Origin of the sequence: Acinetobacter sp. YH12252, assembly GCF_013417365.1 — a bacterium.
GTDB lineage: Bacteria > Pseudomonadota > Gammaproteobacteria > Pseudomonadales > Moraxellaceae > Acinetobacter > Acinetobacter towneri.
Window position 1 is genome coordinate 1 of sequence record NZ_VPEA01000006.1, and the last position, 115,343, is coordinate 115,343.

104 protein-coding genes, 1 tRNA gene, 1 pseudogene and 1 riboswitch (1 of these 107 running past the window's edge) are annotated in these 115,343 nt (G+C 41.6%); of the genes and pseudogenes, 38 read left to right on the forward strand and 68 right to left on the reverse strand.

Annotated elements, in window-relative coordinates; all coding sequences use genetic code 11:
• Positions 1–428 precede the first annotated feature (428 nt).
• From FTV28_RS07480 to pheS, 3 genes are all read right to left on the reverse strand, one after another.
• Positions 429–725, reverse strand: coding sequence for an integration host factor subunit alpha (locus tag FTV28_RS07480; protein WP_004649746.1), 297 nt, complete (start codon positions 723–725; stop codon positions 429–431).
• Positions 722–3,103: a phenylalanine--tRNA ligase subunit beta gene (pheT, locus tag FTV28_RS07485; RefSeq protein WP_179989940.1), complete on the reverse strand. Its 2,382-nt coding sequence runs from the start codon at positions 3,101–3,103 to the stop codon at positions 722–724. The genes FTV28_RS07480 and pheT overlap by 4 nt, the downstream gene beginning before the upstream one ends.
• A 174-nt stretch (positions 3,104–3,277) precedes the next feature.
• Entirely contained in the window at positions 3,278–4,258 is a 981-nt protein-coding gene (gene pheS, locus FTV28_RS07490; protein WP_004975156.1) for a phenylalanine--tRNA ligase subunit alpha, read from the reverse strand.
• 159 nt (positions 4,259–4,417) lie between these two features.
• Between pheS and FTV28_RS07495 the strand changes: the two genes are divergently transcribed.
• Positions 4,418–5,446 (forward strand): hypothetical protein, encoded by a 1,029-nt coding sequence (locus tag FTV28_RS07495; protein WP_004975155.1) that lies wholly within the window; start codon positions 4,418–4,420, stop codon positions 5,444–5,446.
• Positions 5,447–5,738: 292 nt separating this feature from the next.
• Here the strand turns inward: FTV28_RS07495 and rplT are convergent, their stop codons facing one another.
• The gene (gene rplT, locus FTV28_RS07500) at positions 5,739–6,098 is read right to left on the reverse strand and encodes a 50S ribosomal protein L20 (protein WP_004975153.1); all 360 of its coding nucleotides are present in this window, start codon (positions 6,096–6,098) and stop codon (positions 5,739–5,741) included.
• Positions 6,099–6,109: 11 nt separating this feature from the next.
• On the reverse strand, positions 6,110–6,304 hold the full coding sequence (gene rpmI, locus FTV28_RS07505; protein ID WP_004975152.1) for a 50S ribosomal protein L35: 195 nt from the start codon (positions 6,302–6,304) through the stop codon (positions 6,110–6,112).
• Between the two features lie 337 nt (positions 6,305–6,641).
• Here rpmI and FTV28_RS07510 point away from each other — a divergent pair, with 337 nt between their 5' ends.
• Positions 6,642–7,403: an energy transducer TonB gene (locus tag FTV28_RS07510; protein WP_179989943.1), complete on the forward strand. Its 762-nt coding sequence runs from the start codon at positions 6,642–6,644 to the stop codon at positions 7,401–7,403.
• A 28-nt stretch (positions 7,404–7,431) separates the two neighbouring features.
• On the opposite strand, the gene FTV28_RS07515 is transcribed toward FTV28_RS07510, so the two are convergent.
• The 8 genes and pseudogenes from FTV28_RS07515 to FTV28_RS07550 all read right to left on the reverse strand — a co-directional run bounded on the left by FTV28_RS07515 (position 7,432) and on the right by FTV28_RS07550 (position 16,139).
• Positions 7,432–7,860, reverse strand: coding sequence for a YqaA family protein (locus tag FTV28_RS07515; protein ID WP_179989945.1), 429 nt, complete (start codon positions 7,858–7,860; stop codon positions 7,432–7,434).
• A gap of 7 nt (positions 7,861–7,867) precedes the next feature.
• On the reverse strand, positions 7,868–8,152 hold the full coding sequence (locus tag FTV28_RS07520) for a hypothetical protein (protein ID WP_179989947.1): 285 nt from the start codon (positions 8,150–8,152) through the stop codon (positions 7,868–7,870).
• Positions 8,153–8,224: 72 nt separating this feature from the next.
• Positions 8,225–8,842 (reverse strand): glutathione S-transferase N-terminal domain-containing protein, encoded by a 618-nt coding sequence (locus tag FTV28_RS07525; protein WP_004975146.1) that lies wholly within the window; start codon positions 8,840–8,842, stop codon positions 8,225–8,227.
• 211 nt (positions 8,843–9,053) lie between these two features.
• Complete coding sequence (gene infC, locus FTV28_RS07530) at positions 9,054–9,602, reverse strand: translation initiation factor IF-3 (RefSeq protein WP_096902435.1); 549 nt, start codon at positions 9,600–9,602, stop codon at positions 9,054–9,056.
• Positions 9,603–9,607: 5 nt separating this feature from the next.
• On the reverse strand, positions 9,608–11,530 hold the full coding sequence (gene thrS / locus FTV28_RS07535; RefSeq protein WP_004975142.1) for a threonine--tRNA ligase: 1,923 nt from the start codon (positions 11,528–11,530) through the stop codon (positions 9,608–9,610).
• Between the two features lie 188 nt (positions 11,531–11,718).
• On the reverse strand, positions 11,719–12,888 hold the full coding sequence (locus tag FTV28_RS07540; RefSeq protein ID WP_178318757.1) for an alanine racemase: 1,170 nt from the start codon (positions 12,886–12,888) through the stop codon (positions 11,719–11,721).
• 58 nt (positions 12,889–12,946) lie between these two features.
• A complete protein-coding gene (locus tag FTV28_RS07545) occupies positions 12,947–14,230 on the reverse strand; it encodes a D-arabinono-1,4-lactone oxidase (protein ID WP_131260750.1) in 1,284 nt (427 codons plus the stop codon).
• A gap of 191 nt (positions 14,231–14,421) precedes the next feature.
• Positions 14,422–16,139, reverse strand: a pseudogene (locus tag FTV28_RS07550) (neutral/alkaline non-lysosomal ceramidase N-terminal domain-containing protein).
• 121 nt (positions 16,140–16,260) lie between these two features.
• Here FTV28_RS07550 and FTV28_RS13560 point away from each other — a divergent pair.
• The 3 genes from FTV28_RS13560 (at position 16,261) to FTV28_RS07560 (ending at position 19,137) form a co-directional block, all read left to right on the forward strand.
• The gene (locus FTV28_RS13560; RefSeq protein ID WP_228274501.1) at positions 16,261–16,881 is read left to right on the forward strand and encodes an AraC family transcriptional regulator ligand-binding domain-containing protein; all 621 of its coding nucleotides are present in this window, start codon (positions 16,261–16,263) and stop codon (positions 16,879–16,881) included.
• On the forward strand, positions 16,824–17,288 hold the full coding sequence (locus tag FTV28_RS13565) for a helix-turn-helix transcriptional regulator (RefSeq protein ID WP_257222819.1): 465 nt from the start codon (positions 16,824–16,826) through the stop codon (positions 17,286–17,288). Before FTV28_RS13560 ends, FTV28_RS13565 begins: the two co-directional genes overlap by 58 nt.
• Before the next feature lie 202 nt (positions 17,289–17,490).
• A complete protein-coding gene (locus FTV28_RS07560) occupies positions 17,491–19,137 on the forward strand; it encodes an acyl-CoA synthetase (protein WP_104852462.1) in 1,647 nt (548 codons plus the stop codon).
• 109 nt (positions 19,138–19,246) lie between these two features.
• On the opposite strand, the gene yjgA is transcribed toward FTV28_RS07560, so the two are convergent.
• From yjgA to mazG, 9 genes are all read right to left on the reverse strand, one after another.
• On the reverse strand, positions 19,247–19,780 hold the full coding sequence (gene yjgA, locus FTV28_RS07565) for a ribosome biogenesis factor YjgA (protein WP_154320379.1): 534 nt from the start codon (positions 19,778–19,780) through the stop codon (positions 19,247–19,249).
• Positions 19,781–19,782: 2 nt separating this feature from the next.
• Positions 19,783–20,052, reverse strand: coding sequence for an HPr family phosphocarrier protein (locus tag FTV28_RS07570; protein WP_026438354.1), 270 nt, complete (start codon positions 20,050–20,052; stop codon positions 19,783–19,785).
• The gene (gene rapZ / locus FTV28_RS07575; protein WP_179988665.1) at positions 20,049–20,900 is read right to left on the reverse strand and encodes an RNase adapter RapZ; all 852 of its coding nucleotides are present in this window, start codon (positions 20,898–20,900) and stop codon (positions 20,049–20,051) included. Before rapZ ends, FTV28_RS07570 begins: the two co-directional genes overlap by 4 nt.
• Before the next feature lie 24 nt (positions 20,901–20,924).
• Complete coding sequence (gene panC, locus FTV28_RS07580) at positions 20,925–21,770, reverse strand: pantoate--beta-alanine ligase (protein ID WP_004975122.1); 846 nt, start codon at positions 21,768–21,770, stop codon at positions 20,925–20,927.
• 1 nt (position 21,771) lies between these two features.
• On the reverse strand, positions 21,772–22,581 hold the full coding sequence (gene panB, locus FTV28_RS07585; RefSeq protein ID WP_004975120.1) for a 3-methyl-2-oxobutanoate hydroxymethyltransferase: 810 nt from the start codon (positions 22,579–22,581) through the stop codon (positions 21,772–21,774).
• 49 nt (positions 22,582–22,630) lie between these two features.
• The gene (folK, locus tag FTV28_RS07590; protein ID WP_004975118.1) at positions 22,631–23,119 is read right to left on the reverse strand and encodes a 2-amino-4-hydroxy-6-hydroxymethyldihydropteridine diphosphokinase; all 489 of its coding nucleotides are present in this window, start codon (positions 23,117–23,119) and stop codon (positions 22,631–22,633) included.
• Positions 23,116–24,582, reverse strand: coding sequence for a polynucleotide adenylyltransferase PcnB (gene pcnB, locus FTV28_RS07595; protein ID WP_096901516.1), 1,467 nt, complete (start codon positions 24,580–24,582; stop codon positions 23,116–23,118). The genes folK and pcnB overlap by 4 nt, the downstream gene beginning before the upstream one ends.
• A 129-nt stretch (positions 24,583–24,711) precedes the next feature.
• Positions 24,712–25,179, reverse strand: a complete 468-nt coding sequence (locus FTV28_RS07600) for a ComEA family DNA-binding protein (RefSeq protein WP_179989949.1) — start codon at positions 25,177–25,179, stop codon at positions 24,712–24,714.
• A gap of 16 nt (positions 25,180–25,195) precedes the next feature.
• On the reverse strand, positions 25,196–25,957 hold the full coding sequence (mazG, locus tag FTV28_RS07605; protein WP_179989951.1) for a nucleoside triphosphate pyrophosphohydrolase: 762 nt from the start codon (positions 25,955–25,957) through the stop codon (positions 25,196–25,198).
• Positions 25,958–26,064: 107 nt separating this feature from the next.
• Between mazG and FTV28_RS07610 the strand changes: the two genes are divergently transcribed.
• Positions 26,065–26,838, forward strand: coding sequence for an SDR family oxidoreductase (locus FTV28_RS07610; RefSeq protein ID WP_096901545.1), 774 nt, complete (start codon positions 26,065–26,067; stop codon positions 26,836–26,838).
• A gap of 93 nt (positions 26,839–26,931) precedes the next feature.
• On the opposite strand, the gene der is transcribed toward FTV28_RS07610, so the two are convergent.
• The 23 genes from der to FTV28_RS07725 form a co-directional block, all read right to left on the reverse strand.
• Positions 26,932–28,344, reverse strand: a complete 1,413-nt coding sequence (der, locus tag FTV28_RS07615) for a ribosome biogenesis GTPase Der (RefSeq protein ID WP_004975107.1) — start codon at positions 28,342–28,344, stop codon at positions 26,932–26,934.
• A gap of 218 nt (positions 28,345–28,562) precedes the next feature.
• Complete coding sequence (gene bamB / locus FTV28_RS07620) at positions 28,563–29,711, reverse strand: outer membrane protein assembly factor BamB (RefSeq protein WP_179989953.1); 1,149 nt, start codon at positions 29,709–29,711, stop codon at positions 28,563–28,565.
• A complete protein-coding gene (locus FTV28_RS07625; RefSeq protein WP_131260757.1) occupies positions 29,711–30,412 on the reverse strand; it encodes a tetratricopeptide repeat protein in 702 nt (233 codons plus the stop codon). The genes bamB and FTV28_RS07625 overlap by 1 nt, the downstream gene beginning before the upstream one ends.
• 30 nt (positions 30,413–30,442) lie before the next feature.
• A complete protein-coding gene (gene hisS, locus FTV28_RS07630) occupies positions 30,443–31,738 on the reverse strand; it encodes a histidine--tRNA ligase (RefSeq protein WP_004975101.1) in 1,296 nt (431 codons plus the stop codon).
• A 3-nt stretch (positions 31,739–31,741) separates the two neighbouring features.
• Positions 31,742–32,863 (reverse strand): flavodoxin-dependent (E)-4-hydroxy-3-methylbut-2-enyl-diphosphate synthase, encoded by a 1,122-nt coding sequence (ispG, locus tag FTV28_RS07635; RefSeq protein WP_004975100.1) that lies wholly within the window; start codon positions 32,861–32,863, stop codon positions 31,742–31,744.
• Positions 32,864–32,885: 22 nt separating this feature from the next.
• Positions 32,886–33,695: a helix-turn-helix domain-containing protein gene (locus tag FTV28_RS07640; RefSeq protein WP_179989955.1), complete on the reverse strand. Its 810-nt coding sequence runs from the start codon at positions 33,693–33,695 to the stop codon at positions 32,886–32,888.
• Positions 33,686–34,495, reverse strand: coding sequence for a type IV pilus biogenesis/stability protein PilW (gene pilW / locus FTV28_RS07645; RefSeq protein ID WP_179989957.1), 810 nt, complete (start codon positions 34,493–34,495; stop codon positions 33,686–33,688). The genes FTV28_RS07640 and pilW overlap by 10 nt, the downstream gene beginning before the upstream one ends.
• 54 nt (positions 34,496–34,549) lie before the next feature.
• A complete protein-coding gene (gene rlmN / locus FTV28_RS07650; protein WP_167846248.1) occupies positions 34,550–35,782 on the reverse strand; it encodes a 23S rRNA (adenine(2503)-C(2))-methyltransferase RlmN in 1,233 nt (410 codons plus the stop codon).
• A 138-nt stretch (positions 35,783–35,920) separates the two neighbouring features.
• Positions 35,921–36,352: a nucleoside-diphosphate kinase gene (ndk, locus tag FTV28_RS07655; RefSeq protein ID WP_004975092.1), complete on the reverse strand. Its 432-nt coding sequence runs from the start codon at positions 36,350–36,352 to the stop codon at positions 35,921–35,923.
• A gap of 161 nt (positions 36,353–36,513) precedes the next feature.
• Complete coding sequence (gene iscX, locus FTV28_RS07660) at positions 36,514–36,714, reverse strand: Fe-S cluster assembly protein IscX (protein WP_004975089.1); 201 nt, start codon at positions 36,712–36,714, stop codon at positions 36,514–36,516.
• A gap of 101 nt (positions 36,715–36,815) precedes the next feature.
• Positions 36,816–37,367, reverse strand: coding sequence for a phosphatase PAP2 family protein (locus tag FTV28_RS07665; RefSeq protein ID WP_004975087.1), 552 nt, complete (start codon positions 37,365–37,367; stop codon positions 36,816–36,818).
• Between the two features lie 25 nt (positions 37,368–37,392).
• Complete coding sequence (locus FTV28_RS07670; protein ID WP_179989959.1) at positions 37,393–38,676, reverse strand: glycosyltransferase family 1 protein; 1,284 nt, start codon at positions 38,674–38,676, stop codon at positions 37,393–37,395.
• Between the two features lie 266 nt (positions 38,677–38,942).
• Positions 38,943–39,368, reverse strand: a complete 426-nt coding sequence (locus tag FTV28_RS07675; RefSeq protein WP_004975083.1) for a hypothetical protein — start codon at positions 39,366–39,368, stop codon at positions 38,943–38,945.
• 31 nt (positions 39,369–39,399) lie between these two features.
• Positions 39,400–41,718, reverse strand: coding sequence for a fimbria/pilus outer membrane usher protein (locus FTV28_RS07680; protein ID WP_179989962.1), 2,319 nt, complete (start codon positions 41,716–41,718; stop codon positions 39,400–39,402).
• Positions 41,719–41,721: 3 nt separating this feature from the next.
• Positions 41,722–42,438 (reverse strand): molecular chaperone, encoded by a 717-nt coding sequence (locus tag FTV28_RS07685; RefSeq protein ID WP_104852477.1) that lies wholly within the window; start codon positions 42,436–42,438, stop codon positions 41,722–41,724.
• A 98-nt stretch (positions 42,439–42,536) separates the two neighbouring features.
• Positions 42,537–43,067: a hypothetical protein gene (locus FTV28_RS07690; RefSeq protein ID WP_131260765.1), complete on the reverse strand. Its 531-nt coding sequence runs from the start codon at positions 43,065–43,067 to the stop codon at positions 42,537–42,539.
• A gap of 753 nt (positions 43,068–43,820) precedes the next feature.
• Positions 43,821–44,747 (reverse strand): branched-chain amino acid transaminase, encoded by a 927-nt coding sequence (locus tag FTV28_RS07695; protein WP_004975074.1) that lies wholly within the window; start codon positions 44,745–44,747, stop codon positions 43,821–43,823.
• 34 nt (positions 44,748–44,781) lie between these two features.
• Positions 44,782–47,526: a bifunctional [glutamate--ammonia ligase]-adenylyl-L-tyrosine phosphorylase/[glutamate--ammonia-ligase] adenylyltransferase gene (gene glnE, locus FTV28_RS07700; RefSeq protein ID WP_179989964.1), complete on the reverse strand. Its 2,745-nt coding sequence runs from the start codon at positions 47,524–47,526 to the stop codon at positions 44,782–44,784.
• Between the two features lie 176 nt (positions 47,527–47,702).
• Positions 47,703–48,509, reverse strand: coding sequence for an enoyl-ACP reductase (locus FTV28_RS07705; protein WP_004975071.1), 807 nt, complete (start codon positions 48,507–48,509; stop codon positions 47,703–47,705).
• A gap of 179 nt (positions 48,510–48,688) precedes the next feature.
• Positions 48,689–49,681 carry a DUF2804 domain-containing protein gene (locus tag FTV28_RS07710; RefSeq protein WP_004975070.1) on the reverse strand — a complete coding sequence of 331 codons (993 nt, stop codon included), beginning with the start codon at positions 49,679–49,681 and terminating at the stop codon, positions 48,689–48,691.
• 203 nt (positions 49,682–49,884) lie between these two features.
• A complete protein-coding gene (locus FTV28_RS07715) occupies positions 49,885–50,406 on the reverse strand; it encodes a DUF1543 domain-containing protein (RefSeq protein WP_179989966.1) in 522 nt (173 codons plus the stop codon).
• A gap of 174 nt (positions 50,407–50,580) precedes the next feature.
• Positions 50,581–51,825: a tryptophan synthase subunit beta gene (gene trpB / locus FTV28_RS07720; protein ID WP_004975067.1), complete on the reverse strand. Its 1,245-nt coding sequence runs from the start codon at positions 51,823–51,825 to the stop codon at positions 50,581–50,583.
• Entirely contained in the window at positions 51,797–52,450 is a 654-nt protein-coding gene (locus FTV28_RS07725) for a phosphoribosylanthranilate isomerase (protein ID WP_179989968.1), read from the reverse strand. The genes trpB and FTV28_RS07725 overlap by 29 nt, the downstream gene beginning before the upstream one ends.
• Positions 52,451–52,642: 192 nt before the next feature.
• A riboswitch (cobalamin riboswitch) is annotated at positions 52,643–52,867 on the forward strand.
• Between the two features lie 35 nt (positions 52,868–52,902).
• Here FTV28_RS07725 and FTV28_RS07730 point away from each other — a divergent pair.
• The 6 genes from FTV28_RS07730 to FTV28_RS07755 all read left to right on the forward strand — a co-directional run bounded on the left by FTV28_RS07730 (position 52,903) and on the right by FTV28_RS07755 (position 59,864).
• Complete coding sequence (locus tag FTV28_RS07730; protein WP_179989970.1) at positions 52,903–54,771, forward strand: TonB-dependent siderophore receptor; 1,869 nt, start codon at positions 52,903–52,905, stop codon at positions 54,769–54,771.
• Positions 54,772–54,866: 95 nt separating this feature from the next.
• A complete protein-coding gene (locus tag FTV28_RS07735) occupies positions 54,867–55,451 on the forward strand; it encodes a cob(I)yrinic acid a,c-diamide adenosyltransferase (RefSeq protein ID WP_168542354.1) in 585 nt (194 codons plus the stop codon).
• 168 nt (positions 55,452–55,619) lie between these two features.
• On the forward strand, positions 55,620–56,333 hold the full coding sequence (locus FTV28_RS07740; RefSeq protein WP_004975054.1) for a glycerophosphodiester phosphodiesterase: 714 nt from the start codon (positions 55,620–55,622) through the stop codon (positions 56,331–56,333).
• Between the two features lie 289 nt (positions 56,334–56,622).
• Complete coding sequence (locus tag FTV28_RS07745) at positions 56,623–57,789, forward strand: acyl-CoA desaturase (RefSeq protein WP_096901530.1); 1,167 nt, start codon at positions 56,623–56,625, stop codon at positions 57,787–57,789.
• Positions 57,790–57,913: 124 nt separating this feature from the next.
• A complete protein-coding gene (locus FTV28_RS07750) occupies positions 57,914–59,359 on the forward strand; it encodes a YdiU family protein (RefSeq protein ID WP_179989972.1) in 1,446 nt (481 codons plus the stop codon).
• A 127-nt stretch (positions 59,360–59,486) separates the two neighbouring features.
• On the forward strand, positions 59,487–59,864 hold the full coding sequence (locus FTV28_RS07755) for an MmcQ/YjbR family DNA-binding protein (protein ID WP_179988698.1): 378 nt from the start codon (positions 59,487–59,489) through the stop codon (positions 59,862–59,864).
• Positions 59,865–59,975: 111 nt separating this feature from the next.
• Here the strand turns inward: FTV28_RS07755 and FTV28_RS07760 are convergent, their stop codons facing one another.
• Together FTV28_RS07760 and baeS are read right to left on the reverse strand one after the other, a co-directional pair.
• A complete protein-coding gene (locus FTV28_RS07760; protein WP_179989974.1) occupies positions 59,976–60,662 on the reverse strand; it encodes a response regulator in 687 nt (228 codons plus the stop codon).
• A gap of 20 nt (positions 60,663–60,682) precedes the next feature.
• Entirely contained in the window at positions 60,683–62,338 is a 1,656-nt protein-coding gene (gene baeS, locus FTV28_RS07765; RefSeq protein WP_179989976.1) for a sensor histidine kinase efflux regulator BaeS, read from the reverse strand.
• A 135-nt stretch (positions 62,339–62,473) separates the two neighbouring features.
• On the opposite strand from baeS, the gene FTV28_RS07770 reads away from it, so the two are divergent.
• The 4 genes from FTV28_RS07770 (at position 62,474) to FTV28_RS07785 (ending at position 67,890) form a co-directional block, all read left to right on the forward strand.
• Complete coding sequence (locus FTV28_RS07770; RefSeq protein ID WP_179989978.1) at positions 62,474–63,100, forward strand: hypothetical protein; 627 nt, start codon at positions 62,474–62,476, stop codon at positions 63,098–63,100.
• A gap of 338 nt (positions 63,101–63,438) precedes the next feature.
• Positions 63,439–65,241, forward strand: a complete 1,803-nt coding sequence (locus tag FTV28_RS07775) for an acyl-CoA dehydrogenase C-terminal domain-containing protein (protein ID WP_179990097.1) — start codon at positions 63,439–63,441, stop codon at positions 65,239–65,241.
• Between the two features lie 219 nt (positions 65,242–65,460).
• The gene (locus FTV28_RS07780; RefSeq protein WP_179989980.1) at positions 65,461–67,242 is read left to right on the forward strand and encodes an acyl-CoA dehydrogenase C-terminal domain-containing protein; all 1,782 of its coding nucleotides are present in this window, start codon (positions 65,461–65,463) and stop codon (positions 67,240–67,242) included.
• A gap of 138 nt (positions 67,243–67,380) precedes the next feature.
• Positions 67,381–67,890: a phosphate-starvation-inducible protein PsiE gene (locus tag FTV28_RS07785; RefSeq protein WP_004975036.1), complete on the forward strand. Its 510-nt coding sequence runs from the start codon at positions 67,381–67,383 to the stop codon at positions 67,888–67,890.
• A 78-nt stretch (positions 67,891–67,968) separates the two neighbouring features.
• Here FTV28_RS07785 and FTV28_RS07790 read toward each other — a convergent pair whose 3' ends face one another.
• Positions 67,969–68,439 (reverse strand): RcnB family protein, encoded by a 471-nt coding sequence (locus FTV28_RS07790; protein WP_179989982.1) that lies wholly within the window; start codon positions 68,437–68,439, stop codon positions 67,969–67,971.
• 179 nt (positions 68,440–68,618) lie between these two features.
• Between FTV28_RS07790 and FTV28_RS07795 the strand changes: the two genes are divergently transcribed.
• Positions 68,619–69,071, forward strand: a complete 453-nt coding sequence (locus FTV28_RS07795; protein WP_004975032.1) for a hypothetical protein — start codon at positions 68,619–68,621, stop codon at positions 69,069–69,071.
• A 68-nt stretch (positions 69,072–69,139) separates the two neighbouring features.
• Here FTV28_RS07795 and FTV28_RS07800 read toward each other — a convergent pair whose 3' ends face one another.
• On the reverse strand, positions 69,140–70,603 hold the full coding sequence (locus FTV28_RS07800; protein WP_179989984.1) for a phospholipase D family protein: 1,464 nt from the start codon (positions 70,601–70,603) through the stop codon (positions 69,140–69,142).
• A 105-nt stretch (positions 70,604–70,708) separates the two neighbouring features.
• On the reverse strand, positions 70,709–72,835 hold the full coding sequence (gene znuD, locus FTV28_RS07805) for a zinc piracy TonB-dependent receptor ZnuD (RefSeq protein ID WP_179989986.1): 2,127 nt from the start codon (positions 72,833–72,835) through the stop codon (positions 70,709–70,711).
• A 142-nt stretch (positions 72,836–72,977) separates the two neighbouring features.
• Here znuD and FTV28_RS07810 point away from each other — a divergent pair, with 142 nt between their 5' ends.
• The 4 genes from FTV28_RS07810 to FTV28_RS07825 all read left to right on the forward strand — a co-directional run bounded on the left by FTV28_RS07810 (position 72,978) and on the right by FTV28_RS07825 (position 76,961).
• Positions 72,978–73,742 (forward strand): DUF4184 family protein, encoded by a 765-nt coding sequence (locus FTV28_RS07810; RefSeq protein WP_179989988.1) that lies wholly within the window; start codon positions 72,978–72,980, stop codon positions 73,740–73,742.
• A 195-nt stretch (positions 73,743–73,937) separates the two neighbouring features.
• Positions 73,938–75,722, forward strand: a complete 1,785-nt coding sequence (aspS, locus tag FTV28_RS07815) for an aspartate--tRNA ligase (protein ID WP_131260778.1) — start codon at positions 73,938–73,940, stop codon at positions 75,720–75,722.
• 114 nt (positions 75,723–75,836) lie between these two features.
• Positions 75,837–76,055: a hypothetical protein gene (locus tag FTV28_RS07820; protein WP_034686420.1), complete on the forward strand. Its 219-nt coding sequence runs from the start codon at positions 75,837–75,839 to the stop codon at positions 76,053–76,055.
• A gap of 30 nt (positions 76,056–76,085) precedes the next feature.
• Positions 76,086–76,961 carry a lysophospholipid acyltransferase family protein gene (locus FTV28_RS07825; protein ID WP_179989990.1) on the forward strand — a complete coding sequence of 292 codons (876 nt, stop codon included), beginning with the start codon at positions 76,086–76,088 and terminating at the stop codon, positions 76,959–76,961.
• Positions 76,962–76,999: 38 nt separating this feature from the next.
• Here FTV28_RS07825 and FTV28_RS07830 read toward each other — a convergent pair whose 3' ends face one another.
• The 10 genes from FTV28_RS07830 to FTV28_RS07875 form a co-directional block, all read right to left on the reverse strand.
• Entirely contained in the window at positions 77,000–77,890 is an 891-nt protein-coding gene (locus FTV28_RS07830; RefSeq protein WP_179989992.1) for a glycosyltransferase family 2 protein, read from the reverse strand.
• Between the two features lie 77 nt (positions 77,891–77,967).
• A complete protein-coding gene (locus FTV28_RS07835) occupies positions 77,968–78,894 on the reverse strand; it encodes a hypothetical protein (protein WP_179989994.1) in 927 nt (308 codons plus the stop codon).
• 15 nt (positions 78,895–78,909) lie between these two features.
• Entirely contained in the window at positions 78,910–79,467 is a 558-nt protein-coding gene (gene rfbC, locus FTV28_RS07840) for a dTDP-4-dehydrorhamnose 3,5-epimerase (protein ID WP_179989996.1), read from the reverse strand.
• Positions 79,464–80,348, reverse strand: a complete 885-nt coding sequence (rfbA, locus tag FTV28_RS07845; RefSeq protein ID WP_179989998.1) for a glucose-1-phosphate thymidylyltransferase RfbA — start codon at positions 80,346–80,348, stop codon at positions 79,464–79,466. Before rfbA ends, rfbC begins: the two co-directional genes overlap by 4 nt.
• Entirely contained in the window at positions 80,345–81,238 is an 894-nt protein-coding gene (gene rfbD, locus FTV28_RS07850) for a dTDP-4-dehydrorhamnose reductase (RefSeq protein ID WP_179990000.1), read from the reverse strand. The genes rfbA and rfbD overlap by 4 nt, the downstream gene beginning before the upstream one ends.
• 3 nt (positions 81,239–81,241) lie before the next feature.
• Positions 81,242–82,309 (reverse strand): dTDP-glucose 4,6-dehydratase, encoded by a 1,068-nt coding sequence (rfbB, locus tag FTV28_RS07855; RefSeq protein WP_104487894.1) that lies wholly within the window; start codon positions 82,307–82,309, stop codon positions 81,242–81,244.
• Between the two features lie 94 nt (positions 82,310–82,403).
• Positions 82,404–83,321, reverse strand: coding sequence for a hypothetical protein (locus FTV28_RS07860; protein ID WP_158650724.1), 918 nt, complete (start codon positions 83,319–83,321; stop codon positions 82,404–82,406).
• A gap of 34 nt (positions 83,322–83,355) precedes the next feature.
• Positions 83,356–84,159 (reverse strand): glycosyltransferase family 25 protein, encoded by an 804-nt coding sequence (locus FTV28_RS07865; protein WP_179990002.1) that lies wholly within the window; start codon positions 84,157–84,159, stop codon positions 83,356–83,358.
• A 3-nt stretch (positions 84,160–84,162) separates the two neighbouring features.
• Positions 84,163–84,906, reverse strand: a complete 744-nt coding sequence (locus tag FTV28_RS07870) for a hypothetical protein (RefSeq protein ID WP_179990004.1) — start codon at positions 84,904–84,906, stop codon at positions 84,163–84,165.
• A 16-nt stretch (positions 84,907–84,922) separates the two neighbouring features.
• Positions 84,923–85,693 (reverse strand): glycosyltransferase, encoded by a 771-nt coding sequence (locus FTV28_RS07875; RefSeq protein WP_179990006.1) that lies wholly within the window; start codon positions 85,691–85,693, stop codon positions 84,923–84,925.
• Between the two features lie 193 nt (positions 85,694–85,886).
• Between FTV28_RS07875 and FTV28_RS07880 the strand changes: the two genes are divergently transcribed.
• Positions 85,887–87,056: a nucleotide sugar dehydrogenase gene (locus tag FTV28_RS07880; RefSeq protein ID WP_179990008.1), complete on the forward strand. Its 1,170-nt coding sequence runs from the start codon at positions 85,887–85,889 to the stop codon at positions 87,054–87,056.
• Positions 87,057–87,184: 128 nt separating this feature from the next.
• On the opposite strand, the gene ilvC is transcribed toward FTV28_RS07880, so the two are convergent.
• The 4 genes from ilvC to FTV28_RS13570 form a co-directional block, all read right to left on the reverse strand.
• Complete coding sequence (gene ilvC / locus FTV28_RS07885) at positions 87,185–88,201, reverse strand: ketol-acid reductoisomerase (protein ID WP_168419090.1); 1,017 nt, start codon at positions 88,199–88,201, stop codon at positions 87,185–87,187.
• 124 nt (positions 88,202–88,325) lie between these two features.
• Entirely contained in the window at positions 88,326–88,817 is a 492-nt protein-coding gene (ilvN, locus tag FTV28_RS07890) for an acetolactate synthase small subunit (RefSeq protein WP_004974986.1), read from the reverse strand.
• A complete protein-coding gene (locus tag FTV28_RS07895; protein ID WP_179990010.1) occupies positions 88,814–90,541 on the reverse strand; it encodes an acetolactate synthase 3 large subunit in 1,728 nt (575 codons plus the stop codon). The genes ilvN and FTV28_RS07895 overlap by 4 nt, the downstream gene beginning before the upstream one ends.
• 507 nt (positions 90,542–91,048) lie before the next feature.
• A complete protein-coding gene (locus tag FTV28_RS13570; protein WP_257222823.1) occupies positions 91,049–91,183 on the reverse strand; it encodes a hypothetical protein in 135 nt (44 codons plus the stop codon).
• A gap of 85 nt (positions 91,184–91,268) precedes the next feature.
• Here FTV28_RS13570 and FTV28_RS07900 point away from each other — a divergent pair, with 85 nt between their 5' ends.
• The 4 genes from FTV28_RS07900 to holA all read left to right on the forward strand — a co-directional run bounded on the left by FTV28_RS07900 (position 91,269) and on the right by holA (position 96,135).
• Positions 91,269–91,634, forward strand: coding sequence for a DUF4124 domain-containing protein (locus FTV28_RS07900; RefSeq protein WP_179990012.1), 366 nt, complete (start codon positions 91,269–91,271; stop codon positions 91,632–91,634).
• Between the two features lie 132 nt (positions 91,635–91,766).
• Entirely contained in the window at positions 91,767–94,388 is a 2,622-nt protein-coding gene (leuS, locus tag FTV28_RS07905) for a leucine--tRNA ligase (RefSeq protein WP_179990014.1), read from the forward strand.
• 196 nt (positions 94,389–94,584) lie between these two features.
• Complete coding sequence (gene lptE, locus FTV28_RS07910) at positions 94,585–95,115, forward strand: LPS assembly lipoprotein LptE (protein ID WP_179990016.1); 531 nt, start codon at positions 94,585–94,587, stop codon at positions 95,113–95,115.
• A gap of 21 nt (positions 95,116–95,136) precedes the next feature.
• Positions 95,137–96,135, forward strand: a complete 999-nt coding sequence (holA, locus tag FTV28_RS07915) for a DNA polymerase III subunit delta (protein WP_154320342.1) — start codon at positions 95,137–95,139, stop codon at positions 96,133–96,135.
• Between the two features lie 50 nt (positions 96,136–96,185).
• Here holA and FTV28_RS07920 read toward each other — a convergent pair whose 3' ends face one another.
• On the reverse strand, positions 96,186–96,635 hold the full coding sequence (locus tag FTV28_RS07920; RefSeq protein ID WP_004974971.1) for a bacteriohemerythrin: 450 nt from the start codon (positions 96,633–96,635) through the stop codon (positions 96,186–96,188).
• A gap of 412 nt (positions 96,636–97,047) precedes the next feature.
• Between FTV28_RS07920 and FTV28_RS07925 the strand changes: the two genes are divergently transcribed.
• Genes FTV28_RS07925 through FTV28_RS07935 form a run of 3 tightly spaced genes read left to right on the forward strand, consistent with a single transcriptional unit; the run spans position 97,048 to position 101,816 of the window.
• Positions 97,048–98,382, forward strand: coding sequence for an efflux RND transporter periplasmic adaptor subunit (locus FTV28_RS07925; RefSeq protein ID WP_179990018.1), 1,335 nt, complete (start codon positions 97,048–97,050; stop codon positions 98,380–98,382).
• A 1-nt stretch (position 98,383) separates the two neighbouring features.
• Positions 98,384–100,357: a MacB family efflux pump subunit gene (locus FTV28_RS07930; protein ID WP_179990020.1), complete on the forward strand. Its 1,974-nt coding sequence runs from the start codon at positions 98,384–98,386 to the stop codon at positions 100,355–100,357.
• A 22-nt stretch (positions 100,358–100,379) separates the two neighbouring features.
• Entirely contained in the window at positions 100,380–101,816 is a 1,437-nt protein-coding gene (locus tag FTV28_RS07935) for an efflux transporter outer membrane subunit (RefSeq protein WP_179990099.1), read from the forward strand.
• Between the two features lie 96 nt (positions 101,817–101,912).
• Here FTV28_RS07935 and FTV28_RS07940 read toward each other — a convergent pair whose 3' ends face one another.
• A complete protein-coding gene (locus FTV28_RS07940) occupies positions 101,913–103,181 on the reverse strand; it encodes a sensor histidine kinase KdpD (RefSeq protein WP_154320339.1) in 1,269 nt (422 codons plus the stop codon).
• Positions 103,182–103,997: 816 nt separating this feature from the next.
• On the opposite strand from FTV28_RS07940, the gene FTV28_RS07945 reads away from it, so the two are divergent.
• Positions 103,998–106,229, forward strand: coding sequence for an NADP-dependent isocitrate dehydrogenase (locus FTV28_RS07945; protein ID WP_004974956.1), 2,232 nt, complete (start codon positions 103,998–104,000; stop codon positions 106,227–106,229).
• Positions 106,230–106,522: 293 nt separating this feature from the next.
• Here FTV28_RS07945 and FTV28_RS07950 read toward each other — a convergent pair.
• Positions 106,523–106,609, reverse strand: a tRNA-Leu gene (locus tag FTV28_RS07950).
• 177 nt (positions 106,610–106,786) lie between these two features.
• Here FTV28_RS07950 and queA point away from each other — a divergent pair.
• From queA to FTV28_RS07965, 3 genes are read left to right on the forward strand one after another with little or no spacing between them, the layout of a single operon-like run.
• On the forward strand, positions 106,787–107,824 hold the full coding sequence (queA, locus tag FTV28_RS07955) for a tRNA preQ1(34) S-adenosylmethionine ribosyltransferase-isomerase QueA (RefSeq protein ID WP_179990022.1): 1,038 nt from the start codon (positions 106,787–106,789) through the stop codon (positions 107,822–107,824).
• A 25-nt stretch (positions 107,825–107,849) separates the two neighbouring features.
• Complete coding sequence (locus tag FTV28_RS07960; protein ID WP_179990024.1) at positions 107,850–108,878, forward strand: hypothetical protein; 1,029 nt, start codon at positions 107,850–107,852, stop codon at positions 108,876–108,878.
• A 22-nt stretch (positions 108,879–108,900) separates the two neighbouring features.
• Positions 108,901–109,467 (forward strand): LemA family protein, encoded by a 567-nt coding sequence (locus FTV28_RS07965; protein WP_104852521.1) that lies wholly within the window; start codon positions 108,901–108,903, stop codon positions 109,465–109,467.
• Between the two features lie 80 nt (positions 109,468–109,547).
• Here FTV28_RS07965 and FTV28_RS07970 read toward each other — a convergent pair whose 3' ends face one another.
• Entirely contained in the window at positions 109,548–110,498 is a 951-nt protein-coding gene (locus tag FTV28_RS07970; protein WP_179990026.1) for a sensor domain-containing diguanylate cyclase, read from the reverse strand.
• A gap of 622 nt (positions 110,499–111,120) precedes the next feature.
• Here FTV28_RS07970 and FTV28_RS13575 point away from each other — a divergent pair.
• The 5 genes from FTV28_RS13575 to secD all read left to right on the forward strand — a co-directional run.
• Positions 111,121–111,429: a hypothetical protein gene (locus tag FTV28_RS13575; protein ID WP_180008994.1), complete on the forward strand. Its 309-nt coding sequence runs from the start codon at positions 111,121–111,123 to the stop codon at positions 111,427–111,429.
• Positions 111,430–111,503: 74 nt separating this feature from the next.
• Positions 111,504–112,562 carry an RNA-guided endonuclease TnpB family protein gene (locus FTV28_RS07980; RefSeq protein WP_167846297.1) on the forward strand — a complete coding sequence of 353 codons (1,059 nt, stop codon included), beginning with the start codon at positions 111,504–111,506 and terminating at the stop codon, positions 112,560–112,562.
• Positions 112,563–112,853: 291 nt separating this feature from the next.
• Positions 112,854–113,984, forward strand: a complete 1,131-nt coding sequence (gene tgt / locus FTV28_RS07985; RefSeq protein WP_004974942.1) for a tRNA guanosine(34) transglycosylase Tgt — start codon at positions 112,854–112,856, stop codon at positions 113,982–113,984.
• Positions 113,985–114,087: 103 nt separating this feature from the next.
• A complete protein-coding gene (gene yajC / locus FTV28_RS07990) occupies positions 114,088–114,417 on the forward strand; it encodes a preprotein translocase subunit YajC (RefSeq protein WP_004974939.1) in 330 nt (109 codons plus the stop codon).
• A gap of 51 nt (positions 114,418–114,468) precedes the next feature.
• Positions 114,469–115,343, forward strand: partial view of a protein translocase subunit SecD gene (gene secD / locus FTV28_RS07995; protein WP_104852524.1) — the start only. The gene runs 1,021 nt beyond the window's last position; only the first 875 of its 1,896 coding nucleotides appear in the window; the start codon lies at positions 114,469–114,471; its stop codon lies off the right edge, out of view.

A 115,343-nucleotide genomic window follows, 5' to 3' on the forward strand; every position in this document is an offset into this window, starting at 1 on the left:
TAGCTCTGTCACTGATATTCAAACCTGAAATAGCACCATATTTAGCCCACACCTCGCTACGAATACGACCAAGTAAAACAGCTTGTTTCTCAAGCTGTTTGTACTTTTGCACATTCAAGTTTTTACAGTGATGAATGCGTGTTAATTTCACAAAGTCATGCCTAGGTTAAGGGATTGGATAATCAATAGATATGGATGCTAATATACCAAGACACTCACCTAAAATACAAAAGATAATCATTTAAATCTCTAATAAATACCCACCTTGCCACTACTGAATCGACATAGACAAAATGAGCACTTATGCAAATATTTGTCTATATTTTTAGTTATAGTTAATTACTCTCAATTGCAAGATCAATCACTATGTCTTGCTAAATCACAGCGTCTTTCTAAAATCTCTTATAAAAAGCATAAAAAAAAGCAGATCAATCGATCTGCTCATTTCCCACACGCTGGCGGAATTTCTGCCCTGCGCGGAATGTGACTACACGGCGGGCTGAAATTGGAATTTCTTCGCCTGTTTTCGGGTTGCGACCAGGTCGTTGACGTTTATCACGTAACTCGAAGTTCCCAAACCCTGAAAGTTTAACTTGCTCGCCAGAGATCAGTGCTTGGCTGATCTCATCAAAAAATAACTCGACCATTTGTTTCGCTTCACGGCGGTTTAAACTCGTGAGCTCACTTAAATGATCAGCCATTTCTGCTTTTGTTAATGCTGTCATGAAGCCCTCAATGTCGCTTGGTAAGTGTTTTCCAACACTTGCAGAATGTTATCCATACCAGATTTAATTTCAGCATCTTCAAGTGTACGTGTTGGATGTTGCCATAACAGAGCAAAAGCCAAAGAACGCTTGCCTTGTTCAACACCTTGTCCAGTATACACATCGAATAACCAAGTTGAGTCTAACAGCGCTCCACCCGTTTTTTCAATAAGTTGCTGAATTTCGCTTACATTTATCTTATCACTAATTAAAAGCGCAATATCACGTCTAACCGATGGAAAACGTGATAATTCTGTAAAATTAGATACATAAGTTTGCAAAACTGCTGTTTGATCGAGTTCTGCTACCCAAGCCGTGCCTAAATCCAGCTCATCTTCTAAAGATGGATGTAAACGACCAAAGTAACCAATAGACTGACCATCTACCAAAATTTCAGCAGATTGTCCAGGATGCAACCAAGTACGCTCTGAACGAACATACTCTACCTGCACACGACCTGCAGCTAAAATTTCTTCAATATCGCCTTTAAAATCGAAGAAATCCATAGGCTGAGCTTTAGCATGCCAAGATTCTGCATGTTTAGCACCCACCGCAATCAATGCCAAAGTTGGAATTTGCTTCAAGTCATGAATGCTTGCTGCATGTTGATAATCAAAACGTAAACCCAACTCAAAGAAACGCACACGGTTTTGTTGACGATTCACGTTGTACTGAACGCATGGAATTAAGCTGGATAACAACGTTGAGCGCATTACTGCCAAATCGCTTGAAATTGGATTCGCCAATGCCAACGGATTCACTGCAGGGTTTAATTGTTTTTCCAATTTTGCATCGGCAAAGCTAAAACTAATTGCTTCTTGATAACCTAAAGTCACTGCGGTTTGACGTAATTGCGCAACTTCAAACTGATCTTGGTATTTTGCTAATTGCACATCAATCACAGGCAAACTGATTTGAATGTTGTCATAACCGTGAATACGAGCAACTTCTTCAATTAAGTCTTGGTAAATTGCCATATCAAAACGATGTGATGGTGGTACAACGCTCCACTGACCTTCAGCTTGAACAGTAACTTCGCAGCCTAAACGAGTTAAAGCATCGGCAATAAATGTAGCATCAACGTGATAACCCAAGAGCTGATCGACTTGCGCTTGATTTAACGCAATTGCTTCACGTGTTGGCAATTGTGCTGCTTGTTCTGCCACTGTAATTGGACCAAATTCGCCGCCAGCAAATTCTGCAATCAGTTGTGATGCACGGTTCATCGCCAATAATGGCAATTCAAAATCGACACCACGTTCATAACGCTGTGAGGCATCGGTATGCAAACCATAACGACGTGCACGACCTGCGATATGCAATGGTGCAAAGAAAGCGGATTCAAGGAAAATTTCTGTGGTTTCATCACTTACCGCAGAAGATAAACCACCCATGATGCCCGCCATCGCCAATACTTTTGCGTCATCGGCAATCACCATCACATCATCTTGCAGCTCAACTTCTTGCTCGTTTAACAGCACCAATTTTTCTGCTGCAGTCGCTTGACGAACTTGAATGCCACCTTGAATTTTAGCACCATCAAAAGCGTGCATTGGCTGACCCAATTCAATCAAGACATAGTTGGTAATATCAACCAAAATACTGTGCTGACGGATACCTGAACGTGCCAACGCGCGCTCCATCCACTCAGGTGTAGCGGCTTTGGTATTTACATTTTTAATCACACGACCTAAATAACGTGGGCAGCCTTCCGTCAAACTTTGTACAGTTTTTTCATCCTGAATAGTTGCCGCTACTGCCTGAATGTCAGGTGTATTCACTGGCAATTGGTTAATCACCCCAATTTCACGGGCAATACCACGAATACTGAAACAATCACCACGGTTTGGAGTAATACTGATATCAATGACATGGTCATCTAGATCAAGATATTCACGTACATTCACACCTACAGGTGCATCTGCAGGCAGTTCCAATAAACCATCAAGTTTATCTTCAAGGTCAATTTCTGATGCGCCACAGAGCATCCCTTGTGATTCCACACCACGCAGTTTGCCTTTTTTGATTTTAAAGTTGCCTGGCAATACCGCACCAATGGTTGCCACAGGTGCTTTCATACCTACACGCACGTTTGGCGCACCACACACAATCTGCAACGGCTCACCTGAACCAATATTTACCGTAGTCACACGTAAACGATCTGCATCTGGATGCTGTTCAACCGTTAAGACTTCACCCACCACAACGCCTGTAAATGGCTTTGCTGCTGGTGACATATCATCAACTTCTAGACCCAGCATCGTGAGTTGATTCGATAAAGTATCGCTGTCAATGGCTGGGTTAACCCACGTGCGTAGCCAATTTTCGCTAATTTTCATACATTCATTTCCTGAATCTCCCCTACCCCCTCTTTAATAAAGAGGGGAATTCCCACACTTCTATTTATTTCGCGTAAGTCCCCCTTTTACAAAGGGGGATTTAGGGGGATTTTTAAAATTTAAAAATAATCTCTTTTCCCTCTCCTAATTTTAGGAAAGGTTGTTTAAAAAGTTTTAAGCAAACTGGCGCAAGAAACGCACATCATTTTGGTAGAACATACGCAAGTCATTGATGCCATAACGCAACATCGCAAAACGCTCTACCCCTAAACCGAAGGCAAAACCTTTATATTTTTCTGGATCAATGCCTGAAGCGCGTAACACATTTGGATGCACCATACCGCAGCCCAAAACTTCCAACCAGCGACCACGTTCATCCATAATATCCACTTCGGCACTTGGCTCTGTGAATGGGAAATAAGATGGACGGAAACGTACTTTTAAGTCTTTTTCAAAGAATTCGTTTAACAGGTTAATTAACAAACCTTTGAGTTCTGCAAAACTGGTATTTTCTGCGACGTATAAGCCTTCAATTTGATGGAACATTGGTGAGTGTGTTTGGTCTGAGTCGCAGCGATACACACGACCTGGACAAACAATACGAATAGGCGGCTGTTGATTTTCCATGGTGCGAATTTGTACGCCCGACGTGTGGGTACGCAATAAATGATTCACATCAAAATAGAAAGTATCGTGCATGGCACGCGCAGGGTGATGTCCTGGAATATTCAACGCTTCAAAGTTGTGATAGTCATCTTCAACTTCTGGGCCCGTTGCCACGGTAAAACCTGCTTTGGTAAAGAATTGGCAAATACGTTCCTGTACCTGCGTAACTGGGTGAATACTGCCGATGCTTTGACCACGACCTGGCAAAGTAATATCAACGGTTTCATTCGCCAGTTTTTGTGCCAAAGCCGCTTGTTGTAATTCAGTTTGACGCGCAGTTAATGCCGCATTGATTGCTTCACGCACAGCATGAATTTGTGCACCAAATTCTTTACGCTGTTCAGGGTCCATTTTACCCAGTGCTTTGGATTGTTCCGCAAGCTGGCTTTTTTTCCCCGTAAATTGCACTCGCACCTGGTCGAGTGTAGCAAGGTCCTCTGCTGCTGCAATTGCAGCGAGCGCTTCATTGGTCAGGGCTTCCAGTGACATAGTAACTCTCAAAAGCAACAATTTAGAAATAATTTAAAAACCCCGTATTCTAACAGTTTTTAGTCGCTTTGATGAAGCTTCGATGTAATGAAAATTAGATTAGCATCTTGAAATACAAAAAGTATAAGATAAAGCCAATCACCACGAGATCTCAACATTATGGCGCTCGATCAGATTTGGAAACAGCAACTTGCCCTTGTGACTTATGGCAATGAATATTTGGCTCAAGATTTAAGTTTTAATCATTGGCTCAAGCATCAAGTGTTTAACCAGCATCAAATTCAGTTTCGTGATTTATTGTCACAACATTTACTGGCACAACACTTTCAAATCTGGTTAGAGCATCTTAAACAACAAGGTGTGCGACGTTTAAGCCTACATCAGGCAAGTATTTTAAATGATGAAAAAAACCCCAATCCAAATGTAGAGTTATTGCCTTTTGCACACTTTATTGTGAGTCACGAGGCACAGCACAAATCTGCTTGGATTTTCGGAAAAGAGCTTGCAGAATGGTATACCGCAGAACAAGATTATATGGCGCCTGTTTCCCAACAGAGCGAGCTACGTCAAGAAGTCATGTGGCGTTATCAATTAAATCACAAACTTGCCAGACAGCTCGATACAGATTTTGCCTCTCCAAACTGGGATGAAATTGATCGCTTTATTCGCTCCGAATTATTTTTAAATCCTTGTGCTACAGAGTTTGTTGAACCAGAGCAAAGCGCTAAACCTTATTTCGGTGTAGATCTTACTCAAAACGCAACTGAAAGCATGTACCCAACTTTGGCGTTAATTCCCGCAGACTACCCTGCTGCCTATGCACATCAGATGCTGTATCGTTTAGATGCACTGGATCAACACATTCAGAATAAAATCCAGCATCCTTATCATGCCGATGGCACAGAACTTGAACCAAGCGAACAACTCAATTTACGTCATTTTTCTCAGAAACTTGAAGATTTACACGCCAAATTTATCACCAAGGTTGCGAACCATTATCAGACCGCACAGCTCACGCCAGTGCAAACACCTGATCCTTTTGAATCAACGCCTAGCCAAGTACAAAACATCGCTTCACCACAAATACCAACACCTGCAGCTACGCATAAAGTGGGTACATCTGCCGTGATTAAACTGATTTTAATGACTGTGGTTATTTGTGCAGCTGCCTATTATTTTGGTTTATAAGCTTAGGGGCTGTTGACAATTCGTCTATGTTTGCGACAACGCATATTTTTTAGCTGATATAAGGCATGGGACAGGAAATTTAGTCATTCTAAATGACCGGCACATAACGCAATAGCAGCAAAAAATATGCTTGTCCTTCGCTGCGCCTTCCGCTGCAAACAAAGCAGTGCTTGTTTTTGCTCAGGCTGTGGCTAAAAATTTCTCAGATTGAGTTATGAAACTTGGCAGAGACCCTAAATTTCAGGCATAAAAAAAGACCGCAAATGCGGTCTTTCTTTTAAGTCATAAAGACTTATGCAGCTAATGCATCTTTAGCTTTTGTAGCTAAAGCAGCAAATGCAACTGCGTCATGCATAGCGATGTCAGCAAGTACGCGACGGTCGATAATCACTTGTGCTTTTTTCAAGCCAGCGATCATACGGCTGTACGATAAACCATTTTGACGAGCGCCCGCATTGATACGCGCAATCCATAAAGCACGGAATTGACGTTTCTTTTGACGACGGTCACGGTAAGCGTATTGACCTGCTTTGATTACCGCTTGGAACGCTACGCGATATACGCGTGAACGAGCACCATAGTAACCTTTAGCACGAGCAAGAATTTTTTTATGACGGCGATGAGCCTGTACACCACGTTTTACACGAGCCATTTATAATCTCCTTAGATGTATGGGCACATAGCACGAACAGCAGCAACGTCACTCACGTGAACCATTACACAGCCGCGCAATTGACGGATACGTTTAGCAGATTTTTTGGTCAAAATGTGGCGTTTGAACGCTTGTTTACGCTTGAAACCGTTAGCAGTCGCTTTGAAACGTTTAGCTGCACCACGGCGAGTTTTTAACTTAGCCATAACAACCTCTTTAAACACCTGTTCGGCACGTCTGCACCATTGCAAAAACGACCTGCAGGTAAGGGAGCGAGTATTCTAAAGCATCTTTGCTTAAAACAAAAGCATATTGGCTAAATAAAAAATGATCATTACCTCACTCATTTGCCGTAATTCAACTCAGGAAAAAATACTGGAATTGTGAACACCCACTACAATTCAAAATAAAGCTAAAGCTCTGTCAAAAATTGTGCAGATCAACACCCTAAAAACTTGCAATAAGTTGCGGATTACCCTTGCGATTATCCACAATTCCATCAATACTTCGCCTCGTCTTGTGTGAGATAAAAAAGACCGTAATATGATGAAAACATCTCTATATATAACTCTATTGTTTGGACTCAGTGCGACGCATCTTTTTGCAAAACCACCGCAGCAGAAATCGACACCAAAAGCCACACTCGAAGTACAAAAAAGTGCTGCCTTGCCTGCTCATCTCACCACACGCTTAGCATGGCGCAAGTTTCCACAACCCAAATATAAAAATGAAGATTTAAATCAACAAAACCGAGCTGCAATTGTGCGTATTTATGCAGATGAAACCGGCAAAATCAGTCAAGCCACTATTCAAGAAAGTACAGGGCTGAAAAAATTAGATGATGCCTTATTACAAGCGGTTCGCACTGCTGAAATTCAACCGACCTATGTAGAAGATACTGCCGTACCGACCATTGGTTTTCAAAGCTTTAATTTAAGATTTCAGGATAACCAGCACGAAGATTGCCAGTTTGATTTTCAATCTAAACAATGGTTAGCACAGCAACAACAGCAAAAAGTTCAATTTAAGTATCGTAGTCAACCACAATTAAACTTAAGTGCGGAAGATTTAAAAAATCACTCACGTAAGTTAAAGTTTCAATTCAAAGTAAATAAGCATGGCGAAGTGAAACGTGTGAAATTGACACAAGGTTCGGGACAATACGCACTTGATCAACAAATTTTAGCTGCAGTGAAAGCTGCTCAAGTAGATGTACCGCGTCAATTTTGGCTGTATAAAAAGTCAAAATTAAAAGATGAAATTTATTTTGATTTAAACACGTGTGATGCTCAAGAACAGTCATAAGTGTCTATAGATAATAGGGGTTGCTTGCTTAAACCCATGTATAAACAAAATAAATAAACAGATAACGCCCGATTTTGGCTAGACTCACCATCAACACAAAACGGGCAAAATGTTCTTTCATTAAACCTGCAATCAGCGTAATTGGATCACCAATAATCGGCATCCAACTGAGCAGTAAAGACCAAAACCCATATTTGGCGTAGGTGTGCTGTGCTTTTTCTAATTGTGTAGCCGAAACAGGAAACCACTTTTTATCTTTATAATGTTCGATCTTGAGTCCCAAATACCAGTTCACACAAGAACCTAAAATATTGCCTAGACTGGCAATGCTAATCAGCCAAATGGGTGCATAGCTGCCTTCATATAACAGCCCCAACAACACAGCTTCGGACTGTAAAGGCAATAAAGTTGCCGCACCAAATGCAGATAAAAATAAACCAAACAGCGTCCAAAGCATAGACGATTTAAAGCCCTAAAGCCTGCTTGGTTTTACGATATTCCCAGCTCGCCCAAAAAATACTAAGCAAAATAAGTGCCGCACGTGCCCATGTATAACGCTGAGTAACAGGCTCAATCGCAGCACGTAAAACCTGTTGATCTGTGCTATTTAAAGCCGCAATCATATTCTGCACATGAAATGCTTCGATCACAAATAAGATCAAGCAAGACACAATGCCCAAAATAATGCTCCAATACACTTCGGCATTTTGCTCAACAATCTTGGTAAAGTTTAAAAAAAATTCTTGCATAGCTCATCCAATAAAAAAGCCACCTGAAAAAGTGAGGTATCAGGTGGCTGGCATCTTAGCATAAAAGTAGATTTAAACTTGAATCGCGAGTGCTTTCTGCACTGCAGGGCGCGCAGTCAGCCGTGTAATATAGTCTTGTACATACGGATAATCTTCCAGCGAAATATTTTGCCAGTCATGACGTAACGCCCACGGCAAAATAGCCATATCAGCAATTGAATATTCGCCCGCCACGTACTTTTGCCCCATCAACTGCTTATTTAACACGCCATACAAACGCTTGGATTCATTGATATAGCGTTCAATCGCATAAGGAATTTTCTCTGGTGCATAACGGCTAAAATGATGATTCTGTCCTAACATTGGACCAAAACCACCCATTTGCCACATGAGCCACTGCTCTACTTCAACACGCTCCTGTTCATCGGTAGGATAAAACATGCCAGTTTTGCGCCCTAGATATTGCAAAATTGCACCCGACTCAAACACAGAGATTGGCTCACCACGCGGACCGTTCTGATCGACAATTGCAGGAATTTTATTATTGGGCGAAATTTTTAAAAAATCTGGCTGAAATTGATCATCTTCTGAAATATTGATGGGGAAAATTTGATATTCCAAACCCATTTCTTCAAGTGCAATACTAATTTTATGACCGTTGGGGGTGCCCCAATAATAAAGATCAATCATGTTTTATCCTTCATTACTTTTTTTGCTTTTTGACCAGCATTCTTCTACTGCGGTTTTAGTTATAGCATGTTTTTAAGCGTTTGTTGCGTGTCGCTGCGTAGAGTTTTTTTATCGAATGGCATATCTCATAAACATGAAACATAGATGCTCACTTTCATCACGCAAAAAAAAGCACCGCCAAGGTGCAGTGCTTCTTTTGTTCAAGATGGGATTACTTTTTCTTTTTAGGACCAAGCAACATACCCATTTGACGACCTTCCATTTTTGGTGCTTGTTCAACTACACCATATTCAATTACATCTGCTTCAACTTTTTGCAATTGAGCCAAACCTAACTGTTGGTGAGCCATTTCACGACCACGGAAGCGTAAAGTGATTTTTACCTTATTCCCTTCTTCAAGGAATTTGATAATTGCACGTAATTTTACGTTGTAATCACCAACATCAGTCGCAGGGCGGAGCTTGATTTCTTTCACCTGTACTTGATGCTGTTTTTTCTTCGCTTCTTTCTGCTTTTGCTTTAGATCAAACAAATGCTTGTTAAAGTCCATGATTTTGCACACTGGTGGTTCGGCATTTGCCACAATTTCCACCAAGTCAAGGTCAACGCTTTCTGCTGCGCGTAATGCATCAGCCAAGCTTACAATACCTTTTTGCTCACCATTTTCGTCTACAAGACGGACTTCTTTTGCACGAATTTCATCATTCAAAGCAGGACGGTTAGATTTTCCGCCCTGTTGATTACGGTCAGGCTGTTTAATCGCTGTTACTCCACAATATACCGGCCGCGTTCTGCGACGGCTGTTTTCACTAGGTCAATGAAAGCATCAATTGACATAGTACCCAAATTTGTTCCTGAGCGAGTACGGACGTTTACCGTTCCTTCTTCCACTTCACGGTCCCCAAGTACCAGTAAGTATGGAATACGCTCTAATGTACGCTCACGAATCTTAAAGCCGATTTTCTCATTTCTCAAGTCAGAAATAGCACGAATACCGTTTTCTTTAAGTTTTGCGACGACCTGTTCACTTGCAGCAGCTTGTGAATCGGTAATATTCATGACACAAGCTTGCACTGGCGCTAACCATGGTGGCATAAAGCCTGCATAGTGCTCAATAAGTATACCAATAAATCGTTCAAAGCTGCCAAGAATTGCGCGGTGCAACATTACAGGCTGATCACGATCATTGTCTTCAGTGACATAAGATGCCTCTAAACGCTCAGGCAAGTTAAAGTCACACTGAATTGTACCACATTGCCACACACGACCTAAGCAGTCTTTCAGTGAGAATTCAATTTTCGGGCCGTAGAACGCACCTTCACCTGGCTGTAACTCCCATTCCAGACCTGCAGCATCCAAAGCATCTGCCAAAGATTTTTCTGCCATATCCCAAAGTGCATCATCTCCCACACGTTTTTCAGGACGTGTAGACAGTTTCATTTGCACCTCTTCAAAACCGAAATCTTTATAAACATCTAAAGTCAGTTTGATGAAGTCTGCAACTTCTGGCCCAATTTGTTCTTTGGTACAGAAAATGTGGGCATCGTCTTGAGTAAAGCCACGTACGCGCATAATGCCGTGCAGTGAACCTGATGGCTCGTTACGGTGACATGAACCAAATTCTGCCAGACGAATTGGCAAATCACGATATGACTTTAGCCCTTGGTTAAAGACTTGTACGTGACATGGGCAGTTCATTGGTTTTACTGCATAGTTACGGTTTTCAGAATGGGTGGTAAACATATTGTCTGCGTAGTTGGCAGCATGTCCTGATTTTTCCCATAGCGTGAAATCGACCACTTGCGGGGTACGAATTTCTAGGTAACCGTTGTCTTGTTGTACTTTACGCATGTATTGCTCAAGTACTTGGTAAATCGTCCAACCATTTGGATGCCAAAACACCATGCCCGGCGCTTCTTCCTGCATGTGGAACAAGTCCAAAGCTTTACCAATTTTACGGTGGTCACGCTTTTCTGCTTCTTCAATACGTTTGATATACGCCGCGAGCTGCTTTTTGTCTGCCCAAGCCGTACCATAAATACGTTGTAACTGTTCGTTTTTCGCATCACCGCGCCAGTAAGCGCCAGAAATTTTGGTGAGTTTGAACGACTTTAAGAATTTAGTGTTTGGAACGTGTGGACCACGGCACATATCCAAATAGTCTTGATGATAGTACAAACCCATTTGAGTTTCGTTTGGCATGTCTGCAATCAAACGTAATTTATATTCTTCGCCACGCGCTGTGAATTCTGCAATTACTTCATCACGCGGGGTCATTTTTTTCACAACATCATAATCTTGGTCGATGAGCTTTTTCATACGCTCTTCGATTGCTGCCAAATCATCTAACGTAAATGGACGAGGCATCCAGATGTCATAGTAGAAACCTTCTTCAATGACAGGGCCAATCACCATTTTCGCTTCAGGGAAAAGCTGTTTTACCGCATGCCCCACTAAGTGCGCACATGAGTGACGGATAATCTCTACGCCTTCTTCATCTTTAGGCGTAATAATTTGTAGGGTTGCATCTTCGGTAATTAAATCGCAGGCATCGACCAAACGATCATTCACACGTCCAGCAACTGTATTTTTGGCAAGACCCGGACCGATGCTTTGAGCAACTTCCATCACAGATACGGCTTGATCAAACTGTTTTTGATCGCCATTTGGCAAAGTGATAATAGGCATAGATAAAAATCCTTAAGGAGTGATGCCCCGTACCATGGAGCATATCACCGCGAGATTATGATTAAGGGAGACCCTCAAAAGATAAAAACGGTGTATAAATAAAAAGCGCCTTAAATTTTACACGGCTTGCGTACAGGTTTAAACCTTTGTGTACTAAAAAAGCCAAAGAATCGGCATTTCAGCTGTTTTTATTCCCTAAAGGTTGCCCACGGCGTGAATTGTCCATGTTGATAGGCATACACCGCTTCAAACTGTGGCAACACCGCCTCACTCTGTTGCGGGCGTAAAAATACATAATCATCTATTTGGATGCGATGCTGTTTGGGTACTTGAATCAACTCTTGATTGCTACTGCGTCCGTATAAAGCATGTGGATGACTGCTCTCAGGATAAACATAATCTGCCATCCAATAGCCACCATAAACAAAAACGGCTTGATTGGATTGTGGCAAATAGGACTGCAAACGATCTAAGCCTGGCACTTGTACCGCAGCCAATACCTTTAAAACAGGTGTTGCAATCCACAAAGCCGATTGCAAATCTGACAAGATTTTTAAATCAAAATCACTGGGTTTAAGCAACATCGAACCAAAAGCCAGATCATTACATTCACTGTGCTGACAATGCTGCATAAATGTCAGGCTACCACCACCGTTAAAACACAAGTCATCCTGCCACAACTTTGGAAAATGATGCTGAATCAGTTGTTTATAATTTCTATATTGCTGCTGTGAGTGTTGATAGGCTTTGGCTTGTGCATGAAATACATTTGGTAATTTCACCACATGCGCATCGTACCCCATCAAACCTGACAGTTTTAAATGTTGTGGATGCTGCTGAATCAATTCCAGCATTTGCATAAATCCAGCATGATCTTGCGCCCCACCACGATGCAAACCGATATCAATTTCAAGATTAATATTCAAACAAAGCTGGCGTTGTTGTGCCAAATGTAAATACTGTTGTAAACGTGCAGGTTGATCAACCAACCATTGTAAATGCAATTGGATATTCTCAGCAGACGCCATCACCTGCTGATAAAAAGCATCTACCGCACGTATTGGCATTGGCTTGCCAAACAGTACATCTGCTTGTGGAAAGTGCTGCATCACTTCATACAAATGTGGCAGATGAAACAACATAAAACGCTGCGTATTCAGACTTTGGCTTGCGTGTTGCAATATCTCCAAACACGCTAGCGATTTCACCACCAGTCGTGGTTGCAACCGTGCAGGCAAATGGGCTGCAACATAATCCAAGTTATGCTGAAAACGTGCCATATCCACAATCAGTTGCGGTGTTCCTGTACCCTGTTGCTGCAAACTGTGGGTGAGTTGCTGAAAATAATCACTTTGCATGTCACGCTCCCTAATTGAATGCTCTTATTTTGCGATTGCTTGAGTTGTTTATTGAACATCACGCTGCACTCAAACTTGGAATCGTGAAAATTTGTCTTAAATATGGATTAATCCATTTTTGCTGTGGATCAAGCTGCTCACGAAGTTGCATAAAATCATCCCATTTTGGATATAACTCACGTAATTGATCCGCTTGCATACTGTGCAATTTGCCCCAATGTGGACGTCCCTGATATTTTTGTAAAATCGGTTCGACCCATTTAAAAATATGTTGGCAATCTTGTTTATAAAATTGGTGGATTGAAATAGACACCGAATCCCGTCCATAAAAAGGACTCAGCCAAATATCATCGCCTTTGACATAGCGAAACTCGATTGGGAAAAACATGGCGACACGCTGTTGTTTCAAAACCGCCAATAATTCTTCTAAACACGCCAAACCTTGCTCGGCAGGCAATTGGTATTCCATTTCGTTAAATTTGGTATTGCGTGGCGTTGGGAAAATTTGACTCGACCAATCGACATGAGTACTCGGTTTGATAAACACGCCCAACAAAGATTGTAAATACGGATTTAACTGTGGAAAAACACGGGTTATTTCCGAACAAAAATTTAATAAACGGTCTTCTGATAACCAATGTTGCGGACGAGGATCCGTCAATCCTCGGCTCTCATCTAAGGTTTTTAAAATCACCTGATCACTGTGTAAAAATGCCCAAAACTCAATATGCCGATGTTGATGCTTCCAACGGTCTATATATTGATAAATATCACTCAAGGCACATAAACGTAGCTGCTCTTTGAGTTTATAGCGCGAACGGTTTTGTAAAGTGATTTTGGTCATCACCCCAAAACTGCCCAGCGCGACCCGACCTGCCTGAAAAATTTCAGCATTGTGTTCAGGTGAACATTGCAACACCTCACCCTCTGCTGTGAGCAGTTCAAAATCAGTCACCAAAGCCGATAGACAAGGTAAATCCACACCTGTGCCATGTGTTCCTGTTGCAACCACACCTGCCAAACTCTGATGATCAATATCGCCCTGATTTTGCAGCGCCTGATGAATCGGAGCTAGACATTCACCCAGTTTGTACAGCCGAGTCCCTGCATGTAAGGTGCATTGCTGCTTTTGTGCATTAAATTGATGCACCCCCTGAATATGATCTAAATTCACCATCACATCATCGGTTGTGGCTAAGGGGCTAAAGGAATGCCCTGCTCCGACCATTCTAATTTTGTCGTGCTTTCGCACAATTTTTTTCAGTTCATCTACATTTTTCGGCTGTAAAAAGTCTGGATAGGCTGTTTGCTTTCCAGACCAGTTACTCCAACGCTGTTTCATAATCCTTCCTTTTTCTGCGTGGCATTTATTTTTATTGCAGTTTGTTTTGCGTTACTTTTTAAAGTACCGCATTAAAAAAATAGAGACACATGGATGAGATAAATGACCTCTCTATCCATATTGATTTAGATTAACCTCCTGACTAGTACATGATTTAGAATATGTTTCACATGGAACAATGTATAAAAAAACTACAATTCATTTAGCGCATTAGCTTTCAAACTGTCACGATATGTTCTTTTTTCTAATTCATCCAAAGGTACAGCGGGCGGTAATAACGATGCTGTATCGCGTTGTGGAATAGGCAAATTCAATTGCTCTGCGAAATATTGAAATTTAGTTTGCAACGCTGCCAAAGTCCACTGTCCATATAAAGTGTGACCACCTTCATAGGCTTGTTGTTGATATTCCTCGAAGGTGGTCACATAGCCCATATAATCATTGCAATATGAAGCCAACCATACTTTTTGAGTCGATTCCAATTCTTGTTGTACGGTTACTTTGAGCCGCTTAGCTGCAACAGTAGTAATTTCCCCAGGACAGCACAGCAAGGTTAAGTCGCCAATTTTAATTAATTGTAATGGCACTACATTCGGTACCAACAAGCTATGATCAATTGCGCCTACACTGGCCTGCTTGTTCATTTCTGCAATCAGTTTGTCTAAAAATTTAGGATAATGATTCAGTGGCTTGCCAAAAATGGTTTTAGAACCACATTCCAGCACAATATCTTTGGGGCCTTGTGAGGCATATAGCTGTTGATAATAGCTATAATCTGCGGCTTGAGGATTACTCAACTTTTTCTTTTTCACTCGCTGCGCTAACCATTGCATACCTTTAAAAATCGGTTGTGCCACACCTGCACCATCTACAGGTGTTCCTGCAAAAAATGCTGCACCATGACAGGCTGCACTGGTTTTTGCATCTGTTTGCCCCATCGCAAATTCAACTGGAATTTCAATATTGCTTAAATCGACATAATGGCACACAGCATCTAAAGCTCCCATTAACGGCGTACCTCTATGTGCCAAAGCTTTCAGTGCCAATTCACTTTGATAGCGACCATTTTGCTGTGTATATTCGTATTCTTTTTCATCGCGCATTGCAGCACGTACCTGTGACTGCTCAGGGCCATGATAATGTGGAGAAACATCACCCGCTGCGGCTTGGGCAAAAATTGCCACAGGATTTTTGACCCCACGTTGTTGCAGTGCACGCTCGGTACAAAGTGCGGCATAACCTTTGTTATCACCATCATGAGCGCTTAAACGACTGCTTAAACAGGTAGCATGCACCCCAAATAAAGAAAAAACTGCCTGTAAATTACCTTCGCGATAAAAACCAAGCAATTGCATATCACGATCTAAGGCCAAATGTGCCTGTTCCAGCGTTCTACGAGATACATCAGGATTACGGTTATACGCTGTTAAAGAGCGATTCCATGCCACTGGCGTTTCTTCTGCAAAACGACCATTGCTCATATAAATATCGGTTTTTTCTGGGTCGCCAAAGCTTTGAGCACACTGCCCACAATCGCATCGACCACTGCATTTAAATGTTCAGGCACAAAACCAGGTGTGGGCATATTGTACAACGCTTCATGTGCACAACCGCCAGGTGCAGAATGAGTATGCGTTGCCATCAATACCAAACGCTGCGGCTGAAAACGCTCCCCCAGTTTACGCTGTAAACGCTGTATCGCTAAATGACGCATAGCATAGGTCACACACCCCATATCCAGACAGCAAAAAATTAATAAGTCATTGTCTAAGATTTGAATACAAATACTGCGGGCAAATAAAGCTGTTCGTTGTTCATAGGCACGATGTTTCCAGTTGCCATAACCAAACATGGCAAGCCCTTTTGGCTGAATATGAATTTCCTGTTTATCCCAACCCACCAAATACATTGCAATCGTATTCCTTTTCATCTATACAATCAGTCATGACGCTGATCAACGCCATTAAACAAAATTGCATCACGGCAAATAAGGGTCAAAGCGACAATGGCATGGGGGGATAATCGGACTTATGTCAGCAACTTCAAACTACTTGCTGCAGCACGTGCCGCCTGCCTTATTGTCAGGTCTGATTCATTACGCCAAAGAACAACAGATCCCCTATCAACCATGGTTTCAGGGAATTTCTCAAGATCTTGATCAAATCGTCCAAGGCAATGGTTTTGTTTCATTTCAAGATATTTGCAAAGTGGTGACACGCGCCCTGCAAGACACTCAATGTGCACATTTAGGCTTAGAAATTGGACGTGACAAGGGGCTGATTTCCATGGGCATGCTCAGTTTTGCCATGGTGTCCAGTCAAAATGTTGTAGAAGCCTTACAGACAGGACTGCAGTACCATCCCATTTCAGGCAGTGTGATGGATTTGGAGTACGATTTTTCCTCGACCTCTCCTACACTGGTGATGAAAGAGCGTTATCCCACGGGGAACTTACTGCGCTTTTTTTGCGATGAAGTCCTCTCCAGTATTGTTAGCTGCTTAGACGTCATGCTTGGCAATCATCAAGATTTGGTCGAAGTGCATTTTAGTTTTGCCCAACCCGACTATTTAGAGGCTTATCAGGTGCATTATCAATGTCCTCTGCACTTTTCATCATACATGAATGCTTTGGTGTTCCGACCAGAGATTTAGGACGCCAAATTAAAACCTCTAGTGCCGCCAATTACAGCACCGCCCTGCGTGTCTGCCAACAAGCGTATCAGGATATGCAGGCGATTAATCAACAGCAATATGCACACGTGTTGAGTTATCTAATCGAACAGCATTTACCTCAGCACTTTGATATGCACCAAGCGGCACAACATTTTCAAATGAGCGAAAGACATTTACGCAGACAATTACTTGCCGAAGGCTGCATCTTCCAAAACCTGCGCCAACACGTTTTGGAAAATAAAGCCAAACAACTGCTACAACAGCCTTTGAGCATGACTGAAATTAGCCAACAACTTGGCTTTAGTGAATTACGCGAATTTCGACGTGCATTTAAGCGTTGGACAGGTCTCAGCCCATCACTCTATAAAAGCCAAATGACAGAATAAGTTAATATTTTCCAATAAGCTACTATTTTTATTGAATAAAAAATAGCTGCTAAATTTTACTTAAACTATTTTTTAAATGTACTTACAAGCGATTCAAAACAAAAACAACAGATTTTCGACTAAAGCATAACTGCAAAGCTGCCATAAAATCCCTATCTTTTTAAGTTGGATAAAATAACGACACATATTATGGAGAATAACAATGGTCAGCGCATACGATGAATTACCGCGTACCCCTGCGAACTTTGTCGCCTTGTCCCCGTTACGTTACTTAGAACGGGCAGCTTATATTTACCCGCACCAAAACGCGATTATTCACGGTTCACGTCAAATTACCTGGCGCGAAACTTATTTGCGCTGCTGCCAATTTGCACATCAACTTCAAAATTTAGGCATCAGCAAAAATGACACTGTTTCGGTGCTGCTTCCGAATGTTCCTGCCATGCTAGAAGCACACTTTGCTGTGCCAATGGCGGGTGCAGTGCTGAACACACTAAACACTCGTTTAGATGCCAAAACACTGGCGTTTATGCTCGATCATGCAGAATCCAAAGTGCTTTTGGTTGACCCTGAATTTGCGGCTTTGGCACAAGAAGCCTTAGCGATGGTCAATCATGAAATTTACGTGATTGATGTCAACGATGCAGAATATGAGCATGCTGCCAATGCCCTTAGCATCGGACAGATTGAATACGAAACTTGGCTGGCTGCAGGTGACCCAAATTTTGAATGGCATTTGCCACAAGATGAATGGGATGCAATTAGCCTGAACTATACGTCTGGCACGACAGGCAACCCGAAAGGCGTGGTCTATCATCATCGCGGTGCCTACATTAATGCAGCCAGTAATATTATTGCCTGCGGGATGACCCCACGTGCAACCTACCTATGGACACTGCCCCTATTCCACTGTAATGGCTGGTGCTTTGCATGGACGATGGCAGCCAACGGTGGCACCAATATCTGCTTACGTAAAGTCGACCCTGAACTGATTTTTAAATTAATTGCAGAGCACAAAGTCGATTATTTCTGCGGTGCGCCAATTGTCTTGTCGATGCTCATCAACACCCCTGAGGAGAAAAAGACTCAGTTTGATCACCGTGTTGAAGTGATGGTTGCGGGTGCTGCACCGCCAGCAGCAATTATTGAAGGTATGCGCAATATTGGCATTAACGTAACTCACGTTTATGGCTTAACTGAAACCTATGGCCCATCTGCGCTGTGTGCTTCTCAAGCAGGCTGGAGCGACCTATCCATTCAAGAACAAGCACAATTACATTCGCGTCAAGGCGTGCCTTATCCGCTGCAAGATGGCATGAAAGTTTTAGACCCAGAAACCATGCAACCTGTACCAAAAGACGGCAAAACCATGGGCGAAATTATGTTCCGTGGCAATATCGTGATGAAAGGTTATTTGAAAAACCCAGAAGCCACCGCAGAAGCATTTGCAGGTGGCTGGTTCCATACAGGTGATTTAGCCGTCTGCCAACCCGATGGCTACGCCAAAATTACTGACCGTTCTAAAGATGTGATTATTTCAGGGGGTGAAAATATTTCGTCACTCGAAGTGGAGGAGGTGCTGTATCAACATCCTGCAGTTTTGACAGCCGCAGTGGTGGCAAAACCAGATCCACGTTGGCAGGAAGTCCCGTGTGCCTTTATTGAACTGAAAGAAGGCAAGCAGGTCAGTCCTGAAGAAATTATTGCCTATTGCAGTCAACATTTGGCGCGTTTTAAAGTACCAAAGGATGTGGTGATTACTGAAATTCCAAAAACATCGACAGGTAAATTACAAAAATTTGTACTGCGTGAATGGGCCAAAGAGCGTTCAGTCGGTGAGTTTGGCTAAAATTTGAAAATCTCTATATTAAGACCAAATAAAAACGACTCGTCATGAGTCGTTTTTTTGTGCAATCATCAGCTCACGCTATCTATCTTCTTAGATAAGGTACGCTAATCTAGCTTTCTGACAATAAAGCCACTTGCTGCACATAGTTAAACAACTTGAGCTTAGATGCTTCAAGTTCTTCCGCAGACACTTCCTGTTTCATATCACGGTGGATACGCAACACATGCTGACGCAGTGTATGACGTTCAGCCGCTTTATAGGTTTTACTAAAATCATTAATCACAGGGTCGCCGTCTTTAATAATTCGTTCCACCCAACGCTGTAACTGTGCGGTTTTTTTCGCACCTTGTTGCGGTGTCAAATAAGACAAAATTACGCTTTCATCTTCATTACGCAACAATTTACCAATACGCTGACACTGACGACGACGTGCTTCATGTGAAGTAATACTTTGCAATTCCAGTAAAGCATCAATTAAACGCTCTTCTACTGGAAGTTTTTGAATTTGTTTAGTACTTAACTGCGCCAATTGTTCGCCAAGCGCGGCCATACGTTGTACGGCTTTTTTCTGTTCGGTTTTACTTGCACGCCCTTCTAAAGATTCAAAGTCATCTTCGGTAAAACGTTGCGGTCGACGTGCCACGATTAATCTGCCTCGTAAAATTTTGCTGCAAACAGTGCTTGAATATCAGATAAAGCTTTTTCTTCATCTGCACCATCAATCACCAAGCGTAAAGTAGTTCCCTTGCCTGCACCTAACATGAGCAAGGACATAATATTTTTGGCATCAACCAATTTGTCGCCTTTACCAATTTGGATTGACGAACGGAATTTGGTGGTCACTTCAATCAGTTTCCCAGATGCCCGTGCATGTAAACCTAGTTTATTAATTACGTCAACAGTTGTGTCAATCATGACCAGTGCTTCATTTCTCGGTGTAAGACTTGAATAGACCATTTTGCCTCAAGTGCTTTTTTTAGTCTATCAACGATATAAACGGAACGGTGTTGCCCACCCGTACAGCCAATTGAAATGGTAATGTAGTGTCGATGCCCTTCGGCAAAGGCTGGCAACCATTTTTCTAAAAACTGCTGAATGTCGTGAAACATTTCATGCGTTTGTGAACTTTGTTGCAAAAATTCCTGCACAGGGGCATCTAAGCCTGAATATTTCCTGAGCTCCAAATCCCAATGTGGATTGGGCAAATGACGCACATCAAACACATAATCGGCATCTAAGGGGATTCCGTGCTTATAGCCAAAGGATTGTAAAATTACAATCAATTTGTCAGTTTGCCCAAGCTTAGACAACAACACATGTTTTAAATCATGCACGCTTTTGTCAGTGGTATCAATATGAACCGTAGAGCGGAACTGAATCGGCATCAACAAGTTTTTTTCTTCTTGAATACATTCATTCAAGCTTTTAAAACGGCTAGAGAGTGGATGCGGACGGCGTGATGCGCTAAAACGGGCAATCAATTCCTGATCTTGCGTGGTCAGATAAATAATATCGACTGAACCATGCTTTTGCAGTTGCTCAAATACCAAATCAAACTCTTGCAAGTCGGCACGGGTACTGCGTACATCTACCCCCAATGCCAACTGTTCCAAGTTATTTTCCTGATCCAGTTTATCCACAATTTCGGGGAGCAATGCCAAAGGTAAATTATCAATACAGTAATAACCCAAATCTTCCAACACTTGTAATGCCGAAGATTTTCCTGAACCCGATTGACCTGTCACGATCAAAATACGTTTCATGGCATGCAACCCTTCTATTGCCAGCTATGCAGAATGTTTGACCTGCAAATTATCAATTAAACGTGTATTGCCCAATTTTGCTGCAACGAACAACACCAGATCTTCACTAAATGCTTCAATTTTCTGCAATTCTGTTGTACGCGCCTCTACATAGTCCACAACAAAGCCTGCTGCTGTCAATGTTGCTTTAATATTCGCTAACACTTGTGACAAAGTTTCACCTTGCTGTAATGCTTGTGCAGCAGCCTTTAAACTTTGATAGATTGTCGGTGCAATTTGACGCTGTTCAGCGCTCAAATACCCATTGCGTGAACTAAGTGCCAAACCATCTGCTGCACGTACAATTGGCACACCAATCACTTCTAGCGGAATATTCAAGTCACGTACAAACTGACGAATGACTGCCAGTTGTTGATAGTCTTTTTCACCAAAGAAAGCATAGTTTGGCTGTACCATATTGAATAACTTGGTCACGACCACCGCAACACCATCAAAGTGTCCAGGACGCTGCAAGCCACATAAGTCTGCCGTAATCTCGCTCACTGAAATATTGGTCAAACGTGGTTTGCTGCCATACATTTGCTCAACTGAAGGCGCAAAAATAATGTCACAACCGACTTCTGCCAACAATTGACTGTCTTGGTCTAAAGTTCGCGGATAACTGTCAAAGTCTTCATTAGGGCCAAATTGAATTGGATTGACAAAAATACTGACCACCACCACATCACATATTTTTTTCGCTTCGCGCACCAAGGTTAAATGTCCTTCATGCAAATTGCCCATGGTCGGAACAAAACCAATGGTTTTACGCGCAGCGCGTGCAGGCTGTAATGAAGCCGCTAAGCCTTGAATTGTGGTTTCAGTTTTCATATTACAACTCGACTTGGAAAGTTTGTTCACGTGCTGGGAAAGAACCATCTTGAACTGCAGCATGATAGGCTTTAAACGCATCCAAAATGGCAGTTTCACCCGCTTGTTCTTTCATAAAGTTACGTACAAATTTTGCGACACGACCAAAAGTCAGCCCCAGCATGTCTTGCACCACTAGTACCTGACCGTCAGTGTCTGCACCTGCACCAATCCCAATCACTGGAATTTCAGGGAACAAGGCAGAAATTTCTTGACCTAGCTGTGCTGGCACACATTCTAGTAACAGAATCGCCGCGCCTGCTTCTACCACAGCTTTACAGTCAGCAATCAGTTTATCTGCAGCTTCGCGGGTACGTGCCTGTAATTTATAACCGCCAAATACATGCACCGATTGTGGCGTTAAACCTAAATGTACACAGACAGGAATACCATTACGGGTCAATGTTGCAACGGTTTCGCTGAGCCATGCACCACCTTCCATTTTGACCATTTGTGCACCCGCTTGCATCACCTCTTTCGAGCTTTGCAATGCATCATTTAAGGTGGCATAACTCATAAATGGCAAGTCAGTCAAAATAAAAGCATGTTGATTACCACGACGCACCGCCGCAGTATGATAAGCCATATCCGCCACGCTGACAGGCAAGGTTGAGTCACGCCCCTGAATGGACATCCCCAAAGAATCGCCAATTAAAATCGTATCAATTTCAGCAATTTCCATTGCTTTCGCCATGCTTGCATCATAGCAAGTCAGGCAGGAGAATTTTCGACCTTCCGCTTTAAATTTTCTTAGGTCACTTAAACTAATCATGAAAATATTCCTCTATGGAAAAAGCATCACGCATGCTTAATTTAAAACTTTATAGCCCTGCCCAATTGCTGGCATCTACAACAGTTAAGCTCGGATGTTCAAGCAATGGCGAGTGTTTTAATAATTGTCCCTTAACGCTTAAGTTAGCATCCAAATCTAACAACGGGATGACGACAAAATCACGTTCTAACACCCCCACATGCGGTACAGTCAGACGTTCATTTTGAATGTTGGCATCAGCATAAATCAACAAGTCTAAATCTAGCGTACGCTCACCCCAATGACGTAAACGCACCCGACCCGACTCTTGTTCAAAACGCTGTAATTCATCTAACAATGCCAAGGCTTCAAGTTCAGTATCTAAACGTACCACAGCATTCAAATAATTAGGCTGATCTTGTGGCCCCATTGGTGGGCTTTGATACAGTTTAGAAGTCTGCACTTGCCCCAAAGTTGCCAGTTTTTGCACCGCTTCAGTCAAAATTTGACGCGAATCGCCCAAATTACTGCCTAAACCAATATAGGTGATGTTGCTCATTGTGTTGGCCCAAAAATCACTTGGCTTAAATCACGTTGCACACGTTTACGTTTTAAAATCGGATGATCTGCACCAATACCTGAACCGTTTGCTGTAGCAGTCAATTGCGCCCGATTTTCTTCATACTGTTTGGCTTTACGCGCACGTCGACTACGAGGCTCAGGCTCATTCACCAAGGGTTCAATCTGCATATCGGCAGCATGTGTTGCTGGTGCCACATCAACAGGTTCTTGCGCTGTTTTACGGCGGCTCTTGGCACGTAATCGGTTATATTGGGCAATCGCACGTTCTTTTTCATCGGTGCTCATAAGCTGGTAGGCATCCCACCACTGACCCATTCCTAAAGTCGAGCTATCGCCTGCTTTTTCACGCAGTAATAAAAAGTCAAAACCTGCACGGAAACGCGCATGCCCAGACAATGCTTCAATTTGCTGTGGTTTCGGTTGCAATAAACGGGTTTGCATTTCCCAAACTTCACGAATAAAAGTTTCAGCAAAACGAGGAATAATGGTACGTGTCGCCTGACGTTTCAGTACATCTAAACCTGCTTGGGCTCGCGCTTCGGCTGCCACCACACCTTTAGAAAGATAAAAGTCACAACGCTCTAAAAACGGTTGCCACAACAGCACCGCATAGAAAAATGCAGGGTTGATGGTTTTACCAATCGCAATCCGTTGATCGGTATTTTTTGCTGCACGTTCAATAAATGAGTTGATGTCTGGCTTGATGTCGGCAAATAACTGACGCCAAATACCAAACTCAATCAACATCGGCAGGACTTTATTTAAATGTCCCATCGTAAAGAGTTTTTGCGACTCATCATATAAACGGTGTGGAGATACATCACGCAATAACTGCGTCATTTCAGGCGTAAAAATTTTAAGAATTTTTGGATCAATATTGAAATTTAATTTGGCAGCAAAACGCAAAGTACGCAGCATACGCACTGGGTCTTCTTCAAAACGTAAAGTTGGATCGCCCAATAAACGCAAGTTTCTGTGCTTTATATCATCTACGGCATTGCAAAAATCTAACACGATGCCTTTGCGTGGCTGGTAATACAACGCATTGATTGAAAAGTCACGACGGGCAAAATCTTGCTCGATTGTGCCCCAATTATTATCGCGCAGAATCATCCCCGCCGCAGAAGTCACAGCTTTTTTCGGTGGCGCACGGAAAGTGGCCACTTCAATTAGTTCACGCCCTGCATAGACATGCGCCAGCTCAAAACGTCGTCCAATAATTCGGCAACGTCGTCCGAAAACTTCTTTCACTTGTGAGGGTGTGGCATTGGTTACGGCATCAAAATCCTTCGGATTTAGCCCTAACATTAAGTCACGAACTCCACCACCGACGATATAAGCTTCATAGCCTGCTTTGGTTAAAGCATCTAGAACATCTAAAATGGAAGAAGGTAATTGAGCGGTAGATAAACCACATTTTGACGCGCGCAAAGTTTGCAAAAGACGCTGTCTCCTACGTCTGAACGTAAAACAGATAAGATGTCGCTAATCATATCTCTAACACAATCAAAGGGCAATTTGATTCACATGCTAATTTTGCAATGTGCAGTGCTAAAATTCTGCTTGCAGCTACAATGCCAACTTGTGTTTATTCTTGGCAAATAAGGCAGACCCAATCCCTTTGACTTGCTGAAGTTCTTCAATACTTTGGAATTTTCCATTTTGTTTTCGGTATTCCACAATCGCTTGTGCTTTTTTCATGCCCACCCCAGACAATTGCTGCAATTGTTCTAGTGAAGCGCTATTTAAACGCACTTGATTTGTATGCGCACTTTGCTGAGTAGGACGTGCTAAATAATGTTCTGCGCTTGATGATGTGGTTTGAGCCGCACTTAAACGCTGATCTTGCGCGGCTTGCTGCGCTTTCCATTTTAAATAGTTTTGATCATAGCTGTGCCCACCCAGCTGCGCAGGCTTAGATTGCACATTTTGTGCTGTAGTCCATACACTGATACTGCATAACAGCAATGCAAGCCAGTACTGCCATCCGAAAGAAAAAAAGCGAAAAGAAACTTTTAATTGCTGCGATATATTCATGTTGCCGCCAAACCTGTCATTTTAATTGTTGTTTTGCCTGCTCCCAAAGTTGATCCATTTCTTCTAAAGTCATATCTTCTATTGTTTTTTGTTGTAATTCGGCCTGATCTTCAATGTAAGCAAAGCGTGTTCTAAATTTATGAATTGTGCCCAATAATGCCAACTCACTGGACACGCCAAGTTTACGCCCAACATTGATTAAAGAAAACAAACAATCCCCTAACTCATCCTGTATTTCATCGGATTGTTGCTGTTGAATCGCCTGTTGTAATTCTTGCAATTCTTCTTCTAACTTGCCATACGCATCTTGCACGGTATGAAAGTCAAAGCCCAATTGTGCCGCATGCTGCTGAATTTGCTGTGCCTGCACCAAAGCGGGTGCATGTTTCACCTCATCTAAACGTGACTTTGCTTTACCCTGTTTTTCTTGTTGTTTGATGGTTTTCCATAAGGCAGCGACATCTTCTGCGCTAAGCTGCGCAAACTGTTCTGCCTGAAAAACATGTGGATGCCGACGAATCAATTTATCGCAAATGGCTTGCACCACATCCTGAAAATCAAATGCGCCTTGTTCGCTAAACATTTGTGCCTGAAACACCACTTGCAACAACAAATCACCCAGTTCATCACGTACATCATCCACCTTGCCTGAACGCACTGCTGCTTCAACTTCATAAGCTTCTTCAATTGCGTATTGAGTCAAACTTTCTGGGGTTTGTTTTTGATCCCACGGGCATTGTTGACGTAACTGTTGCATGATTGAAAGCAATTGCTGCATGGGTTGTTCCTTATTTCAATTTATTGCACGAATGCACCATTTTTTTGTTATGCTCAGACGGCAAGGACGATATGCACAACAAAAATAACATCAGGGAGCAAGTTCAAATGCACAGTATCTTGATTAGTGGCGCTGCACAAGGCATTGGTGCGGCAATCGCACAATTGTTTTATCGGCAAGGTTACCGTGTCGGTATTTATGATATTCATCTCACACAAGCACAGCAATTGGCAGAACAATTGGGTGAGCGTGCGCATGCAGGTTTGCTTGATGTAGCAGACTATGCCAGTTGGCAAGCTGCATTATCCGATTTTTGCCAATGGGCAGGTGAATTGAATATTTTGGTGAATAATGCAGGAATTCTCTACTCAGGTGCATTTGAAGACACGCCCATAGAAGCGCATCATCGGACTATGGCGGTGAATGTGAATGGTGTATTAAACGGTTGTCATGCGGCTTTGCCTTATTTAAAACAAGCAAGTTTTGCACGGGTGATTAACCTGTCTTCGGCATCTGCGATTTATGGACAAGCCGATTTAATTTCTTATTCTGCTTCCAAATTTGCAGTACGTGGCATTACGGAAGGTTTAGATATAGAGTGGCAAAAATACGGCATTCGGGTCTTAGATGTCATGCCGCTATTTGTACAAACTGCAATGGTGAAAGATATGGATGCAGCCACCATTCAAAACATGGGCGTGCATTTATCGACAGAAGATGTCGCCCAGGTGGTGTATCAACAAGCGACGGTTAAAGATTCGATTCTGACCAATACGCATCGTGCGGTCGGTTTAAAAGCCAAAACCCTAATGCAACTTTCGAGTATTAGCCCACAATGGTTAAATCGTCTGTCGAATAGCTTGTTGGCGAAGCGTCATTAATTCTACATCTATCTATATTTAAATTAAGTTGCTCAAAAAAAAATCCCGAATTTACATTCGGGATTTTTTATTAAACACGTCAAAGTTTAAGCCTTAGCCTCGCTTAAACTTCTTCTCTGCTTTCTTAAACTTCTGCACATAACGACGACGACGTGCGGCTGTGCGTTCATCCACTTGTGACTTACGTCCTTCAAATGGGTTTTCAGAAGTTTTAAATTCAATTTTTACAGGCGTACCTTCTAGCTTATAAACTTTACGGAACACGTTTTCTAAATAACGACGGTAATCTGCAGGTGTTTTATCGACCTTATTACCATGAATCACGATGGTTGGCGGATTCTGTCCACCCATGTGTGCATAACGCATTTTAATGGCGCGACCTTGCACTTTGGGTGGATGGTGTGCATCTGTTGCATCATTCAAGATTTGAGTCAGTTTCGCAGGTGACACTTTTAAGTGTGATGATTCATAAGCACGATGAATAGAAGGATATAAATCGCCCACGCCTGTACCATGCAAGGCAGAAATTAGGTGGATTTTTGCCCATGGAATAAAGTCAAAACGACGCTCAACATCTAACTTACATTGTTTGCGATCATATTCGGACATATTGTCCCATTTGTTAATCGCGATCACCATGGCACGCCCTGCTTCAAGCGCATAACCAATTAAGTGTAAATCTTGCTCGACAATACCATCACGTGCATCAACCACAATCACCACCACGTGTGCATCTTTCATGGCTTGCAAGGTTTTCACAATCGAGAATTTCTCGATCATTTCATCGACCTTACCTTTACGACGCACACCTGCAGTATCAATCAAGGTGTATTTACGTTCGTTGCGCTCAAACGGAATATAGACTGAGTCACGTGTCGTACCTGGCTGATCGTATGCCACTACACGTTCTTCACCCAATAAACGGTTAACCAGTGTCGATTTACCCACGTTTGGACGTCCAATAATGGCTAAACGCAAACCTGTGTCTTGATCATGTGCATCTGGGTTTTCATCTTCAGGAACATCTGCCAAAACGTCTTCCAGCATTTGCTGAACGCCTCGACCATGGCTGGCAGCCACTTGCAATGGCTCGCCCATACCCAGTTTAAAGAACTCAACCAAAGCGGCTTCGGCATGTACGCCATCTACTTTGTTCGCCACCAAGAATACTTTTTTGCCCAAAGTACGCAATTCACGCGCAATTTGCTCATCCGATGCCAACAAGCCTGCACGTGCATCGACCACAAAAATGATCATATCGGCTTCATGGATGGCTGTTTTAGATTGTTCAGCCATGTAAGAGTCGATGCCACCTTCACTTTCGCCAATACCGCCAGTATCGACCACAATGAAAGATTTATTTTGATAGGTTGCATCACCATATTTGCGGTCACGTGTCAGACCTGCAAAGTCGGCAACAAGTGCATCACGGCTCTTGGTAATCTGGTTAAACAGCGTTGATTTTCCGACGTTCGGACGACCAATGAGCGCAATTACGGGTTTCATAGATTAACCTTTATTCAAGATCAGTCAGTTTCAATGGTCTGTACATCCGAAACTGTGGAAGAAAGAACAGAGTATGGATGTTGGGTTCAGCGTTGCGACCACGCAAACGACAGAGAGAACATCGACCACTCTATTAAATAAAAACACGGGGCATTGATGATTCAATTACCCCGCGTAAAAATACGGACAACTATTTTAGCATAAAAGTCAGAACAAAATTAGCGGTTCTGCCAAACGCTTAATGCGCCCTTTTGCGTTGCGACATAGAGTTGATTGTCAATTACACGCAATGAACGGACTTCGCCATTGGTTTTTGAACGTCCAACCAGTTGCCCTGAGCTTGGATCAATGAGGTGTAAAACACCATCTAAATCACCGACCACTAAATATTGTCCAAACAATACAGGATTAGATAAACGACGGTTGAGCAAACTGTCATTTTCCCAAAGTGCTTGTCCTGATGTGATTTCGTAAGCTGCAATTTTACCATCTGCAGTGCTGACAAATACACCATTCCCCGCAACTTCTGGACGTTTGGTACTGCTTGCATCTTCACTCCAAATCACTTGTTGTGAAGCCAAGTCCAATACGGTGACCTGACCTTGGTAGCTTGTGGTCACCAAGAATTGACCAGCAACCACTGGGTCGCCATCAATGTCATTTAAGCGTTGAATGTCTGAACGGCCTTCACTAATGGCAACGCGGCGCTGCATACGTGGTACGCCTGTAACAATATCCAGTGCATAGACATAGGCATTTGCAGAAGCAATCAGTACAGTACGTGAATCGAGCGCCACAGGTGCAGCCATACCACGCAAACTAAATTGCACGTTTGGTAAATTGTAAGTCCAAACCAATTGACCTGTTTCGGCATTGTGTGCATATACCGTGCCGTCATTACTTACAGTCACCACACGACCCGCCTGAATTAACGATGGCGCAAGAATTGCACCTGTTAACTGTGCAACCCACTTTTGCTCACCTGTTTGCTGATCTAAAGCAAACAATTGTCCTTTACTGTTTCCTGCAACCACAATGCCATCAGCAGCATTGACACCTGCAGTTAAGCCTTGCTTAGACACTTGTTTTTGCCAAAGACGTCGCTTGCCTTGATAGGCTGCCATCTCACCTTTAGGATCAACAGTATAAATTACCCCGTTTTCGGCATCTAATTGCAGGCGTAGTGGATCGGCTGATGTAGTCGATGCAACGCTTTGTGAAAATACAGGAACTAGACTTTGTGCTTGCTCAAGTTTTGGCAGTGGATTTGGCTTAACTTCTGCAACTTTAATTTTATTGGTAGAACACCCCACTAAAGCGAGGGTTAAAACGGTCAGTGCAAACGGTATTTTATACTTTCTATTCATTAGCTCTCATCCACTTGTGTTTCTAATACTGGGCGTTCAATTTCAGGATCATCCACCAAAACACCAACACTTTCGAGTTTTATTTGTAAAATTTGACGTTCTTGTTTACGTTCCACCAAAGTATCCCATGCACTTTGATAGGCTTTTTTGGCATTTTCACGGTCATTTTTCGCGACATAAACATCGCCACGCGCTTCATCTGCAGTCGCTTTAAATGCAGGATCAGTCACCGCGGCCAAACTTTGAATAGCTTCATCGTATTTCTTTTGCGCCAACTGTGCATAAGCCAAACGCAACTTAACCAATTGCACTAAGCCTTGGTCTTTTACTTTAGAGTTTTCAACTTTCTTTAAGGCTTTTTCTGCGGCAGCAAAATCTTGCTGATCGTAAGCGAGTTTAGCCATTAAGAATTGAGTTTGAATAGCTTGCGCAGAATCAGGGGCTTCTTTCACAATTTTATCGGCAGTTGCAGACAATTGACTGAAGGCATCTGGATTGCCTTCTGCTGTACGTGCATCATCCATCAGTTGTTGCACTTTAGCAGTATTCATTTGCTGCTCTGCCAAGGTTTTTTTCTGCCAATATTGCCATCCGAAAAAGGCAATCAACGCAATTAAAATCCCGCTAATCATGGCTGAACCATATTTTTTCGCAAACGATTTTAAACTATCAAGTTGTTCGTCATCACTCAATGCGCTCATTGGATTACCCTTTTCCTTATGTTATTTGGCTTATTGTGAAGAAAATTTTTCAATGATGAAAGGCACAATTTTGGTCACTGCAACAGTCGTTTGCTCAGCAGTTGCCAAGGTTTTCACTGCCAATTGCTGTGCTTCCGCTTCGCGCTCACCAAAAATCAAGGCATAGATTGCACCTGATTGATCGGCTTTTTTCATTTGGCTTTTCATTGAGCCTTGTGAACCAACTTTTAAGCGAATCTGGCTGCCCGCTTGTTCGAATTGGTCACGAATTTGCTCAGCTAAAACCAACGCCTTGCCTTGAGTTGTTGGATCTGCCAACAAGAATACTTCACAATCACGTACAGGCGTATTGTCTTCGACTTGTTCAAGCAACAACAATAAACGCTCAATGCCCATGGCGAAGCCCACGGCAGGTACGGACTGATCTGCCTTACCCTTCAACTGCCCAACCAAACCATCATAGCGCCCGCCTGCACAAACTGTGCCTTGCGAACCTAAATGCGTGGTTGTCCATTCAAAAACGGTTTTATTGTAATAATCTAAACCGCGTACCAGTTTTTGATTAATCACAAACTCAATGCCTGCATCGGTTAAATACTGCTGTAATTGAGCAAAGTGATTCAGCGTATCTTCACCCATAAAATCATGCAATTTTGGAGCATTTTCTAGGATGCTTTGCGTTTTAGCATCTTTCGAGTCCAAAATACGCAGTGGGTTAGTACTTAAACGACGCTGTGAATCTTCATCTAAATCGGCTTTGTGCGCTTCCAAAAACTCAACCAAAGCGGCACGATACGCTGCGCGCTCATCCGACTCACCCAGCGTATTCAACTCTAAGCGAACTTTATCGGCAACGCCCATACGTTTCCATAAACGCGCAGTCATTAAAATAAGTTCGGCATCCATATCTGGTGTTGCAACGCCAAAAGTTTCTACACCAAATTGGTGGAATTGACGATAACGACCTTTTTGCGGTTTTTCATAACGAAACATTGGGCCGATATACCACACGCGCGGTGTCGCACCACGTAGCAAATTGTGCTCTAACATGGCACGTACACAACCCGCAGTTCCTTCAGGACGCAAAGTCAAAGACTCAGGCGGATTACCCTTGTCTAAGAATGTGTACATTTCTTTTTCAACAATATCGGTCGCATCACCAATTGAACGCTTAAACAAATTGGTTTGCTCAACCATTGGCAAACGAATTTGTTGATAACCATAAGCATCCATTAAAGATGCTAAATGTTGCTCTAGACGTCTCCACGCAGGTGTTTGCGTTGGAAGAATGTCATTAAAACCTTTAATTGCAACAATTGAACTCATGACTTACTCAGAAAAATTTGTACGAATAATCTCTTTAGATTTAGCTTGTTCAAGCTCTGTAACACGCTGACGAACCATGCTTTCGATTTCATCAACGAGTTGATTGGTATCAATTAAATGGCTCTTTTCACCATTACGATAAACCAATGAACGCGGACTTGCGCCCACCACACCAATATCAGCTTCTTTAGCTTCGCCCGGGCCATTCACTTTACAACCAATGACCGATACATCCATTGGAGTACGAATATCTTCTAAACGCTCCTCCAATGCCTGCATTACAGAAATGACGTTAAATTCCTGACGTGAACAGCTTGGGCAGGCAATAAAGTTAATCCCGTTAGAGCGTAAACCTAAAGATTTTAGAATATCAAAACCGATTTTGACTTCATCTTCAGGTTCTGCCGCAAGCGAAATACGCATAGTATCGCCAATACCTTCCATGAGCAGACCGCCCAAGGCAATTGCAGATTTTACGGTGCCTGTACGGTAAATACCTGCTTCAGTTACGCCTAAATGTAATGGATTATCAATTTGTTGTGATAACAAACGATAAGCATCCATGGTTAAAAACACATTCGATGCTTTGACTGAAACTTTAAATTCCTGAAAATCTAAACGGTCTAAAATATCAATATGACGCATAGCAGATTCCAGCAATGCTGCACCTGTCGGCTCGCCATATTTTTTCTGAATATCTTTTTCCAGCGATCCTGCATTCACACCAATTCGCATAGAAATATCATGATGTTTGGCAGCAGCCACCACTTCACGAATCTTGGCTTCCGAACCAATATTACCCGGGTTAATCCGCAAACAGTCTGCACCCGCATCGGCAACTGCCAATGCAATTTTATAGTCAAAGTGAATGTCTGCCACCAACGGCACAGATACTTGCTTACGAATTTCGCCAAATGCAGCTGCGGCTTCCATGGTTGGTACAGAAACACGCATGATGTCTACGCCCGCATCTACACAACGCTGAATTTGCGCCACAGTTGCAGCAACATCACAGGTTTCCGTATTGGTCATACTTTGGATGCTGATGGGCGCATCACCACCCACATAGACAGAACCCACACGAATTTTACGGGTCGGACGGCGTTGAATTGGATTCACAATCATGATATCGCTCTACCTTGCTGCATTATCGAGATAAACGGAATTCTGCTTTTCCGTTCACAGTATATGGCGATAATGAAATCGACTCATTGTTCAAACTTAATGACACAGCAGTCGCATCATCTAAGCGAATTTGAAATGGGGCTTCGCCTTGTAAATTTAAAGTAGAGGCTTGACGTCCTGTCGCTAAAACATTGCCAGCAGAGTCAACAATATGCACTGAAGTTGGACGAGCAAATTGCAAATTCAGCTGATCGCCCGAAGCAAGTGCAGGCGTGCTGCCTGTCGCATTGTCAGAAATGATTTGCACATCGGATTGCAGTACTGCAATTTCAGGTTCTGCACCCTCTTGACCAGACGACATCCAGTTCTGAATCAATGCCACCAAAGCCCACAGGAGCAATAAGACGGCAATTGCAATCGCGATACGGGTCAGCCACTTCTTATTACGATCACGGTTGGAACCAGGCAGTTTCCCCATAATTTTGATGGGTGAATTGTTCAAGGCATGGTTCGGTAACAAACCTGTATCGTTGGCATAAATTTCATCAAAACGCTGAATAATCGCAGAAGCATCGACCTGCAAATATTTGGCATAGGTACGATAATAACCTTTAATAAAGGTCGCTTCTGGCAAGGCGGTATATTCATCCTGCTCAAGTGCAGTCAGTGTTTTCAATGGAATTTTCAAATCTTTTGAAACATCAGCCAGATCGCGTTTTTGATTCACACGAATTTGACGAAGGTACTCACCTGGACGTTGAACATTTCCTAATGCATGGGGTACCTGATTGCTCCCCTGTGATGGTTGCGGTGAATTAGGATTTACTTCCATACGGCCTCAGTACTGTACTGTAATTGCAAATAACGTTGGTATTCTTGGCTATTGGGAAATAATGCACGCAGCTGGTTCACTAAAACCTGAGTTCCCAATTGATCGCCATTGGCACGTGCTAAACGAATCCCAATCCATAAGGCACGCGCACCCTGATTTTTTTGCCCGACCGCACGTACAAACTGTTCATACAATTGTCGCGCGGGTGCAAATTGTTGTCTTAAATATAAAATTTCAGACAACTCTAACATTGAAACATAAGAATCGCGGTTGGCTTGCAAGGCTTGTTTGAATGATTTTTCGGCATTCGCGACATCACCCAACTTTAAATAAATACGCCCTACGTTTTCTAATGCTCTAAAACGCTGATCATAACCCAGTGTTGCACCAGCAATACTGAGCTGCTCAATCGCATCATTATAGCGTTCTACTTGATATAAATACGTACCATAGTTGTTACGCGCTTGTGCATTTTTTGGGTCAGCGGCAATGGCACGCTTAAAATACGCATCGGCTTTTTCTAAATTCAGCTTGCTGCCTTCTTGTTGCAGCAACACGCCCATCATCATATTAGCGGTGGAATCACGTGAATCGCTTTCCAAAGCTTGATCAAGTGCGCGTTTGGCTGAGTCTAAATCGCCATTTTTTAAATATTCTGCAGCAAGTTGAGTGCGTACTTGTACTGCTTTTTCTGGGTCTTTTTGTCCGAGCGTTGGCGCTGTGGTTTGACAAGCTGCAGCAAAAATTGCCGAAATACAAACGGTTGTAATTTGTGCGAATTTAAATACAGACTTATTCAATGGACATCCCCTTTGCGTCTTAATTCGATGCAAGTCGCTTATCTATACAAGTCATTATCCTTGCGAGCGTATAATTTCATTTTGCGCTGCAACTTTCTTTTTCCACTGCTCTGCACGACGGGTACGATCAGCGACTTGTCCGACCAATTGCCCACAGGCAGCATCAATATCATCACCACGTGTCTGACGAATCGTACACACAAAACCTGCATCAGACAAAGTTTTTTGGAAAGAAATAATTCGATTTCGGCTAGAACGCCCATACGGTGCGTGCGGAAATGGGTTAAATGGAATCAAATTAATCTTGCTTGGCAGGTTCTTGAGTAGCTTAATCATTTGCTGCGCATGTTCAGGATGGTCATTTACACCATCTAACATGACATATTCAATGGTCACGTGTTTACGCGCACTTTCGTTGCCATCTTTGCCAATATAACGCTGACAAGCTGCGATTAATTGTTCCAATGGATATTTTTTATTGATTGGAACAAGTTCATCACGCAGTTCGTTATTGGTGGCGTGCAAAGAAATTGCCAAAGCCACATCAATATCTTGTGCCAATTGGTCAATTTTAGGTACAACACCCGAAGTCGATAAAGTCACACGACGCTTAGACATGCCATAAGCAAAGTCATCTAGCATAATGCGCATGGCGTTCAAGACGGCATCGTAATTCAACAACGGTTCGCCCATACCCATCATCACCACGTTGGTCACAGAACGCTCACGTTCAATCACAGGCACATCTTCCATATAGGAATAGTTTGCCATCCACAACTGACCAATAATTTCGGCTTGGGTTAGGTCACGCTGAAAACCTTGTTTACCCGTAGAACAAAATGAACAGTCCAGTGCACAACCTACTTGCGATGAAATACACAGGGTTTTACGTGAGCCAGTTTTGTCTTCGGCAGGAATCAGAACGGTTTCGACCAATGAGCCTTCACCATCACCGACACGGAATACCCACTTACGCGTACCGTCTTTAGAATAATTTTTATGCACCACTTCAGGCGCTTTAATTTCACAAATCTTTTCCAGTTTCTCACGTAATTTGCCCGAAATATTGGTCATTTCGGCAAAGTCTGTAACAAAAAACTGGTGAATCCATTTCATCACCTGCCCTGCACGGAATTTCTTTTCGCCTAAGTCTTCAAAGAATTTTTCCATTTGTGGACGTGACATGCCAAGGAGATTCACTTTCTCTGCAGTATTGGACTGTGCAGGAGCGGATGCAGATGCTTGCTGAACATCTGTCGCAGATGCAGCGAGGACTTCTGTACTCATGTGTGTATTACCTAAACCATGTCTAAAGATGAAAGGAGATGCTCAAGAGGTGAGCAAGGGTTTATTCAGAAAATAAAAATTCGGAGAATAAAAAACCAGATAAGCATAATAACACTTATCTGGTTTGAATACTGCGTATTAACGAGTACGTGGGCAAACTTCAGTTTGAGCAAAGAAGTAGTTTACTTCACGCTCTGCAGATGCAACTGAGTCTGAACCGTGAGCAGCGTTTTCGTCGATGCTTACAGCGAAATCTGCACGGATTGTACCAGGAGCAGCTTCTTTAGGGTTTGTCGCACCTAAAATTTCACGGTGAGCAAGAACTGCGTTTTCACCTTCAAGAACTGAAACAACAACTGGACCAGAAGTCATGAACGCAACTAGGTCACCAAAGAAACCACGTTCTTTGTGCTCAGCGTAGAAGCCTTCAGCTTCAGCTTGAGAAAGGTGTTTCATTTTAGTCGCAACGATTTTAAGACCAGCTTTTTCGAAACGAGCAAAGATGTCACCGATGTGGTTTTTAGCAACTGCATCTGGTTTTACGATAGATAAAGTACGTTCAATAGCCATGATTGGCTCCTTAAGTCAATGTTGACGCGAAAATTTTGCCGCATTATACCGAATAATGGGCTATTTTCTGCTTTTGATGTGTAAAAAAATTGCTTTTTTCGATATGAAGCGCATTGTGCAGGACCTTGATCGGCAAATCAATCTTGCTTCACACCGCTAGATTAACGTGCTTCGTCAATCCACGCCATTTGAATGGCTTCTAAGATGCCTTCAGTCGATTTTTCGGGATCATCTTGAAACTCTGGCAAAGCACAGACCCAAGCGTGCAAATCGGTAAAACGAATCCATTGCGGATCGACATCGGGATGCGCCTCATATAACTCAATGGCAATGTCGATGCTGTCCGTCCAACGTAAACCCATGTGTATTCCCTATTCTAGTCAAGACAGCGACTACTTTAACAAATTTCGCATGGGCTGCCTGCCATTACTGCACTGAATTTTCGATTTGGTTTTATCCAAGCTTATAAAACAATATTTACATAAGGTGCAGCCAAAATAATCGCACTCGCCACTGAACCGCCAATCATCGCCCCGACTGCCACATCACTCGGATAGTGCAAGCCTAAAATCATACGGGAAACGGCCACCAAAATCGTAAAGGGCAACATCAACATCAACAATACTGGCTGGATATAACCCAAAACCGTTGTGGTCATGACTGCATGCAAAGTGTGACCTGATGGGAAGCTAAAATGATCTAAGGGACGTTCACCCAAACGGATCACTTGGTGTACCTGATACGGACGTGGACGGACGGTTTTTTGTTTTAAATATTTATAAATACCTGTGCCGACAGATCCGCCTAACAACAGATAAATAATTTGTAAACTATAACCAATGCCCTGCATCATCCATGCACTTGCGAGCATGACATACCAGAACACACCATCGCCCAAACGGCTAATAACTTTAAAAAATTGTGCCACCCGCTGAGAGTGGGAAAAATGGTTAAGATACAAACAGCCTTTTAAGTCGAGATCCAGCATTCTTATTTTTGCATTTTTAAACTTCATCAGTTCTCTCCTCTTTGGCGTATAGCTAAGATGGCATGTGTAGCTCCTTCGCCACCAGATATAACGCCTGCTCAAATTGTTGGACTGGATACTGCCAGCAAATATTTAAAGTCGCTTTGCGGGCGTGTTCGCCCATCTGTCTAAGGGTTGTAAGATCGGGAAGTCGGTGGATATGACCGACCAAATCTTCTGGCTGACCGAGTGGACTCAACCAGCCTGTTTCATTCGGTTTTAGATGTAAACGTGCGCAAGCATAGTCATAAGCAATGACAGGCAAGCCACTGGCCATAGCTTCTAACACGACATTGCCAAAGGTTTCGACCTGACTGGCAAAAGCAAACACATCGGCACTGGCATAGGCTTGTGCAAGTGCTGTGCCACTTAAACTACCTGTAAAAATGATATCTCCCTGAGCGTTCATGGCTTCTAAACGTTCACGGTCTGGCCCATCTCCAACAATCACCAATTTCACAGGCTGTTCGGTATTTTTTGGCATACGCTGATAGGCATTAATAATAAGATTGACTTCTTTTTCAGGTGATAAACGCCCTACATACAACATCACCCGCGTATTTTCACTCGCACCCCAGCTTGCTCGCAGTTGGGTAGAACGAAAATCTGGTGAAAAATATTCAACATCGACACCACGCCCAACCACCACCAAAGGCCCTTGCACACCAAACTGACGCAATGATTTTTCAGTATGGCTACTTGGCACACACGTCAGCGAGGTATTGTTATGAAACCATTTTAGATAGTGCTGAATTGGCTTGAGTAAAAATGCCAAATCGAAAAAACGGCTAAAATCTTGAAATGCGGAGTGAAAACCACTTGATACTGGAATATTTTTTGATTTTGCAATATGTAAACTGGCAAGCCCTAAAGGGCCTTCAGTGACGATATGCACCACATCAGGTTGAAACTCATCTAAAGCCTGCGAAAGTTTAGACCACTGCGGCCAGCCAAATTGTAAATTATGATATTTAGGAATGGCTTGTGCTTTTACCAGACATTCTTGGTACGGTTGGAATTGAGTGCAGGCTTGTTTTTGTTCAGGGCGAATCAATAAAATTTTGTGTCCAAGTTCCTGCAATCCTTTGCAAAGCTGCAACAGTGAACGTGCCACACCATTAATTTCAGGTGGCCAAGTTTCTGTTACAAGGGCAATTTTTAAACGTGGGCGGACAAGGTCTGAGAGTTCAGAGGTAGGCTGGCTGCTTTTTTGTTTTTGATCTTGTTTGAAATGAAATTTAAATGCATCGCTGTAACGCTCTAATTTACTGCTCTGCTTTGCCAATACATTGCTCATCGCCTTTTTGCTCAATTCTTATTTTATGCTTGCTAGCATAGAGCAGCTGCATTGCAGTAATATGATGCTTTGGTGACACATTTGTCATTTTTTTAACAACTCGATGATCGCCTATACCTAGTTTTGCACACATAGTTTTATGTATAAATTTAATGTAAATCGTTTGCTGTCATTCACCCTAAATAGATAAAAAAAGCAGATATTGGATACCTGCCTGCTGAATATCTTGTTTGCTGAATACCTGATCTGCTGCACATCGAAGCCCTCTAAAAAAGTAAATTAATATACAACTCATCGGTATAACGACCTGCTGGCGTTGTCAAACTCGGTTGTTCATCCAAGCGTACCGCGACACTGTATTTATGTCCTGTCGTAGAAACATGCCCTGCGATGGGCGTGTTCCACAGATTTGTTTTTGCTCCCATAATACTCATACTGGTGCGTAAACGGTGTGTGCCATTATTCACAAAACTGCTGCCATGTTTGTCACGTAAATTACGACTACTGAACTGAATGCTATAACCTCGATCACAGCGCACATTAAAACTGGTTGCAGTCTGGCTACGGTATTGTGAGCTCATTTGCAATAAAGATTCACTGACCGAACCAATGGTGCAAGCCTGTGCAGGAAAACAAATCCAGCATCCACACAGCACTAGACTTAATTTTTTTACCATCCCTAATTTTTTCATGTTCTCATCCTCAATCATCCTGCTGATATACTTACTGACAAATCAAATCTAACTGTCTGGTTTGTGGAACAGTGCCTGCTTTAATTTGAGGGACTTCAAGTGAACTATGGCAAACTTTTCCACCTTTGGTTTTGACTTTCAGCGTATAACTGCCTGCTTTCACACCATATAAATGTACTTTTCCATCGCTGCCCACAGGTACAAATTCGGTTGCATCATCACTTAAATACACTTCACTGCCCTGCACAAAGGTCTGCTGATCGGGCGTGAGTAAACGCAATATGATCAATCCTGTACGCTGAACAGGGAAATTCACTTTATAGCCGCGTTGATTCATACCAATCACTTTTTGGCTTGAATATTCAAAGCTGTCATACAAATCTAACTGGTCTTGATCAAAAGACACGTCGTAATTGACGTAAGGCACAATGTCGTGCACAAACACATAACCGTGTTGATTGGTTTTACCAACAGGTGTTAAGGCACGTTGTACTTCCACATTTGGAATATCACCAACATTCACCAAAGCAAAAGCATTGTCTACATATTTGGTCATGGCCCATTTACGGTCTAACCACACTACTGCACCCTGATAATTGGCTTGACTGTAGCTAAAGCTCTCACTTTCATCGTGGCTTAAATATAAATTACCCATCGGCATTTTCAGGGCGGTATAGGCATTTACCCCAATATCCCCTTCTGTTTGTTGGTGACGCACAGCAAGAGTGTAATCCACACCATTTTGCGTCAGGCTGCTCTGTGCATAACGCAACTGGGTTTGCTCATCAAAATTATGCGAAAGCTGCGCACTGCGGCGTTGGTCAAATTGATAATTCAGTGTTAAATATGCCCCGTCACTATCCTGCACTTTCAAATCTTTATAATAAGAAAACGACAGTGAAGTTTGACGCCCAAACATACGAGAAAAACCAACTGTAAGCATTTGGCTATCTGCAAAGCTATTATTTGCATTGGGATGATAACGGCGCTCTAGATAGTTCACATTTAAGGTATTGATTAAAGGAATATTAAAAATACTGACATAAGCTAAGTTGTCGTATTCCACTGTTTGTGTCATATCGCTATAACCCAAACCACGATATTCAGGACTGTAGTATTTATGACTTGCACCAAGTGCAAGCCGACTTCCATTACGGCTTAACGAAGCGCCAAAGGTATAACCATCGCCCCAATCACTGTGGCTAGACGCAGCATGCGTATCTAACAAGGCATATTTGCTGAGAGATTGCGTCCATAGCAACCCGACATTCTGCATATCTTTGCTATAACTTAAATTGGTTCCTAAAGTCGTGCTGTCTGTAATTCCACGTCTGAAATAAAGGTTGCCAAAAAACTCCCGATAATCATCCGACACGTAGTCGTAGTCATAACGCAGCTTTCCTGCAGAAAAGTTGTATTCGTTCAGTCCTGGTTTGAGTAGTTGCGTGGTGACATAAACTGGAAAAGATTGCACGGTACGATTTCCCAATACATCTTCCACGACCACTTGCGCCTCGCCCGACTGCTGAATATTGGCACCCGTATTTAAGGTATAGTGCCCAGGCGTCACTTGTTGCTGATATAAATTGATGCCATTAATGTATAAATCGACGGTGGATGGCAGTACAGCACTGCCTCTTAAAGTGGGTACATTCCAATAAATAAAGTCTGGATAACTACTAAAATTTGAACCAAAAGACACACCACCAAATCTGAATGTATCTAATAAAGGATTGTAAACGCTGGTGTTATCACCCAAAGTTAAACGCTGATAACGTGATGGAAATTCAATTTCAAAACTGGTATTCAAACGCAGTAGCTTATCTTGATCCTGTTCTGCCTCTTTGCGATACATCATGCCATTTTTAAAAATCCAGTAATCTTTAAAAATACCAAGCTCCGCCAAACCATTTAATTCATTGTAATTATCATAACGTGCATACAGCACATTATAATTTAAAAAACCGCCCAACTCTGCTTTAGACGGAATCGCATGGGTTTGGCTCAGTTGTGCATCTATAAAATAGCTGGCAGGTACGGTCAATTTAATCGCTTGCAGCGCAAAGTCTTGTTCAGACTGAATTTCATTGGTGGTTACAGAACAGAACTGAGTTTGTGCACTGTGTTTTTGTAAACGGTCTTGCTGTAAACCAAGTTGCTGCAAGACCTCGCATTCCATATAGCGTTGCCCATCCTGCTGCAACACCAAACTTTCAATGACACGATCTACGCCATTCAGCCAAACACTATTCAACGCCATTTCAGCATTGGCAGCATTGGCAGCATTGGCAGGTAATGGTATCCCCCACAGGACACATTGCAGCGCAAAAAACAGTCGAGTTCTATGCATGATTTAGCCCTTCATTTTTAACTCAATGGCTTGCTCACTTTTATCTGTTTCAAGTTTGAGTATGTAATTTTTCAAATCACTGAGTTTGATTTGCCCCATATCAAAGCTGTGTTTTTGTTGATTTAACAAATATTTCATTTCACGTGTGGTTGCGATGGGTTGTTTTTGTTGGTTTAAAATGCTGATTGAAGAAATTTGCACATGCGATGCAGCATGATTTTCTATCTCTAAAAACAAATGGTCGTTTTGATAACGCGGGGTTGCAGTCACCTGAATGGCATCTTGCTTACCCACAAATAAAGGAACAGAAATCGTAAATAAAAATTGGAGAGCGTCTTCTTCCACCACAGGGGCAATTTCTTTAAAAACAATACGCCAAGTTTTTTCTTGCGCCATTTCTTCCTTAGAAAGTGGTCGGCTAAAACCTACGCGTATCACTTGTTGTGCATTCGGTTGTAAAACAAAGTTTTTAGGATTAATTAAGATGTCTTGTTCTGGTTCTAGCACATCTTCACCCTGTGCATTTTGCGACCATTTGTAGGCAGACATTTCAAAGCTTTTCGGTTCAGTAAGGTCTGTGGCTTCCATGACCACCGTTGCACTGCGTTGTCGTGCTTTATCGCCCAAATACATTTGAGTCGGTGAAATCACCAAATTTGCATAAACTGCCTCTGCACATAAACAACTTGCGACCAGCACATATTTCAATAATTTTTTCATGCATCCCCCAACAATGTCTGATTACGCTTGTCTTTAGACTAAAAAGTTGACTCCACCCTGTCGGTAAAGCCAACTGATTCAGATTGCGTTCAAGTGAATTAGAATGACACTCGAATGTTGTATTTATCGGTATAGGTACCCGCTGGTTTAGAAATACCTACACCGTCACTTTTAACCAAGACATTGTAAGTACTCCAGCCATTGTTGCCTGGCGCAATATTGGTTTGCTGATCGTTTAACTGAATCAAAGATGGTGAACCCGCACGTTTGGTTTCAACCGTTAAGCCCACTGCATGATTACCTGATTTGGCTGCAGATTTGGTTGTTTTGCCTCCACCAACACGGTTGTCGGTATCGACCAATAAGTTGTAGTTTGCATTCGCCCCAACCATAAATTGACCAGAAGCTTCTGCACCATCTTTTAATGAGATACTTGGTGTTTTCACTTTCAGCTCACAGCGCTTAGGCACAATCACTTGAATTGGAATACTTCCTGTACATGGCCCTTCGTTACATACTGGGGTTGGCTTAGGGTCTGGTTTAGGATGATGATTACCACCTGCCATTGTTACCGTTGAAAAAGCTCCGAAAACCATCAAAGCAGCAGCAGTTTTAATAAATTTAGACATGTCACTTCTCCATAACTCTTATAAAAAACCATTTTTTAATCATTCACTCACTTGAGATATCGTTAGAATTATTGAAACTCAATCCTTAGCAAGCTTCTTCATTTTAGGTATTTTTCACAAGAAACCATCTATGCGCCCTATTTCACGCAATATTAAATAAACCTTGGATTTCAGAAAATTAGGAGATTAAAGTACTGTTTTAAATGACATCGCAAAAAACTAGGGAGCAGCTCACTCCCCAAAATTTGTGATCCAAATTTTAGGGATAATGAAAAATATATATTTATTTACATCTAGAATAAGTTTTTGTTTTTAATTAATTTTCATTGTATTTTTATTTTAACTTTTGTTACATTTTAGATGGGTTTATTTTTGAAAGAATGGTCAAAAATAAAATTTTATCTCTTTTTTTAATCCACTTTTCACGTATTTGATTCACTATCCCCTATCACATTCAACAGACTGAGCGTTTTTTTACATCAAATCTCACCAATTACAGGGATTGCCCTTCGCTATAAAAACCCATGCTTTAAACGACTGAATTTATCCAAAAGATCAAATTTTTACATCACCAACTCAACGAAGAAACAGTTGATCATTCATCTATGTCTGTAAAGTGAGAAATAAACCTCGCAAGAAGTTTAGCCGTTCAATAACGCAATAGCAGACAAAATAAAACCCCATTCAAGCCACTGCCTGAATGGGGTCATCACACCTGAGTCAGTAATATAGACTCAGGTACACACGCGTGACTTATTTAACGTAAGTCAACCAATGTGCATATTTGTCATTCTTGCCTTGAACTGCGTCAAAGAAAGTTTTTTGAATTTCAGTGGTAATTGGGCCACGTGAACCACAGCCAATCACACGGTCATCGTATTCACGAATTGGGGTAACTTCTGCTGCTGTACCTGTAAAGAAGGCTTCATCGGCAATGTAGAATTCATCACGCGTAATACGGCGTTCAACTACCTCATATCCCAAGTCTTTAGCAATGGTGATCACCGTTTGACGCGTAATACCATCTAAAGCACCGCCTGCGATGTCTGGTGTATGTAAAACGCCATCTTTAATTAAGAATACGTTTTCGCCAGAACCTTGACATACATAACCTTGTGGATCCATCAACATCGCTTCGTCATAGCCTGCTTGCGCTACTTCTTGGTGTGCAAGAATAGACAAAGTGTAGTTACCAGAAGCTTTAGCTTTACACATGGTCACGTTTGGATGATGATGCGTAAACGATGAAGTTTTAACGCGAATACCTTTAGCCATCGCTTCTTCACCCAAGTATGCACCCCAACCCCAAGCCGCAACAGCAGCATGAATGGTGTTATTGGTTGCAGCAATACCCAGTTTTTCAGAACCAATCCAAATTAATGGACGTAAATAGCACGATGAAAGTTTGTTTTCACGTACCACATCAATTTGCGCCTGTTCTAAAGCTGCTTGATCAAATGGTACTTTCATTTGATAGATTTTTGCAGAGTTTAACAAACGCTTAGTATGGTCCTGAAGACGGAAAATCGCAGTTCCGTTTGGCGTTTCATAAGCGCGGACACCCTCAAACACACCCATACTGTAGTGTAAGGTATGCGTTAAGACGTGAATTTTTGCATCACGCCAGTCAACCAATTGTCCATCTTGCCAAATAAAACCATCACGATCAGCCAAATTCATGGCACACACTCCAAATGTTTATACAATAGTCATTTTAATCCAACGCAGACATTGCAGTCGGATCAATTAATCTTTGCCATAACTTGCAAACGACCTCACGGGTATCGTACCAGTCCGCAGCATTGACTTGCATGGATTGATTTGCAAGGGCTAAGCGGTGGCTTTCGGCTCGTTCACGGAGATAAGCTTGAATCAATGCTGTCGCATCGTCGCTGGATAAGCAACCTGTTTTTGCGGCATCTTCAAGGATTCTTACGTTGTCGGAATAATGGGCGAGATCAGGATTCGACCCACTCCAGGCTAATACCGCATACTGTGCCATAAATTCGATATCAACGATACCACCTGCATCCTGTTTTAAATGAAAAATTCCATCTTTTTTTTGCTCTTTAGATGAACCCAAATGATCTTTCATTTTTTGACGCATTTTCAGCACTTCACTGCGGACATAAGCTTCATCTCGCGGCTGGGTTAAAATCTGACAACGCAACACTTCAAACTTGTCACGTAAACATTGCTCACCCGCAATACTGCGCGCACGCACTAAAGCCTGATGCTCCCACAGCCACGCACTTTTCAGTTGATATTGCTCAAAGGCCCGTAAACTGGTCACCAATAAACCCGCATCTCCCGAAGGACGTAAACGGGTATCGACATCATAAACTCGACCATCTAAAGTTTGCGTGGTCATTAAAGATACAAATTTGCGTGCCACCCGCATGGCAAACTCAAAGCCACTGATCGGTTTAATGCCATCGGTATCGGCTTGTTCATCCATGTTGTGAATAAAAACCACGTCTAAATCTGAGCCGTAACCCAGTTCGATGCCACCCACTTTGCCATAACCAATAATGGCAAAAGCGTTATGCTCCAAACCACAGCGCTGTCCTTCACTGTCTAGCGGATAACCATGTTTTTTGACAATCATCTGATAGGCCAGTTGTAGGGCTGCATTTGCGGTCACTTCGGCAATATCAGTTAACGCATCTGACACTTTCATTAAGTGACTTTCTGCCAGTACATCGCTGGCCGCAACTGTTAATACGTTGGATTTTTTGAATAAACGTAGCACCCGCATGAGGTCTTCAACTTCATCCAGTTCAATGCGCAGCAATTGTTGGCGCAAAGAATCTTCCAAATCGCTGCGTTTTGGCAATTCAAAATCCATGGATAAAAACTCATCTAACAACACAGGATATTGCGTTAATTCTTCACAAATCCACGGGCTGACTGTGGCCATTTTTACCAAGCGTTGCAGTGCCCCCTTGCTTTCAATCAGCATGACCAAATACACGGTACGACGCAGAACAGATTCGACCAGTGGCATTAAACGCATCAATGCCATTTGTGGATTTTCTGACTGCAACACTGCTTCAATCAAGTGTGGCCAAAAGGTTTTTAAACGCTGTAAAGCTTTGGCGGTGAGTTTTTTAATGGCATGTCCATACCAGAACTCATGCACTAAATTTTTCGCTTGATCGTCTAGTACCGCATCGAGCTGTTTTTCTAGCTGACTGTAATTTTCCAGCAAAGAATCGGGTTCATTTTCTTTAATTAAATGCTCAAACTGATAAATGACTTTGACACGCTTTTCATTTAGGGTCTGCATAAAGCTGTCCCAATCGGCAAAGCCCAAAGTATCGCTAATGCGTGCGCGTAACTCAGGTTCAGTCGGTAAAGCTTGGCTTTGCTGATCATTCAAGGCTTGAATGGCATGTTCTACTCGACGCAGGAATAAATAGGCATCTTCCAAATCCAGTACGGCTTGTGGCTCTAGCAATTCAGCTTCGCCCAAATGGCGCAAACTCACCAAACACTGGCGGTCTTGTAATTCTAGTTTTGAACCACCGTAAATCAGCTGAAAAACCTGCACAATAAATTCAACTTCACGAATACCGCCCGCGCCCAATTTAATATTGTCTTCAATATTACGACGCTGCACTTCGCGCTCAATCATGGCTTTCATTTCGCGCATGGCTTCAAAGGCGGTGTAATCGACATATTTGCGGAATACGAAAGGTCGGGTCATTTCCAGCAGTTCATAACCTTCTTGCCCACCTGTGATAATACGTGCCTTAATCCAAGCATAGCGTTCCCATTCGCGTCCATGCTGGCTTAAATATTTTTCCAGTGCGACATGGCTAATCGCCAAAGCAGAACCATCGCCCCACGGGCGTAAACGCATATCGACACGGAAAACAAAACCATCGGCGGTAATATGATCTAATAGATAGATCAGCTTTTGTCCCCATAAGATGCAGAATTGCTGCACTTCAATGCACTTACGTCCATTGGTTTCACCTTGTTCATCAAAGGCAAAAATCAAGTCGATGTCACTTGATAAATTCAATTCCTGCGCACCATGCTTGCCCATGGCGACCACAATCAGGTCTTGGACTTTGCCGTTATATCCTATCGGCTCACCATGCTTGGCAACCAACGGAATCCGCGCAAAATCTTTGGCAACTTGCACACAAATATCGGCAAAGTCTGAAAGTTCCTGTGTCAACGTCACCACATCGGTGAGTTGGTTGGCATCTTGCCAAATCCAGCGGAACATTAAACGCGCGCGTAAAATTCGCAGGGTTTTCATCCACAAGGTTTCATCTTGAATGTCTTGTAAAGTCGAAATCACCAGTTGATGAATGTAGTCTGCGCTCAGCGGTTTTAGGAATTGGTCAATTGCATAATCCTGCTGTAACAGGCTTTCGTGATTTGCCAAGACTTGTTCTGCATATTGACTGGCATGTAACGTTTTTTGCAATTGTTCCGCATTCATTTTTAAGACCTAAAACCCAGTTTTATTTTGAAATATTGTCAACTCATCTATTTATAGCAGCAGATGCGCCAAAGAAGAAAATAAAATTACAGCAATCTGCAAAATACCTCTTGCTTAAAATGCAGCGATAAAAAAACCGAAGCCTAAACTTCGGTTTTATCTGCTTGATGCAATGCTTATTCAGCATCTAGCATTAATTCTGCGCTCATACCAACCGTGTTAAAACCTGCATCGACATACAGAATTTCACCAGTAATACCATTCGCCCATGGTGAGCAAAGGAATAATGCCGCATTACCGACATCTTCAATGGTCACGTTACGTTTTAAAGGTGCAACTTTTTCATTCAGGTCTAACATTTTACGGAATGATTTAATGCCCGATGCGGCAAGCGTACGAATCGGACCTGCAGAAATTGCATTCACGCGAATACCGTCAGCACCCAAGCTTGAAGCCAAGTAGCGTACACCTGCTTCTAAAGATGCTTTCGCCATACCCATAACGTTGTAGTTTGGCATCACACGCTCAGAACCTTGATAAGTCAAAGTCAATAAGCAACCTTGGCGTGCTTGTAATAATGGTTTTGCAGCACGTGCCATCGCAATAAAGCTATAAGCACTAATGTCATGCGCAACTTTGAAACCATCACGATCTGTAACATCGGTAAAGTCACCATCTAAAGTATGCGCAGGCGCAAAACCAATCGAGTGAACCAAACCATCTAAACCATCCCAGTGCTTTGCCAAGTCAGCAAAAGCTTGCTCAATTTCTGCATCTACGCCTACATCGCAAGGCAATACAATGCTTGAGCCAAATTGTGCAGCGAAGTCATCAACACGTTTTTTGAGTTTTTCATTCGGATAAGTAAATGCTAATTCTGCACCTTCACGATGCAATGCTTCTGCAATACCAAATGCGATAGATAATTTACTTGCAATACCAGCAATTAAAAAACGCTTACCCGCCAAAAGACCTTGTGCCATGTGAAACTCACCTTGATATATTTCGCAGTATCATGCCAATTCTGAACGCATAGTGAAATTGCATAATGCGCCTTTTTTTGCCGTTTATGTAAAAACTCAATGGCGATTCAAGTGAGTGATAGATGACGTCACATGATGATCTGCAAATGGTGACGTACAATCTTGGTTAAAAACTTGCCCTACCACTTGGCATAATGCTGTTCAAGCAAGCCGTATTCGTTTAACAAAATAATTTCGGTATCGTCTTGTTGAATAGTACCACTAATTTTAGCTTGCCATTGGCTGAACTGACTGCCGACTAGACGCAAATTCAGGTTTTCATAACGGCGCCAACCTGTGCTGACAGTTAAATTCAAACGATGATCCAGTGAGCGAATGCTCCACGAGCCATCATCCTCAGGTTGGAACAACACATCTGTTAAGGGATACAGCACGCCATTAATCCACAAACAGTTTTCGTTGCCAAAACTTTCATTCACACCAGAAGCCAGATTCAAGCCTACACGACGGTCTTCGGTATCCCAAAAGTTGCACGACAACCAAAACCATGCTGTTTCAGGGCGTAAAAAACCGCAGGTATCATCTAAAGAAGCAAAGGTGCGTTCATGGAATTGAATGGTTTGTCCTGTTTTATTAACAAAATAGCCTTCACAGCCGAGTGTGGTCAGTTTTTGGGTGTAAGTCCAACCATTAATACCTGTTGGGCTACACATACTTAGCGGGTCTGTGCCTGCACAAAATATCCGCGCACTGAGTTTAATTTCACCATATTTGGTCACGCGGATATAACGCACACCATTGGCATGTTGAATTTCAATTTGAAATGGCGATTTTTCAAAAAAACTTTGATTAAATAACGGTTGCTCATCTAAAACCGTATTACGCGATAAAAAATTAATCGCATTCCATTCCTGCACTTCGCCCGTCATGTGATTATAAATATAGACAAAACCGTGCCCTGCCCAAGCAATATCGGCAATCGCAAGCCCAATGGTATAGTGTTCGTGCTGAATACTACAAAATTTAAACTTTTTATATTTTAAGCGTTTACGCCAACCCGACAATACTTCACCATACGGTGATTTATATTGATAAGCCTGATAATCAATTTTTTTGGGAAGTTCACTAAAACGTCCATAATGCGGTTGTCCATTCGCCTGAATTAAATCCATTGAAGACATTCCCTATTGTCTAAAAACAATTCATCTTTGGTCGTATTATGCCTACAAATGCATGTACAAAAAACCCGCAGCTTATGATTTTGTTCAAAAAATTATAAAAGCATAGATTGTTTTACTATTTTAAGGCTTGAGCGTTCACTAAATATACAAAATATAAATTAATAGATATCTTCCCCTCAATATTCTGAAGGTATTTAAGCATCAGCATTCAAAGTCAGATAGGTATTTTCCCAACGATTGCCTGAAAATGAGCCTTCAACCAATTGCACATAGCGACCATGCACCTGATCTATCGCAATACAATCATCTACCTCTAAGACCCGATCGGTATGTTGTTTTTGCCAGTGCTGGGCAAAATAGGCTTTACCACGCTGTTTTGCCACCATTGGATTTTGCGCCACCACCAGTACATAACGATGTAACTCGCCAAACTCACGCGGATCATATCCACCTAAATTAATTAAATACAGTCGGTTTTCTGCCTGATTCGGCTGCGCATCGGTAAATTTTAAATAGTAGGATTTACCTTCAAACTCAACACCATTAATTTGCGCCCATGCGTCAATATGCAAACCGTTCGGTTCTGCAAACCAAGCCTGCTTGAGTTGCGGATAGGTCTGTTCTAAAGAATCACCTACCGCAAGTACCACATCATGCACTTCGGTATTGGCTCGCGCATGACGTCCGCCTAACATCACGATAAATAAACTGGGCATATCCGACTCCTGCGCAAATATCCTAAGCTTGATGGCTTTTATGGTTGATGATTTTTAAGCATGATTGTTTAAAGTAGCGAGAATTTTTCAATCCTCCAAATAAAAAATCGTGCCGAATTGCTTCAGCACGATTGAATTGAAATGTAGCATACTTTATTTCAAGCAGCTTACGATTTACATATCCACCATTTCCACGCCATCAATGCGGGCAACAGTCATTAAGTCTTTATCACCACGACCTGAAACAGTCGCAATAATGATTTGGTCTTTATCCATCGTTGGTGCAAGCTTGCTTACATAAGCCATAGCATGCGAGCTTTCTAAAGCAGGAATAATCCCTTCGATACGGGTTAAATCACGGAAACCTTGCAAGGCTTCTTGGTCATTGATTGGCACGTAATCGACACGGTGCATATCTTTCAGGAAGCTGTGCTCTGGTCCTACACCTGGATAATCCAGACCTGCAGAAATAGAGTGGGTTTCAATGATCTGACCTTGTGCATCAGACATTAAATAAGTACGGTTACCGTGTAATACGCCCACGTGTCCTGCATTCAATGGTGCAGAGTGTTTGCCTGTTTCAATGCCTAAACCTGCGGCTTCGACACCGTACATTTTCACTTCGGCATCATTCAAGAACGGATAGAACAAACCCATGGCATTAGAACCACCGCCTACACAAGCCACCAATGCATCAGGTAATCGACCTGCCTGCTCTTGAATTTGGCGACGCGCTTCACGACCAATAATCGACTGGAAATCACGTACCAATTGTGGATATGGGTGTGGGCCAGCGACCGTACCAATCACGTAATATGTAGAGTCAACATTGGTGACCCAGTCACGCATGGCTTCGTTCATGGCATCTTTTAAGGTTTTTGAGCCACTTTCTACAGGTACAACAGTTGCACCAAGTAAACGCATACGGTACACGTTCATGGCCTGACGCTTCACGTCTTCTGCACCCATGAACACCACACATTCCAAGCCTAAACGAGCGGCAATGGTCGCGGTTGCTACACCGTGCTGACCTGCACCTGTTTCGGCAATAATGCGTTTTTTACCAGACAGTTTTGCCAACAGTGCCTGACCAATGGTGTTGTTCACTTTATGTGAGCCAGTATGGTTCAAATCTTCACGTTTTAAGTAAATTTGTGCACCACCCAACTCTTTTGACCATCGCTCAGCATAATACAAAGGACTAGGACGACCTACATAGTAGGCGAGATCGCGGTCGAATTCTGCCAAAAACTGCGGATCATCTTTCATGCGGAAATACAATTTCTCTAAATCTTGTAAAGCCGCCATCAGCGTTTCTGACACAAAACGTCCGCCATGGATCCCAAAATGCCCTTTTGCATCTGGGAATTGGGTATAGTCAATCACTGAGTTATTGTGATTTGTACTTTGCTGATCCACGTTGGACTCCTTGCATGAAATTTTCTATGAGTTGTTGGTCTTTAATACCTTTTGCAGACTCCACTCCGCCACTGACATCAACAGCATAGGCTTGAGTCGTCTGAATTGCATCTTCAATATTTTCAGGGTTTAAACCACCCGCCAAAATTAAAGGAATATCGAGTTTGGGGAATTTTGACCAGTCAAAACTGTGTCCTGTACCACCTTTCAATTCAGGATGCCACGCGTCTAATAATACTGCGCTTGCACCTGCTTGTTGATAGCTTTTTATTGCATCCAACACATTTAAATCGGGTTTGACCTGAATGGCTTTGTACCATCGACGTCCAACTTGCTCTGCTATTTGCTGACATTGCAAGGGTGTTTCATCGCCATGAAATTGCAAAATATCTAAAGGCACTTGTTTCAATACAGTGGCAATTTCATCTGCCGTTGCATTGACAAATAAACCGACCACTTGCACATAAGCGGGAATGTGTTGCAGCAAGCCTTGTGCTTGTTTAATGCTCACATTGCGCGGACTTGGAGGATAAAACACCAAGCCAATTGCATCTGCACCCGCATGCACAACACTGTTTATATCTTGAATTCGCGTGATTCCGCAAATTTTGGCACGGGTACGCATCGTTTTGGACTCTAATCCTGATTTTCAATCTTCATTTTGCTGATCTTGCTGTGCGTGACTTTTAAATTGTCTGTTCACACTAACAAAATCAGATATTGGGGCGAATCATTGTAATGCAATTTTAAGGGGTTGAGTGAAGTTCAGGCGGATTATTCTGCATTTCCGTTGTTTAAATGGCATACAGACTTTATACTTCGCGCAAATGCAACGAGTTCTAGCTTTGAGCTTTAGGGAAGTTGGTGAAAGTCCAACACTGCCCCCGCAACGGTAACCATGAAACGTATATCAATTTAAATCTTATGATTTACACCACTGTATGAACAATATGGGAAGGTGGATATATAGCGAAGCAATCATAAATTAGAAGATGCTTGGCACATTGAAGTCCGGAGACCTGCTTGTTGTGCCCTTAACTCAATCATTCACGTGGGGTGAATGTATGGAGCAAAGTCATGTCTACTCTTTTTCAGCCTACTGCTTTAGTGGGCGCAATTGCGCTTGCGATGGGTTTCTCTGCGTCTGTATCTGCACAAGACAGTTCTAATGTTGTCAATGCATCTTTAGACACTTTGGTCGTTACCGCGACACGTTCTGAAGAAAAAATCAAAGATGTGCCTGCGCGGATTTCTGTGATTGATCAAAATGCGATAAAAAAGAATCCTGCTCTCAATTTATCTGACTTAATCCAACAAGACCCTTCTGTTTATGTGAAACAAAGCGGGGGGATGGGGCAAATTTCAGAAATTGGACTACGTGGAACTAAAGCCGTACATACCCTAGTATTAAAAGATGGTGCTCGCTTAAATAGCCAAAATGAGCTTGGTCCACTTTATCCTGCATATTTAGATACTTCGGATGTTCAACAAATTGAAATTTTGAAAGGCCCAGCTTCCGTTCAATATGGTAGTGATGCAATTGGCGGTGTAGTTCAACTTATTTCAAAAAAACCTGTGAAGTCTGGTGCAGAATTAACTGGCATCTATGGTGAAAACAATACTTATAAAACCATTCTAAAAGCAGATTTAGTCACAGATCAAGGATTCTACGCTCAAGTAGGTGAACAACGCTTAGAAAGTGATGGAACTCGCATTTTTGAAAGCCAAGATAAAAACGACAATGCCAGCTACGATCAAAAAGGCTACAATGCTAAAGTAGGCTATTTCCAGGAAAATCAGATTGATACCTCTGCTTCGATTAGTGAAAATAAAGGAACCAGTATTTTCAGTAATGATTATATTACCAATACAGCTCCTCGTAATTTTGTAAATCGTGTCATTAATGCAAAAGTTGATTACAATATTCTGCAAAATTTAATTTTAGGCACTCATTTTGCAAATGTTCAAGATAAGCAAGATGTACCTGCCTACGGTTCAAAATACGATACAGAAAACAATCAAACTGACCTAAACCTGAAGTGGAAGTTTACTCCACATCAAAATATTCTGATTGGCACAACTTATAATGATGCAAACTATCAAACCAATACTATTATTAATAATGATCAAAGCGTAGCAAGTACAGGTTATTATCTACAACACCAATTTAAAAATGAACTGTTTGACACCCAAGTTGGGCTACGTGTAGAAGACAATGAGCTTTTTGGAAGCCACACAGTAGGTCAAGGTGCTATTCGCTATCATTTCCTGCCTAATGCAAGCGTTTATGCCAATATTGGCAGTGCGTTCCGTGCTCCAACCCTGAATGAACTCTATTCTCAGTGGGGCGGAAATGAAAATTTAGAACCCGAAGAAAGCATCTCTTATGAATTCGGTTTAGATTACGGTATTACCAACAATTTAATCGCAAACCTTTCTGTTTATCGTACTAATGTTGATAATCTAATTGCCTATAGCAATAGCAATAGCATGAATCAAAATGTTGATGAGGCACACTTCACAGGTGGTGAGGTTGCACTAAAATGGAAAAAAGATGATTTATTCCTAACAACTGGGTATGCATATGTTAAAACAGAAAATGAGGCAACTGGTTTAGAGATTGCTTATCGACCTAAACAGACATTCACATTAACCACGGGATTAGAAAATCCAGTCTATGGCATTAGTACTTCATTAATTGCACGTTCGCACTCAAATGCAAGTAATAGCGCAAATAGTGTAAAAGTTCCAGGTTATGCAACCGTCGATTTCAATGCTTATTGGAATATTAACCCAACGGTAAAAGTCTTTACTAATATTCAGAACATTGGCGATGTGCAATATCGAGAAGTCTATAAAGCTGCAAGCTCTTGGGACAACTCACCAGAAGATTGGTACATTAATGGCGGTCGTTTTGCCTCTGCTGGAGTCACTTTCCGTTATTAATTCTCAGCTTCAAAAAAATATATAAAACAGCGCAGTTTATGGATAATGTTTTGACCGGCATTATCCTTTTTTTCATTTCTACCTAAGGAAAAGTTATGGGCCACCGTTTAAGCAAAATCTACACCCGCACAGGCGACTCAGGCACAACCGGACTGGGCGATGGCTCACGTGTCGCCAAAGACGACTTACGCATTCATGCACTGGGCGATGTCGATGAACTCAATGCCTGCATAGGCGTATTGCGCTCACAAATTACACATAGCAACATTCAAGACAAAAACACTTGGGACAAATCGCTTAGCCTGATTCAGCACTGGCTATTCGATTTAGGCGGTGAAGTCTGTATCCCCAATTACCACCTCGTACAACCGCTTGCGATCGAATACTTAGAACAAGACATTGACCGCATGAATGAAAGCCTGCCAATGCTCAAAGAGTTTATTTTGCCTGCAGGTACATTGGCATGTAGTTATGCACATCAAGCTCGTGCCGTATGCCGTCGTGCAGAACGCAGTTTAATGACCGTACACAACCGTGATCAAAATATTCAGGCACCGTCTTTGCAACTACTGAACCGACTGTCTGACTGGCTATTTGTGGCATCTCGCAGCTTGCAACGTGCCGAAGGAGGCAGCGAAGTATTATGGCAAAAGAACATCAATGACAGTATTGGTAACTAACATTACAAGCTAAAATCGGAAACTAAAATAAAGCCCTGATTTTGCATCTAAAAAATCACGTCGGATGCTGCTTGAAATTTCATATCATCCGACCAAAATAAGAGATGTCATCTCTTTGTCACGTCGTACTTGCAAAATGAAAGCAAACTTTCAATTCATGGGCACATTATGCGCATAATTGGTCATCGTGGTGCGCGTGGCGAAGCGCCTGAAAACACACTCGGTGGTTTTGAATATATTCAAAATATTGGCATTCGAGCGGTTGAGTTTGATGTGCGTCAACTCAAAGACAATGCCTTAGTGGTTATGCATGATGATCAATTCATTCGCACCACAGGACAAGACAAAGCACTGTATGAATGTAGTCTGGAAGATTTAAACCATTATAACCATGCGGTGATGTGGTCGGACTGGAATAAAGTCGAAACCACGCCCCTACTCAATCAAACCATGACCATTATTCAAAATTTTGATCATATTGAAGTAGAAGTCAAAGCGGTCAACTCGCATGCCGCTGCCGAAAAAATTACCCAAAGTTTAGAGCAACATTTGAAGGGTTTTGAACACAACGCCATCATCACCAGTTTTGATCCGAAAATTCACTGGGCTTTGCAACAACAAAAATCACGCTTTAAACGCGGTTTATTGGTTGAAGATGATCTGCAATATCAAGCCATTGATCAGGCTTTAGAATTAGGTTGTTGCCAAATTGGTTGGATGAACGAACTCGCAACCGGTGCGCTCATTCAAGCCACACAACAGGCCAAACTGAATATCAGCGTTTGGACAGTCAACCAGATTGAACGCGCCAAACAGCTTAAAGATTTAGGGATTCAGGGTTTAATTACCGATTATCCTAAACTGATGATGCAACACTTGTAAGCGGTAACCTTAAGCATATTGATGAATAAATAAATGATTTATCGTGCTTGTTTGGCTACCGTATATCATATTTCCGTAAAATCTCGCAGATACCATTATATTCTGTTACCACCCAGTACAATACAACTGTACAATAATGCTGTGATCGTGAATACGCTCATGCTAATATGCGAAAAAATTAATCCCTAAAAAATTTAATACTATGATTTCAATCTATAGATCGGTCATAGCGTTATAACGGATTAAGCGTCCATTTATACCTCCCAAGGTTCTAGGAGTGCTGTTGGAGATGAATGCTCCCTTACCCAAAGCCCCAATCAACTGGATTGCCATCTTTGCACTAGTTTTCTTACCTATTGTTGCAGTGATCGCGATTCCTTGGTATGCCTATCACCATGATTTTAGCTTAGCCGCTTGGATCAGCATGTTTGTATTACTTGGCGTAAGTAGCTTGGGTATTACAGCAGGTTATCACCGTTTATGGGCACACCGTGCTTATGAAGCTACCCTTCCCTTGAAAATCATTTTAATGATTATGGGAACATTTGCCGTTCAGAACAGTATTTTGTTCTGGGGTTCAGGTCACCGTACCCATCACCGCCATGTCGATGATGTCGAAAAAGACCCGTATTCAATTAATAATGGTTTCTGGTTTGCGCACATGGGCTGGATGTTACGCGACTACCCTGCCGCAGAGCCAAACTTTAAAAATGCGCCAGATTTGTTAAATGACAAACTGGTGATGTTCCAACACAAATACTATATTCCGCTCGTAATTGCAGTTCACGTTGGCATTTTGGTGCCAATTGGTTGGGCTGTGGGCGATATGTGGGGCGTGTTGTTATTGGGCGGTTTAATGCGTCTGATTTTAAGCCACCATGTTACCTTCTTTATTAACTCGCTGTGCCACATGTGGGGTTCGCGTCCTTATACTGACGAAAATACCGCGCGTGATAACTTCTGGTTAGCAATTGCCACTTGGGGCGAGGGTTATCATAACTATCACCACATTTTCCAGTATGATTATCGTAATGGCGTAAAATGGTGGCAATATGACCCAACTAAATGGTTAATTTGGTCATGCTCGAAGTTGGGCTTAGCGAAAAACTTACGCCGTATTCCAAGCTTTAATATTAAAAAAGCAGAATTGGCGATGCGTTTTAAATATGCAGAGCAAGACTTGGCGGTCTATGGACACAATGTAAATGATGACATTGGCCAAGTTAAAAGCCGTATTTCGCAAGAATATGATGCCTTTACCCAAACCCTGAACGATTGGGCAAAGTTAAAAGAGCAAGAAATTCAGGCGAAAAAAGCTTCTGTAGCAGAAAAAATTCACCAAATGGATGACAAATTGAAAGTTGAATTCCAGTTGGTTGAACAGCGTCTTTCACACCATCGTGAAACCTTGAACTTGCTGATGCGCAACCTGAAAAAGAATCCTGTATCTGAATAAACCTCTGTTCTGATGCACTGCGAAAGCCCTGACCTGTTCAGGGCTTTCTGCATTTTTAGACTACAGTTTTTAAAGTCTAAGTTTGCTATAGTGAAACTCACTTTGTGCCAAGCGCTTCATCATCATGCAATTTAATCCACGTTATCCGACCCTGCCCGCCCGTCTTTATCACATGCAGCAGCCTTTACCTTTAAAAGGTGCAAAAGCAGGACACTTTAATGCTGCATTGGCAAAAGAACTGCAATGGACAGCAGAGGAACAACAACAATGGGTTGAAATTTGCAGCGGACAAACCACGTTTAAAGAATTTCCTGCTTTGGCAATGGTCTATGCGGGACATCAATTTGGTCAGTGGGCAGGTCAATTGGGCGATGGACGCGGTTTACTTATTGCGCAAGTTTTGGACACACAACAACGTACAATTGATCTTCATTTAAAAGGTGCAGGTGCAACGCTTTATTCACGTATGGGGGATGGACGTGCCGTGTTACGTTCAGTGATTCGTGAATATTTGGCAGGTCATGCTTTAAATGCGCTGGGTGTGCCATCAAGCAATGCAGTTGGATTTACCTCATCTACTCAAGGCGTACAACGTGAAAAATTAGAACTTGGCGCAATGCTATTACGCACATCAGACTGTCATATTCGTTTGGGACATTTTGAATGGATCAATCAGTATCAACCTGAATTACTGCCTGAATTTGTGCAAAAGTGTATCGAATGGCACTATCATGAATGCTTGACAGCCGAACAGCCTGTACTCGCCTTTGCTACACAAGTCATTCAACGTACCGCTGTCATGATTGCCAAATGGCAATTGGTCGGTTTTGCGCATGGCGTGATGAACACCGATAATTTAAATATTACAGGTTCAACACTCGATTTTGGCCCTTATGGCTTTATGGAGCGTTTTCGTCCCAACTGGATCAACAACCATTCGGACTATCAAGGACGTTATACCTACCAACAACAACCGAGTGTGGCACACTGGAATTTGTGGGTTTGGTTGAACAATTTAATTCCGCTTGAACAAAACCCAGATCAGAAAGAACACTGGAAACAAGCACTGGCAGCATGTTTAGAGCATTTTGAACCGACTTTTTTAGAGCATTACAAACTTGGTTTATGTGAAAAAATGGGACTACCAAGTTTCCACAAAGACAGTTTTGACTGCGCTACCAACTTCTTACGCATTTTGCAAAGTGAGCAACTGGATTACACCCAAAGCTTTATCCGCCTACAAAATAAACAATACACAGAAATACTGGATGATTGTTTGGATCGTCGTCAGTGGGAAAGCTTTTTAGCGCAGTATTTACAGATTCGTGAATATCAAGACACCGATGATTTAGATGCTGCAATGCAACAGGTAAACCCTCACTATATTTTGCGCAATCACATGGCACAAAAGGCGATTGAGCAAGCAGAGCGTGATGATTTTTCAGAAGTTGAGCGTTTATTTAACTTACTCAGCCAGCCATATATTCAGCAAACAGCATTGGAAACACCTGAAGATTTAGCGCCTTTGCCAAGTGATGTGCCAGAAGTGATGGTGAGTTGTTCATCTTAATACTGATGCACTCGCCAAAGGACGTTTAGAATTCCAGCAAAGTTATACACATTTTCTGTGGAAAAAGCTGTGGTTATCCACAGGATAAACTTTTCGGGGAAAATAAGTGGCACAAACACCGTCATCTATGCATCAAATCGCAGCAAGGGTTGCAACACAATTGCCTGCGGTTAGCCTGAGCGAACCTTTTGGTGATGGCTGCTTGGTGCATAAAATTTTCGATAAAGTATTTATGCTGAGTCTGTATTTAAATGGTCATGCCATCATCAATCTAAAAGTTAAACCTGAGCATGGTGCGATGTTACGTGATTTTTATCCTTATATTCGTGCGGGCTGGCACATGAATAAACAACATTGGATTTCAATTTTTGCAGATGACAATTTAGATGAGCAATTGGTGCAAGATTTGGTCTTAAACTCCTATGAACTGGTAGTCGCAAAATTAAGGAAAGCGGAAAGACAAAGGGTTGAGCTTTTAAGAAGTGCAATGCCCTTCAACCAATAAAATCTGTGATTTTTTTTAAGGATATTCACCGATTCATTTTTAACCTTCCAAAATGGAAAGGAAACAGCCAAAGCGAACCCTCCCTGATTCGCTTTTTTCTACAGCTAAGGCTTAATCTTCAGGATACTCAAAACGATAACCCACACCATACACAGCCTGAATCCACTCATGTCTATTACCTGTTTCGGCAGCATCAGAAATTTTACGGCGCAAGTTTTTAATGTGGCTATCAATCACACGGTCTGCCACTTCAAAACTGTCTGGGTTAATATGGTCTAGCAACTGCGCGCGTGAATACACCTGCCCGACATGCTCTAAAAACAATTCCAATAAACGGAATTCGGTTGGGGTCAAATTCAAGGTTTTTTGTTGATACCAAATGCGCTGCTGTGCTTTATCCATGCGGAATAAATCATTGCTTTCAGGTTCAACTTTACGCTCCAAACGGCGCAACACCGCTTGCACACGTGCCACCAATTCTTTCGGGCTAAAAGGCTTACACACATAGTCATCTGCGCCCATGTTTAAACCTAGCACCCGATCAATTTCTTCAGTACGTGCCGTGACCATAATAATAGGCACATCGGACTGTTCACGCACTTTGCGGCAAATGGTCAAACCATCCATACGCGGAATCATCAAGTCTAAAATCATCAGGCTCGGTTTACGCTGCAAAAAGCTGTCATAGGCCTCTTGTCCATCATGAAACATACTGACTTCAAATCCAGCAGCTTCTAAATAATCTCGCACCAACTGGGCAAGTTCAATTTCATCTTCAACCAGCAAGATATGTTTCATGCACGATTCCTTAAAGTCCTTCAAGATTTGATTGTTTTGGGAAAGCTTAATTTGCAGCGTAAACCACCCAACGGTGAATGTGCAAAACTTAACTCTCCGCCCAATGCTTTGGCAATTTTGACCGATAAAGCCAGACCTAAACCTGTCCCGCCTGTGGCACGTGTACGCGAATCATCGACACGATAAAAACGCTCACCCAAGCGTGCCAATTGTTCATCACTTAAACCAAACGGGCTATCATCTACATACACCGTCCACTGGGTTGCACTTTGACTGGTGTGAATATGCACCTGCCCACCCGCTTCGGTATAACGAATACTATTACTGAGCAAGTTGAGCATAATTTGTTTAAAACGGTCTATATCCAATTGTAATTGCGTGCCTTCACCCGACACGATCAAGTCCAACTGCGCCTGTTCAAATTTCGGCTTAAAGCTTTCGATTTCCTGCTCAATCACTTGCCATGGATCAATGCTCGAGAAATAGCATTTCAGCTGCATGGCTTCGGCTTGCGCCAAGTCCGATAAATCCTGTGTGAGTTTTTTCAGATTATTGACCTGATGCATCATCGCAGCCAAATGCTCTGGTGTGGCTTTGCGGATACCATCTTGCATGGCTTCAATTTGTGCCTGCAACACCGCCAATGGCGTTTTTAACTCATGCGAAGTATCAGCCACCCACTGACGACGTGAAGTTTCATGTTGATCTAAAATCACCGCCAAATGATTCAATTCGGTAGATAAATCCCCCAACTCATCATTACGATTGACCTTGACCTGATGCTGATAATGGCCTTTGGTTAATTCACGTGTGCCATTTAATAAGCGCTGAATTGGCTTTTTAAAGTAGGTCGCCAACAATAAGGCAGCAATCAAGCTCGCCAAAATACTTAAAGCATAAGCCAATAATAAATAACGAGTTTGTTTACTAAAAAAATTAATACTTAAAGCATCTTCCTGATCTAACACAGGTTTTAAGCCCAGATAACCCACGATTTTTTCACCGACCATAATTGGACGATAAGAAATTTGAGTTTCAGCAGGCTCTCCTACCACAAATTGCCGCTGGGCATCATATAAAGATAAGCGTGAACTCAAGCCTAAACGGTCAGGCATCGAAATAAATTGTTTTTTCCCAGATGATTCTGTCGTGTTGTGGTTTCCTTCATTTTTACGATCAGGACGGAAAGCATTCTGATTGGCACTTAAAGGAAATACCAAACCTTCAAATGGCTGGAATTGTGAAGGTAAATTCAGTTCTAACCAGCGAAGTTCTGCGGCATTGGCTTGTCGTTTAGCTAGATCAGGCTCGACCACACTTGGGTTTACATTGGCTAAGGTAGGTTCCTGAAAATAACGCTGCTGCAAGGCAATGTCATATTGACGGCGCAACCACCACCGCGATAAACGGTCATAATCATCGGGCGCAGCCTCACCTTCAATTTGGAGAATTTGCGCCTGAATGGCATTGCCCCAATCGTGATATACCGCATAGACTTCTGCCAAGTTTTGAGTGAGCAAGTCCAGCTTTTGCATTTCGACATCGGCCACATATTTGCTGAAGTTTCGCTGCATATTGACATGCAATACCCCCAAGCTGACCGTGGTAATCAGCAAGGTCGTCAGCAGCACTGTTAAGAACAGGCGTAATGCGATGGGTATACGGCGAATTTTCAAAAGCGCAATCTCAGCTTTTCTTATTGATTTTGAGCATTGTAACCAACAGTGCTAGAAAAAACTCTCCATTGTTTCTTCATCTTTATTATTTAATCTTAACTGAGTGAAGTTAAAAGCAGGTTGGGGAGTTTGAAGATGAAACAGATGACGAAAATCGCATTACTTGGGGCAAGTGTTTTGGGCATGGGGATTTTAACTGCATGCCAAACCAGTAATGATCTGACCGAACGACAACAAACACGTATGTTTAAACAACATTATGCTCAAGATGGACAACGCTTCAGTCCTGAACAACGCGAGCAATATCGTGCCATGCGTGCAGAACACCGCGCATTTCGTGGGCAGATGCAACAGGCTTGTGACAACAAAGCAGTAGGTACAAATCTACAATTAAAAGTAGGTGATCAAACACTCGCAGGTACCTGTACGATGCGTTTCCAGCCTGATCGCCAGTCATTTAAACAACATCGCCAATATGCGATGCAACAACACCAAGCCATGCGTGCAAAAATGCCGCGTATGCAACAACGTGGTGAAATGCTGACCGATGCGCAACGTGCTGAAATGACCAAACGGTACGATCAACGATTAGCACAACATCAAGCGCATCAAAAGGCCATGCGTGCTGCCTGTGAAGGAAAAATGCATGGACAACACGTTCAAGTGAAACTGGGCGAACTACAACTCAAGGGACAATGCTTGGTTCGTTTTCAGCCGAATCAACCTATGCAACAAATGAGAATATCACCTACTTCGCGCTAATGCATTCAGGTGAGCACACACTTACACGACTCTAAGGCACTCGATTGAGTGCCTTTTTATTTACCTTTTTATCCACTTCACTTAGACATATCTCTTTACGGTTTTTGACTATTTGTATCATTTCAAATTCAGCAAAACTGTTTACACTCAAGTAACTTAGCCATTTCAAGATAAAAATCTTTGACTTTGCAGTCACCAAGAAATGCTATGCAGATGCTTGTACCGAATTAGAAGATGTTGCACGATTACAACCATTCCAACATGGCATGTCTGAGAAGGCATGCGCTGAAATCCATTTAAAATATAACGCTGGTCAAACCAGTATTGAGGAAACCGATATGCCACAATACAAAGCGCCTTTACGTGATATGCAATTCGTTTTGCATGAATTATTAAATGCCGAAGATCACTATGCAAAATTACCTGCATTCCAAGAAAACGTAAGCCGTGAATTGGTTGACCAATATTTGGAAGCTGCAGCAGATTTCTGTGAAAACGAATTATCTCCGTTAAACCAAGTGGGTGACCGTGAAGGTTGTACTTGGAATGATGGCGTGGTGACTACACCAACGGGCTTTAAAGAAGCGTATCAAAAATATATCGAACTTGGCTTCCCGTCTCTTTCTGCTGAAGAACAATACGGCGGTCAAGGTCTACCTGTTTCTCTAGGAAACGTGATTTCAGAAATGGTAGGTACAGCAAACTGGGCATGGGGCATGTACCCAGGTCTTTCTCATGGTGCTGTACGTACTTTAGAACACCACGGTTCAGATGAACAAAAAGCAACCTATCTGCCAAAGCTTGTTTCAGGTGAGTGGACAGGTACCATGTGTTTAACCGAATCTCATGCAGGTTCTGACTTGGGTATTATCCGTACTAAAGCTGAACCTCAGGCCGACGGAAGCTATGCAATCTCGGGCGAGAAAATCTTTATCTCTGCTGGTGAACATGACATGGCAGAGAATATCGTGCACATCGTATTGGCACGTTTACCTGGTGCACCTAAAGGAACTAAAGGTATTTCTCTGTTCATCGTTCCTAAGTTCAACCTGAATGCAGATGGTTCTGTAGGCGAGCGCAACGGCGTACGCTGTGGTTCAATCGAACACAAAATGGGGATTCATGGTAACGCGACTTGCGTCATCAACTTTGATAACGCGAAAGGCTTCCTAATTGGCCCTGAAAACCGTGGTCTAAACTGCATGTTCACGTTCATGAACACTGCACGTATCGGTACAGCGGTACAAGGTCTTGCAGCATCTGAAGGTTCTTTCCAAGGTGCGTTGACTTATGCCAAAGACCGTTTGGCAATGCGCTCACTTTCTGGTCCGAAAGCCCCTGAAAAAGAAGCAGATCCAATTATTGTGCATCCTGCTGTACGCAATATGCTATTGACTCAAAAAGCGTTTGCTGAAGGTGGTCGCGCACTAGTGTATCTGTTGTCTCTACACGCAGATATCGTTGAACAAGGTGCAACTGAAGAAGAACGTAAGTTCTCTGACAACATCTTGTCTTTATTGACGCCTATTGCAAAAGCATTCTTAACTGAAACAGGTTCTGAATCTGCAAAACATGGTGTGCAAGTCTTCGGCGGTCATGGCTTCATTTCTGAGCATGGCATGGAACAAATTGTGCGTGATACACGTATTTCATGCTTGTACGAAGGTACAACTGAAATTCAAGCAATCGATTTGTTAGGTCGTAAAGTTTTGGGTACACAAGGTGCAATGTTGAAAGACTTCACCAAAATCATCCATAAATTTGCAGAAGCCAACAAAGACAACGCAGCAATGCAAGAATTTGTTGAACCGCTCGCAGCGCTCAATAAAGAATGGGGCGATTTGACCATGCAAATTGGTATGCGTGCAATGCAAAACCCTGAGGAAGTAGGTGCTGCAGCAGTAGACTACATGTACTTCTCTGGTTATGTAACACTAGCTTACCTATGGGCACGTATGGCATTGGTCGCTCAAGAAGCACTTGCAGCAGGCACAACCGATGTAGACTTCTATAATGCTAAAGTGACGACTGCACGTTTCTACTTCAAGAAAATCTTGCCACGTGTTCGCTCACACGTAGACGTGATTGCAACAGGTGTAGAGCCACTATTTGCATTAGATGCTGAACACTTTGCTTTCTAAGCGAAAATTGAAACTCGCTAAATATTGAACATATTTAGCGGGATATTCAAAATGTTGTACTCTTGAGTACAGAAATTGAGAAAGGACGGTCATAGCATTGACAGTCCTTTTTCTTTATAAATAAAGCATTCTTTCGCTTTAGTGGTCTACAACATTCACAATTGTAGATTACACTGAACTCAACGAATCAAGATTCAGACAATAAACAGGTGAACTCACATGCCAATTTATAATGCCCCACTTGCCGATATGAAATTCATCTTAAATGATGTATTCAATGCAGAACAATTCTGGCAAAACAATGAAAACCTCGCTCACCTTGATGCTGCAACGGCTGAAGCAATTTTGGAAGAAATGGCAAAATTTGCCCAAAATGTGACGTTGCCTATTAACCGTAGCGGTGATGAAGAAGGCGCGACCTATAACAATGGCGAAGTCACCACACCTGCTGGATTTAAAGAAGCATTTAAACAATATGCCGAAGGCGGCTGGATTGGTTTAGGCGCAGATGAAGAATGGGGTGGTCAAGGCATGCCAAAAATGCTGACAGTATTGTCAGATGAAATGCTGTTTGCCACCAACCCATCCTTCATGTTGTATCCACTGCTATCTGTCGGTGCAGGCATGGCATTAAGCAGCTATGCATCACAAGAACAGAAAGAAACCTATTTACCTAAAATTTACTCAGGTGAATGGTCAGGTACCATGTGTTTGACTGAACCACATGCAGGAACAGACCTCGGGATTATTAAAACCAAAGCAGAGCCAAATGCAGATGGTACGTACAACATCACAGGGACTAAAATCTTTATTACAGGTGGTGATCACGACCTCGCAGAAAACATCATTCACTTAGTTTTAGCGAAAACACCAGACGCTCCTGCAGGTTCACGCGGTATTTCTTTATTCATCGTGCCAAAATTCTTGGTGAATGAAGATGGTTCGTTGGGTGAGCGCAACCCAGTAGGTCCAGGCTCAATCGAACACAAAATGGGCATTAAAGCCTCTGCAACTTGTGTGATGAACTTTGATGGCGCCAAAGGTTACTTGGTCGGCAAAGAAAATGAAGGTTTGGCAGCCATGTTCATCATGATGAACTACGAACGCCTGTCTATGGGAATTCAAGGTTTAGGTGCATCAGAATTTGCCTATCAAAATGCTGCACAATATGCGACTGACCGTATCCAAGGTCGTAGTGCATCGGGTGTAAAATCACCAAACAAAGCTGCAGACAGCATTTTGGTACATGGCGATGTACGTCGTATGTTACTTAATGCGCGTGCCAATAATGAAGCTTCGCGTGCATTTGCGGTATATGTGGGTCAACAATTGGATATCACTAAATTCTCTACCGATGCAGAAGCTGTGAAAAAAGCCAATGACCGTGTTGCATTGTTAACTCCAATTGCCAAAGCCTACTTAACCGATACTGCTTTCAATGCGACACTTGATGCGCAAATGGTCTTCGGTGGTCATGGTTATATCCGTGAATGGGGTATGGAGCAATGTGTTCGTGATTTACGTATCGCCCAAATTTATGAAGGCACCAACGGCGTACAATCGCAAGACTTGATTGGTCGTAAAACCATTAAATGTAATGGCGAATTTATTGCAGAATACATTGCAGAAATCCGTGATTTCACCAATGGTTTAGATGCAGACCTCAACTTCATTAAAGATGCAACTTTAGATGCAGCGACTGAAGTTGAATCCGTTACACAATACATTTTAAATGCAGCTAAAGAAAATGTAGATTTCCCGAACGCAGCAGCGGTTGATTATTTACATGCGGTAGGTTTGCTCAGCTTCTCATATATGTTTGCGCGCATTGCCAATGCAGCCAAGCAAAAAGAGGGTGAGTTCTATCAAAACAAATTGTCATTGGCACTGTACTTTGTACAACGTATTTTGCCAGAACTGACTTTACGCATTACCAAAGTGAAAGCGGGTGCAGAAGTGGTGATGAACTTCAGCGAAGATTACTTCACTAACCAGTCTTAATTAATACATTATCGCAAAAACGCCTGAATCATCAGGCGTTTTTTTGTACTAAATTTTATATCCCTATTCTAATTTGTGCATGAAATTTGCATCACCTTTGTTGAAGTCTGAATATCCATACTCAAACAGGAGGTGAAAATGGCAGTACGTCGTTCAAAAATAGATAAAAATATTCAAGCAGTTGAAAGCCTATTAGACAAATATGGCAATTGGGCTGTAGAAAGTTTTCATTATCTTGCGCTCTTTATCATTGGCTGTATGGTCATTTGGTCTGCTGGACATACGGTAATTGATATTTTCACCATCAAACAATATGCCACTATTGATGACATCTTATTGCTTTTTATCTATTTAGAACTAGGTGCAATGGTGGGTATTTATTTTAAAACCAATCACATGCCTGTGCGTTTTTTAATTTATATTGCCATTACCGCACTAACCCGTTTGCTAATTTCAGATATTCAACACGACCATAAAGCTGATCTCGACTTAGTGATTATTACTGGTTCAATTTTAATTTTAGCCGCTGCAATTTTAGTGGTGCGTTTTGCATCTTGGCATTACCCTTCCGTTATTCGAGACAAGCACAGTGAAAAGCCTTTAGCACAAGGCAAAACCCCTCGCCCAGAAGATGATGAATTGGCGTAAAAATCTAAAATAGGTCAAAAAAATGCTTCTAGATACTCAATATCTAGAAGCATTGATGTCTATGATTTCACTTTTTTCTCAACGATTTGCCACCAACACATAACGCCCATGTTCAAAAATCCAGTACATACCTCGTGGCGGAGCGGGTAAACCCAAGTGCTGCCAGTCGGTCACCACACGATAGGTCGAACTTTCAATATGTGCGCTACTTGGCTCACCATTTACCCAACTGTAACTTTGGTGGTTATATTGCAGAGTACTTGGCGCATTGTATTGAATATTGATGCCACTACGAATCGTGGGCTGCCCCCACTGCGGCACAGGTCGTTGATGGTATGGATAATGTGGTGGATAGGAATAGGGTTGCTGTGAATGATAAGGTCGATGCTGCGGATAAGCAGGACGATGTTGTGGCGAATAAGGACGATGCTGATCACGCTGTGTATTGACGCCTGTATATCCTGCCCAACGATTGGTTTCGGCCAAACTCTGCATCGACACACCTAAAAATAGCATGCCACTCAATGCAGTTAAAATCGCCACTTTCATATCTAGCACTCCTATTTTCATATTTTTATTCTAAGCTCAAATTAAGGATAAACAATGAATAAAAAATCAGCAATTTTAAACTTTCGTCTCCGCAGATTTCACCGACACGGCTCGCCATTTATGAAATATCTCCAACCCCTATGCTAAGATACATTTTTTTTGAAATTGGATGAAACCTCGTGCCTGAATTAAATTTTGACCGCCTTCATCAGTTTTTCTGCAAAGTTCCGAGTGTACAGCAAGCCCGTGTAGACGCTTATGGTTCAGACGGTCAGCATGCATGGTGGTTCAAATTTCAAATTGATGTAGAACATCCGTTAGCATGGCAAACTGTGCAGGAATTGGGACATGTGCTGAATTATATTTCCAGAGATGAGCGCTTGCCGACTCAATTCTTACCTGTTTCACCGCCACCGTATATGAATGGTGAAGCCAAAGATTTTTTATCGTGGGTAATTCAATGCAACCATCCAGAATTTAGCCCAGATGTGGTTTGTGATTGGTTAGAAGCGCGTTTACCGAATCCTGTGGATGATGAAGCACAATGGAAAATCAAAACCGATATTGCCGAGTTAGATCAAATGAGTGATAAAGATTTGGATGAAATGGTGCCGCCAAATCCTGTAAAGTAATATTCGGCTCAAAAAAATCCCTCTTTCAATAAGAGGGATTTTTGAGTTCAAGGCATACAATTAAAAAATCAAAATGTCGATAAACCACTCCATTCCATAAAGCGATAGACCGCATATTTCCACTTCGACTCATCGGCATACACAGCATAATCCACACTCATATTTTTACCCTCAAGGTTTGACCATGCGGTATTAAAATAGTGTTGAGCATCCTGAAATACTGGGTCTTGTAGATGTCCAACCACACGCAAATTGGTTTCTAAATTATAATTTTTTAAATTACGTGCGGTGAAATTGGCAGAACCTAAAGTCAATTCTGCCTGTGTGGCATTAGATTTGATCATCATTTTATTATGACATTGCTCGCCTTGCGTGTTACACCAACGCACGCTCACCCCTGCCGCATTTAGTTCGGATGCTACTTGTCGGTTTGGAATACCATTTTTCTCACGACCAAAGGCATCTTTATTCGGGTCTAACAATACCCGTACCTGTACGCCACGTTGCTGTGCAGCAATTAAAGCCTGAATCACTTTACGTTCTGACAAATAAAACATTGCCAAATCAAGATGCTCTTGCGCCTTAGCATTTTCAATCATTGCTAAACTCGCATCCCAAATAGCCTTTTCCGTTAAAACCTGCACTTGAGGGTAAGAGCGATCTGCCTCAAACTCACCCACAATCACCCCAGACACATTGCCTTGCGACATACGCGCTACAACTTGTTCAGTCTGCAAAATATCAACCGCTGTATTGCCTGTGACCACTAAGGCAATATTGGAATGACGCGAACTACCATCATGCGGATTCAATGAGGTCACCAACGCTTTCCAGCCTTCAGTGGTATCGACCACAATGGTTTTACGATGGTTGGCTTTAAAATTAAACAGACTGAAATAACTGCGCAGGGTAATTTTATCTTGCCCGAAAGGACTTGGTAGCCAACCTTTTTCTGCATTATTTGGAATACCCTGACAGCAGAGATACCAAAAGCCTGACCACAATGGATTCGATGCCCGTAAAGGCGTTAAATCGGTTTCAATAACATCAATGCCTGCTTGACGTAATTGACGATAATGCTCAGGTGCAATACCGCCATATACTGAGTTAATTGGGTCTGTAATGACCTTAATTTCAATATTTGGCTGCATCTGACGTTTATGAATTAAAGCTTCGGTCAATTGCTGTGTCAGTGGCTGATGCTGTTGTTTAGACGTCCCCACCTCTGCATTAAACAAAAACATATCCAACACAATGGTGGTTTGCGCAGCATCAATTAAGCCTAAAATCTCCTTAAAAATTTGGTGCTGTTGCTGCTGAACGCCTTGCGCATCAATATAGGTCTGATCGGCAATAAATTTGACAGGTGCATGGCGTAATTTTCCGGTGTAATTCAGACCATCTGGTAACGGTTTAAGACTGTGGTAAATAGCCGAGGACAAATAACCCAAAGCCAGTAAACCTAAAACCAGTCCCAAATAAGCCCGAGGCGACCAATTCAATTTTTGGTGAATTCGCTGAAAAATACGCATAACAAAAAACCTAGTCCGATGCGCTCAGACTAGGTTTTATTGTTTGGATTTTCAAGAGGATTTCTGTGTTTTCACACAGACATCCTATAAAGCCCAAATTGAATTTTAGAAACCAAATTCAACGCCCACAGTAAAGTTACGACCCACTTGTGGAATATGCGACAAGAAAGATGCATGTGAATAGACTTCATCATCTAACAAGTTGTTGGCTTTAAAATACACACGGTAATCTTGTTTATTGGCATAGTTTCCTGCATAAGCTACGCCAACATTGACCATGTTATAGCCTTCTGTTTCTTGTTCATACGCTGCAATTTTGTCTTGCTTAAATACACGATAGTATTCCGCCATACCCGACCAACCATCGGCAAAGTTAGCATCTACTTTAGTTCCCAAACGGCCTGCAGGTACACGTGGTGCATTTTGGTTATCTATTTCGCCACGAACATAATCACCAAACACACTGAGTTTATAATCTGGGCTCAGCTGATAGCCTAACTTGGCTTCTGTACCGTAGAATTTGGCTTTGTCTTGAGTATATTCCACACCACGCAAATTACCTTTCTGCGCTACTGTTGCGCCATAAATATAATCATCGAACCAATTATGGTAGACATGCAGCGAATAATCGAGTTTGTCGGCTTCATAGTGCAAACCTAACTCTAAATTATTAGATGTCTCTTTATCTAGATCAGGATTCCCCACTTCGTAAGTATTGGTTGCGAAATGTAAGCCATCAGCATAGAGCTCTTGCGCTACAGGTAAACGTTGCTGATGTGAGCCTGTGAGTGACAATTTATAGTTGGGTGCAAACTGCCAATTGGCTGCAGCAGAAGCAGATACACCAGTACCTGAATAATCTTTTTTATCCGAATCTGCTTTCACTTTTTGATGATCGACACGCGCACCAAGTTCCACATGTACATCACCAAATTGTTTATGCTCTAAACCAAATAAGCTGTATTTTTGTGTTTTCGTATCTGGCATAGGTACTGCTTCATGATAATGATCATCATGTTTTTCCTTCTGACCAGTCAAATCAATTTCATGCTGGCTAAACTGTGTACCAAACACACCTTCCCAACCTGCAAGGGGTTTGTGCACCAATTCTAAACGTGCATCATAGCCTTTGCTTTTAAAGTTACTGATGACTTTATTTTCTTCTAATTCATTATGCTCATAATCTGTAAAACTGGCATGCGCACGCAGTTTATCAAAGCCTGCAAAGGGCTGATCAAGTTCGGTACGCAAATCATAACGATGTGATTCTAAATCTACCCATGGGCCACTATGTGCATGTTCTTCAACAGCATTTGAATTAGGCGTTGGGCAACCATGAAAATGATCATCATGCAATACACAACCATGATATTCATGGCTATGCCCTGGCAACCCATATTTATCCTGACGATTACTATATGACACGCCCACAAAACCACGATCATGAATCCATGAGCCACCAATATTCACCGTTTGACCTTCGGCAAAGGTATTGCCCACGCGGCGTTCTTTTACAAGCTCTTCATGTTCATGCGTATGAGTCGATCCATCTGGTTCAACATGAACTTCTGTATGATGATGAGCATGATAATAATCAGGTGCAATATAGTTATTCGCCTTACGCTTAGAACCTTCTATACGCAGCGCAAACTGGTCACCAATTGCTGCGGTCACACCTGCGCTGGCCAGTTTTTCATCACTACCTGTGTTATAACGCAGACCGACTTGTCCTTCTAAACCATTATTTGGCATTTGCGTTGGAATTTTTTGGTCAGTGACATTGACCAAACCACCTACGGTACCCGCACCATAAAGTAAGGTTGATGGCCCACGAATAATTTCAACTTGCTTGGCCAAAATTGGATCTACCGTTACCGCATGGTCAGGTGAAAGTGTAGAAACATCTGCCGTTTCTGAAGCATGTTGCAGCACTTTAACACGTGGGCCATCTTGCCCACGAATGACAGGTCGGCTAGAGCCTGAACCATATTGGTTAGAATAGACCCCTAGCTCATCTGCCATTGCATCACCTATAGTGGTGCTGCGCTCTGCCAACGTTTTCTGATCAATCACATGATCTGCTACAGCGAAATCTGCCGCAGTTTGTACCAAAGGATGTGCTTGTAGCTGAATCGTTTCCAGTTGTGTATTGGTAACATCCGTATTTGCAAATGCTGCTGGATTAAGTACTGCAAAAATTGAAACTGTTATTAAATTCTTATGGAACGCCATGACCCATGCTCAAAGTAGCAAAAAACAATTGTTGTTATAATATAACATTTCAATGGTATTGCAATAAAAAACATTCTCATTCCGTATTTTCAGTTAAGCTACGCCTTCAATTCTGCTGACGTTTATTCTTCTTTTTATTGGTATGCCCTTTACCTTATCTCATGCTGTACTTGCGCCTCCGCTAGCTAAACTCTCAGGACAACGGCTACCCATTGCTGCACTTGCAATTGGCTGTATGCTGCCAGATTTACATCGCCTGTTTACCCTACGCCAAGACCCAACGCCACATTTATGGTCAGCCTTGTTTTATCCAAACTTATTCTTGGGCCTTATGTTCTGTGCACTTTGGTATCTGGTATATCGCCCTGCATTGTATCGCTTTGTGGGCGTGCATCACCCGTTAAATCTAAACACGATAAAATCTGTACTTGGGTTTGTATGTGGCTTGATTCTGGCCTTACTGATTGGCAATGCCACCCATTTAATTTGGGATGGTTTAACCCATCACGACTTTCGTAGTTTTGCCTTTCAGGATTTTTTAGCGCAATCGGTACAATTAGGCACAGGTATTTATCCGATGCATCGCATACTGCAAATTGGTAGTTCTATTTTGGCGCTGCCTTTTTTGTTATGTATGAGCCTGCATTATTATCGCAAGCATCGACAGGTCAGTTCTGTAAGCACTAAAATTCGCGTTTATGCCATCGGCCTAATTATCTTGTCGATTGTATGTGGTGGTTTTTCACTTTGGGATTATGCGCGTTATATCCCCGATGCGACTTGGCAAGCCGAACTATATTATTTTACGGGACGTGCCATCAATGAGTTTAGCCAAGGTGCCTTACTCATGTTGAGTTTGGGCTGTCTGCTATTTCTGATTTTAGATTCTCAAGGGCGAATGGAATAAACGCTCTATCGCTCTACTTTCTCTTTCATCTGCCTACATTCTTCAGTTTCAAGCAGATTCCCGCTAAAAACCCACTGTTTTTGCAGCAGGTTCTTGTAGCCACATGCCCAAAGAGGCATAATCCTACCTTTGCTAAAGGCGGTGCGCTGTTTACGTATTCGCTTCCTTAACCCATATAGTTGGATTTTTAACGCTATGATGCGAACTCATTATTGCGGTTCTTTAACCGAAGCTCAAATTGATCAAACCGTGACCCTGTGTGGTTGGGTACACCGTCGTCGTGACCACGGTGGTGTAATTTTCCTAGACATGCGTGACCGTGATGGTCTTGTGCAAGTCGTGATTGACCCAGACACTCCAGAAGCATTTGCAACTGCAGACAAAGCACGTTCAGAATTTGTATTAAAAATCACAGGTCGTGTACGTCGTCGCTATGCAGGCACAGAAAATGCTAATATGGTCAGTGGACAAATTGAAGTTTTAGGCAAGGAAATTGAAGTTCTTGCAGCATCTGAAACGCCTCCGTTCCCATTGAACGATGAAAATACCAACATTTCAGAAGAAATTCGTTTGAAATACCGTTTCTTGGACATCCGTCGTCCAGAAATGTTAGATCGCTTACGTTTCCGTTCTAAAGTCACCAACCTAATTCGTAACTATTTAGACGATCATGGTTTCTTGGATGTTGAAACACCAATTTTAACACGTGCAACGCCTGAAGGTGCGCGTGACTATTTAGTACCAAGCCGTGTATCTAACGGTAGCTTCTATGCCCTGCCACAATCTCCACAATTATTTAAACAATTGTTGATGGTGGGCGGTATTGACCGTTATTACCAAATCGCTAAATGTTTCCGTGATGAAGATTTACGCGCAGACCGTCAGCCAGAATTTACTCAAATCGACATTGAAACATCGTTCATGAGTGACGATGACATTATGGATTTGATGGAAGGCATGACCGTGAAGATGTTCGATGAACTTCTAGGCGTGAAATTCGACAAATTCCAACGTATGCCATATTCGGAAGCGATGCGTGATTATGCGTCTGATAAGCCAGACCTGCGTATTCCACTGAAATTAGTAGACGTTGCAGACTTGATGCAAGACGTTGAGTTCAAAGTATTTGCTGGCCCAGCGAAAGATCCGAAAGGTCGTATTGTTGCGCTTCGTGTTCCTGGCGCGGGTTCATTGCCACGTAGTGCAATTGATGAATACACCAAATATGTTGGCATATATGGTGCAAAAGGTTTGGCGTATATTAAAGTCAATGAGCTTGAAAAAGGCATTGAAGGTTTACAATCTCCAATCGTGAAATTTATTGAGCCAATCGTGCTTGATTTATTAAAACGTGTAGGCGCTGAAAATGGTGACATCGTATTCTTTGGTGCAGATAAAGCCAAAGTAGTAAACGATGCAATGGGCGCACTTCGTGTCAAAATTGGTCACGATTTAAACCTTGCAACCTGCGAATGGGCACCGCTTTGGGTCGTTGATTTCCCAATGTTTGAAGAAACTGATGATGGTAAATGGACCTCTGTGCATCATCCATTCACTTTGCCAAAATCAAGCGTTGAAGATGTAAAGAGCAACCCAGGTGAAGCTTTATCTGTTGCGTATGACATGGTATTGAACGGTACCGAAATTGGTGGTGGTTCACTGCGTATTTATACTTTAGAAATGCAAAAAGCGATTTTTGAAGCTTTAGGCATTGAAGAAGAAGAAGCCGAAGAGAAATTCAGTTTCTTACTGAATGCATTGAAATACGGTGCGCCTCCGCACGGTGGTTTGGCATTTGGTTTAGACCGTTTGGTGATGTTGATGACAGGTGCTTCGTCTATTCGTGATGTGATTGCCTTCCCGAAAACCAAGACAGCTGAATGTCCATTGACTCAAGCACCTGCACCAGTTGAAGCGACTCAATTGCGTGATTTGGGTATTCGTTTACGTGAAAAACCAAAAGCAGAATCTCAAGAATAAGTTTTGAGCGTTTCAGAAAAACCCTGCAAATTTGCAGGGTTTTTTATGAATTGAGATAAAGCTAAGCTAGTGGCATAATAGCGCTTCGTTTTGAATTTTTAGTTGAGCGTTACTATGGCTATGCGTCCTGCAGTTCGTAATCGTGGCATTATGCTAATTGTATTTGCTGTCGCTCAATGGTTATTCATGCGTTATATTCTGGCCAATAATCTGTTTGCCTTAGACACCAATGACCGTATTTTGTACTTTAGCTTAAGTTCTATTGGCGGTGCATTTGTGATTTTTGTGGGGCTGATTTATATGGTGTTGGCAGGGAATGCGGATAAACAATAATTTCTATATATAGCACTCAGATTTCTATTTATGTATGCTTTGCTGAAGAATTTTTCTCGTCTTCCGTTAAGAATCATTCAATCTATGGCAAAAGCTGTAGGTTCCCTGCTGTATTATTCAAACTCTTCCGCAAGAACCACAACCGAAATCAATTTAAAATCGGCTTATCCCGAACTTACAGATGTGGAAAGACAAAGCCTAACTAAAAAAAGTCTTAAGAGTCAGTGCATGACGTATGCGGAATCTGTAAAAATTTGGGGCTCATCTACAGAATATGCCCTCTCGTTGATTCAGGATATTCATGGTGCTGATTTATTTTTAAAAGCTTTAGAAAACCCAAATGGCACTTTGGCTGTTGTTCCTCATTTTGGAACTTGGGAATTACTAAATGTTTGGGTAAATCAACACACTGCACCTGTCATTATGTATAAACCCAGCAAAAATAAAGATTTAGATCGGTTTATGCTAGAAGCTCGTCAGCGTTTGAATGCGACTTTAGTACCAACCGATGATACAGGTGTACGCGCTTTATTTAAGCATTTAAAACAAGGTGGATTTGCCGCAATTTTACCGGATCATGTGCCTAAAGAGTCGGGTGGTATTTATTCACCTTTCTTTGGTCAAAATGCACTTTCCTCTACCCTGCTCTCTAAACTGGCAGCCAAGACCCAGTGTTCAGTGATTGGCTTAAGCTGTTTACGCCGTGAAGATTTAAATGGCTTTGAGCTGCATGTGCAGACCTTATCTGCAGAGATTAATGCCAAAGATTTGCAGCTTTCAGTCGACACACTTAATAAAGAAATGGAGCGCATGATTAATGCCGCTCCAGAACAGTATTTGTGGGGGTATAAGAGGTTTAGGAAGATTGAAGAGAATATTAACTTATATCAAATAAGATCTGAGTAATATTTTTAATATAACTCTCTTTTAAGCATCATCCTCAATCAATTTATATAAAAAACCTTCTTTAAGCTTAAAAAGAACTCTTTAAAATAAACTACCTTTAATAGTTTTTTATTTAAACTTTTAATAGTTTTTTTCTCCAAACCATATGACTTCCTAATATACTCTAATTGATTTATCACTTCTGAACACCATACATCAGGAATAGCAGAAACTTTTATTTTAAACTTTTCCTCAAAATAGGATTGCGCTTCTTTTAAATTTGGAGGAATATCATTCCTTGCGATAACCGATTGGCTTCTAGACCAGGTCTCATCCCCTAAATATTTTTCAGATTCAGCAATATCTGCAAAAAACCAAAAGTTTGGATGCATTTTTTTATTTATAATTTGATATGTATGATCAATATGCTCAAGAGCATTAAAATAAGTTTCATCAAACAGCCCTATCTCATCTATACATTTTTTTGAAAAATATGAGAAAGCCCCGACACAATTTTTATAAAAATATATCTCAACTTCTGAGTAATTAATGGATAGCCTATTTTTAGGAGAGCTATCTTTTTTAATATTCAATAAGCCATGCAAACCATAATTAAAATGCTGAATTCCTGTTTCCTTTGAGGCCTGAATATATTTATGAAAAACAGAATCATCTTTTATATATATATCATCTTCAATTAAAAAATAATGATCAACATCTTTATCAATAAGATATCTTAGAGCTACATTCTTAGATTTACCTACTCCGATATTTTCTTTATTATTTATTAATTTTATTCCCTTCAAATCAACACCCCCTATACTCTCACCATCATTAACAACAACAATATGATCTAAATATTGTATAGGAAGGCTATTAATTAACTTCTGAAGTAAATTATTTCTATTATAGGTTACAACCCCAACACCAATTTTATCTTCAGCTAACATAGACTTTTATTAAACCTTGAATTTACTTCCACTATACTATCAAAAAAAACTTATCAAACTCTACCAATAATTAAGTTTTAATTATATAGCTTACTTACAGCAACTCCCAATGCTGAACTCATTCTATTTTTTGATTTTAAAGTTAATTGAGAGTCGACAGAAATTATTCCTGCTTCAAGTTTATTTTTTAGAAGATTAATCATTTCTTTACTATTACCAACCTCAAAAAATGAAATTTGTGTAGACTCTACCAACTCAGGATACTCATTAATATCATCAGAGGACTCAGATACTACATGTGCCCCTAATGATAAACATTCATAAATTCTTGTTGTTTCCAACAAGGCATTTTCATAATAATGTAAGTTTAGAACAATACGTGCCTTTTTTATCTTATTCAACATTTCCTTTCCATAAAGGTTTGACACTACCTCTACATTAAAATATTTTTTCGCCTCATTTAGAAGAAATATTCTTCGCTCTGAATTAGGATTACCATAGAATAAAATATCAATTTCTTTCAACATTGGCTCAGAATAATAATTAGAATTTATACTTAATGGAATATGATAAATTTCTGGAGAAAGGTTTTTCTCCTCCAAAAATTTTTTATTAGACAGCGAATAATCCCAAACAAATAAAGAATTATTTAAAATATTTAAATATTCCTCATCAAACCATTCGCTTACTCTTTGCTCTAATTGAAAACTAATAAGTCTATGTTTAGGTGGCAAATATTTAAAGACTTGTGGGCAAATAACAATATAATAACTATTTGAAAAAACTTTACGCTTTTGATCTACCTCAACTTGAACATTTATATTTCTAGCTTTTAACCCCTCCTCCAACATTTTAGCGACATAGATTGTATGGGGTTTAGTTAGAATCAATATAGGATTTTTTTTAACATTTATAAAGCAACTCTTTAATAAAATATTAAACCTACTTAATATATAAAAAATAGACTTCACTACCCTAAACTCAATATTTTTAACTAAACCCACAGTTCAATACCTTATTTATCTCAAACTCTCAAAATTCTGTGCAACTAAATCTTTTGCACTTACAAGAACCTCACCCACCTGCTCCAATGGCCATTTGATAGCTAAAGTAGAATCATTCCAAATAATTGCTCCTTCACTTTCTTTGTTGTAATAATTCGTCGTTTTATATAGGAACTGAGTATTATCCTCCAATGCAATAAAACCATGTGCAAACCCTTCAGGAATCCAAAACATCGTTTTATTTTCTGCACTCAACTCAACTCCAACCCATTCACCATAGGTTTCTGAATTAGGGCGAATATCTACAGCAACATCCCAAACTCTACCTTGCACTACACGCACTAATTTACCTTGAGCATATGGAGCTTTTTGGTAATGCAAACCACGCAATACCCCTTTTTGAGACAATGAGTGATTATCCTGCACAAAAACTGGAATTGGTAAATTCAACCCTGCTAAGACAGATTCAAAGTGTTGCTGATTAAAACTTTCCATGAACCAGCCACGCTCATCCCCAAATACTTGAGGATGAAGAATCAGCAAACCCTCAAGTTTAGTTGTTTCCACCTTCACTTTGCTTCATCCAATAATTTAAATAAGTACTGACCATAATCTGTCTTCTTCAGTGCTTCTGCACTTTCAGCCAACTGCTCTTTTGAGATCCAGCCTTGCTGAAAACCAATTTCCTCCAAACAAGCCACTTTTAGTGATTGCCGCTTTTCAATGGTGTACACAAACTGCCCAGCTTCTAATAATGATTCATGTGTTCCCGTATCTAACCACGCAAAACCACGCCCAAGTAATTCAACATTGAGTGAACCATCTTTTAAATAGGCATTATTAATATCGGTTATTTCTAATTCACCACGTGCAGACGGTTTTACCTGTTTAGCAAACTCTACTACGCGATTATCATAGAAATATAAACCAGTCACAGCATAAGGTGATTTTGGTTGAGTTGGTTTTTCCTCAATACTCAGCACCCTACCAGTTGAATCAAATTCCACTACACCAAAACGTTCTGGATCAGTAACATGATAACCAAAAACTGTTGCACCACTTTCAAGGTCATTGGCTGCATGCAGTTGCTTGCCAAAACTTTGTCCATAATAAATATTATCCCCCAAGATTAAGCAAACATGATCATCACCAATAAACTCTTCACCAATTAAAAAAGCCTGCGCTAAACCATCTGGTGAGGGCTGTACCTTGTAGCTTAATTCAATGCCAAATTGTGAACCATCACCCAGCAACTTCTCAAAATTAGGCAAATCTTCTGGAGTTGAAATAATCAGAACTTCACGAATACCTGCTAACATCAGAACAGATAACGGATAATAAATCATTGGCTTATCATAAATTGGCAAGAGTTGCTTAGATACACCTTTAGTGATTGGATGCAAACGGGTTCCTGAACCACCTGCCAATATAATACCTTTACGCTTTATACTCATTTCTGAAGTACCTCTGTTACAGTTCTTTGTACATGTACTTTCCAGTCTGGCAAATAAATTTGAAAAGCATGTTGAATTTTTTGATTATTTAATCGTGAATTAAGTGGACGTTGTGCGGGTGTCGGATACGCTGTTGTAGGTATTGGATTAACTTTCTGAATAGCTAAATGTACACCTAATTTTTTTGCTTGCTCAAATATATATTGTGCGTACTCAAACCATGATGTTTCCCCACCAGCAACCAAGTGGTAAATACCAACTTTAGTCTGATCTCGCAATGTCTGAGCAATAGCATGAGCACTCACATCGGCAATGAGCTCTGCTGACGTCGGAGCACCAATTTGATCATTAATAATAGATAACTCTTCGCGCTGCTGAGCCAAAGTAAGCATTGTTTTTAAAAAATTTTTACCTTTTTGAGCAAAAACCCATGATGTCCGGAATATTAAATAATGGCATTGAGCATTTTGAATAGCTTGCTCCCCTAAAGCCTTTGTCTGACCATATACATTTAAAGGTTTCAGTAAATCTGATTCAGTAAATGCATTTATCCCATGGCCATCGAATACATAATCAGTTGAGTAATGTACGAACAACGCTTTAATTTGAGCACAGGCCTCAGCTATCTTACCTACCGCCACATGATTTATGAGATTAGCCATATCTTGTTCTGTTTCAGCCAAATCTACAGCAGTATACGCACTCGCATTCACAACTACATCAGGTGAGATATCTAAAATGGTCTGATAGACCTGATCAGGTTGACTTAAATCACCACACCACTGATCTAAACCATTTCGGTCGAGTGAAATTACCTCACCTAATGGAGCAAGAGAGCGCTGGAGCTCCCAGCCAACCTGACCATTTTTTCCAAGCAATAAGATTTTCATGACCTAACCTTGATATTGCTTTTCTAACCAAGAGAGATATTCACCACTTTGGATATGTTCAACCCATTCTTGGTTACTCAAATACCACTCTACGGTTTTACGCAGTCCGGACTCAAAAGATTCAGCAGGCTCCCAACCGAGTTCTTTTTTAATTTTAGAAGCATCTATTGCGTAGCGTACATCATGTCCAGGGCGATCTGTGACGTAAGTAATAAGCTCTTTATACTGTTGTACACCTTCTGGTTTATTTGGAGCTAGTTCTTCTAATAAAGTACAGATAGCATGAACAACTTCAATATTGGCTTTTTCATTATGCCCACCAATATTATATGTCTCACCAACAGCACCTTCGGTCACGACTTTATATAAAGCACGAGCATGATCTTCCACAAATAGCCAGTCACGGATTTGTTGACCATTTCCATATATTGGTAAAGGTTTACCTTGTAACGCATTTAAGATCATTAAAGGGATTAACTTTTCAGGGAAATGATAAGGTCCATAATTATTGGAGCAATTCGTGACCACAACTGGCAGTCCGTAAGTACGATGCCAAGCTCTTACCAGATGATCTGAACTTGCCTTAGATGCCGAATATGGCGAGCTTGGTGAATAAGAGGTTGTTTCAGTAAACAGATCTGCGGTTCCTTCTAGATCACCATAAACTTCATCAGTTGAAATATGATGAAAACGGAATTTATTTTTTAATTCTTTAGGCAAATTTAACCAATAATTTCTAGCAGCTTCAAGTAACTGATAAGTCCCAATAATATTGGTTTCTATAAAAGCAAAAGGACCCGAAATTGAACGATCTACATGCGACTCTGCTGCCAAATGCATGACTGCATCTGGTTTAAATGTTTGAAATAAATGCTCAAGGGCTGCACGATCACAAATATCAGTTTGACTAAATTGATAGCGTTGACTATCAGCAACAGAAATCAAGGACTCTAAATTACCAGCATAGGTTAGCTTATCGACATTCAAAACTTGATGTTCTGTGTTTTGGATAATGTGACGAATTACTGCTGATCCAATAAAGCCAGCACCGCCAGTAACTAGAATTCTCAAGATTGCTCCTAATTTATTGTATTTGAGAGCCCGAATTTTATCACAGGCTTGAATGAAAGCTATATAAGATATATAGCCTCCATATTAGATTGATCTATTGACTTTCTATAGTTTTAGATAACATCTTCAATAGACCCACTGTAGAATATTTTTCTTTTATATTCTCATCTATTTCCACTATAGGTTTATCGATAAAGCGTTTTAGTTCCACTACAGATAAGCTATCAATGTCTTTCACCACAAGTATATTATCAGCATGATAAAATGGCTCATTTATAACCGATTGATTATTTGTCAAAAGCTTTCGATTATAAAATAGAGCCTCAACTGGCCTTAATGTCATTCCACTTTGCCCATCTTGCAATATTTCAACAATACATTTTGCAGAAAGTGACTCTTCCAGATAATGCTCATAGCAGATATTTGAAGACTTAGTTCCATCTTTTAAATCTATTAAAAAATTTAAACCAATACTATCTGCTTTATCTTTTAAGCTATTTAAAATAATATCTCGCCCCTTATTTCGCCCAACAAAACATAGGTCATAATTTATTATTTTATTTTTAATATTTGGTAAAGGTGTAAGAAACTGTTGATAGTAATAAAAGCCATATTTCTGACAGTCATCGTGATCAAATGACCATTGCTGTATACTAAAATGCTTTAATTTCTCTAATAACCCATGAATCTTTTCATTCTTTGACATCGGATTCCGAATTAAAAGATGGCCTTTAAAAGGCTTTTTACTTTCTATATAGTGCACGATGGCCTGCAACAGAAGACGATGTTCATTAAAAATATAAATATAATCAGGATGTGCTTGAATATATTCCTGAATTAATTTCTTATGATACCAATTACGTATAAACCGCGGAAGTTTATTAAAATAAGAAATTTTACTGGTTACATCCATCGGATTAAAACTTACTGCATGAATCCCCTCAGTCTCAGCATACTGAAAAAAATATTTCTCATAATCAGGGAAAAAACCTATATAGCAAAACGTAATCAAAGCTAGAATCTCTAAAAAATAATAAATACAGTACTTAAAATTGATCTCTGTTTAGCCGTATCAAACGCTTTTGCGCTTTAAACATCACTTGCACATAACGACAAGCCATCGCCCACTGCCCTGCAAGACGTCTGGTCTTAAATTTTCTTTTTTCCGCAGCAGATGCATACACAGGTTTATGATGTTCAGAACGCCCAATCACCGACTCAAACTGTTCCTCAGGTACTAAACCATAAGCCGCTAGTTGATCTTCTTGAATCACTGCAGCTGGCTCAGCTTGCAAACTATTTAAACTATAATGACTAAAAATAAATCCATCTGCGATGGCGGGTGCAGATATTTCAAGCTTATCTAATAATTTTTGAGCACCGGAGGGATACAAAATATAGCCTGCTGCACCTGTCCGATCCTGATACAACTCAAACAGGTTGGTCTGACTATTTGCAAAAGAATAGACTGGCGTTTTAGAAATAATTTTCTTCCGGCTTCTGACTTCAAAATTAATCAGATCAATATCTTTAAAATTATGATGTTCAATGTCTTCAAGTAGCTGAGGTACATGACTAGCTAAAACTGCGTCATCTTCTAAAATCAGCGCTGGCGCATTGGCTCGAACTACAGTTTCCCATGCTTTCTGATGACTCAAAAAACAGGCCACTTCAACTTTACGGAGTGGTCGTTGCCAACCAAAACCTAATCGTTGATAAGCTTCTTCACTAATCTCATCAACCGATACTGCATCTAAACGCTGAAAAGAAAGTCCGAGCCGAGCAAATTGTTTCTGCTGAAAGGCCAAGCGTTCAGTTGAACGCGCCAAATTGATAATCAGTACTTGCATCTGTTACCACCAGCGTGTTTTTTCACGCGTATGTCGTTGCTTAAAACGTGAATACACATTGTCATTCTCATTACGTTGTACACGGTCAAAAATCTCAATCACAATTTGCCCAAGTGGATGAATTTCACAGACCTGTTCCAAACGCCAGCGCATATTTCGCAGGGTATCATCAGTACCTACCGCAAATGCAGAGGTCCCATCAAACAAGGCATAACGCTGATGCTGTAAATACTGCTGATGTTTTGGATTCTCCGTTATGGATTGATCACACAAAAAGCGCTCTGTTTCTTGCAACTTGAGTGTGTTAATTAAAACCACAGCATTCATTAACGTTGCCTTTAAACAGGCATCTTCATCAAAATCAATAAAAGTATCGCAGGCAGAAATCAGCCAACGAATATTTAAGGAACGCAACAGGAAATCTCGTTCAGCCAGCCATAAAGCCTTGAATTTTGCATAATTATTTTGGCTATCGACTTCACGGCGAATCAGCACAATCAAACTGGCATGATAATGATTCAGTTGAGGCTGCCCGACAAATTCCTGTTTCAATTGCTCGATATGCTCGTTTAAATCTTTTGCTGAGCCATGTGTATACGTTAACTCAGTGCCTTCAATTCTTGTCGTCTTTAGTTTATCCAGATCTACATCATTGAATTGTGCATATACTTTATCTGCACCAAAGCGGCGTTGATGACGACTGAATGAAAACCATTGCTCAAACTTACTTTTCTTTCTTACAGGCATAAGTATTCTCTAAAGCTTACTGCCAAGCCTCTTTAATCCAATCCGATGGTAATACATAACGATACCATTTCCCCCCACCACCATGAATTGCATCAGGCGGGTTAATTTCACCATGGAAGATAATAATTTTTACACCATCTGGCTTTACAGGTGGCTTAAAATAAGCCATCGGAATTTTTTGCAAACAATGATATTTATAACTTTTGCACCAACTGTCTGGCCAGTAAGTTAACTTTTTCTCTTGATCCACATACCAAGATAAATATGCTTGCTCATTACGGAACTTTTGACGAATTTCATCAAAATGTTCACGAAAATATGGCAATAAACCAGGAAATGCCCCCAACTTAAAACGATATACTGAACTGTTACCCGTAATACGCCACGGACGCTTCCAGTCATGAATAATCAAAAAGTCACCTGGATGGGTAAAGAAACTATCAATATTATCAACAATCACCACATCTAGGTCTAAAAACAGGGCATTGCCTGTTAAGCCATATAAATCTGGCTCAAAGGTCGAAAGCTTGTTCCAACCACGTTCAGGTGCGCCCTCAGGCAATGCAAGTGGCGGAATCGGGAAACATTCTACATTTGAATCAATACCTTCAGTACGATCCGTCAAACACACCATTTTAAAATCGACTGTGGTATGTCGCTTCACCATATTATAAAGACGATTCACATACTCAGACCCGTATTTTGTGCCCCATTTCATACAGATCACAACATTCTGCTCAGTCAAATTATCTACCTGAGCCTTTAGGTCATTTTGATTCATGTTCATGCATCCATTATCCACCCGTGCAATTTCAATATCATACCATTAACACGGCATAACTGAGATGCTTGCTTTTCATTTCTGCACAGTTTAACGCAAATCTTTCATAGAAATATAAACTTCACCAAACCGTCATCGAGCTTGAATAATTTTTCACCACATTAAAGGCATATAAAATCTACAAAAATCTATATTAAATATGAAAATTGCGATTGCAGGTACAGGTTACGTCGGTTTATCTAATGCCATGATTTTTGCTCAACATCATCAGGTCGTGGCTTATGATCTCTTAGAAGAAAAAGTTAAATTACTTAATCAAAAAATATCTCCTATTCGTGATCCTGAAATTTCTGAGTTTTTAACAAAATCAGAATTAAATTTTCAAGCCACACATTGCAAAGTCGATGCCTATCAGCATGCAGATTTTGTGATTATCGCTACGCCTACTGACTACGACCCAGATACCAATTACTTCAATACGCAAAGTGTTGAAGCAGTCATTCAGGATGTATTGGCTATTAATCCTTTGGCAACCATGGTGATCAAATCCACTGTACCTGTAGGCTTTACCCAGCAGATTAAGAAAAAATATCACACTGGAAATATTATTTTTTCGCCTGAATTCTTACGTGAAGGCAAAGCCCTACATGACAATCTCTACCCATCACGGATTATCGTAGGTGAAAAATCTGAACGTGCAAAACAATTTGCCAATATGCTTATAGAAGGCGCCATCAAAAAGGACTGTCCTATCCTTTTTACAGACTCCACTGAAGCCGAAGCCATCAAGTTATTTGCTAACACCTTCTTGGCCATGCGTGTTGCCTACTTCAATGAATTGGACACTTATGCCCAAATTTATAATCTAGACACGCGACAAATTATTGATGGTGTGTGTTTAGACTCACGTATTGGTCAGTTTTACAACAATCCATCCTTTGGTTATGGCGGATACTGCCTCCCTAAAGACACCAAACAACTGCTCGCAAATTACGCACAAGTTCCGAGTAATTTGATTAAAGCAGTAGTAGACGCCAACCAAACCCGCCAAGAATTTATTGCAGAATCCATTCGTAAGCGTGAACCCAAAGTAGTCGGAATTTATAGACTTACCATGAAAAGCGGTTCAGACAATTTTCGCGCCTCGGCAATACAAGGCGTTATGCAATATCTCAAAGCTTACGGGATTAAAGTAATTATTTATGAACCGGGGCTACAGCAGAAAAAATTTCTCAACTCTAAAATCATTCATGATTTAGCCGAGTTTAAACAACGTGCCGATTTAATTGTCTGTAACCGTAAATGTTCATTGTTGCAAGATGTACAAAATAAGGTTTATACGCGTGATGTATTTGGAATGGATGATTAAGAACACTCATACAACTCATCCCTCAGCACACGAATTTTAAATATAAGGTACGCTCCAGCAATTACTCCCCCCATAAAAAAGCCCTTATATAAAATAAGGGCTTTTCAAGATAAAGATTAAATTAAAACTTAGTTCTTTTCTTTATCTACAATCTTGTTCGCTTGGATCCAAGGCATCATTGCACGTAACTTGTTACCCGTTACTTCGATACCATGTGCAGCGTTTTGACGACGACGTGCAGTCATAGATGGGTAGTTCAACGCACCTTCTTGGATGAACATCTTCGCATATTCACCAGATTGAATACGTTTAAGCGCATTACGCATTGCTTCACGAGACTGTTCGTTAATTACTTCAGTACCAGTGACATATTCACCGTATTCAGCGTTGTTAGATACTGAATAGTTCATGTCTGCGATACCGCCTTCGAACATCAAGTCAACGATCAATTTAAGTTCGTGTAAGCACTCGAAGTAAGCCATTTCTGGTGCATAACCAGCTTCAACCAAAGTTTCGAAGCCCATTTTAACCAATTCAACAGCACCACCACAAAGAACCGCTTGCTCACCAAATAAGTCAGTTTCAGTTTCTTCACGGAAAGAAGTTTCGATGATACCAGTACGACCACCACCCACACCTGAAGCGTAAGAAAGTGCAACATTACGCGCGTTACCAGAAGCATCTTGGTGAATCGCGATCAGGTCTGGAACACCTGAACCACGTTGGTATTCAGAACGTACTGTATGACCAGGTGCTTTAGGTGCAACCATGATTACGTCTAAGTCAGCACGTGGAACAACTTGGTTGTAAAGAACCGAGAAGCCGTGTGCAAATGCAAGTGTCGCGCCTTGTTTGATGTTTGGCTCGATTACGTCACGATAAAGTTGTGATTGAAACTCATCTGGAGTCAAGATCATCACAACATCAGCTTGAGCTACAGCAGCAGGAACTTCAGCAACTTTAAGACCCGAATTTTCTGCTTTTTTCCAAGAAGTAGAACCAGCACGTAAACCTACAGTTACGTCTACACCAGAATCTTTAAGGTTAAGCGCGTGTGCGTGACCTTGTGAACCGTAACCAATGATTGCTACTTTCTTAGACTGGATGATAGATAAGTCGCAGTCTTTATCGTAAAAAATTTGCATTGCTGTCTCCGCTAAAATGCTTTGGATTCCTATCTTGCTCAAATGCAGGTCTATTCAGCATTTGAGCAAGCTCTCCATCCTTTGAGATGGAATGAATTCGATGAATAAAATTAACTAAATTCAGTTAAATGGTTAAAACTTTTTCGCCACGTGCAATACCAGACACACCTGAACGCACAACTTCTAAGATCGTATTTTCTGCAATCGCATCAATAAAACCGTCAAGTTTTTCAGTTGTACCCGCAAGCTGTACAGTATAAGTGGTCGGTGTAACATCTACAATTTGTCCACGGAAGATGTCTGCTGTGCGTTTAATTTCAGCACGTGCAGCGCCAGATGCTTTTACTTTAATCAGCATCAATTCACGCTCAATATGTGGACCTTCTGACAAGTCGACCACTTTCACTACTTCAACCAATTTGTTTAATTGCTTGGTGATTTGCTCAATTTTATGATCATCACCATACGTGGTCAGTGTTAAACGTGAAAGCGTTGGATCTTCGGTTGGTGCAACGTTTAAAGTCTCAATGTTATAACCACGCTGAGAAAATAAACCCACTAAACGAGAAAGCGCACCTGATTCGTTTTCAACGAGAACGGAAATAATGTGTCTCATTCTGTACGCTCCCCTTTACCTAACCACATATCTTTCATAGATTGACCCGCAATTTGCATCGGATAAACGTGCTCTGTCCGGTCAACCATTACGTTAATGAATACACATTTATCATTAATCGCCATTGCTTCTGTAAGCTTAGACTCAAGCTCATCGGCATGGTTAATCTGAATACCCACATGACCATAGGCTTCCATCAATTTAGGGAAGTCTGGTAATGAGTCAACATAAGAACTAGAGTGACGACCTTCATAGTTCATGTCTTGCCATTGTTTAACCATACCTAAAGCTTGGTTATTCAAGCACAAGATTTTTACGTTTAAACCATATTGCTTACAAGTAGAAAGCTCTTGGATACACATCTGAATTGATGCTTCACCCGTGATACATACAACCTGTTGATCTGGATAAGCCAGTTTAGCCGCCATAGCATACGGTAAACCTACACCCATAGTACCTAGACCACCAGAGTTCAACCATTGACGTGGACGCTTGTACTTATAGTAGTTCGCGCCAAACATTTGGTGCTGACCTACGTCAGAAGTAATGATCGCATCACCATTGGTCACTTTGTCTAAAGCTTCAACTACTTGTTGCGGCTTCATCGTGCCATCGGTTGGTTTGTCATATTTCAAACCATGAACTTTACGCCATTCATTGATCTGATTCCACCATGCAGCAATCGCTTCAGGGTTTGGCTTGGACACATTTAATTGCTTCAATTGAACCAACATTTCCTGAAGTACAGGTTCAACCGCACCTACAATTGGAATGTGTGCCATGATGGTTTTTGAAATTGTCGCAGGGTCAATGTCAATATGAATGACTTTGGCATTTGGACAGAATTTTGCAGGGTTATTGGTTACACGGTCATCAAAACGTGCACCAATACACAAAATCACATCAGCATTGTGCATGGTCATGTTGGCTTCATACGTACCATGCATGCCCAACATACCAATAAATTGTGGATCATTACCCGGGAACGCACCCAAGCCCATCAATGTATTGGTTACAGGGAAACCTAAAATGTGTGCAAGTTCAGTCAATTGCTCCGATGCATTACCTTGAACCACACCACCGCCTGAATAAATAACAGGGCGTTTTGCATTCAACAATTCATCAATTGCTTTACGAATTTGACCTGAATGACCACGATGCGGTGGCTGATACGAACGCATCTTCACTTTTTCAGGATATTCGTAAGCAAATTTTTCCGCTGGGTTGGTTGCATCCTTTGGAATATCAACCACAACAGGACCTGGACGGCCTGAAGATGCAATATAGAAAGCCTTCTTAATCACTGAAGGAATTTCACTTGCATGACGCACTTGGAAACTGTGTTTTACAATCGGACGTGAAATACCCACCATATCGGTTTCTTGGAAGGCATCTTCACCAATTAAGTGTGTTGCAACCTGACCAGACAAAATCACCATTGGGATTGAGTCCATATACGCAGTTGCAATTGGAGTTACTGTGTTGGTTGCACCAGGACCTGAAGTCACTAGCACCACACCAGTTTTACCTGTTACGCGCGAGTATGCATCTGCCATATGACCAGCAGCTTGCTCATGGCGCACGAGGTAATGATTAATTTTGTCTTGTTGAAAGAACGCATCGTAAATATGAAGTACTGCGCCGCCTGGGTATCCAAAAACATGCTCAACGCCTTCGTCCGCCAATGCGCGAACGAGCATTTCACCACCAGATAAAAGTTCCAACGTGATTCACCCTAGTCTTATCACTGCAAAATGGGAGACACCTGCAGTGTTTTGTTCATTAATTCCTGCACTGTTATAGCACACATATTTCATAGTTTTCATGGCAATAGGAAAAATTTCCGATCTGATTACCGTATAAGCAATATGAGATCTAAAACGTGTTGGGGTAAACACATTTTATAAGCTTTGTTCAGCTTCTCGGCTAGAGAAGTTGCCCATTGCATGACATGACACTTATTCGAAGGGTGATCGATCTAAGGCACATAAAACTAAAGTGTGCATTTTTGTAGTTTCATCGACTAAAGTCAAGTTTAAAAATCGGGTTTTTCTGCTTTATTCATAAACAGTGCATTTTTTAAGCTTTGTGCTGTACTTCACAATTTTCTCTCAAATCCAACATTCCCATATAAAACTCATAATTTCATATACTTGCCTTATTTTCTATAAATTTTTCATATCAAAACCATAAAAATAAAGAATAAGTCAAAAAAAATAGACATTGTTTATTTATGAATTGGCTTTAAATTTGACGTCATTTTTAATGAACACAGCACCCTGAGCATCGTCTATTTTTAAAGCCGTTTCGCTCTTCATCAAATAGCGCAGGTTATCGTGTAAAAAAGCCCCTAAAAGTGCTGTCATCCTGACACATCCTTGCTAAAATTTAGACAATTTCATCTTTAGTTTTTTCAGGTCTGCTTTTGCACCTTTACTCAGGACATTTACAATGAAAAACCACGTTCGTCGCTTGAGTTATCTTTCTGCAAGCTTGATGTTAATTTTAGGCACCAGTGCGGTATCTGCAAAACAATACTATAAATGGGTCGATGCAAAAGGTTCGACGCATTACACCACTACACCTCCACCTAAAACTGCAAAAAAACAAGGAAAGGTCGATACCTACGGCTGGAGAAATTCTGCACCGAACATTCCAAATCAAACCACAACTGCCACGACAGCACCCACAAATGGCACAACGCCTGCAAATGCTAACAATACGGCTCCCACTCCCGTAATGGATCAGCAGCAACGTGAAGCCAATGATGCTTTGAATAAAGCACAACAAGAACGCGCCAATCCTGCCGTTTACTAATTTTAAGCCTGCAAAATTATGGCTGCTTAAATTTTCCTGCACAATCCAGCGCGCAAAATTCACTTTTTGCTGCATTTTGCGCTATGCTGTGCAACACACTTTTTTTAACCGTTTATTCCTGATTTTAACCTTATGACTACTCACATTGACCCTGAATATCAAGCCAGTGCGATTGAACCTCAAGTCCAGAATGACTGGGAATCTCGCAAAGCCTTTAAAGTTGCCGACACTGTCGAAGGTCCACATCGTTATATCCTCTCGATGTTCCCTTACCCAAGCGGCAAACTGCACATGGGTCACGTGCGTAACTACACCATTGGTGATGTGATTAGTCGTTTCCACCGTTTAAAAGGCGAAACCGTATTACAACCTATGGGTTGGGATGCGTTTGGCTTACCTGCTGAAAACGCGGCTATTGCCCATCAGGTTGCACCTGCTAAATGGACCTTTGAAAATATCGCCTACATGCGTGACCAATTGAAAAAATTGGGTTTAGCAGTAGATTGGGATCGTGAATTTGCCACCTGTACCCCAGAGTATTATCACTGGGAACAATGGTTATTCGTGCAACTGTATAAAAAAGGGTTAATTTATCGCAAACTCTCGACAGTAAACTGGGATCCTGTCGATCAGACTGTTTTAGCCAATGAACAGGTCGAAAATGGTCGTGGCTGGCGTTCAGGTGCATTGGTAGAAAAACGTGATATTCCAATGTACTACTTCCGCATTACCGATTATGCCCAAGAGTTACTCGACGATTTAGAAACTTTAAAAGATGGTTGGCCGCAACAAGTCTTGACCATGCAGCGTAACTGGATTGGCCGCTCTCAAGGGATGGAAATTACCTTTCCTTCGGCAAATCCAGAAATTTATGCAGATGGTTTAACTGTATTTACCACGCGTGCCGATACCTTAATGGGTGCAACTTATGTGGCTGTTGCCGCAGAACACCCAATGGCGTTAAAAGCAGCAGAAAACAATGAGCAATTGAAGGCCTTTATTGAAGAATGCCGTATGGGTTCTGTTGCAGAAGCTGACCTCGCCACTGCCGAGAAAAAAGGCATGGCAACAGGCTTATTTGTGAAGCATCCTGTGACAGGTAAAGAGTTACCAGTTTGGATTGCCAACTATGTGTTGATGTCTTACGGTTCTGGCGCAGTAATGGCCGTGCCTTCACACGATGAACGCGACTTTGAGTTTGCTAATAAATTCCAATTGCCAATTATTCAAGTGATTGATGCCAAAGGTGCTGAAGATACGGACTTTAACGCAACTCAGTGGCAAGAATGGTACGGCTCTAAAGAAGGTAAATTGGTCAATTCAGGCGAATTTGATGGTTTAGATTTCCAAGCAGCATTTGATGCACTATTGGCAAAATTAGAACCACAAGGTTTAGCCAATGTAAAAGTACAATTCCGCTTACGTGACTGGGGTGTTTCACGCCAACGTTATTGGGGTTGCCCAATTCCAATGATCAACTGTGAAAAGTGTGGCCAAGTCCCAGTTCCAGAAGATCAACTTCCTGTCATTTTACCTACCGATGTTGTGCCAGATGGCTCAGGCAACCCGTTAAATAAAATGCCTGAATTCTATCAAACCACTTGCCCATGCTGTGGTGGCGAAGCACGTCGTGAAACCGATACCTTAGATACTTTTGTAGAGTCATCTTGGTATTACGCACGTTACGCATCTCCAGACTTTACAGGTGGCATGGTCAAGCCTGAAGCTGCACAAACTTGGTTGCCAGTCAATCAATATATTGGTGGTGTAGAACACGCCATCTTGCACTTATTGTACGCGCGTTTCTTCCACAAACTTATGCGTGATGAAGGCGTGGTACAAGGCAATGAGCCATTTACCAACTTACTGACTCAAGGCATGGTCTTGGCTGACACCTTCTACCGCGAAGCAGAAAGCGGCAAGAAAACTTGGTTTAACCCTGCCGATATCGAGCTTGAAAAAGACGAAAAAGGTCGCGTTCTTTCGGCTAAATACATAGGCGATGGTCAAGCTGTGATTGTTGGTGGTCAGGAAAAAATGTCGAAATCGAAAAATAACGGTATCGACCCACAAGCCATTATTGACCAATACGGCGCAGATACTGCACGTGTATTTATGATGTTCGCTGCACCACCAGATCAGTCTTTAGAATGGTCAGATGCAGGCGTTGAAGGTGCGAACCGCTTCTTAAAACGTGTTTGGCGTTTGGCGGCAGGTTTCCTTGAAAAAGGCAGCAATGCAACTGCAATTGACAGCAGCAAACTTGCTACAGCAGCACAAGACTTACGTCGCAAAACCCATGAAACCATTCAAAAAGTGGGCGATGATATTGAACGTCGTCATGCGTTCAACACTGCAATTGCAGCATTGATGGAACTCTTGAATGCTTGCAACAAGTTTGAAGCACAGAATGAACAAGACCTTGCGGTTGAACGCGAAGCAATTGTGACGTTATTGACCTTGCTTGCGCCATTTGCACCACACTTGAGCCAAACCTTGTTGGCAGAGTTCGGAATTGAATTAACCTCCACCCTATTCCCTGTGGTCGATGAGTCTGCATTAACCCGCAATACTCAAACGATTGTGGTGCAGGTAAATGGTAAATTACGTGGCAAGCTTGATGTAGCAGTAGATGCATCTAAAGAAGACATTCTTGCACTTGCCAAAGCGTTACCAGAAGTACAACCATTCTTGACTGGGCCAACCAAGAAAGAAATTGTGGTACCGAATAAGCTAGTGAATTTGGTGGTTTAAGTGCTTTTAAACCTCCCTTTTTTAAAGGGAGGTTTGGAGGGATTTTATAAAACAATCCCCCTAAACCCTCCTACAAAAAAGGAATTAAAACAATTTCCAAACAAAGCCCGTTGTCAGTCAACGGGCTTTGCACCTACAATCAAGATATTCTCAACTTCCGCTTTTAAACTTTCAAGAATATTACAGAGGACAGCACATGCACTTTAGCCAACGTCTAGCAGTCATTGTTTTAACTTGTGGACTCAGTGCTGGCTTAGTCGGCTGTGGTTTTCATCTTAAAGGCACCAATCCAAGCATTGCACCAGTGGCTTATTCAAAAATGAGTCTGGCTTTACCGAGCAATGCTGAAGAATTAGAAGAAAAACTTTCCATTCACATGGGTACAGCGGGCGTACAACTCAGCAATGACCCTAATGCTTATGTACTACGTGTACTTGACTATACACCACGTCGCTTGGAATTGAATGGCAAACTGGTGGAAACCTTATTGCGTTTGAGTGTGACTTTCCGTATTGAAGATGCGCAAGGCAACCCGATCACCGAACCTCGTACCGTCATGGCAACGCGCAGTTATCAATACGATGTCGCAACTGTGAATACCGATGATCAGGAACAAAAATTCTTAAAAGAAGTCATTATTGATGATGTAGCACAGCAAATGGTGCGTCAAATTTCATCTAATCGTTTACCTTTGGTCAACCCACCTGTGTATTCAAACCCTAAATAAGTTTTCGAGTGCGAATTTTTTATGAAACTTGACTATCTACAAGCCCTCAAACGTGTCGATGAAGCACGTGGCGTATGGATTTTGCATGGTCAAGAACCCTTACTCGAACAAAACTTGCTGGATGCTTTTCGTGCCAGTTGGCAAAAACAGGATATTGAACGTCAGCGTTATGATTTAAATAGCGTTAGCGATTGGAAAAATGTATTCAATGCCTTAAACAGTCTGTCACTGTTTTCGAGTCAATTGGCGGTTGAAGTACACGGCAATATCAAGCCTGATGCCAGCACACTAAAACAACTGAAAAGTTATATTCAGCACAATGAACAAAACTTGCTGTTGGTGGTGATGCCAAAACAAGACAGCAATAGCCTGAAATCCAGTTTTTTTCAGTTGATTGATGCCAATGGGGTCAATGTTGCACTCACGGCGAATTATCCTAAAGATCGGCAGCAGATTTTAGGTTTGGAAGCAGAAAAGCTTGGCATTCAATTAGGACATGATGCGTGGCAATGGTTGGAACAACATCATGAACACAACCTTTTGGCTGCTAAAAATAGCTTAATGCGGGTCAGTGACACCTTTCCTGAAATTCAGCAGATTCAGATTGAACATTTACATGCCTGTTTACAAGATCAATCTCGTTATAGCACTTATGATTTAAATGATGCTTTACTGACGGGAAATCTAGCGCAAGCTATGAAAATTTTTCAATACCTCATGGCTTCGGGTGAAGCCATGAGTTTAATTTTGTGGAGCATCAGCAAAGAAATGCGCTTACTGATGCAATTATTTGAACAACCACAAAATGCTTTGCAACTGGGTATCTGGAAAAACAAAGTCAGTGTTTATCAGCAAGCTTTGCGACGTTTAAATCCAAATAGTTTCTTGCAATGGCCCGCCCTGTTATTGCGTATTGATGCCGCCATAAAAGGGATGTCCAAGGAAAACCCTGAACATCTGGTGCTACAAGCCATTACAGAACTATGTGGTAAAACACTGTTCGCTTCTCACTCGGCTTAATTTAGCAGACTTCATTAAATAAATTTTAAAGTCAGCCACTTATCGCAAGATTAGCTAAAGAAACGTGCAAACCAACTTTTACCTTTTTTCTGCTCCTGCGAACGCAAATAATGCAGCATATTGTCGCGTACTGCATCGACATAATCCTGATCATCATGCTGAATATGGTTAATCAACCATTTAGACAACAAACGATACAAGTCATGTTCTACCGATTCGCCATTGGCAAAACGCTGACGACAATCATTCAAACGCTTCACAAAGAGTTCATGAATACCGCGATGCGATGGTAAGTATTGATAATTGACCTGTGACAACAAGTTTTCTTCAAAGCTAAAATGCGATTGCGTATAGTCAATCAAGTCATCCAAAACTTCTTTGATTTGCTCCCGCGCACCTGTCGCCCGAATTTTTTCCAACGCATTAATATAGTCCAGAATTTGTCGATGTTGATTATCAATCACATCAATTCCGATATTAAATTTCTCACTCCACTCCATGATTTACCCCTCAGATTTTTTGCTTAAAGTCATGTTGTATTGCATCGTCCCGATGCCGTATTATCCTAATGATTAAATCCATAATTATTTTATGGAATTTGATACTAGCTGCTTTTAATTTTTAAATCCATATAAAAATTAAGGTTTTTAAGCAACTTAGACCATAGTTGTATTTTTCAACATTTATCATAAAAATTCATAAAATTATCATAGAGATGAAACAAAATACCCACCCCATTCGCAGATGCTATTTTCAATTTTTTTATGGATGTAATGTCGTTCTCAGACTGTGTTAATCTAGCTCAAACCACCAATAAATAATTCTCATTTGCAGTTTCTTCAAAAAATTCACGATTTATCCTTATTTCACTTCTATAATTCTTTTTAATATCTCTTTTCTGTTTTTTGACTCATGCCAAAAATAAAATCGACCAAACTTATTGCGGGAATTATCATTGCGCTGACGCTGGCACTTGCCGCTTGGTATTTTTTAAAACCAAAACAAGAACAACCACAATACATTACTGCCGAAGTGAGCCGTGGAGATATTGAGAGTGCGGTTTTGGCAACAGGCGTACTTGAAGCCACCAAAATGGTCAGTGTCGGTGCGCAGGTTTCAGGTCAGGTCAAAAAAATGTATGTCGAATTGGGTGATCAGGTCAAACAAGGCCAATTGATTGCCCAAATTGATTCGGTACGTCAAGAAAATGAATTTAAAACCGCACAAGCCAGCATTAAAAATCAGCAGGCACAATTGGCAGTCAGACAAGCCAATCTCGCCAAAGTCGCAGCAGAATATCAACGTCAACAAGCCATGTATGCGCAAGATGCGACATCACGCGCCGAACTTGAAACGGCCTTAGCTAACTATAAAACCTCGCAAGCAGAAATTGCTGCCATTAACGCTCAAATTGAACAATCACGCCTAACTTTAGACACGTCTAAAGAAAATTTAGGTTACACCCGTATTCTTGCCCCGATGGATGGCACTGTCGTCGCAATTGTGACCGAAGAAGGTCAAACCGTGAACGCTAATCAAAGCGCACCCACGATTGTTAAATTAGCTAAACTTGACACCATGACCGTGAAAGCAGAAATTTCTGAAGCAGATGTGATGAAGGTCGAAGAAGGTCAAACAGTTTATTTCACTACCTTGGGCAACAGCGAGAAAAAACATTACGCTACTTTACGTCAGGTAGAACCTGCACCCAAATCCATCAATACCGAAAGCAATAACAACACCTCATCATCTTCAAGTTCTGCCGTGTACTACAACGCTTTATTTGACGTACCAAATGAAGACGGCAAGCTACGCATCAATATGACCGCACAAGTGTCCATTGTTTTGGCAGAGGCACGCAATGTACTGACCATTCCTGCTGCTGCAGTTCAAGGTGCAAACCGTTCACGCAGTCGTAGCAACAGCAATAACTCAGACAGCAACGCACGTACTGAACGCAACAATACCGATGCCAGCTCTGCCAAACGCCCTGCCCGTTTGGAATTGACAGCCAATGAAAAAGCCTTGGTTGATCAAGGTAAAGCCTCTTTAGGCATGGTACGCGTGCTACAAGCCGATGGTTCAGCTCGACCACAATCGGTATTGCTTGGCTTAAACAACCGTGCAACGGTACAAGTCATTCGCGGCCTAAAACTGGGCGATCAAGTCATTATTGCCGATGGTTCTGACACCTCAAACGATGCGGCGAAGCGTGGTGGTCGTGTTGGCCCATCAGTGAGAATGTAAGATGAGTCAGTCACAACCTCTGTTAGAGGTCACCAATCTGACCCGTGAATTCCCTGCGGGTGAATCTACAGTGCAGATTCTCAAAGGCATTGATCTGAAAATTTACCCAGGTGAATTGGTTGCCATTGTAGGTCAGTCGGGTTCGGGAAAATCCACCCTCATGAATATTTTGGGCTGTCTGGATCAACCCACCACTGGCAGCTATAAAGTCAAAGGACGTGAAACCAGACAACTTGAAGCCGATGAACTGGCACAGCTCCGTCGTGAATATTTTGGTTTTATTTTCCAGCGCTATCACTTATTGGGCGATTTAAGCGCTGCGGGCAACGTCGAAGTGCCTGCAATTTATGCAGGTGTCGATGTTGAAGAACGACAAGCACGCGCGACTGCGTTGCTCAGTGACTTAGGTCTAGCCGATAAAACTCAAAACCGTCCAAGTCAGCTTTCAGGTGGACAACAACAACGTGTATCGATTGCACGTGCCTTGATGAATGGTGGTGATGTGATTCTTGCCGATGAACCCACAGGTGCACTCGACAAGAATAGCGGTATTGAAGTGATGCGGATTTTGCGTGAGCTGAATGCCAAAGGTCACACTATCATCTTGGTCACACATGACCATAATGTCGCTAAAAATGCCACACGGATTATTGAAATCAGTGATGGGCTTATTATTTCTGATCAGCCCAACACACCTGCCAATCAGCATGATATTGCCCAACAAACCTTGCAACATTCGCCACAAAAAAGAACTTCAGCTTGGCGCTCTGTAATTGATCGTTTAGGTGAAGCCTTCCGCATGGCACTGCTGGCGATGAATGCGCATCGCATGCGTACCTTTTTAACCATGCTCGGGATTATTATCGGGATCGCTTCAGTTGTATCTGTTGTGGCACTCGGCAATGGTTCACAGAAACAAATTTTAGAAAATATCAGCAGTTTAGGCACCAATACCATCACCGTATTTCAGGGGCGAGGTTTTGGGGACACCTCTCGCTCCTCTCAAGTCAGAACACTGGTTCCTGCCGATGCCGATGCTTTAGCAGAACAACCTTATGTCGATGGTGTCAGCCCTTCAGTCAACAGCAATGTCACAGTACGCTTTAAAGACACAGAAGCTTCTGCCACAGTCAATGGTGTGAGTGAAGACTTTTTCTATGTACGCGGCATGAATTTCCAGTCGGGTCAGCCTTTTGACAAACACAGCGTACTGGAACAAGCGCAAGATGTGGTGATTGATCACAATACCAAAAATACTTTCTTTAGTGATGGCAGCAACCCAGTTGGGCAAGTGATTTTATTAGGCAGTGTACCCAGCCGTATTATTGGCGTGGTCGAAGAACAAAAAAGCATGATGGGCAATGCCGACAGCTTAAATGTGTATTTGCCTTACTCTACGGTAATGAGTCGCATGCTCGGTCAAAGCCATGTGCGCAGCATTATTGTACGAGTCAAAGATGAATATCCAAGTGCTGCAGCAGAAAATGCCATTCTGAGTCTGTTGGTACAGCGTCATGGTGCGCAGGATGTATTTACTCAAAATGCCGACAGTATCCGTGAAACCATTCAGCAAACTACCGCCACCATGACCCTACTGGTTTCTGCTATTGCAGTGATTTCACTGGTGGTCGGTGGAATTGGTGTAATGAACATCATGTTGGTCTCTGTCACAGAACGTACCCAAGAAATTGGGGTACGCATGGCAGTCGGCGCACGACAAAGCGATATTTTGCAGCAATTTTTAATTGAAGCCATTTTGGTGTGTATTTTAGGCGGTGTACTTGGCGTCTTACTCGCACTCGGAATTGGTCAGTTGATTAACCATGTGGCAGGCGGAACCTTTCAAATGGCGTACTCCACCACATCGATTGTAGCCGCTTTTGTCTGTTCAAGCCTAATTGGGATTGTGTTCGGTTTTATTCCTGCACGTAATGCTGCCCAACTGAACCCTGTCGACGCGCTATCTAGAGAATAAGGAATTAGAGTAAGCAATGATGATGCTATTTAATCGGAAGTCACGACAATTCAGCCAACTTGTCACTGCGCTTTTTTTTGGCAGCAGCTTGGTGGGTTGTGCAGCCGTAGTCAAAACGCCTTATCAGGCACCTGCTGTAGATATTCCACAACAGTTTGACCATCAGCAAAAAAGCCAGCAAGTGCTTGCGCAACTGAATACAGACCGTTGGTGGACGCTCTTTCACGATGCGGCTTTAAATCAACTGATTGAACAAGTCTTGGCGCGTAACAGTGACCTTGCAGTAGCAGGGTTGAATTTACAACAAGCCAGATTACAAGCCAAACAAAGCCAAAGTCAGCAAGGTGTCCGGATTGGCAATGCAGGTATTTCTACAGGGCATCAATTTAGTTTAGAGGGCAACGGTGATGCAGCACGCGGAATTTCACTGAATTATCCCGGACTGAGCTACGAATTGGACTTATTCGGTAAACTTGCCAATCAGACTGAAGCTGCACGTTGGGAAGCCTTAGCCACCGAACAAGACTTACAAGCCACCGCGCAAAGCCTGATTGCGACCACTGCCAATTTATATTGGCAATTGGGTTATTTAAATGAACGCTATGTTGTTGCACAACAAAACCTTGCCAGTACGCAAAAAACTTATCAATTGGTCAATGCACAATATCGCGCAGGTGCAGTTTCGGGGCTAGATTTAAACCAGGCCGAGCAAGCCCTACAAAGCCAAAAATCGATTTTGAGCCAAATTGCACAGCAAAAAGTTGAAACACGCACCGCCTTGGCAGTTTTACTGCATCAACCTGTGCAAATGTTGAATATCAATGAACCACAGAGTTTAGCCGCTGTTCGTTTACCGAATATTACTGCTGGCTTACCTGCAGAACTGCTGTCACGTCGTCCCGACTTACGTGCAGCCGAATTACGTTTACGTAAAGCCTTGGCCAATAAAGATGCCAATCGAGCCAGTTATTACCCATCCATCAGTCTTACAGGCACACTCAGTACAGGTGTCGGTACAGGCGCGCATACCTCTTTAAGCGATGCCCTAAAAAACCCAATTGCCACTTTAGGTGCAGGTTTAACCCTGCCATTTTTGCAATGGAATGATATGCAGCGCGATCTAAAAGTGAATGCTTTGGAATATGAAAAAGCCATTGTGCAATATCGACAAACTTTATATAAAGCCTTTGCCGATGTCGAAAATGCACTGTCAGCACGAACCGCGCTGAATCAACAAGTCGCGCTGCAAAGCCGCAATTTAGCACTGGCAGAGAAAACTGAACGCTTAACTGAGGTGCGTTATCGGCATGGTGCGATTGCCTTAAAAAACCTGCTAGATGCACAAGAAACCACCCGCAATGCACGTTTAAGTTTATTGCAGACCAAGCAAAACCAATACAACGCCTATGTGACTTTATTGCAAGCGTTGGGTGGTAGTCCGATTCAAAACATTCAATAATGCAAGAGTTGATCTAAATTGATCACGATAAAAAAAGCCTGTGGATGATTTTAAACATCCACAGGCTTTTGCTTGCTTTGTATATAAACTTTGAAATTAAGTTTTCTCAGATAATAACGCTTCTTTACTTAATACTTGATGGCTACTGGTCGCAATTGGCAAACTGACTTTAAAAGTCGTTCCCACACCTTCTTTCGATTCCACCACAATTTGCCCGTGGTTCAAATCGACAAAACGCTTACACAACACCAAACCTAAACCAATACCCTTTTCACCTGCAGTGCCTTTAAAACTAACAGTAAGTTTAGGCTCGAACAGCGTTTCGAGTTGTTGTGCAGTCATGCCCAAACCCGTATCTTGAATATAAATATCCACACTGGTTTCTGTTTGCTCTGCACGTAAAATGACTTTGCCTGTGCCATCGGTAAAGGTAAATTTCAGCGCATTCGACACCAAATTTTGAATCACCGAGGTAATCATATTGATGTCGGCATAAACTTTAATGCCTTCTTCAACTTGATCAATCAGTTCAATATTTTTCTTGATTGCTAAACTTTTCAACACATCGCAAACAATTTTGGTCGATTGCTTTAACTCAAAATTAATTGGGTGATACACAAAGCGTCCACCCTCTGCCATCGCCCAATTCAATAAACTTTCTAGCAAGTTATAGGTCGATTGTGCTGTGTCGAATAAATAGTCGGCAATATTTTGAATACTAGAATCATCCAAAGTTTCGCGCTCTTGCGCTAAAACTTCCGAAAACCCCAATAAGCCATGAAATGGCGCGCGCAAATCATGCGCAATAATTTGGAAAAATTTGGTTTTACTAAAATTCAATGCAGACTGCTGTTCATACAGTTCTTTTAAGCTTGCATAATCAACTTTTAATTCAATATAACGCACCAAACCTGCAGCAAACTCCGCCACTGTCGGCAAAGCACCTAAACTAAACGCTTCTTCACGATGATCAAATAACAACAACTGCCCAATCGACTCGCCATCGGTTTTGAGTAAATCCAGTGCAATTAAACGAGCCGCTTCTATCCCTAAACTTGCAATATGCTGCACAAAATTCGCATATTGAGGATGTTGAGGTTCAATCAGTTGCTGACCTTGAAAGAAAGCTTCTAACTGTGCGGTTGGATTGGCATGAAAAGCTTTAAAAACTTGATTGGTGGAATACCAGATATATGGCTCATTTTTAAAAGTCAAAATGGCATGATCGACTTGCAATATTTGACGGGCAAACTTCAAAAAACCATCAATTTGGTTAGTTGGCGTATGTACGCCTAATAATAATGAGAGTGTGCAAGCACTGAGTTGCTCCGTTTCGGGACCAATTTCCAGCAACTGTATTTTCATTTTTGCCTCGTTAATTAAAGTGTGCCGCGCCTATGAATTATTTTGTCTACAAAACTCATCCACTGAATTCAGAGTTAACTTACAAACTTTAACACAAAACACAAGCTTTCAAACTAATTTAAAAAACTGCGTAACAACTCGGCATTTCTTCTTTACTACTTGATTTTTTCATCTATGGATTAACAAGGGTTTAGCTCACGCTTGATTATGATTTTTGATGGATCAAACGGTGCTACAAACCCACTAAAAAATACGCTTATTTTTGTAAAATTTGGACCATAAAAATAGATCTAAACTTTTAAAATATAAATCAGGCTTTTTATCTGTAGATTTCCCTCCGTTTTTGAAGAAAATCTCAACTTCTATACAAGAGTTTACATTGCATCACACTGTAAAAAATAGAAGCAACATATTGATAAACATATAAAATAAATAGAATAAATATATCCACCTATCATTTTCATCGGTTATTTATCAAACATTCGACTTAAGTCGAACCCTCAACTGGTTAATTTATAATAAAATATACATATATTTTTGATGTCATATCTTCATCATACGATTTGATTAGTATTTCAACAGTAAATACTCAAGGCGATTTTTAGGTTTAAATAGGCTCATTTTTACATTAAGCCGTGTCTTGACTCGCACAAATGCGACACATCATTTCGTAGCGAAATGGCGTCATCACTGTAATTACGTTGACTGAAATGCATAGAGAGTCGATACTCTCAAGGTTAAATTAGGCAAATCGGTTCGCAGGGGCTGAGTCATCATCTCGCTCCTAAAAAACTCAATCAAAGCAAGGGGCTATATATGGCTGGTGGAAAGTCAAAAATCATTTACACACTGACCGATGAGGCGCCATTGTTGGCGACCTACTCTCTACTGCCGATCATTGAGACCTTTACTAAGCCTGCTGGCATCGAGATTGTCAAGAGTGATATCTCTGTAGCAGCACGCGTACTCTCTGAATTCTCGGAATACCTAAGCGAAGAACAGAAGGTAGCCGACAACCTCGCAGAGCTTGGACGTCTCACGCAAGATCCAGATACCAATATCATCAAACTTCCAAACATCAGTGCTTCAGTTGCTCAGTTAATTGCATGTATCAAGGAATTACAAGCAAAAGGCTATGCAATTCCTGACTATCCTGAAAATGCGGATACTGAAGAAGAGAAAGCTTTACTCGCTCGTTTTGGTAAATGCTTAGGTTCAGCAGTAAACCCTGTATTACGTGAAGGTAACTCTGACCGTCGTGCACCTGCTGCAGTGAAAAACTATGCAAAAAAACACCCTCACTCTATGGGTGAATGGAAGCAATGGTCACAAACTCACGTTTCACACATGGATGAAGGTGACTTCTACCATGGCGAAAAATCAATGACGCTTGACCGCGCACGTAACGTAAAAATGGAACTCATCACTCATTCTGGTGAAACCATTGTATTGAAAGAAAAAGTAGCGTTACTTGATGGCGAAATCATCGATTCTATGTTCATGAGCAAGAAAGCGCTTTGCGACTTCTATGAAAAAGAATTGGATGATTGTAAAGAAGCAGGCATTTTGTTCTCTTTACACGTAAAAGCGACCATGATGAAAGTTTCACACCCGATTGTATTCGGTCACTGTGTGAAAATTTACTATAAAGAAGCGTTTGAAAAACACGGTAAATTGTTTGAAGAACTTGGCATTAACGTCAACAACGGTATGGCAGGTCTTTATGAAAAGATCGAAACCTTACCAACTTCTTTACGTGAAGAAATCATCGAAGATTTACACGCATGCCAAGAACACCGCCCTGCACTTGCAATGGTGGATTCTGCAAAAGGCATCACCAACTTCCACTCTCCAAACGACGTAATTGTAGATGCTTCTATGCCTGCAATGATTCGTGGTGGCGGTAAAATGTGGGGTGCTGACGGTAAACCTTACGACTGTAAAGCAGTAATGCCTGAATCTACTTTCGCGCGTATTTACCAAGAAATGATCAATTTCTGTAAGTGGAATGGTAACTTCGACCCACGTACGATGGGTACTGTGCCAAACGTAGGTTTGATGGCGCAAAAAGCTGAAGAATACGGCTCACACGACAAGACTTTTGAAGTTCCTGCTGCAGGTGTTGCAAACATCACTGATATTGACACTGGTGAAGTGTTGATGACTCAAAACGTAGAAGAAGGCGACATCTGGCGTATGTGTCAGGTGAAAGATGCACCTATTCGCGACTGGGTTAAACTTGCAGTAACACGTGCACGTAACTCTGGTATGCCAGCAATTTTCTGGTTAGACCCGTACCGTCCACACGAAAACGAAGTGATCAAGAAAGTTCAAAAATACTTAAAAGATCACGACACGACTGGTTTAGATATTCAAATCATGTCACAAGTTCGTGCGATGCGTTATACGCTTGAGCGTGTTGCGCGTGGTTTAGACACCATTTCTGTAACAGGTAACATCTTACGTGACTACCTCACTGACTTGTTCCCAATTATGGAGCTTGGTACTTCTGCGAAAATGTTATCTATCGTTCCGCTAATGGCGGGTGGTGGTATGTACGAAACTGGTGCGGGTGGTTCTGCGCCTAAACACGTACAACAACTTGTTGAAGAAAACCACTTACGTTGGGATTCATTAGGTGAGTTCCTTGCGCTTGCTGCTTCTTTAGAAGAAATGGGTATTAAAGAAGATAATACTCGTGCGAAATTACTTGCATCAACTCTTGATCAAGCGACCAGCAAATTACTTGATAACGACAAGTCTCCATCACGTCGTACTGGCGAACTGGACAACCGTGGCAGCCACTTCTACTTGGCAAAATTCTGGGCAGAAGCACTTGCTGCTCAAGACGAAGATGCTGAGTTGAAAGCGAAGTTTGCACCACTTGCACAAGCTTTAGCTGCAAACGAAGACAAAATTGTTGCTGAACTTGCGGAAGTACAAGGTAAATCGGTTGATATCGGTGGTTACTACGCAGTAGATCAAGCTAAAGTGAATGCAGTAATGCGTCCAAGCGCAACATTCAATGCTGCTCTTGAAACTATTTAATGCGATGACATCGCACTGATACGATTCAGTGCCTGTTCTACAAAAAACCAGTGTGAAAGCACTGGTTTTTTGTTGGCAGTAAATTGATAAAGACTGAATAGGTGAGCTATATCTTCACATATATCTTTATTTCTTATTCTGTATACCCATTCTTATCCATGAGTCCCAAAAGTTAAATTGAAGCAAACGACAATCTTCATATAAAAACTTAAGGATATTCAAATCATTGGATAAAGTTCAGACAATAAAAAAAGCCCCCAAGTCTTAATATGCTTGAGGGCTTTTCCTTTATATGGTCCCGAGGGTCGGACTCGAACCGACACGTCATCTCTGACAGCGGATTTTGAGTCCGCCGCGTCTACCAATTTCACCACCTCGGGTAGGTGTTGATGGGTATAATAAACTTTTTTGACAGCTTGTCAACGCAAGTTTTTTGCAATTGTTTAAAATTAAATCAGCTGTCATTTTTTTGATTTATAATCGACCAATTTCATCCATAAAACCTAAAAAAGCATATACTAGGCGCAGTTTTCCCAGTGTTCTAACTTGTTTTTATCATGCAGCTTTCTGACTTTAATTTTAATCTCCCCGATGAACTCATTGCTCGTTACCCACTAGCAAGTCGTAGCGCCTCTCGTCTGCTGCATCTTGATGCTCAAGGTCAGTATCATGACCATCAATTTACCGACTTACTGAATTTACTCGAAGCGGGCGATTTACTGGTACTTAACGATACCAAAGTCATGAAAGCGCGTCTTAAAGGTAAACGTGCCACAGGCGGTGCAGTGGAAGTCTTGGTAGAACGTCTGCAAGATCAATTTATTGCCCATTGCCATATTAAAGCCAGCAACTCACCAAAAGCAGGTGCAGAACTGTTTATTGGGCCTGATGCTGTAAAAGTGACCGTACAAGGTCGCCATGAAAACTTATTTATTGTCGAGTTTTCGCAGCCTATTTTAGACGTATTGGATGCCTACGGTCAGTTGCCGATTCCACCCTACTTTAACCGCGAAGCAGAAGCGATTGATACCGAGCGTTATCAAACCGTATTTAACGACCCAACAAAACTCGCTAGTGTTGCCGCACCCACTGCCAGCTTGCACTTTGATGAAGCCTTACTGCAACAGCTAGCAGATAAAGGCATTCAAAAAACCTTTGTGACCTTGCACGTGGGCGCAGGTACATTCCAGCCTGTACGTACCGATGATATTGCCAATCACATCATGCACAGTGAATGGTGTGAAGTTTCTGAAGCTGCCGTAGCGCTGATTCGTGAAACCAAAGCACGAGGCAACAAAGTTATTTCAGTGGGCACAACTGCCACCCGTGCCGTGGAAAGTGCAGCTCAAGCCCATTCAGGCGAACTTGCGGCTTGGTCGGGTGATACGCAAATTTTTATTTACCCAGGTTATCAGTTTAAAGTGGTGGATCGTTTGATTACCAATTTCCACTTGCCTGAATCCACCTTATTAATGTTGGTATCTGCGCTTTCAAGCCGTGAAAATGTCATGCAGGCTTATCAACATGCTGTGGCTGAACGCTATCGTTTCTTTAGTTATGGCGATGCCATGCTGATTGATCAAGCTCAGACTTAATTTTCAAACTGTAAAAGAAACCGCCATGCCGCTCGATACCGTGCAACACTCCATTCATATTCGACGCAAGAAGAATCAACGGGTATTTCGTAATATCGCGCGGTTATGGGATATTGGAAAAAAAGCACAAAGCCATCAAGATATTTTGGATGGCTTGCACCCTTGGCAAGATGACATCACCCTCAAGTTTGAAAATGTTTTGCCTGTTTTGCTTGGCATTATAGGTGTGTTGTTCTGTTTATTGCTCTTGATTCAACCGAGTAATATTTGGCTGCAATTCTGCTTGCTGATTGGGTTAGGCTGTATCTTCTGGGCATTTATTACCTATGAACAAGACGACCCCATTGAAGAAGTCATCACTTTTTTAGAACAAGAAAGCATTGCACAGCGCTATCAACTAGCATGGCAGCAACCACCGCAACATCTTGCCCAAACCCTACAACCCGTTTATTTGATTGCTCATTTAAAAAGTCTGTTTCCCTTGTTTAATTTGGGGAATCTGTCCAATGAAATTCGCCGTTACGCCAGTACTGTTTGGCAAGATCAACAAGGCAAGCAACATCAGGTTTTGGTCTTTGAATATCGCTATGTCAGTGAAACCCGCATTAAAGATCAAAATGGCAATGACTATAAAGTGCGTGAAGTGGTGCGGCATTTATCGGGCGTATTTGTCTTTGATGTGCAGCTACAAGGTTTAGCCGTTACCTCAAATAATAAAACTTTTGGTGCGCCTTATCATGTGCCGTGGCATACCAGTGACATTCGCCTGAATCAAAAACTCAACTTTTTTGGCAGTGATGCAATTCAACTGGCGCGTACGCTCAGCCCTGCAATGGTGTTAAAACTGGATGATTTTTTTCAGCATCAGCAAGGTGATTTGTTATTTCACCCTGAGCGGAACACGCTCTGTTTTTTAGGTAATCGCAACTTGTTTGAAATTTCCAGTAAAGCAAAAAATATTCAAGATATTTCCGCATTGCGTGGACACTTACGCACTTTTAAATTACCTTATTTAGAACAATTACAGACAGATTTGATTGATTTTCTGGACTAAGAAAATCGTCTTGGGGCAAAACATGGGTATCGCAATTTTTCTTTTGGTTGTCATCGTCTTGGTGATGCTGGGCATCATGATTCGTAACAACATCATACGCCACCACAACGCCACCATCCGCGCTTGGGCAGATGTGACCAGTTTTGAACGACAGAAATTAAAAACGCTCGAAGAACTTGCACCAGTGGTCGAACAATATGCAGGCATGGAAAAAGGCACTTTAGAAAAAGTGACTGAACTACGCCAAAATATTATGAACCTGAACATCAACAATGCCGATGTGAGTCAGTTACAACGTGTTGAAGCCTTGAGCAAAGAATTGATGCGCAGCTTAAATGTGGTGGTCGAAAATTACCCTGAACTCAAAGCCGACCAACTGTATTTAAAAATGATGCATGAAATTGATGAGCAGAACGAAAATGTCGGTGCTGCGATTACTATTTATAACCGCAATGTCGAGTTATTTAATAACTATATTCAGGTCTTTCCTAACAACATGATTAACACTGCAACCACAGCGAAAAAACCTGTGCGCGCCTTTCGGGACAACAGTGCAGCACAAAGTTTTGATTATCGTCCAAACTTTTAAGCCATTTAATTCTAAGCCGCTCCTTTGAAATTATTTATAAAAACAGCAAGCACGAAGCTTGCTGTTTTTTCAGATTTCGACTAAACACAAGACTGTGTCAGATACTGCACCTGATTACGTCCTTTGTTTTTTGCCAAATACAACAATTCATCGGCTGAATGCAGAAAATCGACCACATTGTGATACTGCTGATTTTGGTGATAGCTATTTACACCAATACTCACAGTAACTTGGGTCGTCTCCCCTGTCTTGGTATGTGGAATTTCCAGCGCATATACTGCCTGTCTAAAGTTTTCAGCAAGTTGTACAGCATCTGCCAATGGTGTTTCAGGCAACAGCACCACAAACTCTTCACCACCAAAGCGAGCCACAAAGTCAGATGCACGAGCAAAGTGTTGTTTAAGCAACTGCGCCACACTAATCAAACAATGATCACCCTGTAAATGTCCATAATTGTCGTTATAAGGCTTGAAATGGTCGATGTCGATAAACAAGAGAGACAATGCATGTTGATGACGCACAGCACGTTTAAATTTGTTTTCTATACGCTCACTGAGCGCCTTTCGATTGGCAACCAAGGTCAGCGGGTCTTGTAAGCTCAAAGCCAGATTTTTGCGACTCAACGCTTCGAGTTCCAACTCCATTTGTTTACGCGCAGAAATATCAAACATAAACCCAATAATCGCCACAGTTTCGTTATTTTCACGAATCACATGCACCACATCACGAATCCAGACATAATCTCCTGTAGCGGTTAAGGCACGATAATCCGCTTCGTGGTCTGTGCCTTGATCGGACAGACTCACACACATATTCACGGTCTTGTCCCGATCTTCAGGATGCATCCGATCAATCCAATCTTGTGCAGTTTTCCAGCTGTCTTGCGTCCAACCCAGTAAAGACTCAATTTGTGGGCCAATATAGCTAAAAGCTTTGGTTTTCCAGTTAATCTGCCACGGAATTGCATTCGTGGTTTCCAAAAGTGTTTTATAGAATTGGTCTTCTTTTAGTGCACTGTTTAATTCACTCATAGCCCACCTCTATGAATTGATTTTAATTACAATTTAACAACTTAAGTGAGCTTTGACTACAATTTGTTTTGTCTTATTGACATTTTTCTCAGCTTTGACACAATCATGAGGTTGAGCAAAATATAAACAACAATTGCTCAAAACATAAATCCCAAAATAAAAAGTAAGCCGATAAAATGTTAGAACATATTCAGAACCTGAAAAACCCCTCATTCAAGAGTTTTTCCAACTCTATGAGCAATATGAACAAGACCAAATTTATGCCTGTGTACTGGTCTTTAATGAATATCTTGGGGTCGATTATTTAGCTGTTTCAAGCCAACGCAGCCTGTTTAATGAACAGGAAGATGAAGCACAATATTTATCTGAAGTAAATAAATGGAATATAGAAAAATGGCGTTATCGCACTCAAGCCAACAATTCTAGCGGTCTGCATCAATTTAAAAATATTTTTGCAGATTATTTTAAACAGCGACATATCTATGGCAATCCTCTGCTGAATTCCAATGACACGCTGCAATACAACCATCTTGAACTTTTACTGGATATATTTCAGCAGGCTAAACAATCTTTATCGGGCGCTTATGGCTTAGATTTAAGCCAAATTCTGTTTTTTATTCATGTGCCCAAACAGGTCGATGTAGAAATCCACTCAGCGCAATTTCTAAACACTCCAAGTGCTTTGCTCGATGAATTCCTGCACAACAAAGCGCCTCAAACCACGATGGAACAATCCACCGCACAACCCAAGCTCAAACTACAACAAGTGGATAAAGACTTGCTGATTGATCTGGCACAACTTTTAGAAGTGGAACCGTATGATTATTTGAGCATTGCACATGAAGCCTATTTGCTCACATTAGAACCGAGTTTTATCACTTGGAGCGTAAAACCTCGTGGTTCAGCACGAGGATATAAGCGACTGGCGTAAGCCATACGACATGGAATGTCGTATTAAATATCTTTGTTGTTCATTACTTAAAATATTATTGTTAAAATAAGCACATGAAAACACTTAAACTCCGCATAAAAGACAAACACGCAAAGGTGCTGATTAAATTAGCATCTGAGGTGAACTTTGTTTGGAATTATGTGAATGATTTAAGTTTTAAGCACCTAAAAAGAAAAGGTGAGTTTCTATCTGCATTTGATATTGCTCAATACACCAAAGGCGCATCTAAAGAGTGTGGTTTGCACAGCCAAACCATACAGGCTGTCACCGAAGAATTAATCACACGCAGAAAGCAGTTTAAGAAAGCCAAACTCAAATGGCGTGTTAGCAACAAGAAGTCAGCAAGAAAATCACTTGGATGGATACCGTTTAAGAAAGTAGCGATCAAATACGCTGATGGATATGTTCAATATGGTAAACATCAATTCAAACTATGGGATAGCTATGGATTAAGCAAATATGCTGTTAGAACTGGTTCATTTGTTGAGGACAGCCGTGGGCGTTGGTACGTGTGCCTTGTGGTCGATTCATCGAATCAAGAAAAACCAACAGCAACCAAAGCCATAGGTATTGATCTAGGTTTAAAAGATATTGCAACCTGTTCTGATGGTACGGTTATTTCAAACCCCAAGTTCTATCGCCAATACGAAAAGAAATTAGGTATTGCTCAACGAGCAAGGAATAAAAAACGTGTACGTGCATTACACGCCAAGATTGCAAATTGCCGTAAAGACCATTTGCATAAGGCAAGTACATTACTTGTTAAAAATAATGCACTCATAATTGTAGGTGACTTAAGTGCCAAAAAGCTTGTAAAAACTAAAATGGCAAAGTCTGTTTTAGATACAGGGTTTTCAGCACTAAAAACAATGCTCAAGTATAAATGCGAGAACGCAGGGGTAATGTTTGAAGAAGTCAATGAAGCCTATACCACCCAAATCTGTTCGTGCTGCGGTGAGATCACCTCAAGTAGTCCGAGAGGTAGGACAGGTCTTGGAATAAGAGAATGGTCATGTGAGTGTGGTGTCACTCACGATAGGGACTTAAATAGTGCCATGAACATTCTTGCGCTTGGGCATAAGCGTCTAGCTGTAGGAATCACCTCCGTTTAAGGGAGGTGAGGATGTCAATGACAGTAATTTATATATTCAGCGTTTAATTCAGCACGTTGCTGCAATGGACAATCATGAACAAGGTGAAATTGCCTTACATAAAGAAATTACCCAACGTATTCAGCAATTTTACGCCATGTAAGCACAATGGATTTGAACAAAATATTTACTCGCAATTTTTACCAAGGAAAACGTATCTCAACTGGCAATTCCGTGCAGAATCTAGGAAAATATTGCACTTTTAGCATGAACAATCAGCGAACTGTTTTTTCGCCTTGATTTGGAACATATATGAAGTTTGAGAAATTAGGTCAGTCGGGGCGCGCCCGTCGTGGTCGTTTAACACTTGCTCATGGTGTGGTAGAAACCCCTGTGTTTATGCCTGTGGGGACGTATGGCACAGTCAAAGGCATGCTGCCACGCGATATTGAAGAAATTCAGGCACAGGTTATTTTAGGCAATACCTTTCATTTATATTTGCGTCCAGGGCTAGAAGTGATTCAGCAACACGGCGGTCTACATGAATTCATCAAATGGGATAAGCCTATTTTGACTGACTCTGGTGGCTTTCAGGTGTTTAGCTTAGGCGCAATGCGTAAAATTAAAGAAGAAGGTGTGACCTTCCGTTCGCCTATTGATGGCTCAAAGGTTTTTCTTTCGCCAGAAATCTCGATGGAAATTCAAAAAACCTTGAACTCTGACATCGTGATGATTTTTGACGAATGTACGCCTTATCCTGCAACACATGAAGAAGCGCAAAAATCTTTGCAATTGTCTTTACGCTGGGCAAAACGCTGTAAAACCCATCACCATGATGAACTACAAAACAGCAACGCGCTGTTCGGGATTATTCAAGGCGGTATGTACGAAGATTTACGTGTTGAATCTTTAAACGGCTTACTTGAAATTGGTTTTGATGGTTATGCCATTGGCGGTCTTTCGGTGGGTGAACCGAAAGAAGAAATGATCAAAGTCCTGGATTATTTGCCAGCTAAAATGCCAGAAGATAAACCACGTTATTTGATGGGCGTCGGCAAGCCAGAAGATATTGTGGAAGCAATTCGTCGTGGCGTCGATATGTTCGACTGCGTGATGCCAACCCGTAATGCGCGCAATGGTCATTACTTTGTAACCGATGGCTTGGTGCGTATTCGTAACAGTAAGTATCGTCATGACCAAAGCCCGCTCGATCCGCATTGTGATTGCTATACTTGCAAGAACTTTACCCGCGCTTATTTGTTTCATTTAGAAAAATGTGGCGAAATGTTGGGGTCAATGTTGGGCACTATTCATAACTTACGTTATTACCAACGCTTTACCCAAGATATTCGCAATGCCTTAGATAACGGCACTTTCGATGAATTTGTACAGGACTTTTATGCCCGTCGTGGCCTAGAAGTACCGCCTTGTCCTGAAGATTAGTCTTTTCAGTATTTGCGCTGAGTAAAAAGACAAGGTAAATTGCAGAACAAACCCAATTTATTATCAGATCACTGATCGCCAGTTTTTAGTTTAGGAAAATGAAATGAGCCTTTTTATTTCGACCGCTCACGCAGCAGGTGAAGCTGCACAACAACCAAGCCTTGTGGCTAACCTTTTAATGATTGCAGTCTTCATTGCAATTTTCTACTTCCTGATTTGGCGTCCACAATCAAAGCGTGCCAAAGAGCATCGTACACTGATTGAAAGCTTGGGCGTAGGCAGTGAAGTGGTATTCGCAGGTGGTCTTATGGGTAAAATCACGAAAATTGAAGGTGATTTTGCAGTGGTAGAGCTGAACCGTGGTGTAGAAGTAAAAGTACAACGCGCGAGTGTCATTTCAGTTCTTCCTGAAGGCACATTAAACAACCTCTAATCAAAAAGAGTCGTGCTCACGCACGACTTTTTCATTTTAAGAAGAAAATAAATGCGTTACCCAGCATGGAAATATCTGCTCATCCTCGTTGTTCTTGTGGTGAGTACATTATATGCCCTGCCTAGCTTGTATCCAGATGAACCTGCTGTTCAAATTTCAGGTGCCAAAGCTGGTACCCAAATTGATCAAAGCATCATACAAAAAGCAGAGCAAATTTTACAATCAGAAAATATTGCCAGTCATGACAACAGCTTTACCAACAATGCTGCATTGTTGCGTTTAGACACCTCAGAAGCCCAACTCAAAGCCAAAGAAGCTTTACGTCGCGGTTTAGGTGATGACTATGTCGTGGCACTGAACCTTGCGCCAACCACACCAGAATGGCTACAAAAAATTGGTGCAAAACCAATGAAACTCGGTCTGGACTTACGTGGTGGTGTGCACTTCTTATTAGAAGTGGATATGGACAAGGCCATCAGCCAGCGTATGGAAACTTCAGCCACCGATTTACGCCGTCAATTGCGTGACAACAAGCTGAAATTTAATAGCCTTTCGCTGAATAACAACACCATCACCCTACAGTTTGCCAATAATGCAGACCGTGATGCAGTGATGGATTTCTTGCGTCGTAACGGCAATGAATACACACAGCAAGCTGTAGCCACCACAGAAGGCTCTAGCTTACGTCTGAACTATACCGATGTCCGTAAACAGGAAATTCAGTCGTATGCGGTCAATCAGAACTTAACTACTTTACGTAACCGTATTAACGAGTTAGGTGTGGCTGAAGCTTTGGTACAAACTCAAGGTAGCAACCGTATTGTAGTGGAATTGCCAGGCGTACAAGATACGGCTGAAGCGAAGCGTGTACTCGGTCGTACTGCGAACCTCGAATTCCGTTTGGTGTCTGACTTAAATGATCAATA

Bases quoted from the DNA above. Each gene is read 5' to 3' on its own strand.
- FTV28_RS07480 (WP_004649746.1), bottom strand. From the start codon at position 725: ATGACAGCATTAACAAAAGCAGAAATGGCTGATCATTTAAGTGAGCTC.
- pheT (WP_179989940.1), bottom strand. From the start codon at position 3,103: ATGAAAATTAGCGAAAATTGGCTACGCACGTGGGTTAACCCAGCCATT.
- pheS (WP_004975156.1), bottom strand. From the start codon at position 4,258: ATGTCACTGGAAGCCCTGACCAATGAAGCGCTCGCTGCAATTGCAGCA.
- FTV28_RS07495 (WP_004975155.1), top strand. From the start codon at position 4,418: ATGGCGCTCGATCAGATTTGGAAACAGCAACTTGCCCTTGTGACTTAT.
- rplT (WP_004975153.1), bottom strand. From the start codon at position 6,098: ATGGCTCGTGTAAAACGTGGTGTACAGGCTCATCGCCGTCATAAAAAA.
- rpmI (WP_004975152.1), bottom strand. From the start codon at position 6,304: ATGGCTAAGTTAAAAACTCGCCGTGGTGCAGCTAAACGTTTCAAAGCG.
- FTV28_RS07510 (WP_179989943.1), top strand. From the start codon at position 6,642: ATGATGAAAACATCTCTATATATAACTCTATTGTTTGGACTCAGTGCG.
- FTV28_RS07515 (WP_179989945.1), bottom strand. From the start codon at position 7,860: ATGCTTTGGACGCTGTTTGGTTTATTTTTATCTGCATTTGGTGCGGCA.
- FTV28_RS07520 (WP_179989947.1), bottom strand. From the start codon at position 8,152: ATGCAAGAATTTTTTTTAAACTTTACCAAGATTGTTGAGCAAAATGCC.
- FTV28_RS07525 (WP_004975146.1), bottom strand. From the start codon at position 8,842: ATGATTGATCTTTATTATTGGGGCACCCCCAACGGTCATAAAATTAGT.
- thrS (WP_004975142.1), bottom strand. From the start codon at position 11,530: ATGCCTATTATCACTTTGCCAAATGGCGATCAAAAACAGTTTGATCAA.
- FTV28_RS07540 (WP_178318757.1), bottom strand. From the start codon at position 12,888: ATGCAAAGTGATTATTTTCAGCAACTCACCCACAGTTTGCAGCAACAG.
- FTV28_RS07545 (WP_131260750.1), bottom strand. From the start codon at position 14,230: ATGAAACAGCGTTGGAGTAACTGGTCTGGAAAGCAAACAGCCTATCCA.
- FTV28_RS13560 (WP_228274501.1), top strand. From the start codon at position 16,261: ATGTCAGCAACTTCAAACTACTTGCTGCAGCACGTGCCGCCTGCCTTA.
- FTV28_RS13565 (WP_257222819.1), top strand. From the start codon at position 16,824: ATGTCCTCTGCACTTTTCATCATACATGAATGCTTTGGTGTTCCGACC.
- FTV28_RS07560 (WP_104852462.1), top strand. From the start codon at position 17,491: ATGGTCAGCGCATACGATGAATTACCGCGTACCCCTGCGAACTTTGTC.
- FTV28_RS07570 (WP_026438354.1), bottom strand. From the start codon at position 20,052: ATGATTGACACAACTGTTGACGTAATTAATAAACTAGGTTTACATGCA.
- rapZ (WP_179988665.1), bottom strand. From the start codon at position 20,900: ATGAAACGTATTTTGATCGTGACAGGTCAATCGGGTTCAGGAAAATCT.
- panC (WP_004975122.1), bottom strand. From the start codon at position 21,770: ATGAAAACTGAAACCACAATTCAAGGCTTAGCGGCTTCATTACAGCCT.
- panB (WP_004975120.1), bottom strand. From the start codon at position 22,581: ATGATTAGTTTAAGTGACCTAAGAAAATTTAAAGCGGAAGGTCGAAAA.
- folK (WP_004975118.1), bottom strand. From the start codon at position 23,119: ATGAGCAACATCACCTATATTGGTTTAGGCAGTAATTTGGGCGATTCG.
- FTV28_RS07600 (WP_179989949.1), bottom strand. From the start codon at position 25,179: ATGAATATATCGCAGCAATTAAAAGTTTCTTTTCGCTTTTTTTCTTTC.
- mazG (WP_179989951.1), bottom strand. From the start codon at position 25,957: ATGCAGCAATTGCTTTCAATCATGCAACAGTTACGTCAACAATGCCCG.
- FTV28_RS07610 (WP_096901545.1), top strand. From the start codon at position 26,065: ATGCACAGTATCTTGATTAGTGGCGCTGCACAAGGCATTGGTGCGGCA.
- der (WP_004975107.1), bottom strand. From the start codon at position 28,344: ATGAAACCCGTAATTGCGCTCATTGGTCGTCCGAACGTCGGAAAATCA.
- bamB (WP_179989953.1), bottom strand. From the start codon at position 29,711: ATGAATAGAAAGTATAAAATACCGTTTGCACTGACCGTTTTAACCCTC.
- FTV28_RS07625 (WP_131260757.1), bottom strand. From the start codon at position 30,412: ATGAGCGCATTGAGTGATGACGAACAACTTGATAGTTTAAAATCGTTT.
- hisS (WP_004975101.1), bottom strand. From the start codon at position 31,738: ATGAGTTCAATTGTTGCAATTAAAGGTTTTAATGACATTCTTCCAACG.
- ispG (WP_004975100.1), bottom strand. From the start codon at position 32,863: ATGATTGTGAATCCAATTCAACGCCGTCCGACCCGTAAAATTCGTGTG.
- FTV28_RS07640 (WP_179989955.1), bottom strand. From the start codon at position 33,695: ATGGAAGTAAATCCTAATTCACCGCAACCATCACAGGGGAGCAATCAG.
- rlmN (WP_167846248.1), bottom strand. From the start codon at position 35,782: ATGAGTACAGAAGTCCTCGCTGCATCTGCGACAGATGTTCAGCAAGCA.
- ndk (WP_004975092.1), bottom strand. From the start codon at position 36,352: ATGGCTATTGAACGTACTTTATCTATCGTAAAACCAGATGCAGTTGCT.
- iscX (WP_004975089.1), bottom strand. From the start codon at position 36,714: ATGGGTTTACGTTGGACGGACAGCATCGACATTGCCATTGAGTTATAT.
- FTV28_RS07665 (WP_004975087.1), bottom strand. From the start codon at position 37,367: ATGAAGTTTAAAAATGCAAAAATAAGAATGCTGGATCTCGACTTAAAA.
- FTV28_RS07670 (WP_179989959.1), bottom strand. From the start codon at position 38,676: ATGAGCAATGTATTGGCAAAGCAGAGCAGTAAATTAGAGCGTTACAGC.
- FTV28_RS07675 (WP_004975083.1), bottom strand. From the start codon at position 39,368: ATGAAAAAATTAGGGATGGTAAAAAAATTAAGTCTAGTGCTGTGTGGA.
- FTV28_RS07680 (WP_179989962.1), bottom strand. From the start codon at position 41,718: ATGCATAGAACTCGACTGTTTTTTGCGCTGCAATGTGTCCTGTGGGGG.
- FTV28_RS07685 (WP_104852477.1), bottom strand. From the start codon at position 42,438: ATGAAAAAATTATTGAAATATGTGCTGGTCGCAAGTTGTTTATGTGCA.
- FTV28_RS07690 (WP_131260765.1), bottom strand. From the start codon at position 43,067: ATGTCTAAATTTATTAAAACTGCTGCTGCTTTGATGGTTTTCGGAGCT.
- FTV28_RS07695 (WP_004975074.1), bottom strand. From the start codon at position 44,747: ATGAATTTGGCTGATCGTGATGGTTTTATTTGGCAAGATGGACAATTG.
- glnE (WP_179989964.1), bottom strand. From the start codon at position 47,526: ATGAATGCGGAACAATTGCAAAAAACGTTACATGCCAGTCAATATGCA.
- FTV28_RS07705 (WP_004975071.1), bottom strand. From the start codon at position 48,509: ATGGCACAAGGTCTTTTGGCGGGTAAGCGTTTTTTAATTGCTGGTATT.
- FTV28_RS07710 (WP_004975070.1), bottom strand. From the start codon at position 49,681: ATGGATTTAATTCAGGCGAATGGACAACCGCATTATGGACGTTTTAGT.
- FTV28_RS07715 (WP_179989966.1), bottom strand. From the start codon at position 50,406: ATGCCCAGTTTATTTATCGTGATGTTAGGCGGACGTCATGCGCGAGCC.
- FTV28_RS07725 (WP_179989968.1), bottom strand. From the start codon at position 52,450: ATGCGTACCCGTGCCAAAATTTGCGGAATCACGCGAATTCAAGATATA.
- FTV28_RS07730 (WP_179989970.1), top strand. From the start codon at position 52,903: ATGTCTACTCTTTTTCAGCCTACTGCTTTAGTGGGCGCAATTGCGCTT.
- FTV28_RS07735 (WP_168542354.1), top strand. From the start codon at position 54,867: ATGGGCCACCGTTTAAGCAAAATCTACACCCGCACAGGCGACTCAGGC.
- FTV28_RS07740 (WP_004975054.1), top strand. From the start codon at position 55,620: ATGCGCATAATTGGTCATCGTGGTGCGCGTGGCGAAGCGCCTGAAAAC.
- FTV28_RS07745 (WP_096901530.1), top strand. From the start codon at position 56,623: ATGAATGCTCCCTTACCCAAAGCCCCAATCAACTGGATTGCCATCTTT.
- FTV28_RS07750 (WP_179989972.1), top strand. From the start codon at position 57,914: ATGCAATTTAATCCACGTTATCCGACCCTGCCCGCCCGTCTTTATCAC.
- FTV28_RS07755 (WP_179988698.1), top strand. From the start codon at position 59,487: ATGCATCAAATCGCAGCAAGGGTTGCAACACAATTGCCTGCGGTTAGC.
- FTV28_RS07760 (WP_179989974.1), bottom strand. From the start codon at position 60,662: ATGAAACATATCTTGCTGGTTGAAGATGAAATTGAACTTGCCCAGTTG.
- FTV28_RS07770 (WP_179989978.1), top strand. From the start codon at position 62,474: ATGAAACAGATGACGAAAATCGCATTACTTGGGGCAAGTGTTTTGGGC.
- FTV28_RS07775 (WP_179990097.1), top strand. From the start codon at position 63,439: ATGCCACAATACAAAGCGCCTTTACGTGATATGCAATTCGTTTTGCAT.
- FTV28_RS07780 (WP_179989980.1), top strand. From the start codon at position 65,461: ATGCCAATTTATAATGCCCCACTTGCCGATATGAAATTCATCTTAAAT.
- FTV28_RS07785 (WP_004975036.1), top strand. From the start codon at position 67,381: ATGGCAGTACGTCGTTCAAAAATAGATAAAAATATTCAAGCAGTTGAA.
- FTV28_RS07790 (WP_179989982.1), bottom strand. From the start codon at position 68,439: ATGAAAGTGGCGATTTTAACTGCATTGAGTGGCATGCTATTTTTAGGT.
- FTV28_RS07800 (WP_179989984.1), bottom strand. From the start codon at position 70,603: ATGCGTATTTTTCAGCGAATTCACCAAAAATTGAATTGGTCGCCTCGG.
- znuD (WP_179989986.1), bottom strand. From the start codon at position 72,835: ATGGCGTTCCATAAGAATTTAATAACAGTTTCAATTTTTGCAGTACTT.
- FTV28_RS07810 (WP_179989988.1), top strand. From the start codon at position 72,978: ATGCCCTTTACCTTATCTCATGCTGTACTTGCGCCTCCGCTAGCTAAA.
- aspS (WP_131260778.1), top strand. From the start codon at position 73,938: ATGATGCGAACTCATTATTGCGGTTCTTTAACCGAAGCTCAAATTGAT.
- FTV28_RS07820 (WP_034686420.1), top strand. From the start codon at position 75,837: ATGGCTATGCGTCCTGCAGTTCGTAATCGTGGCATTATGCTAATTGTA.
- FTV28_RS07825 (WP_179989990.1), top strand. From the start codon at position 76,086: ATGTATGCTTTGCTGAAGAATTTTTCTCGTCTTCCGTTAAGAATCATT.
- FTV28_RS07830 (WP_179989992.1), bottom strand. From the start codon at position 77,890: ATGTTAGCTGAAGATAAAATTGGTGTTGGGGTTGTAACCTATAATAGA.
- rfbA (WP_179989998.1), bottom strand. From the start codon at position 80,348: ATGAGTATAAAGCGTAAAGGTATTATATTGGCAGGTGGTTCAGGAACC.
- rfbD (WP_179990000.1), bottom strand. From the start codon at position 81,238: ATGAAAATCTTATTGCTTGGAAAAAATGGTCAGGTTGGCTGGGAGCTC.
- FTV28_RS07865 (WP_179990002.1), bottom strand. From the start codon at position 84,159: ATGCAAGTACTGATTATCAATTTGGCGCGTTCAACTGAACGCTTGGCC.
- FTV28_RS07870 (WP_179990004.1), bottom strand. From the start codon at position 84,906: ATGCCTGTAAGAAAGAAAAGTAAGTTTGAGCAATGGTTTTCATTCAGT.
- FTV28_RS07875 (WP_179990006.1), bottom strand. From the start codon at position 85,693: ATGAACATGAATCAAAATGACCTAAAGGCTCAGGTAGATAATTTGACT.
- FTV28_RS07880 (WP_179990008.1), top strand. From the start codon at position 85,887: ATGAAAATTGCGATTGCAGGTACAGGTTACGTCGGTTTATCTAATGCC.
- ilvC (WP_168419090.1), bottom strand. From the start codon at position 88,201: ATGCAAATTTTTTACGATAAAGACTGCGACTTATCTATCATCCAGTCT.
- ilvN (WP_004974986.1), bottom strand. From the start codon at position 88,817: ATGAGACACATTATTTCCGTTCTCGTTGAAAACGAATCAGGTGCGCTT.
- FTV28_RS13570 (WP_257222823.1), bottom strand. From the start codon at position 91,183: ATGACAGCACTTTTAGGGGCTTTTTTACACGATAACCTGCGCTATTTG.
- FTV28_RS07900 (WP_179990012.1), top strand. From the start codon at position 91,269: ATGAAAAACCACGTTCGTCGCTTGAGTTATCTTTCTGCAAGCTTGATG.
- leuS (WP_179990014.1), top strand. From the start codon at position 91,767: ATGACTACTCACATTGACCCTGAATATCAAGCCAGTGCGATTGAACCT.
- lptE (WP_179990016.1), top strand. From the start codon at position 94,585: ATGCACTTTAGCCAACGTCTAGCAGTCATTGTTTTAACTTGTGGACTC.
- holA (WP_154320342.1), top strand. From the start codon at position 95,137: ATGAAACTTGACTATCTACAAGCCCTCAAACGTGTCGATGAAGCACGT.
- FTV28_RS07920 (WP_004974971.1), bottom strand. From the start codon at position 96,635: ATGGAGTGGAGTGAGAAATTTAATATCGGAATTGATGTGATTGATAAT.
- FTV28_RS07925 (WP_179990018.1), top strand. From the start codon at position 97,048: ATGCCAAAAATAAAATCGACCAAACTTATTGCGGGAATTATCATTGCG.
- FTV28_RS07930 (WP_179990020.1), top strand. From the start codon at position 98,384: ATGAGTCAGTCACAACCTCTGTTAGAGGTCACCAATCTGACCCGTGAA.
- FTV28_RS07935 (WP_179990099.1), top strand. From the start codon at position 100,380: ATGCTATTTAATCGGAAGTCACGACAATTCAGCCAACTTGTCACTGCG.
- FTV28_RS07940 (WP_154320339.1), bottom strand. From the start codon at position 103,181: ATGAAAATACAGTTGCTGGAAATTGGTCCCGAAACGGAGCAACTCAGT.
- FTV28_RS07945 (WP_004974956.1), top strand. From the start codon at position 103,998: ATGGCTGGTGGAAAGTCAAAAATCATTTACACACTGACCGATGAGGCG.
- queA (WP_179990022.1), top strand. From the start codon at position 106,787: ATGCAGCTTTCTGACTTTAATTTTAATCTCCCCGATGAACTCATTGCT.
- FTV28_RS07960 (WP_179990024.1), top strand. From the start codon at position 107,850: ATGCCGCTCGATACCGTGCAACACTCCATTCATATTCGACGCAAGAAG.
- FTV28_RS07965 (WP_104852521.1), top strand. From the start codon at position 108,901: ATGGGTATCGCAATTTTTCTTTTGGTTGTCATCGTCTTGGTGATGCTG.
- FTV28_RS07970 (WP_179990026.1), bottom strand. From the start codon at position 110,498: ATGAGTGAATTAAACAGTGCACTAAAAGAAGACCAATTCTATAAAACA.
- FTV28_RS07980 (WP_167846297.1), top strand. From the start codon at position 111,504: ATGAAAACACTTAAACTCCGCATAAAAGACAAACACGCAAAGGTGCTG.
- tgt (WP_004974942.1), top strand. From the start codon at position 112,854: ATGAAGTTTGAGAAATTAGGTCAGTCGGGGCGCGCCCGTCGTGGTCGT.
- yajC (WP_004974939.1), top strand. From the start codon at position 114,088: ATGAGCCTTTTTATTTCGACCGCTCACGCAGCAGGTGAAGCTGCACAA.